The organism is Nocardioides maradonensis (genome assembly GCF_054777115.1).
On the sequence record NZ_BAAHAZ010000004.1, the window covers coordinates 1 to 112,482 of the forward strand.

The following is a 112,482-nucleotide window of genomic DNA, read 5'->3' on the forward strand; positions in this document are numbered from 1 at the left end:
CTTGCGAGACGACCCGGTATGGCTGCGCACCGGCGCCTTGCGATCCACGCACCGTGAGCACGCCAACCGTTCCACAACTTCTCGGACGCACCACTAGTTCGGCGCCACGATCCGCGCCGCGACGACACAGGCGGTCGCGGTCGGCTCCCGGTGCTCGCGCATCAACGTCGCCACGCTGAGCGCGGCGGGCGCGGTGTCGTCGAGCCCGGCTGCCCCCGGCCGGATGCCGGCCGTGTGGGCGAGCAGCGACAGCGACCGCTCCCAGTGGGCCGTGTCCTCGCCGGACGCCGGGTGCCCGTCGACGAGCACGGTGAGCGCGACGCTGCCCGATCCCGTGGCCCGGACCGTGTGCTGGGCGAGGTCGATGTCGACGAGCGCCGCGGCGCCGTCGCCGAGCGGTTGGACGAACCGGCCGAGCAGCTGGCCGTGCGCCTCCCAGAGGTCGTCCGGTGTGGTGCGCGACGGCGCCCGCAGCAGCTCCTGGGTCGCTGCCGCCGACCTGCTGTCCGGCGGCGCCTCGCAGATGAGGATCCCGAGGCGGTCGCCGTACCGCGCCGCGCTCCACCCGGCACGTACGTCGCCGGGCGGAGCCTGGATCAGGCCCGCCACGTCGAGCGTCGGCATCCCTGCGGGCCGCGGGTCGTCGTCGGAGCGTTCGGTGATCCGTGCCCACACGGCGGTCCCGCCGCCGAGGGTGTGCTCCACCCGGACGGCTGCGCCGAGGGCACCGAGCGACTCCAGCTGCGAGTGCAGGTGGGGCCACGGCTCCGGGCTCGGTGTCTCGGCACTGCCGGGTCGGTCGAAGGCGAGCACCTCGACCCCGGGGCCGCAGCCCCGACCCAGCTCGCGCACGCTGATCCACCCGCCGTGGGCGTCCAGCACCAGGCTGATCGCGAGGGCGCGGACCACGTCGGCGACGTCGCGCAGCCCTGCCGCGCCGAGGGAGGCCTGGTGGCCGAGGCGTCCGGCGAAGCGGAGAACCCGCCCGATGTCGCCCGGCTCGGAGATCCGCATCATGGGTCCGGCCGGGATTCCTGTGCGTGTCATCGCACCCGTCCTGCGTCGGTCGATCTCCTGCGCCCGGCCACCGTGTGGTGGCGGAACGCGGGGGTGCTCGACCTGGGCGGCCCTTGCTGCTTGAGCCACCTCGATCATGTCACGCGCCCAGAAGGGGGTGCGGCACAGTGCCCGTTCGGCGAGACCCGGGGCGTCACGCGCCCTAGGATGAGGCGCCTCGGGCGCGCTCCACCGGCCGGGAAGAAAGGACGAACCGTGTCAGCATCGCTGCCGTACGACGAGGTGGCGGAGGCCTTCAGCGGTCTCGCCGCGGTGCTCTACCGGTCCGACAGCTACGCCGAGGTGTACGAGCAGCTGTGTCGTACGGCGGTCGACCTCGTGCCGGGCTGCGACCGCGCGTGCATCGTCACGGTCAGCGCCGGACGCGAGCCGCGACTCGAGGCCACGACCGACGAGGTGGCGGCGCGGGTGGATGCGCTCGAGTGGGAGTGCGGTGAGGGGCCCTGCGTCGACGCGATCCTCTCCGACCGGTTCGAGTGCGACCCCGACATCAGCAGGGACCCCGCCTGGCCGAAGCTGGCGGCGCGCGTGCTGCGGGAGACTCCGGTGCGCGGGATGGTCGGCTATCGGATCCTGATGGGCGATCGGAAGGTCGGCGCGCTCAACCTGTTCTCGGACACGAAGGGCGCGCTGAGCCCGAGCGGCGCGGACGCGGGCGCGGTGCTGGCCGCCTTCGCCTCGGTCGCGATCACCGCTGCGAACCAGAAGGCCGAGGCGCGCTCCCTGCGCGACGGGCTGGCGAGCAACCGGGAGATCGGCAAGGCGGTCGGCCTGCTGATGGCGACCCACGCGATCGACGACGCCCAGGCGTTCGAGGTGCTCCGGCAGGCGTCGACGGGCCTCAACCGCCGGCTGGCCGACCTCGCCCGCCAGATCGTCGAGGAGCACAACTCCCGCGCGGCGGGTGCCGCCGGGTGATCCCGGCGCCGCCTATCCTCGCGCCATGAACACCGGACGGCTCGAAGCGTTCAGCGACGGGGTGCTCGCCATCGTCATCACGGTGATGGTGCTGGAGCTGCACGCCCCGGAGACGGATCCGGCGACCTGGCACGGCTTCGTCCACGCCAGCGGCCTCGGCCTGCTGACCTACGTGCTGAGCTTCATCTACGTCGGCATCTACTGGAGCAACCACCACCACCTCTTCCAGCTGGTCCGGCACGTCGACGGCACCGTGCTGTGGGCGAACCTGCACCTGCTGTTCTGGCTGAGCATCGTGCCGTTCACCAACGGGTGGCTGGACGAGAGCAAGGTCGCCGAGGTGCCGACCATCGTCTACATCGCGAACCTGCTCGGTGCGGCGGTCGCGTACTACGTGCTGCAGCTCGCGATCTTCCGCACGCCCTCGGGCGACCGGGCCAAGGCGGCGCTCGGCACCGACCTCAAGGGCAAGCTCTCGCCGGTGCTCTACGTCTCGGGCATCCTGCTCTCGCTGTGGGACCCGCGGGTCGGGCTGGTGCCGGCGGTCGTCGTCGCGCTCATGTGGCTCGTCCCTGACCGCCGGGTGGAGCGGTTCCTGGCCGCAGAGCGCGAGAACGGTTGAGGAAGGCCTCAGCGGTCGCCGGGCAACCGCCGGTCCAGGCGCAGCGCCAGCAGGCAGATGGCGACCAGCAGCACGACCACGCCGAGCGCGTTGAGCAGCACGACGGCGTACCCGTGCTCGGTGACGTCGACGAACGGGTAGGGGTACCAGCCGCTGATCGCGCCGTGCAGCAGCGTCCAGAGCAGGTAGACGGTCGGGTACATCGCGCTCGGCGCCAGGTCCTCGGTGCGGACCAGCCCGCGCGGCCCGAACGACACCCAGCCGACGACGGCGAGCAGCGGCACGGCCACGTGCAGCAGCTTGTCGGCGAGGAGGTCGGCGCCGTGCAGGTCGAGCAACGGTCGGAGCAGGGTCCAGTGGACGAGCCCGGTGACCGCGATCCCGGTGACGGCGTTGAGCCGCAGCACCCGGAACGTGCGGGAGTGCCAGCGCCCCGCCACCAGCAGGTACGACGTCACGGCGACCAGCAGGTTGGACAGGACCGTGAAGTAGCTGACGAACCGGACCAGCCGGGTCCCGAGGACGGGCGGCCGGGTGTCGGCGAGCACCCCGTGGCCCCGTACGACGAGGGCCAGCTGCAGCAGCAGCGCCGCTGTCGCGACCGCGAAGGTCGCCCCGTGCCAGACCCGTCCGCGGCTGCTCACGGGGCCACCCTAGGGGGTCAGGAGACGACCATGTCCTCGCCCGACCAGAAGGCCCGCATCGAGAGGATCTTCGCGTCGGCGTCGAAGGTCATCACGTCGATCGGCGCCAGGGTGTAGGTCTGGTCGCCGACCTTGCTGGCCAGCTCGAAGCAGAAGGCTGCCTCGTTGCCGGCCACCCGCGCGGTGACCATCCGGCCCTCCTGCTCCATGCCCTCGAGCGCGCCGTAGAACTCCAGCAGGGACTCCCGCGTGGTGCGCACCTCGGAGCCGACCGGGTCCTCGACGGTCGCTCCGTCGGCGTACAGCGCGACGACCTCGGCCGCCGTGCCGTGGGCCACGCGATCGACGTAGGCGTGGATCGTCTCGAGGATCGCTTCCCTGCTGGCGCCCATGGCGTAGCCCTCCGGTGATGGAGCTTGTCGAGATCTAGAACGTGTTCTAACAGCACGAATCTAGTCGCAAACCCCGATTTTGGTAACCTCGGCCGCGCATCGACACGCGCTACAGGCGTTGAGCAGCCGGCTGGTGAGCCGGAGGGACTCCGTCCTCACCGAAGGAGCAACCACATGCCAGCAATCGTGATCGTCGGCGCCCAGTGGGGCGACGAGGGCAAGGGCAAGGCGACCGACCACCTGGGCAGCCAGGTCGACTACGTCGTCAAGTTCAACGGCGGCAACAACGCCGGCCACACCGTCGTCATCGGCGACCAGAAGTTCGCCCTGCACCTGCTGCCCTCCGGCATCCTGACGCCCGGCTGCACCCCCGTCATCGGCAACGGCGTCGTCGTCGACATCGACGTGCTGTTCCAGGAGATCGACGGCCTCGAGGCGCGGGGCGTGGACACCTCCTCGCTGAAGCTGAGCGCGAACGCGCACGTCATCGCCGACTACAACCGCACCATCGACAAGGTCGCGGAGCGCTTCCTCGGCTCCCGCCGGATCGGTACGACGGGGCGCGGCATCGGCCCGACGTACGCCGACAAGATGAACCGCATCGGCATCCGCGTCCAGGACCTGTTCGACGAGAAGATCCTGACCCAGAAGGTCGAGGGCGCCCTGGAGCTCAAGGGCCAGATCCTCACCAAGATCTACAACCGCCGCGCGCCGTCGGTCGAGCAGACCGTCGAGGAGCTGCGCGCTCACGCGGAGCGGCTGGCGCCGTACGTCTGCGACACGGGGCTGCTGCTCAACGCGGCCCTGGACCGCGACGAGGTCGTCCTGTTCGAGGCCGGCCAGGCCACGCTGCTCGATGTCGACCACGGCACCTACCCGTTCGTCACCTCGTCCTCGGCGATCAGCGCCGGCGCGTGCACCGGCTCCGGCGTCCCGCCGACCCGGATCGACCAGGTCATCGCGATCGCGAAGGCGTACACCACGCGCGTCGGCGAGGGCCCGTTCCCGACCGAGCTCTTCGACGAGAACGGCGAGTTCCTCCGCAAGGCGGGCTGGGAGTACGGCACCACCACCGGCCGCCCGCGCCGCTGCGGCTGGATGGACACCGTCATCACCCGCTACGCCGCGCGGGTCAACGGCGTCACCGACTTCGTGCTCACCAAGCTCGACACCCTCACGGGGCTGCCCGAGCTCCCCGTCGCCGTGGCGTACGACGTCGACGGCGTCCGCCACGACGAGATGCCGGTCAACCAGACCGACTTCCACCACGCCGTCCCGATCTACGAGGTGCTCCCCGGCTGGACCGAGGACATCTCCGGCGCCCGCTCGTTCAGCGACCTGCCGGCGAACGCGCAGGCCTACGTGGAGCGCGTCGAGGAGCTGTCCAACGCCCGCATCTCCGTGGTCGGCGTCGGTCCGGAGCGCGAGCAGGCGGTCGTGCGGCACCCGCTCCGCTGACGGGCCTCCTTCCGGCCGGCCCGTGGGCCGCGCGAAGATTTTCGCGCCGATGGGGTATGCATGGAGTCGGGTGGGGAACCTGCCTCCAGGCAGGAGGGGAGGTGCGGCGGTGAGACCGACAGCGTTGATCGTCGACGACTCGGCCGAGCTGCGCACGCTCGTCCGCGCCCGGCTGGAGCTCTCGGGCCTGTTCGAGGTGGTCGGTGAGGCCCGCTCGGGCAGCGAGGGCTGGGCTCTCGCCGAGGCGCTGCAGCCGGACCTCGTGCTGCTCGACACCTCCATGCCGGAGATGGACGGGCTCGAGGCCCTGCCCCTCATCCTCGCGGTCTCACCGGCGAGCCGCGTCGTGGTCTACACCGGCTTCGGCGAGGCGGGCCTCGCCGATCGGGCCGAGGCACTGGGAGCTGCGGACTTCATCGAGAAGTCCTTGCCCATCGAGGACCTGCCGCGCCGGCTCTGGCGGGTCGTGGCCGACGAGGAGGACCTGCCGCCGGCCGGTGGGTCCCTGCGTCTGGTCACGACCGACGACGCCGAGGCGGTGATCGCGCAGGCCGCGCTGGACGAGCACCTCGAGCGCTACCGCGAGGCGTTCAGCAGGGCCGCGATCGGCATGGCGATCCTGACGCTGAGCGGATCGATCGTGCGGAGCAACGCGTCGTTCGCGGCGATGCTGGGTGCGAAGCTCGAGGACCTGGTCGGGCTCGACTACGGGGCGCTGACCTCGGGCGAGGGGGCGGTCTTCGACGCATCCCTCGAGCGCGTGCGGAGCGGGCACGGTGACGTGGTCACCTTCGAGCACCCGATGCAGGCGCCGGACGCCGAGGACAGCGAGCGGCGTACCGTGCGCGTCACGCTCGCGCCGGTGCTGGACTCCAAGGACGAGGCGCTGTACGTCTTCGCGCAGGTCCAGGACGTCACGGCCGAGGTCGGGCTGCGCCGCAGCGAGGAGCTGTTCCGCCTCCTGGTGACCGCGGTCGAGGACTACGCCATCTACATGCTCGACACCGACGGCAACGTGGCCAGCTGGAACGCGGGCGCGCAGCGCATCAAGGGCTACTCCGAGGACGAGGTGCTCGGTCGGCACTTCCGGATGTTCTACCCCGAGGAGGATCGCGCGGTCGGTCATGCGGAGCACAACCTCGAGATGGCCATGGCCAACGGCTCGTACGCCGAGGAGGGCTGGCGGGTGCGCCGCGACGGCAGCCGGTTCTGGGCCAGCGTCGTCATCACGGCGGTGTACGACGACACCGGCACACACCGCGGCTTCGCGAAGGTGACGCGCGACCAGACCGAGCAGCGCGCCTACGAGGAGGGACGCAAGCGTGCCATCGAGCAGCAGGCGCACCTGCTGGCGGTGACGGCCCACGAGCTGCGCACGCCGGCAGCGGTGATCGAGGGCTCGGTGTCGCTGCTCCGCGAGCACGCCGCCGCGACCGGTGACACCCAGCCGAAGCAGCTGCTCGACGCGCTTGCATCCAGCGCGCGGCGGCTGCAACGACTCGTCGCGGACCTCGCGACGGCATCCGACGTCCACGCCGACGCGCTCGCGCTCGAGCCGGAGCCGATCCAGCTTCGGGCGTTCCTGCACTCGGCCGTGGACCGGGTGCGCGCCGCCCAGCCCGACTCGCGGCTCTCGGTCGAGGTGGTCGAGGACGGGACGTTCACCGCCGACTCCTCGCGCCTCGGTCAGGCGCTGGACAACCTGCTCGAGAACGCCCTCCGGCACGGGCGCGCGCCGGTGGTCGTGGTCGGCGAGATGAATGCCGACGGCGTCCGGATCTGCGTCAGCGACGCCGGCCACGGCGTCGAGCCCCGGCTGCTGGACCGGCTCTTCGAGCGGTTCGCGCATGCCGGGCCGAACGCCGGCACCGGCCTGGGCCTGCACATCGTGCGCGAGATCGCCCGCAGCCACGGCGGCGACGCCCACTACCTGGCGCCGGCGCCGGGGAGGCGGACCACCTTCGTGATCGAGGTCCCCAGCCAGCCGCAGCCCCCCGCCCTGTAGGCCACTACGCTGAGGGCCCGTGAGGACCCTCGTCATCGGCACCGGCGGTCGCGAGCACGCGCTCGCGCTCGCGCTCTCCCGCGACCCCGAGGTGACCGAGGTGCACGCCGCACCCGGCAACCCGGGCATCGGGACGGTCGCGCAGCTGCACGACGTCGACCCGATGGACGGCGCCGCGGTCGCGGCCCTCGCGGCCGAGGTCCGGGCGGACCTGGTCGTGATCGGCCCGGAGGCGCCGCTCGTGGCGGGTGTGGCCGACGCCGTCCGCGAGGCCGGCATCGCCGTGTTCGGCCCCGGCCACGAGGCCGCCCAGCTCGAGGGCTCGAAGGCGTTCTCCAAGGAGGTCATGGCCGCCGCCGGCGTACCGACGGCGGGGTCGCGGACCTGCTCCACGCCCGAGGAGCACGCCGCCGCGCTGGACGCCTTCGGAGCGCCGTACGTCGTGAAGGACGACGCCCTCGCCGCCGGCAAGGGCGTGATCGTCACCAACGACCGCGCCGAGGCGCTGGCGCACGCCGCCGCCTGCGGCCGGGTCGTCGTCGAGGAGTTCCTCGACGGCCCGGAGGTCTCGCTCTTCGCCGTGTGCGACGGCGGGACGGCGTTCGCCCTGCAGCCGGCGCAGGACTTCAAGCGGATCTTCGACGGCGGTCGCGGCCCGAACACCGGCGGCATGGGCTCCTACAGCCCGCTGCCGTGGGCGCCCGCCGACCTGGCGGACACCGTCATGGAGCAGGTCGTGCAGCCCACGCTCGACGAGATGGCGCGCCGCGGCGCGCCCTTCATCGGCTGCCTGTACGTCGGCCTCGCGCTGACCGCCGACGGACCCCGGGTCATCGAGTTCAACTGCCGGTTCGGCGACCCCGACATCCAGCCTGTGCTCGCGCTGCTCGAGTCGGGGCTCGGTGGGCTGCTGCACGCGGCTGCCGAGGGCCGGCTGCACACGGTCCCCGCACCGCGCTTCCGCGAGGGTGCCTCGGTGACCGTGGTCCTGGCCTCCGCCGGCTACCCGGAGTCGTCGTCGAAGGGCGACGTGATCCGCGGCGTCGGCAACGCCGGAGGCGTCAACGACGTCGACGTGATCCACGCCGGCACGGCGATCGTCGCGGCGCCCGAGGAGAACGACCCGGATCACCGCCACCTCGTCACCGCCGGCGGTCGGGTGCTCGCGGTGCGTGCCGTCGGCTACGACGTCGAGGATGCCCGCACCCGCGCCTACGCCGCCGCCGACCTGATCTCCTTCGACGGCATGCAGCGCCGCGGGGACATCGCGGCCGAGCCGCTCGGCGTCATGGAGGGCGCGGCGGTCAAGGAGTCCTGATGACTCTTCCCGCCACGGTCACCACCCAGGGCACCGAGCTCCCGCTCTGGGACCTCGCCACCGTCACCGCGATCCGCACGGGGGAGCGGCTGCAGCAGTGGCACCCCGACTTCCCGCGCGAGGACGACCGCGGGGCCGCGGGCCTGTGGCGCGACGGGGATCCGTGGGGCCCGCGCTCCATCGTGGTCCGCGGCTGGGTGGTCGGCTCGATCGGGTTCTTCGGTCCGCCGCAGCCGGCGCCCGACGGACAGCAGGAGGTCGAGGTGGGCTACGGGCTGGTGCCGACCGGCCGGGGCCGCGGCATCGTGCCCGAGGCACTGGGTGCGCTGCTCGCGCTGACCGACGCCGCCGGCGTACGGGTGCGGGCGTCGATCGCTCCCGACAACCGGTCGAGCCTGCGGGTCGCCGCGAAGCTCGGGTTCACCGACCTGCGCGGCACCACCGAGCACGGCGAGCTGGTCATGGTCAGGCCGCTGCGGTGACCGAGGTGGTCATCCGGTCCGCGACCGACGCCGACCTCGACGCCGTCGCCGCCATCTACGGGCGCGAGGTCGTCGAGGGCCACGCGACCTTCGACATCGCGCCGCCGCCGCGGTCGGCCTGGGAGGCCAAGCTCGCCTCCGCGCACCCCGGCGACCACTTCCTCGTGGCCGTCGCGGAGGAGGTGCTCGGCTTCGCCTACTCCAGCGCCTACCGCGAGAAGGGCGCGTACGACGGCACCCGCGAGACCACCATCTACCTCGCCCCGGCCGCCGGCGGCCGCGGCCTCGGCCGGCGCCTGTACGACGAGCTGCTGGACCGGATGCGCGAGGCCGGCGTGCACACCGCCCTGGCCTGCCTGGCCGTGCCCAACGAGGCCAGCGAGGCGCTGCACCTGGCGTGCGGCTTCGAGCGGGTCGGGGTGATGCGCGAGGTCGGCCGCAAGTTCGACCGCTGGATCGACGTCGCCTGGTGGCAGCGGGTCCTCTGACCGCATGAGAGAATCTCCGAACGTGACCGTGCCGAACGTCGTTCCCAATGTGTTGGCCACCCGCTACGCCGCCGCCGACCTGGCCCAGATCTGGAGCCCCGAGCACAAGATCGTGCTCGAGCGGCAGCTGTGGATCGCGGTGCTCAAGGCGCAGCGCGACCTCGGCATCGACGTACCGGACGGGGTCGTCGAGGCGTACGAGAAGGTCGTGGACGACGTCGACCTCGACTCCATCGCGGCGCGTGAGCGGGTCACCCGGCACGACGTGAAGGCGCGCATCGAGGAGTTCTCCGCGCTCGCCGGGCACGAGCACATCCACAAGGGCATGACCTCGCGCGACCTGACCGAGAACGTGGAGCAGCTGCAGGTCAAGCAGTCGCTGTCCCTCATGCGGGAGCGCGCGATCGCCACCGCCGCCCGGCTCGCGAAGCTCGCCTCCGAGCACGAGCTGACCGTCATGGCCGGCCGCAGCCACAACGTGGCCGCCCAGGCGACCACCCTCGGCAAGCGCTTCGCGAGCATCGGCGACGAGCTGCTCATCGCGATCGAGCGCGTCGACGACCTGCTCGGCCGCTACCCGCTGCGCGGCATCAAGGGCCCGATGGGCACCGCCCAGGACATGCTCGACCTGCTCGACGGCGACGCCTCCAAGCTGGAGACGCTCGAGCAGGCCGTCGCGAACCACCTCGGCTTCGACCGCGTGCTCACCTCGGTCGGCCAGGTCTACCCGCGGTCGCTGGACTTCGACGTCCTCTCCGCGCTCGTCCAGCTCGTCGCGGCGCCGTCCAACCTCGCGACCACGATCCGGCTGATGGCCGGCAACGAGATCGTGACCGAGGGCTTCAAGGAGGGCCAGGTCGGCTCCTCCGCCATGCCGCACAAGATGAACACCCGCTCCTGCGAGCGGGTCAACGGCCTCGCCGTCATCACTCGCGGCTACCTGTCCATGGTCGGCGAGCTCGCCGGCGACCAGTGGAACGAGGGTGACGTCTCCTGCTCCGTCGTACGCCGCGTGGCGCTGCCCGATGCCTTCTTCGCCGTCGACGGCCTGTTCCAGACCTTCCTCACCGTGCTCGACGAGTTCGGTGCGTTCCCCGCGGTCATCCAGCGCGAGCTCGACCGCTACCTGCCCTTCCTCGCCACCACCAAGGTGCTGATGGCGGCGGTCCGCAACGGCGTCGGCCGCGAGGAGGCGCACGAGGCGATCAAGGAGGCCGCCGTCGGCACCGCGCTCGCGATGCGCAAGGGCCAGGCCGAGAACGACGTCTTCGCCAAGCTCGCCGCCGACCCGCGGCTGGGCCTCACGCCCGAGCAGCTCGCCACCCTCGTCGCCGAGCCGATCACCTTCACCGGTGCGGCCGTCGCGCAGACCCAGGCGGTCTGCCGGCGGGTGGCCGCGCTCGTCGAGGCGAACCCCGAGGCGGCGGCGTACCACCCCGGTTCGATTCTCTGACGCATGATGTGACGCATGGGCCGGAGCCGGACATGGAAGGACATGACCGACTCCGCCGATGCCGAGCGGCGGTTCCGCGCGCTCTACGACGGCAGCTTCTCCGCCGTCCTCGGCTACGCGCTGCGACGGGTCGAGCAGCCGGCCGACGCGGCCGACGTGGTCAGCGAGGTCTTCCTCGTCGCCTGGCGTCGGTACGACGAGGCCCCGCCCGGCGACGCACGCCCGTGGCTGTTCGGCATCGCCCGGCACGTGCTGAGCAACGCGCACCGCTCCGGCCGCCGCCGCGAGCGGCTCGGGGCCCGGCTGCGCGGCGTGTTGGCGCGCGACGTCGTCCCCGACCCGGCGATCGGGGTCGCGGAGTGGGACCGCGTCCGGCGTACCCTCCTGCGGCTCGGTCCCGACGACCGCGAGCTGCTCATGCTCGTCGGTTGGGACGGCCTGACGCCGAGCGAGGCGGCCGAGGTCATCGGGATCGCGCCGGGCACCGCCCGGATGCGGCTCGCCCGGGCGCGCGAGCGGTTCCAGCGGCACTGGGCAGGTGACGCCGCGGCGACACCCGGACATGTGCAGGGTGACCTGTACCCGCTCGTGAACGGTGAGCGCCGATGACCGATCCTCGTGACCCCCTGGCGGGCCTCGACCCGTACCCGCGGGACCTGATCGACACCCTCGGCCTGCACCGGGAGCGCGCCGACCTCCTGGAGGACATCGTGTCCACGCCCGGTCCTGCCCACCCTGCTCGTACCCGCGCCCTGCTCGCGGTCGCCGTCGCCGCGGCCGTCGCCGTCATCGGGGGCGGCTGGTTCCTGGTCAGCGGCAACGACGGCCACGACGAGGCGCCCGTGGCGGCGGCCTCTGCCACGACGTCGGCGACCGCACCCACCACGTCCCCGACCACCGGACCGACCTCGGCCCCGACCTCCGGAGCGACGCACGCGTCCCGCTGCCAGAAGGCCGTCGCACGCAACGGCCAGCTGCGCCGCATCCTGCCGCTGCTGCGCCAGGGTGAGCTCGGCAAGCACCCCCACCGCGGGCGCTTCTACCTCCGCGCCACCAAGGACGGCAGGGAGTACGTCGTGGTCACGGGCGAGGGTTGCACGCTCCGGGAGCTGCGCAGCCTCAGCGCCACGCACCACTGACCCGCAGGTTCAGGAGGGCCGACTCAACGGGGTCAGGCCGGCTTGACGTCCAGCACGACCTCGAACTCCAGCAGGTCCGCACCCGCGGAGACCGGCTTCTGCGGCGCCTCGCCGGGCTTGGTCGCGTGGGCGGCCCGGCCCTGGCCGTCGCGCCAGGCGGCGAATGACTCCTCGGAGTCCCACTGCGTGACGACGAAGTAGCGGTCGTCGCCGGCGGTCGGGCGGAGCAGCTGGAAGCCGAGGAAGCCCGGCGAGCCCTCGACGGCGCCGGCCCGCGCGGCGAAGCGCTTCTCGAGCTCGGGGCCTGCGCCCTCGGGGACGTGGATCGCGTTGATCTTGACGACGCTGGTCATGCGAGCGCGTCCCCGCCCCAGTTCGCGAGCTTGGTCGCGACGGTGTGCAGGTCGACGGTGCCGCTGTCGCCCTCGGCGTGCGGCGCGAAGAACCACACGTGGAAGTGGCCGCGGTGGGCGCCGTACCGGCTCACGTCGACGTACGCCGCCTCGGGGAGGTTCTCGATGATCCGCACCAGACGGTTGGAGATCCGGCCGAACTGGGACGCGAGGTCGTCGTCGAGCTGGCCGACCCGGGTGTGCTCGCGGGTCTGCAGCAGCAGGGCGGCGGCCATGTCCGTGGGGCCGTCGGTGCGAGACAGGATCCAGTACTCGTCCTGCCAGATGATCCGCTCCGGGACCACGTTCGCGCACTCGGGGCACTCACCGGCAACGGCCTTGCGTGCGGCCCCCACGATGCGGGCCCAGACGTCTTCTGCAGTCTCCGACATGGCCACACCATGCCACTCCCGTCCACGCCCTCGATCAGGACCCCCGGCGAACGATGAGTCAATGTCTATCGATCAACTCGAGTATGCTCGCTCCCATGACCCTGGATGCGCTCGCCGTTCCCACTCCCGACCAGGCGCGGGTGGTCGTCGCCGCGCCGGCCGCCGGTCCCGGCAACTGGGCCGGCGCGGCCAGCGCGGTCCTCGTCGACGGCGTCTACTGGCTGACCTACCGGGTACGTCGCCCGCTGGCCGAGGGGCGCGGCGTCAGCGTCGTCGTGGCTCGCTCCGAGGACGGCGAGCGCTTCGAGACCGTCGCCGAGGTGCATCGCGAGGCCTTCGGCTGCGAGTCCTTCGAGCGTCCGGTCCTGGTCCCCGTGCCGGGGACCGGCTGGCGGCTCTACCTCTCCTGCGCGACGCCCGACAGCAAGCACTGGTGGGTCGACAGCCTCACCGCGGCGACGCCGGAGGACCTGCCCCGCGGCGAGCGCCGGGTCGTCCTGCCCGGCAACGACGCCGTCGCCGTCAAGGACCCAGTCGTGTGGCACGGGGCCGACGGCTGGGAGATGCTCCTGTGCTGCCACCCGCTCACCGAGCCCGGGCACGAGGACCGGATGACCACGCGGCTCCTGCACAGTGCCGACGGCCTGGCCTGGCAGGACGCGGGCGAGGTCCTCGCGGGCCGCCCGGGGCAGTGGGACGAGCGTGGCGCCCGCGCCACCGCCGTGCTGCCCGACCTCGAGGGTCGCCCCCGCGCGATCCTGTACGACGGCCGCCCCGACGCCGCCTCGAACTGGCACGAGACCACGGGCGTCGCGCTCTGGGGCGGCATCCGCTACGTCGCACTCGACGGTCCGCCGATCGCGTCGCCGTACGGCGACGGCGCCTGGCGCTACGCGTCCGCCGTGCCGCTGCCGGACGGTCGGGTCCGCTACTACGTGGAGGCCGCGCGCCCCGACGGGGCGCACGACCTGGTCACCGTGGTGCGCTGACCCTTCGCGGCGCGCTCGGCGCGTCCGGCCCGCTCGGCGAACGACCCGCGGTCGCGGGTCGACGTCCAGTCGGAGAAGTCCTCGCCGGTGAGGTCGGACAGCAACGCGATGTCGTCGGCGAACGCCGGGATCAACCGCTCGCGCTGCTGTGGGGTGAGCGAGGGCCGGGTCGCGTCGCTGGCCTGCAGCCGTGCCACCAGCGGCACGCTGAGCCGGCGCCACACCTGGGGCTCGGCGAACTGCCCGGCCCAGGCGCCCGCCCGGACCGCCGGGCCGTACACGCGCTGCCGCCAGCCGGGAGCGACGTACGGCCGCGAGTTGTCGCGTGGGATCTCGGTGACCAGTCCCTCGCGGATGCCGAGGAAGCGGCACGCCCGGTCGACGGTCTCGGCGGGGTGGTCGACGATGTCGCGGTAGCGCACCACGAGCAGCCGGGCGGGATCGACGAGCTTGACCAGGTCGCGCAGCTGCTCGCCGTACAGGCCGAGGTCGCGGTAGCGCCAGAAGGGCGCGTGGCCGCGGGCGATCCGCTCGTCCTGCAGGGCGAACGCGGTCTCGAAGTCGGGCTCGGTCTCGAGGCCGTCGGACCACAGGTGCATCCAGTTGCTGTACGCACGGTCGATGGGGTCGCGGATCACCGCGACGAGCTTGACCTCCGGGAGGGCGTCGGCGATCCGGCGCTGCGCGCCGCGGTGCCACAGGTAGAACGGCGTCGACTCCCCGCGGACGCTGTCCTCGGGTGCGGGGCGGAACAGGTCGGCGTACGCCTGCTCCTGCCAGACCCACTCGCGCTGGGAGTGCCGGTCACCGGGCCCGTTCCAGTGCGGCGGCGGGGCGCCGTCGCACAGCCAGTACTTCGGCTCCTTCGGCGTCGTGACGAACACGTCCGGGTGTGCGGCGAGCGCCAGGTGCAACGCACTGGTGCCCGCCTTCGGTGCCCCGATGAGCAGGAAGTCTGGCCGCGGCTCCCGCAAAGTCATGTATGACACTGTACTTACATATGTAGTCCCGCGCGAGGTCCGAGGGGGAAGTCAATAGGCTGGGGGAGTGACGCTCGCGAACATCCCGCCCGCACCCGTCCTCCCCGGCGCCCGCCACCTCCACTCCGGCAAGGTGCGCGACCTCTACGAGATCACCGAGGGCCCGCACGTGGGCAAGCTGCTGATGGTCGCCAGCGACCGGCTGTCGATCTTCGACTTCGTGCTCGGGACGACCATCCCGGACAAGGGCGAGATCCTCACCCGGATGTCGCTGTGGTGGTTCGACCAGCTCAAGGACCTGGTGCCCCACCACGTCATCTCCACCGACGTGCCCGACGCCGTCAAGGGGCGTGCGGTGATCTGCGAGCGGCTCGACATGTTCCCGGTCGAGTGCGTGGCGCGCGGCTACCTCACCGGCTCCGGCCTCATCGACTACGACAGCACCGGCGAGGTCTGCGGCATCGCACTGCCCGCCGGCCTGGTCGACGGCAGCCGGCTCCCGGAACCGATCTTCACTCCCGCCACGAAGGCCGACCTCGGCGACCACGACGAGAACGTCTCGTACGACGCCGTCGTCGCGACCGTCGGCGCCGACGACGCGGCGGCGCTCCGCGACCTCACCCTGGCCGTCTACGGCCGGGCCGAGGAGATCGCCCGCGAGCGCGGGATCATCCTGGCCGACACGAAGTTCGAGTTCGGCCGCGCCGGCGCCGATGGCCGGATCATCCTGGCCGACGAGGTCCTCACCCCCGACTCCAGCCGCTACTGGCCGGCCGACGACTACCAGCCGGGTCGCGCGCAGCCGTCGTACGACAAGCAGATCGTGCGCAACTGGGCGCTGTCCGCGGAGAGCGGCTGGGACAAGGCGTCCGGCGAGGCCCCTCCGCCGCTGCCCCCCGAGGTCGTCGAGCGCACCCGCAGCCGCTACCTCGAGGCCTTCGAGCGACTCACCGGCACCACCTTCTGACGTCCAGGGACGACCGCCACCCCGTGGTTGTTCGTCCCCACAAACCGGGACGCCCGGACTGATCCGGACACCTAGGCAGGCGGCCCCCGGACGCGGCAGGGTGGTGACCGGCATCACTGACCACGCGAGGAGCCCCGATGACCGCCACCCAGCTGACCCCCGACCTCACCCGGCCGCTCGACACGGCCATCGCCGAGCTCGCGCAGGGCGCCCAGGCGTGGGCCGGGATGTCGCACGCGCAGCGTGCGGACCTGATGCGCGCCACGCAGCAGTCGGTCGCGGCGGCCGCCGCCGAGTGGACCGCGGCGGGCGTGGCGGCCAAGAACGCGCCGGGTGCCTACGAGGGCGAGGAGTGGTCGGCCGGCCCCAGCTCGACCGCCCCCGTGTTCGCCGCCTACGCCGCCGCCTTCGACAAGCTCGCGCAGGGCGGTTCGCCGCTCGACGGCGTGAAGTTCGTCCAGGCTCCCGGCGGCCGGATCGCGGCCCGCGCGCTGCCCGGCGACGCGAAGGACCTCGTGCTGTTCAGCGGCTTCACCGGCGACCTCTGGCTCCAGCCCGGCACCACCGAGCAGCAGGCGCGCAGCCGGGCGGGTCTCGGTGCCCGCAACATCGGAGAGAACGGCGGCGTGGGCCTCGTCCTCGGCGCCGGCAACATCTCCGCGATCGGCCCGCTGGACATCGCCTACGAGCTGGTCGCCTACAACCGTGCCAGCATCCTCAAGCTCAACCCGACGTTCGCGGGTCTGCTGCCGGCGTACGACAAGGCGCTCGCGCCACTCGTCGAGGCGAACCTGGTGCGCATCGTCAACGGCGGCGCCGAGGTCGGCGGCTACCTCAGCGACCACCCCGACATCACCCACGTGCACATCACCGGCTCCGGCCGCACCCATGACGCGATCGTGTGGGGCGTGGGCGAGGAGGCGGCGGCCAACCGTGCCGCCGGCACCCCGAAGCTGCACAAGGAGATCAGCTCCGAGCTCGGCGGCGTCTCGCCGATCATCGTGGTCCCCGGGAAGTGGTCGAAGCGTGACCTGCGCTTCCAGGCCGAGCACGTCGTGACCCAGCGGCTGCACAACGGCGGCCACAACTGCATCGGCGGCCAGGCGCTGCTGATCAGCCGGGACTGGGACCAGAAGGACGCCTTCCTCGCGGAGATCCGCGGCGTGCTGACCGAGATCGCGCCCCGCCCGCCGTGGTACCCGGGCGCCATCGACCGGATCGCCCAGGCCACGACGACCTACCCCGCCGCCGAGCAGGTCGGCAGCGCGCTGCTGGTCCCCATGGAGGACGACTCCCCGTCCGAGCTGTACGACGGCGAGTACTTCGCCGGCGTCCTGGGCATCACCGAGCTCCCGGGCCTGGGCGAGGAGTTCCTGACCAACGCGGTCGCCTTCGCCAACGACCGCCTGGACGGCACGCTCGGCGGCGGCATCATCATCGCGCCCAAGGACATCAAGGCGATGGGGGAGCGCTTCGAGGAGCTGGTCGCCGAGCTCCGGCTCGGCGCCGTCGGCATCAACTGCTGGAGCGCGCTGGCCTTCCTGCTGCCGGCCGCGACCTGGGGCGCCTATCCGGGCAACACCCTCGACGCCGTCGGCTCCGGCATCGGCATCGTCCACAACGCGCTGCTCCTGGCCGACACCGAGAAGACCGTCGTGCGCGGACCCTTCCGGCCGTTCCCCCGCTCGGTGGTGGGTGGCGAGCTGAGCCTCGCCCCGCGCCCGCCGTGGTTCGTGACGGCACGCACCGCTCCGCAGGTGGGTCGCGCCCTCGCCGTGCTGGGCGGGAAGCGGACCTGGCTCAACACCCTCAAGGTCGTGCCGCCCGCCATGCGGGGCTGATCACGCGGAGGGGCCTTTACCGCTACACCGTGAAGCGGTTACCTTTGTTACCGGTGCGTAATGCACCGATAACTTCAGGAGGTTCTTGCCATGGCCCAGCCCCACCAGCCGTACGCCGGCGGGTCGGTCGAGGAGCGCGACGCGGTCGCTCCGATGCGCGACTACGGGTTCTTCGCGCCGGACTCGGTCGCCCGCCGGGTCTGGTCCTACCCGACCTCGATGCTGCTCGGGTTCTCGCGCGCGGTCACGATCGAGCACCTCGACCCCGACCTCGCGGCCGCGGTCATCCAGTCCGGTCAGGTCAAGAAGCGCACCCCGCTGCGCTTCGACCGCACGATGCAGTACTTCGCCACGATCCTGTACGGCGACGCCCAGTCGGTCCTCAAGTCCTCCGACATCCTGATGAAGATCCACCAGCGCGCCGTCGGCGTCGACCCGGTCACCGGACGTTCGTTCGCGGCGAACAACCCCGACTCGCAGCTGTGGATCCACCTCACCGCGTGGCACTCGATCCTCATCACCTACGAGATGTTCGGACCCGGCCGGCTCAGCGCGGAGGACGAGGCGACGTACTGGCAGGAGTGCGTGACCGCCGCGAAGTTCCAGACGATCGACACCGACACGATGCCGCGCACCCGCGAGGACGTGGCGGCGTACTTCGACGACTTCCGCACGAACATGGTCGCCTCGGACGGGATGCTCGACATGTTCGACTTCCTGGTCAACATGCAGCTCTCGTCGCTGCCGGACGAGGTGCCGGCGCCGATCCGCAAGGCGCTCAACGCGCTGACGTCGCGGGCCGTCGTGGCCACGATGCCCAAGTGGATGCGCGAGATGGGCGGCGTCCCGCAGAGCGCCGCCGTCGACGTGGCGACCATCGCCGCGCTGAAGCCGGTGCTGCTCGCGATCTCGAAGTCGAACCGGATCATGTTGCCGCTGCTGCGGGTGCTGACCCCGCGCACCTACCCGATCCTCGCGCCCTTCTTCCTCGGCATCACGCCCGAGAACCCGCACGTGTACGACGAGGACGAGGCGCGCGCCGCGTTCGGCTACCCGGACAAGCCGCGCACGATCCTCGAGCGCCAGGTCGCGGCCCGCGAGGCCGGAGAGGGCCCGGCGCCGTACGAGCACGACCACCACGACGCCCTGCTCGCGTTCGCGACCGCCGGCGAGGACGGCGGCCTGCTCGAGAACGCCGACCACGGAGGACACTGATGACCACGACCGACATCGCGACCCCGACGACCGCCGAGCTCGACGCCGCGATCACCACCCTCGCCGAGGGGGCGACGCGCTGGGCGACGCTCACCCCGCGCCGGCGGGCCGCGGTGCTGCGCGAGACGCAGCGCGCCATCGCCGCCGAGGCGGGCGTCTGGACCGGCACCGCCACCGCCGCGAAGCAGGTGCCCTCGGGCTCCTACGAGGGCGAGGAGTGGATGTCGGGCCCGGCCGCCTCCGCCCCCATGCTCGCCGAGTACGCCGCCACGCTGGAGAAGCTCGACAGCGGCGCCTCGGCGCTGCAGGGCGTCAAGCTCGGGTCCGCGCCGGGCAGTCGGATCGCCGTACGGGTGCTACCCGGTGACGCGAAGGACCTCGTGCTGTTCAGCGGCTACACCGCCGACGTGTGGCTGAAGCCCGGCGTGACCGAGGACCAGGCGCGCCGCGACGCGGGCCTGGACGCGGGCAAGCTCGACCAGGCCGGCGGCGTCGGCCTCGTGCTGGGCGCCGGCAACATCTCCTCGATCGGTCCGCTGGACGTGGTCTACGAGCTCGTTGCCTACAACCGCGCCAGCATCCTCAAGCTGAACCCGACCTTCGCGCACCTCAAGCCGTCCTACGACCGCGCGCTCGCGCCGCTGGTCGAGCGCGACCTCGTTCGCATCGTCAACGGTGGCGCCGAGGTCGGCGGGTACCTCGCCGACCACCCGAACATCATCCACGTGCACATCACCGGATCGGCGCGCACCCACGACGCGATCGTGTGGGGTCCGGGCGCCGAGGGCGAGGCCAACAAGCAGGCCGGCACGCCGAAGCTCGGCAAGGAGATGACCTCCGAGCTCGGAGGTGTCTCGCCGATCATCGTGGTCCCCGGGAAGTGGTCGCAGAAGGACCTGCGCTTCCAGGCCGAGCACGTCGTGACCCAGCGCCTGCACAACGCGGGTCACAACTGCATCGGCGGCCAGGCGCTGCTGATCAGCCGGGACTGGGACCAGAAGGACGCCTTCCTCGACGAGATCCGTGCCGTTCTCACGAGCATCCAGCCGCGCCCGCCGTGGTACCCCGGCGGTGCCGACCGGATCGAGCACGCTCAGCAGACCTACCCCGATGCGGAGCGGGTCGGCAGCGCGCTGCTGGTCCCGATGAGGGACGACTCCCCGTCCGAGCTGTACGACGGCGAGTACTTCGCCGCCGTGCTCGGCATCACCGAGCTGCCCGGCACCGGTGCCGAGTTCTTCGCGACGGCGGCGGCCTTCGCCAACGACACCCTCGACGGCACGCTCGGTGCATCGGTCATCGTGCACCCGCGCGACCGCCGGGCGATGGGGGCGCGGTTCGACGAGATCGTGGCGTCGCTGCGGTACGGCGCCGTCGGCATCAACGTGTGGAGCGGCATCGTCTTCCTGCTCGGCGGCGCGGCCTGGGGCGCCTACCCGGGCCACACGCTCGACGCGGTCGGGTCGGGGATCGGCGTCGTGCACAACACGCACCTGCTCGCCGACACCGAGAAGACCGTGGCCAACGGCCCGTTCCGCGAGTTCCCGCGCTCGTTCCTCGCCGGCGAGGCCAGCCTCGCCCCGAAGCCGCCGTGGTTCGTCACGGCCCGCACCGCGGCGAAGTCGGGCAAGGCCCTCGCCCGGCTGGGTGGCAAGCGGTCCTGGCGCAACACGCTCCGGGTCGTGCCGCCGGCGATGCGTGGCTGACGGACCTCGGGGGGAAGGATTCCCGGCGTGGAGGGGCGAGACGGCCGGCACGCGCGCTGGGACGAGCACCGCGGTCAGCGGCGTCGGCACATCCTCGACGCCGCGGTCGCCGTGGTCGCGGAGGCCCCGCCGGGCGCGGAGCTGACCCTGCAGGACGTCGCCGAGCGCGCCGGCCTGGTGCGCACCGTCGTGCAGCGCCACTTCGGTGGCCGCGACGGGCTGCTCCGCGCCGTCCAGGCCGACGTCCTGGAGAGCGCCTTCGGGCGGATCCTCGGGCCGGTCGACGACGCCGCGACCCTGGGCGATCTCGTCTGGGCCCTCGTCGGCGAGACCGTCGCGTGGGTGCGCGACCACCCGGCGCTGCACGTGCTCGTCGAGCGCGAGGTCGGCGACGGCCGGCCCAGCGAGCTGTCCCTCGCGATCGCCGAGTACGCCGAGTGGCTGGCCCGGCTCAACCAGGGCATCGCCCGCGGGTTCGGCGTCGAGCTCGACGCCCACCAGCTCGCCCGGGTCCGGCTGCTGTTCGCCGGTGTCATCGGCCAGGTGCGGGCCGTCGTGGCCGACTGGGCCCAGCACCAGCCCCAGCACCTCTCCGACGCGGAGGTGCAGGAGGTGCTGACCGACCTGATCACCGCGCAGATGAGCACCCAGGCAGCGACGTACGGCGTGAACCTGGAGGCCGACACACCGCTGCCGCGATGACGGCGGCCGGCCTTGTGGGCGGACACAACCCCGGGCCCGTCGTCTTTGGTGCCGTGCACGGTGCGACGACCCGTCACCCGGCGCTAGGTTGGCCGACATGTACAACCTGTCGGTCTTCCTCGAGGACAGCGCCCGCCGTTACCCCACCCGTGAAGCCCTGGTCCTCGGTGACTTCCGGCTCACCTACGCCCAGGTCGACGCGGCCGCCAACCAGGTCGCGAACCTGCTGGTCTCGCGCGGCATCCAGCCCGGCGACAAGGTCGCGCTGAGCTGCCCGAACCTGCCGTACTTCCCGATCGTGTACTACGGCGCGCTCAAGGCCGGCGCGGTCATCGTGCCGATGAACGTGCTCAACAAGGGCCGCGAGGTCGCCTACTACCTGACCGACTCCGGCGCGAAGGCGTACTTCTGCTTCGAGGGCTCGCCGGAGCTGCCCATCGGCCAGGAGGGCTGGGACGGCTTCAACCAGGTCGACGGCTGCACCGAGTTCTTCCTCATCACCGCCGACCCGTTCGCGGCGTCCTCCATCGAGGGTGCGACCACCTTCGGCCAGGCGGTCGGCAACCAGCCGCCGGTCTTCGAGTCCGTGGCGACGGTGGAGACCGACACCGCCGTGATCCTCTACACCTCCGGTACGACGGGGCAGCCGAAGGGTGCCGAGCTGTCGCACTCCAACCTCGTGCTCAACGCCCTCACCTGCAACCGGCTGTTCGGCTCGTCGCCGGCCCAGGACGCGCACATCGTGGCGCTGCCGCTGTTCCACACCTTCGGCGCTTCGGTCCAGATGAACGCCGGCTTCTCGATGGCGTCGACGCTCTACCTGGTGCCGCGCTTCGACGCCGAGGCCGTGGTGGGCCTGATGGAGAAGGAGACGATCACGTTCTTCGCAGGCGTCCCGACCATGTGGTGGGGCATCCTCAACGCGCTCGGCGACGGTGTCGACGTCGAGCGGATCGCGAAGAACCTCCGGCGCGGTGTGTCCGGCGGCGCCGCGCTGCCCGTCGAGATCATCAAGCAGGTCCAGGAGAAGCTCGGCGTCCAGGTCCTCGAGGGGTACGGCCTGTCCGAGACCTCCCCGGTCGCCACCTTCTCCGACCCGGACCGCGACCCCCGGCCGGGCTCCATCGGCGTCCCGATCTGGGGTGTCGAGGTCAAGCTCGTCGACCCCGACTGGAACACCGTCGAGGGCGCCGACCAGGTCGGCGAGCTCGCGGTCCGCGGCCACCTCGTGATGAAGGGCTACCTGAACCGCCCCGAGGCCACCGCCGAGGTCATGAAGGACGGCTGGTTCCGCACCGGCGACCTGGCCCGCCGCGACGAGGACGGCTTCTACTACATCGTGGACCGGTCCAAGGACATGATCATCCGCGGCGGCTACAACGTGTACCCGCGCGAGGTGGAGGAGGTCCTGATGACCCACCCCGCGGTCTCGCTCGCCGCCGTCGTCGGCGTCCCGCACGACAGCCACGGCGAGGAGGTCAAGGCGTTCGTGATCCTCGCTGAGGGTCAGTCGATCACCGAGGACGAGCTCGTCGCGTGGAGCAAGGACCAGATGGCGGCGTACAAGTACCCCCGGATGGTCGCCATCGTCGACTCCCTCCCCATGACCGCCACGGGCAAGATCCTCAAGCGCGAGCTGGTCTGACGGGGTGCAGGAATCCCCGGTCAACCGGGGATTCCTGCACTTGTCGGGTGTTGCAACACCCGACAAGTGACGGAATCACCGGTCAACCGGGGATTCCTGCGACAGATGGGGCCGGTGGTATCAGGCGAAGGGGTTCGGCAGCGCCCCCGGCAGCCTCGCGAGGAGCTCGCGGGCCTGAGCGGCCACCTTGTGCTCGACGAGCACCTCGTAGCGGGTCGCCAGCACCTGGGTGACCGAGGAGAAGTCGCGCTGGCCACGGGTGGCGGCGTACCCGACGAGCGACCAGATCAGCCCGAAGAGCAGGCCGAACACCATCGTCGTGAGGATCGCGGCCAGGGCGCTGCCGGTGCCGAAGAAGGAGAACAGCACGCCGACGAACAGGCCGAACCACAGCCCGGACATCGCCCCGGCCGCGGCGACCCGGCCGGTGGTGAGTCGGCCGGTGACGCGCTCGAGCTGCTTGAGGTCGGTGCCGACGATCATGCAGTTCTCGACGGGGAAGCCCTCGTCGGAGAGGAAGTCAACGGTGCGCTGGGCCGCCGCGTAGTCGTCGTACGTCGCCAGCGACTGCGGGAACTCCAGCTTGAAGCGGGCCGTGGCCAGGGCGGACGTGACGCGTGGGTTGCTCATGCCCCCAGTCTGCCTCGGCAGAGGTCGGTCAGGCCTCGACGCGGGCCTTGATCCGCGCCAGACCCTCGGCCATGCCGGCCTCGAGCTCGTCGGCGTGGTTCTCCGAGCCGCCGAGGGCGAGCGGGGCGAACAGCCGGCTCAGCAGGGTGAGCCGGTGCGGCACCGGGCGGCGCTGGACGACCCGGGTGCCGCTGCCCTCCGCGGTCAGCTCGTAGATCCACCGGGCGCCGCTGCTCTTCGTGTCCCAGGCGAGCAGCTTCTCGGGCTGGACCGCCGTGACCACGTTGCGGGTCGGCCAGATGACGCCCTTGCGTCGGTTCCAGCCGACGTACTGCTGACCCACGCGGAAACCGCCTCGTCGCAGCGGCGTCATGGCCATCAGCTCGGGGCTGATCTCGGCCAGCGCCTTGGTGTCGGTGATGACCGCCCAGACCGCCGCGGCGGGGGCGTCGATGGTGATCTCGGCGCGGAGCTCGCGGTCGCTGGTCATGGTGCCTCCAAAAGTGGGCCTCGATGGTGGCCGAACGCTATCGCTTTCCTAGGATGTACGCCGTGGCCCGAGTCGTTGTGAGCGTCATGCCCAAGCCGGAGATCCTGGACCCGCAGGGGAAGGCCGTCCTCGGCGCCCTCCCGCGACTGGGCTTCGACGGCGTCACCGATGTCCGCCAGGGCAAGCGGTTCGAGCTGGAGGTCGCGGAGGTCACCGACGCGGTGCTCGCCGCGGTCGAGAAGCTCGCCGAGACCTTCCTGGCCAACACGGTCATCGAGAACTTCTCCGTGAGCGTCGAGCAGTGAGGATCGGCGTCGTCACCTTCCCGGGCACGCTCGACGACGTCGACGCGCAGCGCGCGGTCCGGATCGGCGGCAACGAGGCGGTCGCGCTCTGGCACGGCGACCACGACCTCAAGGGCGTCGACGCGGTCATCCTCCCGGGTGGCTTCTCGTACGGCGACTACCTCCGCTGCGGTGCCATCTCCCGGTTCGCGCCGGTCATGACCGAGGTCATCTCGGCTGCCCAGAGCGGCATGCCCGTCCTCGGCATCTGCAACGGCTTCCAGATCCTCTGCGAGTCGCACCTGCTGCCCGGCGCGCTGATCCGCAACGACCACCGCAAGTTCGTCTGCCGCGACCAGCTGCTCCGGGTCGAGAACAACGAGACCGCCTGGACCTCGGCGTACGCCAAGGGCCAGGAGATCCGCATCGTCCTCAAGAACGGCGAGGGCGGCTTCGTCGCCGACGCCGAGACCCTCGCGCGCCTCGAGGGCGAGGGCCAGGTCGTCGCCCGCTACCTCGAGATGAACCCGAACGGCTCGCTCGACGACATCGCCGGCATCACCAACGACCGCGGCAACGTGGTCGGCCTGATGCCGCACCCCGAGCACGCGGTCGAGGAGCTCACCGGCTCCGGCACCGACGGGCTCGGCTTCTTCACCTCGCTGGTCGAGAAGGCGTTCGCCTGACGTACGTCGCACCTGGCGTTCTGGTCGGGAATTCCGTGGAATTCGAGCCAGAACGCCAGGTGCGACGGGTTTTCAGGCGGCCAGCGCGGGCCGCCGGGCCAGCAGGGTCAGCGCCGCGAGGAACGCCAGCCCGCCGATGATCGCGGCCGCGCCGAACCCGTAGCGGGCACCCACCAGGAAGCTGCTGGCCACCTGGTGCGCGGCGTACGTCGAGGCCACGACCGCCAGGCCGACCGACCCGCCCAGCTGCTGCATGGTCTGCAGCAGGCCCGAGGCGGCCCCGGCGTGCTCGGGCTCGACGCCCAGCAGGACCAGCGAGGTGATCGGCATGAAGGTGATGCCGGCCGACAGGCCGAGCAGGAGGATCGACGGGAACGCTCCGCCCCAGTAGCCCGCGCCGTCGGGCAGGAACGCCAGGCGGGTGAAGGCGATCGTGATGCCGAGCGTGCCGAACACGATCCACGGGACCTGGCCGAAGCGCGCCACCAGCCGGGGCGTGACCCGGGACAGCCCGAAGATCGACAGCGGCATCGGCAGGAACGCGAGGCCGGTGCGCAGCGGGCTGTAGCCCAGGCCGTCCTCGAGCAGCTGCACCATGACGAAGAACATCGCCAGCATCGCGCCGTACATGCAGGCCATGGCGACGAGTCCTGCCACGCGCCGACGGTTGCGCAGCAGACCCGGACGCAGCAGCGGGTGCGCGACCCGGGTCTCCGTCACGGCGAGCACCACGAAGAGCACCGCGCCGAGCACGAGTCCGCCGATGGTGCGGGGCGAGCCCCAGCCGTGCTCCGGAGCGCCGATCAGCGCCCAGACCACCGACACGGCCGCGCCGGTCGACGCGATCGCGCCGATGACATCGAACCGGCCGTGCCGGCGGTCGGTCTCGCCGACGTACCGTCCGACGAGGCTGAGCACCACGATGCCGATCGGCACGTTGATGAACAGCGTCCAGCGCCAGGACACCGAGTCGGTGAGCAGCCCGCCGAGGATCAGCCCGAGGGCGCCACCGCCGGACGAGACGGCCGTGAAGGCGGCCAGCGCGCGGTTGCGCGCGGACTCGTTCGGGGCGCTGGTGGTGAGGAGCGCGAGGACCGACGGGGCGGCCAGGGCCGCGCCGACGCCCTGCAGGCCGCGGGCCACGACCAGGACGGTCGCGGTCGGGGCGAGGCCGCCGACGGCCGAGGCGATCGTGAAGGTCGCGAGGCCGAGGCGGAACAGCCGTCGGCGACCGAAGACGTCACCGAGCCTGCCGCCGAGCAGGAGCAGCCCGCCGAAGGCCAGCGTGTAGCCGCTGAGCACCCACGACAGCCCGGCCGGGCTGAAGTCGAGGTCCGTGGCGATGTGGGGGAGGGCGACGTTCACGACCGTCGCGTCGAGCACCAGCATCAGCTGGGCGAGGAGGACGAGGAAGATGCCCAGCCCGAGGCCCCGCGAGGCCGTGCTGGGTGAGTCCGCGGCGGGTGCCGCGGGTGAGCGCCGATCGGCGCTGAGGGTGGCAGACATGCGGGTAGCCGTCTCTTTCCTGGCCGGGTGGGCCGTCGTACAGTGGGTGGAGAGTCACTCCGGTTAACCGGATCCGATGAAGTGGAGGTAATCTCCGGTTCAACAGGAACGATACGGAGAGTCTCTCCGTTTGGCAAGTGGTTTTCCCGGATCAGGAGGTACGACGGTGCGCGCCGATGCCCAGCGCAACTACGACCGGATCGTCGAGACCGCGCGCGAGGTCTTCAAGGAGAAGGGGTACGACGCCCCGCTCGACGAGATCGCGAAGCGGGCCGGCGTCGGTCCCGGCACTCTCTACCGTCACTTCCCGTCGCGCGACGCCCTCATCGACGCGATGATGCAGGCGTGGGTCGAGAAGGTCGGCGACGCCACCGACAAGGCGATCGCCCACGAGGGCTCGCCGCGTGACGTGCTGCTCCGCTGGTTCGAGACCTATGTCGAGCTGATCTCCGCGCACAAGGGCGGCCCGGCGAAGCTCACCTCCGCGATCGGCAACGACGACTCGCCGATCCGCACCAAGTGCCAGGCGCTCGTCCGCTCCAACCGGCGGGTGCTCGAGCACCTCGCCGCGGCCGGCGCGCTGCGCCCGGACGTCGACGAGGTGCAGCTCGCCCGGCTCGTGGGAGGCGTGGCGACGGTGGCCGATCAGTCCGAGCTGCCCACCGCCGCCATCCGCCCCCTCCTCGAGGTGCTCGCGGACGGGGTCCTCAGCCCTACGACTGCCCCTTGATCAGCAGGGCCCAGGCCGGCGCGGTGAGGATCCCGGTCGGCTTGAGGCCTCGGTCGGACTGGTAGGTCTTCACGGTCGCCTGGGTGCCCGGGTCGTAGATGCCGGTGACCGGCAGCTGCCGCAGCGGGTACGCCGCGTCGAGGGTCCGCTGCAGCCGTCGTACGTCGAGACCGGCCGAGCCGACCTTCAGCGTGGGGGTCTTTCCCGCCGCGAGGAACGCGACCCACACCCGCCGGGTCAGCCGGCCGTGGTCGGCCGTGCCGAAGCCGTGGTCGGTCTTCCAGTGGTGCAGCGCGGCGATCGTGGCCGTCGTGTAGCGCCCGTCGACGTTCCCGCTGTAGTACTTCCGCGCCCGCAGCATGCACTGCAGCACCTTGACCTGGGCGGGGTGCTGCGCGGTGGCGCTGGCCGGGTCCAGCGTCGGCCAGCTGGTGAGGTCGAGGCTGATCCCGCCGCACGGTCGCTGCACCGGCGCGTAGGCGCCGCGGCCCAGGTCGACGAAGTCGCGGTCGATGTTGATCCGCACGCCGCCCCAGGACTCGTCGTGGCCGCCCTGGTACTGCTTCACCCGGCGGTGCGGGTTCCACCCCGCGTCCGAGATGTACGTCGTCGAGGTGTTCGCCCGACCGTCCCACCGGGCGAGCCAGATCGCGTCCGGCAACGTGTATGCCGACGGGCGGTCGGTCCGCACCTGGTCCAGCATGGCAATGCCCGACCCGGCGCTGGAGTAGACGCCTGACACGTAGCCCAGTCGGTGGAGCGCATCGGTGTAGGCGCTGAGGAACGACAGCGCCGACTCGCGGCAGGCGGTGCGGCTGGTGTCGAAGGACTCCAGGTCGTACCAGAGCGTGCTGCCGCGGGTGATGCCGAGCGCGGACGCGGCGGCGGCGGTCTTGGCCGCCTCGTCCCGGGCCTGGTTGCGCGCCTGGCCGTAGCGGCCCTCGGCGCCCGGGTTGGGCGAGATGGTCGGGTCGATCGAGGGGGAGTAGCGCGGGTAGCGCGGGTTGCACGACGCTTGCGGGCCGAGCGTGATCGGGAGCAGCTTCCAACCGGCTGCCAGCTGGGTGCTGACCCACGACGGGGTCAGGTTCGGCTGGCTGCGGCAGGCCCGGGAGTTGCCGGAGATGTAGATGCCGACCGCGAGGAACGGCGAGCTCTGCATCCACGCGTTCATCGCGGTCTGCGAGGGAGCCGAGCACTGGTCGAAGCCGTAGCCACGGAAGTCGCCGGGCGTCACCGGGTTGGTCGTGGTGGCGCTCAACCGGAGCGGTGCGGGGTCGCTGCGCTGGGTCACGAGCAGGGCCGTGAGGGCGAGCAGGGCGGTCAGGGTCGTCAGGCTCGCACGGAGGACCGTTGAGCGTCGGGCCAGCATGGAAGGCTCCAGTACGTCGGGGAAGCGGCTCGTCACGATAACCACAACTTTCACATCAGTAACAGGCATCGCGGCGAACTACATCGTTGTAGTTCGGATCGGACGCGAGATCCTGCGCCGATCCACCGTGGTGACAGGAGATTCGGCTGAGGCTCGCATGACCTGAGATTCACGAGGGTCTCGGCTGGTTAGAGTCCCCTCCGTGAGCCAGACCATCGCGCCGGCCGCGGTCGCCGCAGCACTCCTCCGTGCTGGGGCGGCCGTGCTGTGGCTGGTGGCGATCGCTGTGCCCTGGACCTCGCACGGGCTGCTCTCGCACTCCTCGCTGCTGGACGCGGCCGGCCTGATCCGGGACGGCGTGGTGCCGTCGGTGCCCGCGTCGGCGGCGTGGCTGACGATGATCCCCGCGTTGTGCGGGGCTCTCGTGCTGGCGTTGGCCTGGTGGCCGTCGTGGTGGGTCCGGGTCCCGCGGATGGTCGTGGGGCTCGTCGCCACGGTCGTCATCTGCGTGCTGCTCGCGAAGCTGTCCGCCTGGCCGGACCGGCTCGGCGCGGCCGCGTGGCTGTCGCTGGTGGGGATCGTGTGTGGAGCGTCCGGGGAGGTCCTGGACGTGGTGAGGGTGTGGGTCGTTCGCGTCGGGGGACGCGCTGACATCGGGGAGAGAGTTCATGGTCCAGTGCAATAATTGCGATGCTCAGCAGGGCGACGCGTCCGATCGGTTCTGCCGCACCTGCGGGACGCCGTACGCCGCCGCGCCGCCGCCTCCGCCGGCCCCGCCGACCATGGCCCCGCCGATGATGCCGCCGCCGATGGCGCCGCCGACCGCACCCTTCGGTGCGCCGGTCCCGCCCGCGCCCACGAACCGCCGCCGCCTCGTGCTGCTCGGGGTCGCGGCCTCGATCGTCCTCGCGCTCATCGCCGGCGGTCTCGTCGTCTGGTCGGTGCTGCGCTCCTCGGGCGGCGCGTCCTCGCCGGACGAGGCCGTCACCAAGGCCGTCGCCGCGATCGCGTCGCAGGACTCGGTGGCGCTTCTCGACGTGGTCGCCCCGGCCGAGGTCGACGGCATCACCGGCCTCGCCCAGAAGCTCCGCACCAAGCTGCGCGAGGTGGACGTCAGCAACGGCAACGGCATCACCGACGCGATCAGCGTCAAGGTGAGCGACGTGCAGGTGAAGACCGACATCTACAACGGCGGCTTCGCCCGGGTGACGGTCGCCGGCGGCAGCTACACGGCCAGCTGGGACCCCTCCAAGCTCGCGTCGAAGCTCGCCTCGCTGGGTGAGCTCGTCCCGGCCGAGACCCGCACCGGCAGCCTCACCGAGCTCGCCGACCAGGCCGACGTCGACCCGACCGTGGTGACCGAGAAGGTCGACGGCCGCTGGTACGTCACCCTGATCGGCACCGGCCTCTACCAGGCCTACTCCCACGTGTACGCCGGATCCGGCGACCCCGCCGACTCGCTGGACTGGAAGGCCGCCGACCACCCGCCGGCCGCGATCGTCTCGAGCACCCCGGAGGGCACCTTCGGCAAGCTCGCCGACGCGATCAACGGCCGCGACATCTCCACCCTGCTGGCGAACTTCGACCCCGCGCTGGTCCGGCCGATGCTGCCCTACGTCTCGTGGATGCAGGACGCCCTGGACCGGCACGCGGACGGCACGCGGATCGAGGTCGACGGCGTCCAGGTGCAGGCCGAAGACATCGGCGGGGGGAAGGTGCGCGCCGCGATCCAGCACGCCGTGTTCTCCGGCTCGGCGACCTCGGACAACGGCGACCCCGAGTCGTTCAAGGCCACCATCAGCGCCGGCGGGTGCGTCGACGGGACCTCCACGGATGCCTACGGCTACACCTCCACCCAGCAGGGCTGCATGAGCGACGTCCCCGCCTTCGGCCTGCTCGGCTTCCACGACATCACGGTGGTGCTCGACAAGGTCGACGGCGGCTACCGGCTCGACCCGATCGGCACGGTGGTGGACTACGGCAACACCCTGCTCGACCACCTGGACAAGGACGTGGTGGACCAGCTCACCAACGGCGCCCTGGACTCCTAGTCCGAGGCTGCTCACCGTTTCGAGGGCCACGCCCCTGCACCGATAGGATCGGGGCGTGGCCGAGACGTCCGTAGACACCGCCCGACCCACCCTCGACACCGTCGCCGTCGCGGCCGGTGACCCCGACCGGGAGCAGCCCTGGGCCGAGCTCGGTCTCAAGGCGGACGAGTACGCGCGGATCAAGGAGATCCTCGGCCGCCGCCCCACCAGCTCCGAGCTGGCGATGTACTCGGTGATGTGGTCGGAGCACTGCTCCTACAAGAGCTCGAAGGTCCACCTCAAGCAGTTCTCCGAGATCCCCCAGGAGACGGTCCGCGGCCCGATGCTGGCCGGCATCGGCGAGAACGCGGGCGTCATCGACATCGGCCAGGGCTACGCCGTCAGCTTCAAGGTCGAGAGCCACAACCACCCGTCGTACGTCGAGCCCTACCAGGGCGCGGCCACCGGTGTCGGCGGCATCGTCCGCGACATCATCGCGATGGGTGCGCGGCCCATCGCCGTGGTCGACCCGCTGCGCTTCGGCCCGCTCGACGCCGACGACACCCACCGCGTGCTGCCCGGGATCGTCGCGGGCGTCGGCGGCTACGGCAACTGCCTGGGCCTGCCGAACGTCGGCGGCGAGGCGGTCTTCGACGCGACGTACCTGGGCAACCCGCTCGTCAACGCCGGCTGCATCGGCGTGCTGCGCCACGAGGACCTCCACCTCGCCAACGCGACCGGCAAGGGCAACCTCGTCGTCCTGTACGGCGCCCGCACGGGCGGCGACGGCATCGGCGGTGTCTCCGTGCTGGCCTCGGAGACCTTCGACGCCGACGGCCCCGCCAAGCGGCCCAGCGTCCAGGTCGGCGACCCGTTCATGGAGAAGCTGCTCATCGAGTGCACCCTCGAGCTCTTCGCGGCCAAGGTCGTCAACGGCATCCAGGACCTCGGCGGTGCCGGCCTGTCCTGCGCCACCACGGAGCTGGCCTCGGCCGGCGACGGCGGCATGCGCTGTGAGCTCGACCTGGTCCCGCTGCGCGACTCCACGCTCTCGCCGGAGGAGATCCTGATGAGCGAGAGCCAGGAGCGGATGATGGCGGTCGTCGAGCCCGCCCACCTCGACCGGTTCATGGAGATCTGCGCGAAGTGGGATGTCGAGGCCGTCGCGATCGGCGAGGTCACCGACACCGGTCGCCTGGAGATCACCTGGCACGGCGAGACCGTCGTCGACGTGCCCCCGGGCACCGTCGCCCACGACGGTCCCGTCTACCAGCGCCCGTTCGCCCGCCCCGACTGGCAGGACGCCCTGCAGGCCGACGCCGCTGAGCGCCTCCCGCGGCCCACCACGGGCGACGAGCTCCGCGCCACCCTGCTGCAGCTCGTCGCGAGCCCGAACCTGTGCGACAAGTCCTGGATCACCGACCAGTACGACCGCTACGTCCAGGGCAACACCGTCCTGGCCCAGCCGTCCGACAGCGGCATGGTACGGATCGACGAGGAGACCCACCTCGGCGTCTCCATCGCCACCGACTGCAACGGTCGCTTCGCCAAGCTGGACCCGTACGCCGGCGCGCAGCTCGCGCTCGTCGAGGCCTACCGCAACGTGGCGACCGGCGGCGCGACCCCGCTCGCGGTCTCCGACTGCCTCAACTTCGGCTCGCCCGAGGACCCCGCGGTCATGTGGCAGTTCGCCGAGGCCTGCCGCGGTCTCAAGGACGCCTGCCTGGAGCTCGGGGTCCCGGTTACCGGCGGCAACGTCAGCCTCTACAACCAGACCGGCGAGACGGCGATCCTGCCGACCCCGGTGGTGGCTGTGCTCGGCGTGATCGACGACGTGCGCCGGCGTACCCCCTCGGCGTTCCAGGCCGCGGACGAGGTCGTCGTCCAGCTCGGCAGCACCCACGAGGAACTGTCCGGCTCGGAATGGGCGCACGTCGTGCACGGGCACCTCGGCGGCCGCCCGCCGGCGGTCAACCTTCCCGCCGAACAGAACCTCGCCGCGCTGCTGCGCGACCTGGTCGGCACCGCCACCAGCGCGCACGACCTGTCCGACGGCGGCCTCGCCCAGGCGCTCGCCGAGGCGGCCATGGTCGGCGGCATCGGCGCGACGATCGAGCTGGAGGGCGACGCCTTCCTCGGTCTGTTCGCCGAGTCGGCTGCCCGCGCGATCGTCACGGTCCCGGCCGACGCGGTCGAGTCGCTGATGGCCTCCGCGTCCCACCACGGCGTCCCCGCCGTGGTCATCGGCCGGACCGGTGGCGACGCGCTGGAGGTCGCGGGTCAGTTCAGCGTGCCGCTCGCCGAGCTGCGCGACGCCTGGACCGCGACGCTCCCGGCCGCACTCGGCTGACCGGAAACTCGTCTAGGCTCACCGCACCATCACCGCTTCTCTCGGGGGAACCATGTCGTACAAGTCCGTCCTTCGCGCCCTGGCGCTGCTCGTCGTCGTCCTGTGCCTCCCGGCGGCGCCGGCTCACGCCGTCACCTGGACCCAGGTCGACCGTGCCTGCAAGAACCTCGACGCCGGCCAGATCTGCGCGACCGTGTGGACGGACGGCTCCGGCAACTACCGCGCCCGCTCCTCGGCCACGCCGGCGGCCGGCCAGTGGCTCCAGCCGACGATGGCGGCGACGTACAACGTCAACATGGGCAGCGGCGAGTACTTCTGCGACCCCAACCAGACCTGCGCCCGGCAGACCAGCGCGTGGACCTCGACGTACTCGACCTGGAGCGGTCGGATGTGGACCTACTCCGGCAGCTTCAACCTCCCCGGCGGCGGGACCGCCGAGGTGGCGGCCGGGGCCGCGTCCTGGGAGGACAACGGCACCACGTGCACCACGGTGACCAGCGGCCGCGCGTGCGTGACCCTCCGCCTGCGTACCAACCGCGCGGCCGTCGACATCCGGTCGGTGCTCACGCTGACGCCCGCTTCCGGCCGGCGGATGACCCCCACCCAGGTGCGTGCGAGCCTGACGTCCGGCAGCACCACCTGGACGAACGGAACCGCGCTGTCGGGCGCGCGCACCACCACCTACACCGCGTCAGTGACCAAGCTCGGTGCGACCCCGCGGTCGTCGTGGAGCGCCACCGCGTACGGGAGCTGGACCGACACGGCCGGTGCCCACACCGTGCGCAAGACGCTCTGACGCCGTCCTGAGCGGGCTCAGCCGCGGATCGGGATCTCCAGCGTCCCGACGTCGGTGGTGTGCTTGCGACCGGAGTAGCCGCCCCAGCCGTTGCCGAGGACGAGCTGGTAGCGCTGCTGCAGCGTCAGCGTGGCGGACGCGGTCTTCGCGTCGAAGATCAGCACCGCGTGGGAGTTGCACGCTCCGGTCTGGGACACCGGGCAGGCATCGGTGTCGTCCGCGGCCCTGACGACCTCGGTGGGCCTGCGCTTGCCCAGCCGGTACGTCGTGGCCACGCCCTGCGGGTAGTAGATGCCCCCCGAGAACAGGGTCGTCCCCGCCCGCGTGTACGTCGACAGCCTGGTCCGGACGTCGATCACGAGCCACTCGTGGCCGGGGCGCGCCCAGCGGCCTCCGGCGTACGGGAGCAGGAGCGGTGCCTTGAACGAACAGGAGCCCGCGGACACCGCGGTCTCCTTCCACGATGGCGGCGAGGGGCAGTCGGTGTCCTTCGCGGTGCGGTAGGACAGGTGGTACAGCCCGCGCGCCCGGCCGACGTGCCGCTTCCCGGTGGCCAGGTCGACGGTCTGCGTGACGCCGTCGAAGGTGAGGGCGAGCTGAGGGTGGTCGGTGGCCGAGTCGACCAGGACGTAGAACGACTCCGCGCCCTGCGCCGGGTCCGGCGAGGGGAGCCGGTAGGAGCCGCTCCCGACGCGCACGTCGACGGTCGGCAGGGCGGTGGTCGCGACGTAGCGGGAGTAGACCCGGGTGGTCCGCTGCTCGTAGCTCCAGGTCACCGGCAGGTAGGTCAGGCCGGCCGGAGCGGTCTGCGCGGTGAGCTCGTGGGTGTCGGCGGAGGTGAGCTGGGTGACCTCCTTGCCGGTGCGGATCCGCAGCGTCCCGATCGGCGTGGCGAGGGTCGACAGCTTCCCGTTCGCGAACTGCTTGGCCTCCCGCGCGGGTACGACGTCGCCGGCGTGGACCTGCGTGCCGCTCGACCCGCACGCGGCGAGGGCGGGGAGCACGCAGGCGAGGGCGGCCAGGACGGCTGCTCGGCGAAGTCGCATGGAGGACATTGTGGCCGACCGGTGTCTCCGGCGCGTGGCACCATCACCTCCGATGCCTGCTCGACTCCGACCCGCCGACCCTGCGGACCTCGCCGACGCCCTCGCCCGCTGGCGCTCCGGCACCGCCGACCGCGCCGACCTGCGCCTGCTCACCAAGCACTTCCTGGCCGTCCTCGAGGAGCGTGCGCCCGGACGGTCCGTGGAGGTACGGGTGCCGCCGTACGCCGCCGTCCAGGTCGTCGAGGGTGTCCGTCACACCCGCGGCACCCCACCGGCCGTGATCGAGACCGACGCCGCGACGTGGATCGCGCTGGCGGTGGGGGAGCTGGGCTGGGCGGAGGCCCTCGACGGTGCGCGGGTGACCGCGAGCGGTGAGCGCACCGACCTGTCGGCGTACCTCCCGCTGACTCCGCATATGTTGGCTCCATGACCACCGATCCCGCTGCCCTGCGTGCCCGGCTCGCCGAGCTCCTCCCCGGTCTCCGCCGCGACCTGGAGGACCTCGTCCGCATCCAGAGCGTGAGTGCCGACCCGGACCGCCTCGACCAGGTCGAGCGCAGCGCGGAGAAGACGCTGGAGCTGTTCCGCGGAGAGGGCTTCGACGCCGAGATCGTGCGGGCGTACGACGGTGCCCCGCCGGCCGTCGTGGGGGAGAAGAAGGGCCCCGAGGGTGCTCCGGTGGTGCTGCTCTACGCCCACCACGACGTGCAGCCCGAGAACGACCCGGCGGACTGGGACTCCCCGCCGTGGGAGCCCACCGAGCGGGCCGACGCCCACGGCGACCTGCGGCTCTACGGTCGCGGAGCCGCCGACGACAAAGCCGGCATCGTCACCCACCTGGCCGCCGCGCGGCTGTTCGGCGACGAGCTGCCGGTGACGCTGCGGCTGTTCATCGAGGGTGAGGAGGAGGTCGCGTCCGCGACCCTGCCGGCGCTGCTGCACAAGTTCCAGGACCGGCTCGCGGCCGACGTCATCGTCATCGCCGACTCCGGCAACTGGGACATCGGCGTCCCCGCCCTGACCACGTCGCTGCGCGGGCTCATCCGCGTCGACGTCGAGGTCCGCACCCTCACCCACGCCGTCCACTCCGGCATGTGGGGCGGGCTGGCTCCCGACGCGATCATGGCGATGACCCGCCTGCTCAACTCGCTGTGGGACGAGAACGGCTCGCCGGCGATCGAGGGCCTGGTCAGCGGCCCCGCGGCCGACGTCGACTACCCGGAGGAGCGACTGCGCGCCGAGTCCGGCGCGGTCCCCGGCCTGGAGTGGGTCGGCACCGGATCCACGGTGGAGCGGATGTGGACCCAGCCCGCGATCACCGTCACCGGCTTCGACGCCCCCAAGGTGGCCGGCGCGTCCAACACCCTGGTGCCGATGGCCCGCGCCCGGGTGACCGTCCGGATCGCCCCCGGCGACACCGGCGAGAACGCCGTGGCCCGCCTGCAGGCCCACCTCGAGAAGCACCTGCCGTGGGGTGCTCAGCTCTCGACCACGGTCGTCGACACCGGCGAGCCGATCGCGATCCCGGCCGACGGGCCGGCGTACGACGCCGCGCGGAGCGCCTTCGCCGAGGCCTGGGACGGCACCGCGCCCGTCGACATGGGCGTGGGCGGCTCGATCCCGTTCATCGCCGAGTTCCTCGAGACCTTCCCGCAGGCCTCCGTGCTGGTCACCGGCGTCGAGGACCCCGACACCCGCGCCCACGGCCCCAACGAGGGCCTGCACCTCGCCGAGTGGGAGCGGGTCCTCCTCGCCGAGGCCCTGATGCTTCGCAACCTCGCGGGCGGCGACTGATCTCGGACGTCATGCGGACGGAGCGTTGCGGGGCTCCGTCCGTATGACGTCCCGGCGAATCGGGCATCCGAGCGACCGCCGGTAGGCTGCTCACCGTGTGCGGAGTGTTCGGAGTGTGGGCACCGGGTGAGGACGTCGCCAAGCTGACCTACTTCGGGCTGTACGCGCTGCAGCACCGCGGGCAGGAGTCGGCGGGCATCTCGGTCAGCAACGGCCGCCAGATCCTGGTCTTCAAGGACATGGGCCTGGTCTCGCAGGTGTTCGACGAGAACACCCTGGAGGCGATCGAGGGCCACATCGCCGTCGGTCACTGCCGCTACTCGACCACCGGTGCCAGCACCTGGAACAACGCGCAGCCCACGTTCCGCCCGACCGCCGACGGCTCGATCGCCCTGGGCCACAACGGCAACCTGGTCAACACCTCCGAGCTCGCGCAGATGGTCCTCGACCTGCCCAGCGAGTCCGGCGAGCTGGACATCCACGCGCTCAACCTCGAGGCGTCGACGAACGACACCAGCCTGGTCACCGCGCTGCTGGCGCACCACCCCGACCAGTCGCTCGAGGCGCGCGCGATGGAGCTGCTGCCCCAGGTCAAGGGCGCGTTCTGCTTCGTGTTCATGAACGAGGGCACGCTGTACGCCGCCCGCGACCCCGAGGGCATCCGTCCGCTCGTCCTGGGCCGGCTGGAGCGGGGTTGGGTCGTCGCCTCGGAGAGCGCGGCGCTGGCGACGGTCGGTGCGTCCGTCGTACGCGAGGTCGAGCCGGGCGAGCTCATCGTCATCGACGAGGCCGGCCTGCGCTCGCACAAGTTCGCCGAGCCGGTCCGCAAGGGCTGCGTGTTCGAGTACGTCTACCTCGCCCGTCCCGACGCCACCATCGCCGGCCGCAGCGTCCACGAGGCGCGCGTCGCGATGGGCGCCCAGCTCGCGCGCGAGTTCCCGGTCGACGCCGACGTGGTCATCCCCGTCCCGGAGTCGGGCATCCCCGCCGCCACCGGGTACGCCGCCGAGTCCGGCATCCCCTACGCCCAGGGCTTCGTGAAGAACGCGTACGTCGGCCGCACCTTCATCCAGCCCAGCCAGACGCTGCGCCAGCTCGGCATCCGGCTCAAGCTCAACGCGCTCGAGCACGTCATCCGCGGCAAGCGGGTCGTCGTCGTCGACGACTCGATCGTGCGCGGCAACACGCAGCGCGCCCAGATCCGGATGCTCCGCGAGGCGGGCGCCGCCGAGGTCCACGTGCGCATCTCCAGCCCGCCGGTGAAGTGGCCGTGCTTCTACGGCATCGACTTCGCCACCCGGGCCGAGCTGATCGCGAACGGTCTCGACGCCGACGAGATCGCCGCCAGCATCGGCGCCGACAGCCTCGGCTACATCTCCCTCGACGGCATGGTCGACGCCACCGGCCAGCCCAAGTCGTCGCTGTGCACCGCCTGCTTCACCGGCGACTACCCGATCCCGCTGCCGGACGAGTCGCTGCTCGGCAAGCACCTGCTCGAGGCCAGCCTGACGTCGCAGACGCACGGCGAGGCGCTGCCCGTCTTCAACAACCCCTGATCCATCAGTTCCGAGGAGTGACCAGTGGCTGACAACGCCTACGCCGTGGCCGGTGTCGACATCGAGGCCGCTGACCGTGCCGTCGACCTGATGAAGGAGTGGGTCGAGAAGGCCCGCCGGCCCGAGATGCTGGGGGGACTGGGCGGCTTCGCGGGGCTGTTCGACGCGTCGGCGCTCACGGCGTACAAGCGTCCCCTGCTGGCGACCTCCACCGACGGCGTCGGCACCAAGGTCGACATCGCGCGCAAGATGGACAAGCACGACACGATCGGCTTCGACCTGGTCGGCATGGTCGTCGACGACCTCGTCGTGTGCGGCGCCGAGCCGCTGTTCATGACCGACTACATCGCCACCGGCAAGGTCGTCCCCGAGCGGATCGCGGCCATCGTCAAGGGCATCGCCGAGGCGTGCGTCGAGGCCGGCTGCGCGCTGGTCGGTGGCGAGACCGCCGAGCACCCGGGCCTCCTCGCCCCTGACGAGTACGACGTCGCCGGCGCCACCACCGGCGTCGTCGAGGCCGACGCGCTGCTCGGTGCCGACCGCGTCCGCGCGGGCGACGTCGTCATCGCCATGGCCGCCAGCGGGCTGCACTCCAACGGCTACTCGCTGGCCCGCCACGTCTTCTTCGCGCACGCCGGCTGGGAGCTCGACCGGCAGGTCGAGGAGCTCGGCCACACCCTGGGCGAGGAGCTGCTCGTCCCGACCCGGCTCTACACCAAGCCCTGCCTGGCGATCGCCCGCGAGACCGCGACGCACGCCATGGCACACGTCACCGGCGGCGGTCTCGCCAACAACCTCGCGCGCGTCATGCCCGAGGGCCTCAAGGCCACCCTGGACCGCGGCACCTGGACGCCCGCGCCCGTCTTCGACCTGGTCCGCAAGGTCGGCGAGGTCTCCCAGCCCGACCTCGAGGCGACCCTCAACTGCGGCGTCGGGATGGTGGCCCTCACCGCCCCGGACTCCGTCGACGCGGCCATCGCGCTCCTCGCCGACTTCGGCGTCGACGCCTGGGTCGCGGGCGAGGTCTCGGCCGACGCGGGTGCCCCCGGGAGCGTCGAGCTGGTGGGTCAGCACCCCGGCTGGTGAGTTTCTGAGCACACCCGCGTCCATTCCGGCCCCCTGACGTGCGGGAACAGCCACCGAGCAGGTAGCGTTGACCCCACGAGACTCTGATGAGAAGTCCGGGGCCCTGGAAGGGCAACCGGCCAAGTGTGCGAGGGGGCTGGACCTTATGGGCCGCGGCCGAGCGAAAGCCAAGCAGACGAAGGTCGCTCGCGACCTGAAGTACCGGACTCACGACACCGATCTCGGTGCTCTGGCCCGCGAGCTCCACGGGGAGGTCTCCTCGGACGTCGACGACGTCCAGGAGGACGAGCCCGACCGCTGGTCGGACTACCGCAGCTAACTGGCGCGAGCGCGTCGCCGCTGATCGGCGCCTTGCCTCACCTGGCTGCCTCGGCTCCTCCGGTCGCTGGCGCTCCCTCCGTCGCCTCGCCATCCAGGCTCGGCAACCGGCGCCGGCGGCGCCGCGCTGCGGCGCGCGCAGTTGGCTCGGCGACGTGGCCGGGTTTCCGTGGCGGCAAGCCTTGAGCGCCTCGGGTCGGCCAGTTGGCCGTCCGTGCGTGTCGGGAGGGTTTCCGGTAGGTCACCTACCTGACCGGATGTCTTCATGTTTATGCAGTGCAGATAAGTGAATCTTTCGCGTGGTGACGCGGAGTGCCAGATTCCGACTGGTCGCCGCACCGGGCGGCCCGTCACGGTGGGCCCTCCGGGCCCCGAAAGGTTGATTCATGGCACGACTCGAGAGTGTCCGGCGTACCGCGCTGGCCACCGGCTTGGGAACGCTGGCAGCCATCGCTGCCACCGGCATCCTGGCAACCTCCCCGGCGCAGGCAGCAGGGCCATCCGACCCCTACTCGCCCGCCTACGGGCATGCGTACCGCCACGGCGCGGTGCCCACGACCGAGACCAACGCGAAGATGAAGGCCTGGCAGCACGCCAACCCGGCGGCTACCGGCTCCAAGACGCTGTCGTACGGCGGCGGCGTCGACGGCATCGGCGTCCAGAGCGGCCACTCGAAGGTCTACCTCGTCTTCTACGGCAACCAGTGGGGCACGCAGACGACCACCAACGGGATCAGCAGCTTCTCCGGCGACCCTGACCACGCGGCCGAGGCCGTGCAGAACATGTTCAAGGGCATCGGCACCAACAACGAGCTCTGGTCGGCCGACCTGACCCAGTGGTGCGACGGCCCCAACGTGGCCGCGGGTGCGACGAGCTGCCCGTCGAACGCGGCGTTCATCCCGTACCAGTCCGGCGGTGTCCTCTCCGGCGTCTGGTACGACAACGCGGCAGCCTCGCCGACGAGCGCGACCGGCCACCAGCTGGCCCAGGAGGCCGTCACCGCGGCCGGGCACTTCGGCAACACGACCGCCGCGTCCAACCGTGACGCCTACTACGTGATCCTGTCGCCGCACGGCACCAACCCGGACAACTACCAGAGCCCGACCCAGGGCTACTGCGCGTGGCACGACTGGAACGGCGACACCACGCTGAGCGGTGGAGCCGCCAGCTCGTCGTACGGCGACATCGCCTTCAGCAACCAGCCCTACAACATGGACATGGGCTCCAGCTGCGGCGTCAACTTCGTCAACAGCGGCTCCGCGGGCACCCTCGACGGCTACACGATGACCCTCGGCCACGAGTGGCACGAGATGATGTCGGACCAGAACCCTGCGGGCGGTTGGACCAACCACACCGGCGGCACGTACGACGGCCAGGAGAACTCCGACGAGTGCGCCTGGATCTCGCCCGGCGCGACCGGGGGCGCCGCGAACATCGCCTTCGCGACCGGCACGTTCGCCGAGCAGGCGTCGTGGTCCAACGACACGAACTCGTGCGCCATCTCGCACGCCATCGTGGGTGGCAGCAGCACCGGCAACACGGTCACCGTGACCAACCCGGGCAGCCAGACCGGCACCGTCGGCACGGCCAAGTCGCTGCAGATGTCGGCCGCGGACTCCGCCTCGGGCCAGACCTTCACCTGGTCGGCCACCGGCCTGCCGGCCGGCCTGTCGATCAACGCCTCGAGCGGCCTGATCAGCGGCACGCCGAGCACCGCGGGCACCTACAACACCTCGGTGACCGCCAAGGACACGACCGGTGCGACGGGTTCCGCCTCGTTCACCTTCACCATCGGTAGCGGCGGCGGCACCGGCTGCACCGGCCAGCTGCTCGGCAACCCGGGCTTCGAGACGGGCACGGCGGCGCCGTGGACCGCCTCGAGCGGGGTCGTCGACAGCTCGACCTCCGAGCGGGCCCACTCCGGCACCTGGAAGGCCTGGGTCGACGGCTACGGCAGCACCCACACCGACTCGGTGTCGCAGACCGTGACCATCCCGGCCGGTTGCACGGCGACCCTGGGCTACTACCTGCACATCGACACGCAGGAGTCGGGGACCACGGCGTACGACAAGCTGACGGTGTCGGTCAACGGCACGACGAAGACGACGTGGAGCAACGCCAACGCCGGGACCGGCTACACGCTGCACACGCTGTCGCTGTCGTCGTACGCCGGCACCACCGTGACGATCAAGTTCACCGGCACCGAGGACTCCTCGCTGGCGACGAGCTTCGTCCTGGACGACACCTCGCTGAACCTCGGCTGAGTCGTCCGGCAACAAGCGAGCCCCAGGTCGGAGATCCGGCCTGGGGCTCGTGCTTGTGGGCAGGGGCGGGGTCGAACCGCCGACCTATCGAGTTTCAGTCGATCGCTCGTACCAACTGAGCTACCTGCCCAAGCAGGGCGAAACCTTACCGGAGGACGCGTGGGCTGCCGAATCGGTACCGCCGAGCCCGGCCCACTATGCTGTCGTGGCCGCTCCCGCGAGCGGCGGGCCCCCTTCGTCTAGCGGCCCAGGACCCCGCCCTTTCACGGCGGTAGCGCCGGTTCGAATCCGGTAGGGGGTACGACGAGGGCCCACCTCGGCGAAAGATCGATGTCACAGATCGGGCGCCTCGTGACAAGTACCAGGAGAGGAGCAGAGCGTTTCTCGGAGCGGGAGACGTAGCTGTGACGATCATCGAATTCCTCCGGGCACGGATCGCTGAGGACCTGTCCGCGGCTCGCCTGTTGGGCGACGGCCGCCACCTCACGCCCTTCGAGCGGCGTCTCCTCCACCAGCCCGAGACGAACCGGCGCATCGTGGACCAGCTGGGCTGGATCTACGACGAGCCGCACAGTTATCTCGAGCGGCCCGACGCCTGGGAGTGCGCCTTCAGCACCCTGCAGGAGCTCGCCGCCCTGTACGCCGAGCACCCGGCCTTCCGCGGGGAGTGGCGTACCTCTGCCGTGTCGAGGCCCTCGTCGTCGGTCGAGTCTCGCTCACCTGACCCGTTCTGGTGAGGCAGGGCGCGAATCCGAGCGCACATTCGGATCACCTGCGAACTACAGCGGCGGGGCTCGATGTGACCATGGTGGCCCGCTGATCCAGGTCACTACGCTCACAGCGACTTGCTCCCGAGCCGACCTCACCGCATCGAGTGGGCCTGACATGACAGGAACGCGACCATGACCAAGCGCACGACCTTTCGTTCATCCATCCTCGGGATCTTGCTCTTGTTCGCCGCCTTCGCCGGTATCGCGCCGGCCCAGGCCGGCACCTTCAGCGGAATGTCCAGCGGGTCGGACTCGTACACGCGGAGCGGTTCGACCACGCTGACCTATCCGAGCGGACATGCTGCCCTGTACGAGACCTTCTGGGCCGCGGCCGGCTCGTTCGGCTCGCGACCCACGTGGGCGTACGCGGTCAAGTTCTACAACGCATCGGGTCAGATCGTGTGGAGCGCGACCAACCAGACCCAGCGGAACTACTACATCGGCAGCAACGTCACGAGGATCGTGATCACCCCGAACCTCGGCTACCAGGGCGTCTACGTCGAGTGGGACCGCTAGGACCCACACGGGCGCGCGCCGGCCTCGGGGGCGGCCATCACCATGACGCGGCCTGGAGCAGGTCACGCCTACCCGGGCTCCTGACACGCCCGAACCCGTGAACTGATCCGTCCGTGGGCTCGTGAAGAGAGAGGCGCCACTCTCCCCACGGAAGGAACTCAACGATGAGAAAGAAGACCGCCGCGATCGTCATCGCGGCGCCGCTCCTGGCTGCCGTACCCGCCATCGCCCTGGCGACCACCGGTACGACCAGCCGGGTCGCGACGTACACGGCCACCCTCAAGCCGGTCAACCACGGAGGCACCGGCACCGTCCGCCTCATCCAACAGGGCACCGAGTTGAAGGTCGACCTCTCCGCTTCCGGCCTCGACGACGGCATCCACATCGCCCACATCCACGGCATCCGCAAGGCCATGTCCGAGTGCCCGTCCCTCGCCCGCGACCTCGACCACAACGGCCTCATCGACATCCTCGAGGGTCTTCCCGACTACGGACCGGTCCTGCGGACGCTGTCCAATGGGCTCAACGACCGCGGCACCTCCCTCAGCTACGTCCGCACGTTCAAGCTGATCGACAGCGGCGATGCCATCGCCTCGCTCGGGCCGCTCAACCAGTACGCCATCGTGGTGCACGGCGTCGACCTCAACGGTGACGGCCTCGCCAACAACCCCGACGTCAACGGTGACGGTCCTGGCCCTGCGGACGACGAGATCACCATGCCGAGCCTGTGTGGGGTGATCGTCCGCAACTGACCGCTTCGTACGTCGCTCGGGGCTTGATCGGGCCCCGGCCCGGTGCCCCCACGATCTCGCCGGGCCGGGAGCCTTCCCGGTGGGTGCCGTCTGCGCTCGATCCCCAGCAGGCCGGGGAATTCGGGTCTACGCTCGGCGCATGGCCGACTGGCTGGCCGAGCACGCGGCGCTCTCGGCGGCGGAGGCCGACCTGCCGCCGGCCGACGTCGAGCGCCTCGCGGTGGCAGCGGCGATGCTCGGCCGCGACGACGAGGTCGTCCGGCTGCGGGAGGAGGCCTTCGAGGCCTACCTGGCCCAGGGCCAGACCGAGGCGGCCGCCGAGTGCGCCTTCTGGTTGATCTTCAACCTGGACAACCGCGGCGAGCACGCGCAGGCCTCGGGCTGGACGGCGCGGGTCGCGCGCCTCGTCCCCGAGGGGTCCTGCCTCCGGGTGGCCTCCTGGCTGGCGCAGCGCCAGGCCGTGCTGGCGATGTTCTCGGGCGAGTGCGCGGCGGCGCTGCCGCTGTTCGAGCAGGGCGCGGAGGTCGCCGCGCGCCGGGGCGACCTGGACGGGCTGGTGCTCGCCGGACTCGGCCGGGGCCGGTGCCTCGCGATGCTGGGGAGGACGAAGGAGTCCGCCGAGGCGTACGACGAGGTCATGGTCCACGTGGTGGCCGGGCGCGTCGACCCTCAGGTGACGGGCCTGGCGTACTGCGCCATCGTCGCGATCTGCATGGAGTGGTTCGACCTGCGGCGGGCCCAGGAGTGGACCCACACCTTCGCCGAGTGGGCTGCCCGTCAGCACGGCATGGTGGCCTACCGCGGAACCTGCCTCGTGCACCGCGCCGAGATCCTGCAGCTGCGGGGCGCGTGGCCGGACGCGCGCGCCGAGGCCCAGAGTGCCTGCGAGGTGTTGGCGGGCGACGGCGCGGGCGCCCAGGGTGTGGGCGAGGCGCACTACCGCGTCGCCGAGCTGGCGCGGTTGCGCGGGATGCTCGATGTCGCCGAGGACGCCTACGCACGGGCGCTCGCGCTGGGCCACGAGGTCCAGCCCGGGCTCGGGCTGCTTCGTCTGGCCCAGGGCAGGGCCGGTGCGGCGGCCGCCGGTCTCGACAGGGCGCTCGCCGAGGACGCCCGGCCCCGCCAGCGCGCGCTGCTGCTCGCGGCGCGGGTCGAGGTGGCGCTCGGCGGGGGTGACCTCGAGACCGCCCAGGAGCGGGCGGCCGAGCTGGCGGGACTCGCCGCCACCCTCGACGCCGACTACCTGACCGGCCTGGCCGAGCACGCGACCGGGGCCCTGCTGCTCGCACGGGGAGATGCGGCCGCAGCGCTGCCGCACCTGCGGCGTGCCTGGACGCGCTGGCAGCAGTGCGAGGCGCCGTACGAGAGCGCGCGTGCGCGGGTCCTCGTGGCGCGGGCGTGCGGCTCCCTCGGCGACGAGGACGCCTGCCGGATGGAGCTGGCGGCGGCGCGGGCGGTGCTCGAGGAGCTCGGCGCGGCGTACGACCTCGCCGGGCTGTGCGACGACGGGGACAGCGCCGACGGCCCGCTCACCCCGCGGGAGCGGGAGGTGCTGCGGCTGATCGCGACGGGGGCCACCAACCGGGCGATCGCGGAGCGGCTCGTCCTCTCCGAGCGCACGGTCGCCCGCCACGTCAGCAACATCTTCACCAAGCTCGGGCTCGCGAGCCGGGCCGCCGCCACGGCGTACGCCTACGAGCACGGCCTCGCCTGAACCGGCGCGTGGGTAGAAATGCCCACGGCCGGCGTCCGCAGGATGGTCATCGTGGCCGACGCGCCGGGAGGTACGCCGCCCCTAGCGTCACTGCCATGGCTACCCACCTTCCCGCACCGGCGATCAGCACCGGACGTCCCACCCACGCGACCAGCATCGACACCGTCGTGATCGGCGCCGGCCAGGCCGGCCTCGCGATGGGCTACCGGCTGCGTCGTACGGGCCGTTCCTTCGTGATCCTCGACGGAGACGAGAGGATCGGCGACTGCTGGCGACGCCGCTACGACTCGCTGCGCCTGTTCAGCCTTCCGCGCTACGCGAGCCTCCCCGGCTGGCGCATCCCCGTGCGTGGCTATGCGACGCGGGACCAGTTCGCCGACTACCTCGAGGCCTACGCGCGTCGCTTCGAGCTGCCCGTGCGGTGTGGCGAGCGCGTCAGCAGCGTCGACCAGGAGGGCGACCGCTTCCGGGTGACCTCGACGACCGGCACGTTCCTGGCGGCCAACGTCGTCGTCGCCACCGGCGCGCACCGACGTGCGACGGTGCCGGCGCTCGCCGACGACCTCGATCCCGCGATCCGCCAGCTCACCTCGACCGACTACCGCAACCCCGGCCAGCTGGCTCCCGGCCCCGTGCTCGTGGTCGGGGCCGGCAACTCCGGCACCGACGTCGCCCTCGACGCGGCGGCAGCGGGTCACGAGGTCCTCCTCGCCGGCCGGCACCCGGGCCAGGTCCCCTTCGACATCGACCGCCGGTCGGGCCGGGCCGTGGTGCCCGTGGTCATGTTCGTGTTCCGGCACGTCCTCACGCTCCGTACGCCGATGGGCCGCCGGCTGAGCGTCGAGAGCGAGGGCCACGGCGTCGGTCTCGTGCGCAACAAGGTCGCCGACCTCGACGCCGCCGGGGTACGCCGGATCGGCCGGATCGAGCGGGTCGTCGACGGTCGACCCGCGGGGGAGGACGGCACCGGCCTCGACGTGGGCACGGTCGTGTGGTGCACGGGCACGGTGGCGGACCACCGCTTCCTGGAGCTGCCGGGGTTCGACGACCGGGGCCGGCCTCTGCACGAGCGCGGGCTCAGCCCGATCCCGGGTCTGGCTTTCCTGGGCCTGCCCTTCCAGTACGCACTCGCCTCGCAGCAGATCCAGGGCGTCGACCGCGACGCGCGGTACCTCGTGAAGCGCCTGCGCCCGGCGGCGCGCGTCGCCGCCTGACGGACGCCGTGCGCACGGCCGCCCTCGTCAGCTGGGCGGTCGAGGGCGCCAGCTCGTGGCGTTACGGCGGGTCCGCGCCGAGCCGGCTGACCGTCACGGCCGCCGCCGTCGCGGCGAAGTCGAGGACCCCGGCTCTGCCCTGGCCTTCGACCCAGTGTCGGGCGCACGCCTCTGCTGAGGCTCGTCCCGATTGGGAGCGGCTGCCCCGGATGGGTTAGAGTTCCCACGCTTCGCCCGTGAGGGAGAAGCGACAACCTGGCCCCGTAGCGCAGTTGGTTAGCGCGCCGCCCTGTCACGGCGGAGGCCGCGGGTTCGAGTCCCGTCGGGGTCGCCAACGAATCCCAGGGTTTGTGCTGGTCGAAGACCACCACAACCCTGGGATTCGGGTTTTTGCTGCGTGCTCGTCACGAACCCTCACGCGCGCGCGGGCCTGCCCGTTTCGTCATCTCGAGGCTCGATCCCGTCTACGCTCCCCGCTATGCGCACCCTGTGACAGCCGCTGCGGCGATGCTCCTCGGGTCGTCCCTCACCGCCTGCGGCAACAACGGTTCCACCACCGACAAGACGCTGGCGAGCCCACCTGCGATCAGCGCGCCGGCCACCGGACCGAGCAGCATCACGCCTGCTCCTCGGCCCGACTTCGGCGCACTCCTCCGCGAGCTCAAGCGCCGATACCCGAAGGCCGGATGGACGCTCGCCCTCGCCACCCAGACCGCCGACAGCATCTGCAACGACCTCGGCACCTACACCTTCGACGAAGTCGTCAAGGACCGAACCGGCGTGCTCGGCGACAAGGCCCAGACCCAGGAGATCGTGATCGCGTCTGTGGTGCACGTCTGCCCGGCGCTCAAGGGCGAGGTCCCCGGGCTGAGCTGAACAAGAGCGACAACGCTCAGGCCGTCAGCTGGGCCGGGGAATCAGGCTCGGGCGGGTCGGGTCGGTGAACATCCCGGCCTCGGACCGGCTGGGGTCGAGTGCGAGGGACGCTGCCATCTCGCCGAACCCCGTGGCCATCTTGAAGCCGGCCCCGCTGAACCCTGTTGCGAGGACGATGCGGCGAGAGCCGGGGGCGAAGCCGAGCAGGGGGACACCGTCGGAGGTGTAGAGGTCGGGGTAGGTGTCGGCGCGGACGACGTAGGGGATGAGCCCCGGCAGGTAGCTGGCGATCGTGCTGCGCACTTCGGTCATCTCGGCGTCGGTCGGCACGCGGAGCAGGTTCGACGGGTCGTCGGCGCGGCGTGCGCGACCGTCCAGGCTCGCCTTGACCGTCGTCCCGTCCAGGGACGGTGCGCCGTACAGGGACGTGCCGCGGGCGATCCGGATGAAGATGGGGAACACCTCGGGAGCGAAGGCGGAGGCGTCGCGCGCCTCGAACCACGTCAGCAGGATGCGCGTCGGGTAGACGCTCGGCCGGAGCGCCTCGGGCAGCAACGACGTCGCCCAGGCGCCGCCCGTGACGATCACCCGGTCGACGGTCCAGCTGCGGCCGTTGGACTCGATCCGGACCCCGTCACCCGTTTCGGTGATGGACGTGACCGGGGTGTCGGTGAGCACGGTCGCGCCGCGGCGTCGGGCGCACTCGAGCGCAGACAGGACGGCGGTGTCGGTCTTGAGGTAGCCCGCGTGCGGGTCCCAGACCCCGACCTCGTCAGTGTCCAGGTCGTGTTGCGGGTAGCGCTCCGCCATCTCGTCGTGATCGAGGATGCTGTGCTCGGCTCCGCACGCCCTGATGGAGTCCAGGAGCGCCGGGATGTAGTCGCCGTCGCGGTGCCCGATCGACAGGCCGCCGCACCGACCGAGGATCGCGCGCCCGGACTCGTCCTCCAGGTCGGTCCAGAGCTGACGCGAGCGCTGCAGGATCGGGTAGTACGGGTCGGTCCCGCGATACGTCATGCGGAACAGGCGGGAGTCCCCGCCCACCGCACTCCGGGGATGAGCCGGGGTGCTCGCCTCGAAGGCCACCACGGAGCCACTGCCTCGGCTCGCCTGCCACAGAGCCATGCTGCCGACAGTGCCGGCTCCGATCACGCCGATCTCAGCATCAGTCACGTTCAGAGGACCTTCTTGAGGAACTGTTGTGTGCGCGGCTCACGTGGGTTGGCGAGCACCTCACGAGGATCGCCACGTTCGACGATGTGGCCGTCGGCCATGAACAGCAGGCTGTTCGCCACTTCCCTCGCGAAGCCCATCTCGTGGGTGGTGACCAGCATCGTCATCCCCGCTTCGGCGAGCTGCTTCATGACGTCGAGGACGTCACCGACGAGCTCCGGGTCGAGGGCGGAGGTGGGCTCGTCGAACAGCATCACCTGGGGATCCATCGCCAGCGACCGCGCGATGGCGACGCGCTGCTGCTGCCCGCCGGACAGCTGCGCGGGGTAGTGCGCCTCGTGTCCCTCGAGGCCGACCTGCGCGAGCAGCTCGCGGGCGCGTTTGCGGGCGTCTGCCTTGGGGACCCGCTTGACGAGGGTCTGGCCGACGGTGATGTTCTCCAGCGTGGTCAGGTTCGGGAACAGGTTGAACGACTGGAAGACCATCCCGATCTGGGTGCGCTGCCGACGCAGCGCGGCGCGGCGGAGCGGTCGGTAGTGGGTCTCGTGCTCGACGTACCCGAGGTGCTCGCCGTTCACCTTGAGCACACCGGAGTCGACGTCCTCCAACCCGTCGATGCAGCGCAGCAGCGTCGACTTCCCGGAGCCGCTGGGCCCGATCAGCACGCAGACCTCGCCGCAGGCGATGTCGAGGTTGATGTCCTTGAGCACCGTGTGCGGGCCGAACGACTTGACCAGCTTCCGGATGCGCACCGTGCCCGGTCCGTCGATCGTGTCGAGTCCCGCAGGGCGGAAGGGCTCGGTCGCGCGATGGCCTGGCGTGGGGTGGTCGCTCACGTCGGCACCTCCATCACTGATGTCGGTTTGCGCCCGATCGCTCGGGTCGACCGGCTGTAGTAGGCCTCGATCTTGGACTGGGGGTAGCTGAGCAGCAGCGAGGCGACGAGGTACCAGATGCAGGCGACCAGCAGCATCGGGATCGTCTCGTAGGTTCGCGAGTAGATCAGCTGCACGCTCGCCAGCAGGTCGGCCACGCCCAGGACGCTGACCAGCGAGGTCTCCTTCAACATGCTGATCATCTGGTTGCCCGTCGCCGGTATGACGGTCGGCATCGCCTGCGGGATGATGATCTTGCGCAGTTTCATGCCCTCGCTCATCCCGATCGAGTCAGCCGCCTCGAGCTGTCCCTTGGGGACGGAGTTGAACCCGCCGCGGACGATCTCGGCCATGTACGCGGCCTCGTTGAGCGACAGACCGATGATCGCCGCGGTGGTCGCACTGATCAGTGCGTTGGTGTCCAACGTGCCACCGAGGGACGTGAAGGGTACGCCGAGGCGGATGTCCGGGTAGAGCGCCGCGATGTTGAACCACAGGATCAGCTGCACGAGCACGGGGGTGCCGCGGAACAGGTTGATGTAGCCCATCGCGAGGATCCGGACCGGCAGGACCTTGGAGATCCGCATGACCGCGATGAGCAGCCCGAGAACGGTGGCGATCACCATCACCACCACCGTCATCCAGATCGTCAGCCACAGACCGCGGAGGACCGTGGGTGCGGTCAGGTAGTGCCCGATGGTCTGCCACTGGTACCGAGGGTTGGTGATCAGGGTGGCGGCGATGCCTGCGGCGATGACGAGGCAGACCGCCCACATGACGTACTCGTAGACGCCACGACGGTGGATTCGCAGCTTCTCGGTGGCGTCCATGCGGGCTCAGCCCGCCGAGGCGGTGGCGATCGTCGCAGTCGGGATGGCCCCGGCGCCCAAGCCCCACTTGTCGAGGGTCTCCTTGTACTCAGGGCTGTCGATGATCGACTGCATCGCCGCGTGCACGGCCTTGGTCAGCGGCGAGTCCTTCGGCAGGCCCAGCGCGACCAGGTCGGTGCCCAGCGACGCGGGCTTGTCGTACTGCTGGTCGGCGAGAGCGAAGGTCGTGCCGTGCTGCTGCACGGCGTACGCCAGCGACGGGGTGTCGTAGAAGATGCCGTCGATCCGACCCGACGACAGCTGGGTGAGCGCGGCGTTGACGTTGGGCAGCACCACCGAGGAGATGGCGGCGTTGCCGCCGCTCGTGCACGTCTTGGACAGCGCCGGCAGGTAGGTCTCCTGCTGGGTGGTGCCGATCATCACGGCGATCTTCTTGCCGCAGACGGAGCTGTCGTTGATCCCCAGGTTCTCCGGGTTGCCCGACTTGACGGCCAGCGAGGACCCGTCGGTCCAGTAGTTGATCATGTCGAGCACCTTCAGCCGCTCCGGCGTCGCGGACATGTCGGACGCGGTGAAGTCGTAGCGACCTCCCGCCAGGCCGGGGATGATCGAGTCGAAGCCGACGTTCTTGACCTCCAGCTTCAGGCCGAGCTTGGCGGCGATCAACCGGGCGATGTCGACGTTGAAGCCCTCGGGCTCGTTGTTCGTCGACAGGAAGGACGTCGGCGGGTACTGCAGGTCCAGCGCGACGCTGATCGTTCCCTTCGACTTGGCGGCGGTGGGCAGCATCGCGACCGCGGCCGGGTCGGCGGAGACGCCGGCACCCGAGCTCCCGGTGGGCTGCGCGGCCCCGGCGTCGTTGCTGCCACCCGAACAGGCGGACGTACCCAGGGCGAGACACGCGGCGGCGAGGAGCGAGAGGGCGCGAGTGTTCATGGTGGATCTCCTGATCAGCTCTGTGGCACGGAGGCCGGGTGGTGGCTGGTGCGCTCAGCGGACGTGCTGGCGGCCAGGTTCGAGTTGGCACGCGAGAGGTGCTGGTTGATGACGGTGACGATCTGGTCCGAGTCGAGAGCGCGGAGCGCGTCGATGAAGTCGCGGTGGTCCTGCATCAGCTCCTCGCCGGAGGGCTTTGCGATCTCCAGCCAGGCCATGCAGGTCAGGGTCTCGGCGGAGAGCAGGTCGTACGCCGCCTTGAGCCGCGAGTTGCCGCCGGCAGCCACCAGTGCTTGGTGGAACGCGAGGTCGGCCTGCGCGATGGCGACCCGGTCGCCGGTCTCGAGCTGCCGGTGGAGCATCTGCAGTGCGTCCTCGAGCTGCACGGCCGTCCTCTCCACCGCGTCCGCCCCGGAGCCGACGATGGTGCGGGCCGAGTGGCTCTCGATGGCGGTGCGGGCGTCGTAGATCTCCTGGATGTCGGTGTCGGTGAACTCCCGGACCGTCACGCTCTTGTTGCGCTGGGAGACGAGCAGACGCTCGGCGACCAGGCGTTGGAACGCCTCGCGCACCGGAGACCGGGAGACGCCGAGCTGTGCGGCGACCGCGGTCTCGTTCAGCGGCTGTCCTGGGGCGAGCGCGCCGGTGATGACGAGCTGTCGCAGCTCGGTGCACACACGATCGGTGGCGGAGGCGAATGTCAGCGGTGCGAGCCGCAGTCCTGAGTCCACTGGGTGCTCCTCGGGGATCGGTTTCGGGGAATCTAATGACGTCGGCTGCATGCTGTCAACGGTCTGTAGTCGATTGTCGACAACATGCGAGATCGGCGCTACGGTCGTGCTGCGCGGCGGAACGGCGCCTTGCGACCTCCGCGCCCGCGACCCACCCGAACTGACCCCAGGAGCGCTCACCGTGACCGATTACCGCCCGAAGTACGTGTCCTTCGACTGCTACGGCACGCTCATCAACTACGAGATCGACGCGGCGACCCGGAAGGTCGTGCGTGGCCAGATCAGCGACGAGGACTTCCCTGCCTTCCGGCGCTCGTTCAGCAAGTACCGCTACGACCAGGTGCTGGGCGACTACTACCCGTACCGGCAGGTGCTCCAGGACGCCTACGACCGAACCTGCGGCAAGTGGCGGATCGAGTCCGACCCGACGGCCGGCGAGCAGTTCGCCGACGCCGTCCTGTCGTGGGGGGCTCACCCGGACGTCCCGGGTCCGCTGGCCAAGATGGCCGAGAAATACCCCCTGGTGATCCTCTCCAACGCGGACACCTCGTTCCTGGACGTCTCCGTGCCCCGGCTCGGGGCGCCGTTCCACGCGGTGTTCACCGCCGAGCAGGCCGGCTTCTACAAGCCGCGCTACCAGGCCTTCGAGTACATGGTCGACCAGTTGGACGCGACGCCGGACGACTTCCTGCACGTCTCCTCGCACACCCGCTACGACCTCATGCCCGCCCACGACCTCGGGTTCCGGAACCTGGTGATGCTCAACCGCGACTACGACCCGCCGGCTCACTCCTACGGGTACGTCGACGTCAGCTCGCTCGACGAGCTCAACCAGATGCTCGGGATCGACTGATCCCATGAAGCTCGTTTCGTACTGGCAGGACACCGCCGCCCCGGCCGGCGACTTCCGGCACGAGCCCGTGCCGTCGGAGGTCGACGTGGCTGTCGTCGGTGCCGGACTCACCGGCCTGGCCGCGGCCCTCGAGCTGGCACGTGGCGGTGCGCGGGTCGCGGTCCTGGAGTCGCACCACGTGGGCTGGGGAGCGTCCGGGCGCAATGCGGGCATGGCGACCACGGGTCTGGCGATCGGGTTCGGCAAGGCGGTGGCTCGTTACGGCCGCGACCGGGCGGTGGAGTACTACCTGGAGTACGACCGGGCGATCAGCGCCGTCGAGACGCTGGTGCGCGAGAACGCGATCGACTGTGACTTCGACCGCTCGGGGAAGCTGTCCCTCGCCCTCACGCCGCGCGATGTCGCCGGCATGCGTACGACGCAGCGCCAGCTGGCCACGCTCGAGGACCTGGTCCCCCTGCAGGTGCTGGGGTCGGCCGACATCCGCAAGGAGATCGGCTCGGACTACTACTGCGGCGGGATGGTCGACCCGCTCGGAGCCGGGCTGCACGTCGGGAAGTTCGTCGCCGGCCTGGCATCGGCCGCGATCGCGGCCGGCGCGACGATCTGCGAGGCCGCGCCGGTCGTGTCGCTGAGCCGCGACGAGAAGAAGCACGTGGTGCAGACGTCACGCGGACAGCTGCGCGCCGACGACGTGCTGATCGCGACCAGCGGCTACACCTCCGGGGTCACGCCCTGGCTGCGCCGTCGCATCATCCCCGTCGGCAGCTTCATCAACTGCACGGAGCCGCTCGACGCCGACCTGGCAGCGGAGCTGATGCCGCACCGGCGGATGGCCTCGGACGCGAAGATGCTGACCTACTACTTCCGCCTGACGCCGGACAACCGCATGCTCTTCGGCGGTCGCGCCCGCTTCGCGCTGTCGAGTCCGGACACCGATCGACGCAGCTCGGAGATCCTGCAGCGGGCGATGGTGGCGATCTTCCCCCAGCTGGCGAGCGCCCGGATCGACTACACCTGGGGCGGACTCGTCGACATCAGCATGGACCGGATGGTCCACACCGGCGAACGCGACGGGATCCACTACAGCCTCGGCTACAGCGGGCACGGCGTGCAGATGGCGACGTACTCCGGCCAGCAGGTGGCTCGCAAGATGCTGGGGGCCCGGGCTGACCTGCCGTTCGCCGGTCTCGGCTTCCGGGCGGTTCCCGGCCACGTCGGACCTCCCTGGTTCCTGCCCTTCATCGGTGCGGGGGCGCACACCATCGACAGGTGGAACCTGCTCCGGGGAGGGAAGGGGTCGTGACCATCGTCGACCGGCACGTGACCGATATCCGTCCCCTCGTGCCGCCACCGGGTGGGGCCCTCGTCGCGGGAGAGTGGCGGACCGCACCGCTCGACCTGCCGGTGATCGACCCGGAGAACGGGGCGGTCGTCGGGCACGTGACCCGGTGCACCGAGCAGGACGTGGACGAGGCCGTCCGCGCCGCCGCGGCGTCCCTCGCCGAGCCATGGCCGCTGCACGCGAGGACGGCGTCGCTCGCCCGCGCGGCCGACCTCGTGGTCCAACGGTCGGACCTGTTCGCCCGGTTGATCGCGGCCGAGGGGGTCAAGACCCTGCGGGAGGCGCGCGCCGAGGTGACCCGCTGCGCGGAGACCCTCCGGCTCGCCTCCCAGTCGGGTGACGCACTGACCGGTGAGGTGCTGCAGCTGGACGACAGCTCCCGGGGAGAGGACCGGATGGGTTGGTTCACCCGCGAGCCGCTCGGGGTGGTCGCTGCACTCACCAGCTTCAACGACCCCCTGAACCTGGTGGCGCACAAGCTCGCACCCGCGATCCTGGCCGGCACGGCCATCGTGCTCAAGCCGTCCGACCACACGCCGCTGTGCGCCCTGCACCTGGCCCACGTGCTCCTGGAGTCGGGGGTGCCGGGCCGGCGGCTCTCGGTCGTGTGCGGCGGTCCGGAGATCGGTCGCGCGCTCGTGTCCCATCCCGGCGTCGCGGTCGTCTCGTTCACCGGCGGTGTCCGGACCGGCGAGGCGATCACCCGCAGCGCAGGCGTCAAGAAGATGCTCCTGGAGCTCGGCGGCAACAACGCCACGATCGTCTGCGCCGATGCCGACCTCGACCTGGCGGTCGACAGGATCGTGTCGGGAGCGTTCGGCGTGGCCGGGCAGAACTGCCTCTCGGTGCAGCGCGTGTACGTCGAGCGACCGGTCTTCGAGCACGTCCTGGACGGCGTGGCGGAACGTGCCGCGGCGCTGGTCGTGGGTTCGAAGCAGGACGCCGCGACCGACGTCGGTCCCCTGGTCGACGGGCTCGCCGCCGATCGCGTGACCAGCCTGGTCGAGGAGGCCCGGCACCACGGCGCCCGCGTCGTCGTCGGCGGCCGCGCCGAGGGCACGCTGTACTGGCCGACCGTTCTCACCGGTCTCGCGCCCGGCTCGCGCATCCTGCGCGAGGAGGTCTTCGGGCCGGTGGTGGTGATCGAGCCGGTGTCGTCGCTCGACGAGGCGCTGCAGCGTGCCGACGACTGCGAGTTCGCGCTCCAAGCAGGTGTCTTCACGGCCTCGTTGGACGTCGCGACGCGGGCATCACGCGCGCTCCGGGTGGGCGCCGTGCTGCTCAACGACACCAGCGACTTCCGGATCGACAGCATGCCGTTCGGCGGCTTCCGGCAGTCGGGCGTGGGCCGCGAGGGAGTGCGGTACGCCGCCGTCGAGCTGACCGCCCCCCGGTGCGTCCTGGTGCCGGTGTCGAGCTGAACGCGGCCGGCCCTCCACCCTCCTCGTCCCTGTCACCGCGACCTTCGTCGCAACGGAAGGAACCTCCATGGCATCGCTGAGCCCGCTGCTCAAGCAGGCAACCCCGGTCGTCGTCGACCACGCGTCAGGAAGCTGGATCCACGGCACCGACGGGCGGGACTACCTGGACTTCACCACCGGCATCGGCGTGACCAGCACCGGCCATTGCCACCCGCGCGTCGTCGAGGCGGCGCGGGAGCAGACCGGCAAGGTGATCCACGCCCAGTACACGACCGTCCTGCACCAGCCTTTGCTCGAGCTGACCGACAAGCTCGGCGAGGTCCTGCCGGACCGGCTGGACTCGGTGTTCTACGCGAACTCCGGCTCCGAGGCCGTCGAGGCCGCCATCCGGCTGGCGCGGATGGCCACCCACCGACCGAACATCATCGTCTTCCAGGGCGGCTTCCACGGCCGCACCGTCGCGGCCGCGTCACTCACCACGGCGGGCACGCGGTTCTCCGCGGGCTTCGCGCCGCTGATGGCCGGCGTGCACATGGCACCGTTCCCGTACGCGTTCCGCTACGGCTGGACCGAGGAGGAGGCGGTGGAGTTCGCACTGCGCGAGCTCGACTACCTGCTGATCAGCCGGACCGCCCCGGACGACACCGCGGCCTTCCTGATCGAGCCCGTGCTCGGCGACGGCGGCTACCTGCCGACGCCGCCCTCGTTCCTGGACGGTCTGCGGAACCGCGCCGATCGGCACGGGATCGTGCTGATCCTGGACGAGGTGCAGGCCGGCTGTGGACGTACCGGAAGGTTCTGGGGCCACCAGCACTCCTCGATCACCCCCGACATCCTCATCACGGCCAAGGGCCTGGCCTCCGGGTTCCCGATCAGCGCCATCGCCGCTCCGGCCGAGCTGATGGCGAAGGCATGGCCGGGCTCGCAGGGTGGGACCTACGGCGGCAACGCCGTCGCGGCGGCCGCCGGCTGCGCGACCCTCGACGTGATCCGCGACGAGGGCCTCGTCGAGAACGCACGCGTGCGGGGCACCCAGCTGCAGGGCGGGTTGAGGCTGCTGCAGGCGAAGCACGACGCCATCGGCGACGTGCGCGGTCTCGGACTCATGCAGGGCATCGAGCTCGTGGACGAGGCCGGGCGACCCGACGCTGCGACCGCTGCAGCGGTGCAGCAGGCGACGACGACCTACGGTCTGCTCAGCCTCACCTGCGGGCCGGCCGGCAACGTCGTACGCCTCATCCCCGCGCTCGTCGTCACCGAGCACGAGATCGATCTCGGGCTGGAGCGCTTCGGCCGGGCGCTGGAAGACGTGGTGACCCGATGACGACCGCGACCACGCGCGACGTCCTCGCCTCCGTGCCGACCGATCTCTTCATCGGCGGCGAGTGGGTCGAGGCCGCCTCCAGGCGGCGTACCGATGTGCTCAACCCGGCGACCGGTCAGGTCATCGCGTCGATCGCGGACGGCGGCCCCGACGACGCGGCACGGGCGATCGACGTCGCAGCGCACACCCAGGCCGAGTGGGCGCGGACGGCGCCGCGCGAGCGCAGCGAGATCCTGCGCCGCACCTACGACCTGATGATGGATCGGCAGGAGGAGCTCGCCACCATCATCACCACTGAGATGGGCAAGCCACTGGCCGAGGCGCGCGGCGAGGTCGCCTATGCGGCCGAGTTCTTCCGGTGGTTCTCCGAGGAGGCCGTGCGCATCGGCGGTGACGCCACCACGAGCGGGGACGGGCGCACCCGGATCATCGTGACCAAGGCCCCGGTCGGTCCCTGCGTGATCGTGACGCCGTGGAACTTCCCGCTCGCCATGGCGACGCGCAAGATCGGCCCGGCGATCGCGGCCGGCTGCACCATGGTCTTCAAGCCGGCCGACCTGACCCCGCTGAGCTCGTTCGCGCTGGTGCGGATCCTGCAGGAGGCCGGGCTGCCGGCCGGGGTGCTCAACGTGGTGTGCTCGTCGGATCCCGGCTCGGTCGTCGGACCGTGGATGAGCAGCGGCAAGGCCCGCAAGATCTCGTTCACGGGATCCACCGCCGTGGGCGTACGACTGCTCGAGCAGGCGAGCCAGCACGTGATGCGCGCCTCGATGGAGCTCGGGGGGAATGCGCCCTTCATCGTCTTCGAGGACGCGGACCTGGACCTCGCCGTCGAGGGCGCCCTGATCGCCAAGCTGCGGAACATGGGCGAGGCCTGCACCGCGGCCAACCGGATCTTCGTGCAGCGCAGCATCATGGAGGACTTCGCGGAGCGACTCGCTGCGCGCATGTCCGCGCTCTCCGTGGGCGACGGGCTCGCGGATGGGACACAGATCGGACCGCTGATCGAGCCCAAGGCCGTCGACAAGGTCACCGCGCTGGTCACCGATGCGGTACGCCGGGGCGCGCGGGTGGTCTGCGGCGGCTCGCCGCTGGAGCGCGAGGGCTTCTTCTACGCACCGACCGTGCTCGTCGACGTCGACCCGGCGTCGGAGCTGATGGCGCAGGAGATCTTCGGACCGGTCGCACCGATCATCGGCTTCGAGGACGAGGAGCAGGTCGTGCGGCTGGCCAACGACACTCCGTGGGGTCTGGTCGGCTACGCCTTCACCCAGGACATCGACCGGGCGTTCCGGCTGCAGGAGTCGGTCGAGGTCGGGATGCTCGGCATCAACACCGGTCTGGTCTCCAACCCGGCCGCGCCCTTCGGCGGCATCAAGGAGTCGGGTCTCGGTCGCGAGGGCGGTCGGACGGGCATCGAGGAGTTCCTCGAGATCCGCTACCTGGCGCTGCCCCGGTCGGTCTGAGACTCGGGAGCCCTCGCTCAGGCGGAGCCGCCGATCCACCAGCCGAGGCTGAGCGCGGCGAGGCCGACCAGCAGCGAGAGAACGACGTACGTCGCCGCCACCTGCGGCTTGCGCTCCTCGAGGAGCCGCACGGTCTCGAAGCCGAAGGTGGAGTACGTCGTCAGGGCGCCGCAGAAGCCCGTGCCGACGAGCGTGGCCACCCACGGGGCGGGCGCGGCGCCGCCGACCAGCCCGAGCACGAACGAGCCGACGAGGTTGACCGCGAGCGTGCCCCACGGCAGCGGCGCCCGGTTGCGGGACTGGATCACCACGTCAGTCAGGTAGCGGGCGGGCGCCCCGACGGCGCCTCCGAGCAGCACCAGCAGCACGGTCATCGGTCGAGCACCTCGCGGGTGCCGGTGAGGCCGGCCCAGACACCGGCCAGGCAGCAGAGCAGCGTCGCGGCGGCGTACAGGAGGGCCAGGGGGGCGCGACCGTCGGCGAGGAGCCGGTGCACGTCGAGCTGGTAGGTGGAGAAGGTGGTGAACCCGCCGAGGACGCCGACGCCGAGGAACGGGCGGAGGTAGCGGGTCGCGGCCCAGCGGTCGATCATGAGCGCCATCAGGACGCCGATCAGCGCGCAGCCCAGGACGTTCGTCAGGAAGGTCGCCCAGGAGAAGCCGGCGGTCGGCAGGACCTGCGCCATCGTCCAGCGTGCCAGGCTGCCGATCGCGCCGCCGGCGGCGATGACGGGCAGCAGGTCCGCGTCCCGGCGTACCAGCGTGATCGGGTGGGGGAGCAGCGGTGCGGTCGGCTCCGGGTCGATCGGGAGCTGGTGGATCTCGCTGCGGATCCGTTCGCGGTCGGGCGCCATCGGGGCGATCCTACGCTGGCTACGCCGCCTTCCACGGGACCGGCGGGGCGCCGGTCGCCTGCCGCCGGAACTCGCCCAGGAACCAGATCTGGAACGACCGCTGCTCCGGGGTGCGGGGTGCGGTCAGCAGGCGCGAGGCCCGGCTGAAGTCGTCCGCCGCGTCGAGCAGGTCGATGAGGCCGCCGATCTCGCGGGCGGTGGCGGGCGGCATCCGCAGCCGCAGGTCGATGGTGGTGCGTCCCTCGCCGGCGGCCAGGTCGACCTGCTCACGACCCATGTTGGCGCGCAGCGGCACCTCGAGCGCGTCGAAGTGGTCGGTGAGGACCTTGGCCAGCGGGTACTCGTCGTCGTGCGCGAGGGCCAGCAGCCGGATCTCGCGCTTGAGGTCGCGGTAGTGGCGCTGGAAGCGCCCCCAGGCGTCGACGGGTACGCCGATGACCTGGACCGCGATGTGCCCGACGCGCGTGTGGTCCTCGACCTCGGGGGGCACGGCGTAGGTCAGCTGCAGCTCGGCTCCGATGCCGTCGCCGAACGTCGCCGCCGGCTCGAACCAGACCGCCTTGCCGTCCTCCTCGATGTGCGCTCCCCAGGCCGAGGAGCAGCGGGCGACGATGTCGAGCCCGCGACCGACCGTGGTGATGGCCAGGAACTGCTCGTCGTCGAGGCTCTCCAGCGCGTCCAGGTCGACGGAGTCGATGTCGAAGCCGCCGGCCGGCGTGGACCGCTGGGGAGGGATCGTGGAGGCGTCGTGGACCTCGAACCGTGGGTGGTCGGGCGTGCCGCTCAGCCGCAGCTGGAACGGCTCCTTGCCGTGCAGCACCGCGTTCGTGGCGAGCTCCGAGACCGCCAGCTCGGCGCACTCCGCCAGCTCCGGGTGACCGAGCTCGTGGCAGGTCCGCACCACCCAGCGGCGCGCCTCCTGGGCGCTCCGCGGGCCAGGCTCGAGGTCGAGTCCCTGCCGTTCAGGCAACGTGGCGAAACCTCACTGCTGTTCAGCCCGAGTCGTGGATGGGGGTGGGCGGTCGGTTGCTGATGGTGGTTCACCACCGCCTTACCCCCCGCGATCGGCAGCCAAACGCACTGCTTGAACGATCGTCCCAGCGTGAGGTTTCGCCCCGGTTTCAGCTCCCGGCCGCGACGTGTCGCACGAGGTCGGCGAGGCGGTTGGAGTAGCCCCACTCGTTGTCGTACCAGCCGACCACCTTGACCTGGTCGCCGACGACCTTGGTCAGCGGCGCGTCGAAGATGCACGAGGCGGGGTCGGTGACGATGTCGGAGGACACGATCGGGTCGGTCGAGTAGCGCAGGTAGCCGGCCATCGTCGACTCGGCGGCCGCGCGCACGATCTCGTTGACCTCCTCCACGGAGGTCTCCCGCGCGGCCTGGAAGGTGAGGTCGGTGAGCGAGCCGGTCGGGGTGGGCACCCGGACGGCGTACCCGTCCAGCTTGCCCTTGAGCTCGGGCAGCACCAGCCCGATCGCCTTGGCGGCGCCGGTCGAGGTCGGGACCAGGTTCAGGGCGGCGGCCCGGGCGCGGCGGAGGTCCTTGTGGATGTTGTCCTGGAGGTTCTGGTCGGCGGTGTAGGAGTGCACGGTCGTCATCAGGCCGCGCTCGATGCCGAGCCCGTCGTTGAGCGCCTTCGCCATCGGCGCCAGGCAGTTCGTGGTGCACGAGGCGTTGGAGATGACGGTATGGCGGGCTGCGTCGTACTGCTCGTGATTGACGCCCATCACGACGGTCACGTCCTCGTTCGTGGCCGGCGCGGAGATGATCACCTTCTTCGCGCCGCCGCCGTCGACGTGCGCGCGGGCGCGGTCGGCGTCGGTGAAGAAGCCGGTCGACTCGATGACCACGTCGACGCCCAGGTCGCCCCACTTCAGCGCGTGCGGGTCGCGCTCGGCGAAGGACACGACCTCCTGGTCGCCGACGAGCATCGCGTCGTCGGTGGCACGCACGGGGACGTCGAGACGGCCGAGGACCGAGTCGTACTGCAGCAGGTGCGCGAGCACGGCGTTGTCGGTGAGGTCGTTGACGGCGACGATCTCGATGTCGGCGCCACCGGAGGCCTGGAGGGCACGGACGGCACGGAAGAAATTGCGGCCGATGCGGCCGAAGCCGTTGATGCCGACGCGGACGGTCATGAGGTCACTCCTGTGGGGTGGGGGTGGTGGGTGGCGACGGCCTGGGCGGCTCCGACGAGGCCGGCGCTCTTGCCGTGGGTGGCGAGGCGCAGCGGGGTGCGCGCCTCGAGGTGGGGGAACCAGTGCTCCGGGGTGCTCGCGACCCCGCCGCCGATGACGACCAGGTCGGGCCAGAGCAGGCTCTCCAGGTGCTGCAGGTAGCGGGACACGACGCCGGTCCAGGTGCCCCAGTCACAGCCGCCGAGCTCGAGGGCGCGACCGCTGCCGGTCAGCTCGGCGTCCACGCCGTCGAGCTCGAGGTGGCCCAGCTCGGCGTTGGGGACCAGCCGGCCGTCGTGGAGGAGCGCCGAGCCGATGCCGGTGCCGATGGTGACCACGACGACCAGTCCGCGGTGGCCGCGGGCGCTCCCGAAGCACGCCTCGGCGACGCCGGCCGCGTCCGCGTCGTTGAGGTACGCCGTCGGCACTCCGAGCACGTCGTCGAGCAGCTCGGGCAGCGACGTACCGATCCAGGAAGGGTCGATGTTGGCGGCGGTCCTGACCACGCCGTGCTGGACGACGGCCGGCACGGCGATGCCGACCGGGGCCGGGTCCAACCGGCCGACGAGCTCGGCGATGCTGTCGCGCACCGCCGCGGGCGTGGCCGGGCGCGGGGTGTCGATGCGGTGCCGACCGGACAGCAGCTCACCGGTGGTGCAGTCGACGAGCGCGGCCTTGATCCCGGTCGCACCGAAGTCGACGCCGATGGCGGCGTTCATCGGAGTGCGGCGGCCTCGGCCGCGAGCTTGCTGATCCGCTCCCAGTCGCCGGCGGCGACGGCGTCGGCGGGCGTGATCCAGGTGCCGCCGACGCAGCCCACGTTCGGCAGCGCCAGGTACGCCGGGGCCGAGGCCGGCGTGATGCCGCCGGTCGGGCAGAACCGGGCCTGCGGCAGGGGACCCGCCACCGCCTTGAGGTACGCCGCTCCGCCGGACGCCTCGGCCGGGAAGAACTTCATCTCGGTCCGGCCGGCCTCGAGCACGGCGAGCACCTCGGAGATGGTCGACGTACCGGCGAGGAACGGGAGGCCCGTGCCGCTCATCGCGTCGAGCAGCCGGGGCGTGGCACCCGGGGAGACCAGGAAGCGCGCGCCCGCATCGGCCGCGGCGGCGGCCTGCTCGGGCGTGGTGACCGTGCCGGCACCGAGCAGGATCTCCGGGATCTCGGCGGCGATCGCGCGGATGGCGTCGAGGGCGACCGGGGTGCGCAGGGTCAGCTCGATGGCAGGCAGGCCGCCGTCGACCAGGGCGCGGGCCAGCGGCACGGCGGTGGCGAGGTCGTCGACCACGACGACCGGCATCACCGGGACGGCGTCGAGAACGGATTCAGTGGGCAACGAAGCTCTCCTCGGTCTGGTGCTGGAGCGCCGCGAACGCGCGGCCGAACATGCTGGCTCCCTCGTCGGCGGGGCCGACCGCGGCGCGGAACGCGCCGAACAGCTCGCGGCCGGTGCCGACCCACTCGTGGTCGAGCTGCGGTCGGCCGCTCGGCTCGCGGGTGGTGAAGTCGTCGGCCTCGATCGCGAGGGCGCCGCTGTAGGCGTCGACGGTGATCACGTCACCATCCCGCACCCGGCTGAGCGGGCCCCCGGCGGCGGCCTCCGGCGTCACGTGGATCGCGGCGGGGACCTTGCCGGACGCGCCGGACATCCGGCCGTCGGTGACGATCGCGACGCGGTGGCCGCGGTCCTGGAGGACGCCGAGCGCAGGGGTGAGCTTGTGCAGCTCGGGCATGCCGTTGGCGGCCGGCCCCTGGTAGCGCACGACGGCGACGAGGTCGCGCCCGTCCAGCTCGCCGCGCTCGAACGCCGCGAGGAAGTCGGCCTGGTCGTCGAAGACGACGGCGGGCGCGCGGACCACGCGGTGGACCGGCTCGACGGCCGAGGTCTTGATGACCGCCGTACCGAGGTCGCCGGTCAGCACCTTGAGCCCGCCGTCGCGGTCGAACGGGTCGGTGGCCGGGCGCAGCACGTCGAGGTCGAGGCTGCGGTGGGTGCCCTCGCGCCACACGACCGTGCCGTAGCCGACGTCGGCCAGCACCGGCTCGCGGGTGTAGCGCGACAGGCCACGACCGGCGATGGTCAGGACGTCGTCGTGCAGCAGGCCCGCCTCGAGCAGCGTGCGGACCAGGAAGCCGATGCCGCCCGCGGCGTGGAAGTGGTTCACGTCGGCCGAGCCGTTCGGGTAGATCCGGGCCAGCAGCGGCACGACCGCCGACAGGTCCGACAGGTCCTGCCAGGTCAGCTGGATGCCGGCCGCGCGGGCGATCGCGACGAGGTGCATGGTGTGGTTCGTCGAGCCGCCGCTGGCGAGCAGCGCCACGCAGGCGTTGACGATCGCCTTCTCGTCGACGAGCTCGCCGATCGCGGTCGGCTCGTCGCGGGTGATCTCGACGGCGCGGGCCGCGGCGGCGCGGGTGAGCGCCTCGCGCAGCGTGTTGTCGGGGTTGACGAAGGACGCGCCGGGCAGGTGCAGCCCGAGCACCTCCATCAGCAGCTGGTTGGAGTTGGCGGTGCCGTAGAAGGTGCACGTCCCGCGCGAGTGGTACGACGCCGCCTCCGCCTCGAGCAGCTCCTCGCGGCCGACCTTGCCCTCGGCGTACAGCTGGCGGATCCGGGCCTTCTCCTTGTTCGGCAGGCCCGAGGCCATCGGACCGGCGGGCACGAACACGGTGGGCAGGTGGCCGAAGGACAGCGCGCCGATCAGCAGGCCGGGCACGATCTTGTCGCAGACGCCGAGCATCAGGGCGCCGTCGAACATGTCGTGCGAGAGCGCGATCGCCGTCGACATCGCGATCACGTCGCGGCTGTAGAGGGAGAGCTCCATGCCCGCGCGGCCCTGGGTGATGCCGTCGCACATGGCGGGCACGCCGCCGGCGACCTGCGCGAGGCCGCCGGCGCGGACGACCGCGTTCTTCAGGACCGGTGGGTACGCCGCGAACGGCTGGTGCGCCGACAGCATGTCGTTGTAGCTGGTGACGATGCCCAGGTTCGGTTTGCGGGTGCTGCGCAGGTCCCGCTTCTCGGCGGGTGCGGAGGCCGCGAAGCCGTGGGCCAGGTTGGCGCAGCCGAGCCGGCCGCGGGCCGGGCCGGTCTCGGCGGCCGCCCGGATCCGTCGCAGGTACGCCGAGCGGGTGACCGCGCTGCGGGCGGTGATCCGCTCGGTGACGGCCGCCAGGACCGGGTGCGGGGGAGCGGCGATGGGGGTGGTGGGGATCTCGGGGAGGGTCATGCGGGCTCCTGCCAGTTGCGGCCGTCGCGCTCGAGCAGCGCGGCAGCCTCGATGGGGCCGTGCGATCCGGCCGGGTAGGTCGCGGGGCGCTCGTCGTGCTCCGACCAGCGCTGCAGCACGGGCTCGACCCACTGCCACGCCGCCTCGACCTCGTCGCGGCGCATGAACAGGGTCGGGATCCCGCGGATGACGTCCATCAGGAGCCGCTCGTACGGCTCGGGGCAGCGTTCCTGGAACGTCGTGGCGTAGCTGAGGTTGAGCGACACCGGCCGCAGCCGGATGCCGCCGGGGCCGGGCACCTTCGCGGTGAGGTGGAGCCGCATCCCCTCGTCCGGCTGCACGTTGATGGTGAGCCGGTTGGGCGCGCCGGCGGCCGGGCTGTCGGGGAACATCGCGTGCGGCGGCTCCTTGAAGACCACGTCGATGGTCGAGTGCCGAGCGGCCAGCCGCTTCCCGGTGCGCAGGTAGAACGGGACGCCCGCCCAGCGCCAGTTCTGCACCTCGGCCCGCAGCGCGACATAGGTCTCGGTGCCGCTGGGGCGCCCGAGGTCGGTCTCGTACGACACCACGGGCCGGCCGTCGACCGCGCCGGCGTCGTACTGACCGCGGACGGTGTTCGCGTCGACGTCCGCCGGCGTCATCGGCTTCAGGGCCTGCAGCACCTTGAGCTTCTCGTCGCGCACCGAGTCGGGGGCGACGTACGTCGGCGGCTCCATGGCCACCAGGCAGAGCAGCTGGAGCAGGTGGTTCTGGACCATGTCGCGCAGCGCGCCGGACCGGTCGTAGTAGCCCGCGCGCCCCTCGACGCCGAGCGTCTCGGACGCCGTGATCTGGACGTGGTCGACCCAGCGCGAGTTCCACAGCGGCTCGAGGAAGGTGTTGGCGAAGCGCGTGACGAGCAGGTTCTGCACGCTCTCCTTGCCGAGGTAGTGGTCGATCCGGTAGATCTGCCGCTCCTCGAAGACCCGGCCCACGGCGTCGTTGATCCGGCGCGAGGAGGCGAGGTCGGTGCCGATCGGCTTCTCGATCACGACCCGGCAGTGGTCGGTGACGAGGTCGAGCTCCTCGAGACGCTGGCAGATCGGGTCGATCACCTGCGGGGCGACCGCCAGGTAGTACACCCGCACGGTGTCGGGGTCCTCGCGCTGCTTGAGCAGCCCGGCGAGCAGGTGCCAGTCGTCGGGGGCGGCCGCGTCGAGGGTGAGGTGGTGGATGCGCGCGAGCAGCCGCTCGAGGGCGACGGGGTCGGCGCCGGGGACGTGCTCCGCGAGGGCCGTGCGGATCAGCGTGCGGTAGCCGTCGTCGTCGATCGTGCTGCGTGAGACGCCGATGAGACGGGTGTCCGCGGGGAGCTGCCCCTCGATCTCGCGGTGGAGCAGGCCGGGGAACAGCTTGCGCAGCGCCAGGTCACCCGTGCCGCCGACGACGACGAAGTCGGCGCCCGGGAGGACGAGGTCCGGTGTGGTCTGGAACACGACAACAACCGTAGGGCCAAAGACTGCCTCATGAAAACCCCTCTTAGGCTTTTTTGTGAACATAAGTAGGCCTGCCCTACTGTTCCTCCCTATGGAGGAGGTGGCGGCAGCACCCCGGGAGACGGCGACGGCCGGCGACCTGCTCGACCTGGTACGCCGTGGCCGCGCCACCACGCGCGCCGACCTGCGCCGCGTGACGGGCATGTCCCGCACGGCCCTGGTCGCTCGGCTCTCCCAGCTGACCGACGCCGGCCTGGTCATCGCGGGTGCCGAGCTCGCCTCGACCGGCGGCCGGCCGCCCGGGAGCCTCGTCTTCAACGCGTCGGCCGGCGTCGTCCTGGCCGCCGCGATCGGCCGCTCCCGCTCGCAGGTCGGCGTGTTCGACCTCCTCGGCACGCTGCTCGCCACGTCCTCGGTCGACCACGAGGTCGGCGCCGGCCCGGACGACGTCATGCCCGGCGTCGCGACCCAGCTGCGCGGGTTGCTGCGCGGCAAGCCGCCCGTCCTGGGCGTCGGCGTCAGCCTTCCCGGCACCGTCGACCCGGTCCACGGGCAGAGCGTCGACACCCCGGTGATGGCCGGCTGGGACGGGGTCGCGCTGGCGCCGTACCTCGCGAAGGTGGCGGCGGGCCCGCTGCTCCTCGCCAACGACGCCGACACCCTGGCCCGCTCGGAGTTCCTCGGCCACGCGGCGACGTACGACGACCTGCTCGTCGTCAAGGCCTCCACCGGTCTGGGCCTCGGCATCCTCGCGGGCGGCCGGATCATCGAGGGCTCGCGCGGCGGCGCCGGCGACATCGGGCACACCAAGGTCGACGCCGCGGCGGGGCGGGTCTGTCGGTGCGGCGACGTCGGCTGCCTGGAGACGATCGCCGGTGGCTGGGCCCTGGTGGCCGCCCTCGGCAAGGAGCGCGACGACGTGCACCACGTCCGCGAGCTCGTCGCGCTCGCGAACCACGGCGACGCCGAGGCCAAGCAGCTGCTGCGCGAGAGCGGGCGCCAGCTCGGCGAGGTGCTCGCGGTCGCGGTGAACCTGCTCAACCCCCAGGCGATCGTGCTCGGCGGCGACATGGCCGCCGCCTTCGACGTGTACGCCGCCGGGGTGCGCGAGACGCTCTACGCCCGCTCGACGGCGCTGGCCACCCGGGAGCTCCAGGTGCTCCCGTCGACCTTCGGCGACCGGGCGGGGCTCGTCGGCTGTGCTGCGATGGCGCTGGACCGGGTACTGAGCCCGGCGGCCGTCGACGCGAGGCTGGCCGCCGGTGTGCGAACCGCTGCCCGGTCCTGAGAGAATCTGAACGCGGTACAAGGACGTCCGGCACCCCTGACGGACGCGTGGAGGAGAAGAACAGATGGCACAGGCCGACGCGGTCGCGAGCGACCGTGAGATGACCCCCCGATCGAAGCGGCACCAGGTCGTGGTGATCGGATCCGGCTTCGGCGGGCTCTTCGGCACGAAGGCGCTCTCGCGCTCCGACGTCGACGTCACGATGATCGCGAAGACGACCCACCACCTGTTCCAGCCGCTGCTCTACCAGGTCGCGACGGGCATCCTGTCCGAGGGCGAGATCGCGCCCCCGACCCGCGAGGTCCTGGCGCACCAGGACAACGCGCAGGTGCTGCTCGGCGAGGTCACCGCGATCGACCTGGAGCGCAAGCAGGTCACGTCCCAGGTGCTGGGTCGCGAGCTCGTGACGTCGTACGACTCGCTGATCGTTGCGGCCGGTGCCGGTCAGTCCTACTTCGGCAACGACCAGTTCGCCGAGTACGCCCCCGGCATGAAGACCGTCGACGACGCCCTCGAGCTGCGCGGCCGGATCTTCGGTGCCTTCGAGATGGCCGAGCTCGGTGCCGCTCGCGGTGAGAACGTCGACCACCTGCTGACCTTCGTGGTCGTCGGCGCCGGCCCGACCGGTGTCGAGATGGCCGGCCAGATCGCCGAGCTCGCCCACCGCACGCTGACCCGCGACTTCCGCGCCATCAGCACCCACCAGGCGCGGGTGATCCTGGTCGACGCGGCGCCGCAGGTGCTGCCGCCGTTCGGCGCCAAGCTCGGCGCCTGGACCAAGGAGAAGCTCGAGAAGCTGGGCGTCGATGTCCTGCTCGGCGCCATGGTCACCGACGTCGACGAGCGCGGCCTCGTGCTCAAGCACAAGGACGGCACCGAGCAGCGGATCGACTCGGTCACCAAGGTGTGGGCGGCCGGCGTCCAGGCCAGCCCGCTGACCCAGACCCTCTCCGACCAGACCGGTGCACCGCTGGACCGCGCCGGCCGGATCGCCGTCAACCCCGACCTCACCCTTCCGGGCCACCCCGAGGTCTTCGTGGTCGGCGACATGATCTCGCTGGACCACCTCCCGGGCGTCGCGCAGGTCGCCATCCAGGGCGCCAAGTACGCCGCCAAGGAGATCGACGGCCGGCTCAAGGGCAAGCCCGCGCAGCCGCCGTTCAAGTACTTCGACAAGGGCTCGATGGCGATCGTCAGCCGCTTCCGGGCGGTCGCGATGGTCGGGAAGCTGCGCCTGACCGGCGTGGTGGCCTGGATGATGTGGCTGGTCGTCCACCTCTTCTACATCACCGGCTTCAAGAACCGAGTGACCGCGGTGATGGCCTGGTTCGTCGCGTTCCTCGGCCGCGGCCGCTCCGAGCGCACCACCACGCTGCAGCAGATCTTCGCCCGCGTCGCCCTGCAGCGCCTCGAGCGCGGCGCCACCGACCTGGTCTCCGAGCCGGGGGAGTACGACGCCGAGGCGGCCGAGCGCCGTCGCCGCGCGGAGCTCGAGGCCCAGGCGGCCGAGGAGGTCCACCTCACCGACGACCACCTGCGCGGCGTCAAGGCGTAGGGCTCTCCGTCGTACCTGGCGTTCTGGTCGTGAATTCACCGAATCCACAGCCAGATCGCCAGGTACGACGCGTCACTCGAAGTAGTCGGGCCTCTGCTCGTCCAGCAGCCCGCGGGCCCACCGGGGCAGGATGAAGACGCCCTCGGCCTCCGCAGTCACGCCCTCGGGGCCGATGATCCGGCCCTTGGCCCAGGTCTTGATGCCCTCGGTGCGGTCGATCCAGGCCTCGGCGCGCAGGTCGCCCAGGGGCGTGCCCTGGCGATAGACCACGGTCAGGGTGCCGGTCATCCCCGGCCGTCCGCCGGCGCCCGCGGCCTGGCCCAGCAGCTGGTCGAGCAGCAGTGCGACGACACCGCCGTGCACCAGCCCGGGCGGTCCCTCGTACGACGCGCCCAGGTGGAAGTCCGCGGACGTGAGGTCGTCCTCGGTCGTGATCGTGAGTGGTGGCGCGATCGCGTTGCGCAGCCCGATCACCGCGTTGCCCCAGGCGCGGCCCCTGCCCTCGGGGCTGTAGCGGACCCCGAAGGCGCCGTCGATCTGGTCCTTGCGCAGCCGGGCGGTGATCGCCTCGATCTCCTCGCGCGCGGCGTCGATCTCCACGCCGTCGACCAGGGTGCGCAGCGAGGCGTCGACGAGGTCGCGCACGGCCGCGGTCAGCGGGCCGTAGAGGGCGGCCTGGCGCTCGATCTCCTCGGGGGAGGCCTCCTCGGCCAGGAACCTGCTCATGACCCGAGAGTAGAACAGGTTCTCGTTCCTGTCAGGTCGGCTGCTGGGCCTCGGGTCGCAGGTCGGGCCGGATCCGCAGCAGCACGCGCATGAACGGATCCGGGTCGACGTCGCTCGCGGTGAGCGTCAGCACCGGCGCCTCGAGCTGCTCGATCAGCACCTGCCACCCGCGCCGGCCGGGCGTGCCCAGGATCGCGACCGGCGTGAACGGGCTGGCCAGGTCGATCGTCGTACGGCGCCCGCTGCGCACCACCTCGAGCTGGTTGCGGCGGATCGTGAGCCGGGTCGGGATGGTGCTGGCCCGCACCGCCCACACCACGAGGACGAGCACGCCGAGGCTGGCCGCGACGGCGTACAGGCCGGTGGTGTGCTGGCGCGCAGCGACCACGCCCACCGCGACGGCGGCGAGCAGGGCCACGAGCAGCACGACGGTGAGCGCGCGACGGACCTGGGTGCGCGGCTTGAACTCGATGACCGCGGGCGGGAGGTCGTCCTCCGGCTCCTCGGTGTACGTCGCCGGCGGCTCGGCCGTGTCCGGTACGGCGTCGACCGGGCGGGCCGGGCTCGTGGGCGGCCAGGCGGGGCGGGGGGCCTCGGGCGCTGCGGGCGCCGGCTCGACGTCGGGCTCCGCCTCCGGCGCTGCCTCCGGCGCAACAGCCTCCGGCTCGCGCGCCACCGGGCCGAGCACGTCGAGCACCGATCGGCCGGCCTCGCGGGTGTCGGGCATCCGCGGCGTCGGGGCGGGAGGCTCGGGCTCGACCGGAGCGTCGGCCACGGCAGGGGCGGCCGCGGACGGCAGGTTGATCGGTGGCAGGGGGACCTCGCGGTCGGCGGCGTACGTCGCCCGCTTGTCCAGCCAGGCCCGGATCGTCAGCGTGTCCGGACCGAACTCGTCATCGCTCCCCACGGCGCCGACCCCCCTTCCTCCGGCGGCTGAGTCTAGGCGGTCCGCGGGTCGTCGCGGGGCACCACCGATGTCCTAGGCTAGAACGGTCCGAGGGGTGAGGAGGAGCCGTGGTGGAGACCGCCGAGCAGGGCGCGGTGCGGGTCACGCGGCAGCGCCGTGCCATCGCGGAGGCGCTCGAGCGCGCCGACGACTTCCACAGCGCCCAGGACATCCACGACCTGCTGCGCCAGTCGGGCGACAAGGTCGGTCTGGCGACGGTCTACCGGACGTTGCAGTCGATGGCCGACGCCGGCGAGGTCGACGTCCTGCACGGAGCGGCCGGGGAGACGACGTACCGCCGGTGCAGCCCGGACCACCACCACCACCTGGTCTGCCGGGTCTGCGGACGCACCGTCGAGATCGTGGCTCCGACTGTCGAGGCCTGGGCACGCGCCGTCGCCTCCGAGCACGACTTCGCCGAGGTCAGCCACACCGTCGAGCTGCTCGGCGTGTGCTCCAGCTGCCGCGCCGCGACAGGCTCGACCACCGGCCGCTGAGCGGGCCATCATGACGGGGTGCGCTCGCTCCTCGCCGTCCTGACGCTGCTCGCCGCCGGCCCGTCGCCCGTGCCGGCCGCCCAGCCGGTCGCGCCCGAGCCCACGGTCGGCGCGCTGTTCTTCCCGAGCGTCGGCGGGCTGTCCGTCGCCCTGCACCTGCCGCACTTCTGCTCGGCGAGCGTCGTGCACTCCACGACTCACGACCTGCTGCTCACCGCCGCGCACTGCGTCTACGGCACCGGTCTGACCATGGAGTTCGCGCCCGGCTTCCACGACGGCATCGCGCCGTACGGCGTCTGGACGGTACGCCGCGCCTACGTCACCGCCTCCTGGCGCGACCACCAGGACCCGGCCGACGACGTGGCCGTGCTCGAGGTGGCGCCCCGGGCGGGCCGGCGGATCGAGGACGTCGTCGGCGGACGCTCGGTCGGTACGCCGGCAGCCGGCCGCTCGGTCCGCCTGATCGGCTACCCCCTCGGTGTCGACGGGCGCCCCGTCGGCTGCGCGGACACCCTGTACCTGACCGACGGCTACCCGAGCATGGACTGCACCGGCCTCACCGACGGCGTGAGCGGCGGGCCGTGGCTGCAGGCCGGCCGGGTGGTCGGTGTCATCGGCGGTCGCGAGCAGGGCGGGTGCGGCGCCACGACGTACTCCGCACCGATCACGCGGGTCGTCGGTGGGCTGATCGCGCGGGCCGAGGCGGGACGTCCCTCCGACCTCGTCCCGATCGGATTCCTGGCGAACGCCTGCTGAGCGCCTCAGCGCGCGGCGGGAGGCTTCCGCAGGGCGTCGTGCGGCAGAGCGGGGGTGCGGTGCCCGAGGAGGACCTCCCTGACCGGATCTCGAGCGGGCCGCGTGCCCCTGCGATACTGACGCCGCGGGCCCCTAGCTCAATTGGCAGAGCGTCGGACTTTTAATCCGCTGGTTGTGGGTTCGAGTCCCACGGGGCCTACCGATTGCGGCAAATGCCGAGGTTTGACCGTCGGTCCGCATTGATATCGTCCTTGCGTGGGGTCGTCGACCGGGCGACTTCGCCAGACACAAGGAGTAGCGAGCGCAATGGCTCAGGGCACCGTCAAGTGGTTCAGCGCCGAGAAGGGCTTCGGCTTCATCGAGCAGGAGGGTGGCGGCGACGACGTCTTCGTCCACTACTCCGCGATCCAGACCAACGGGTACAAGTCGCTGGAGGACGCCCAGCGGGTCGAGTTCGACGTCACCCAGGGCCCGAAGGGCCCGCAGGCGGAGAACGTCCGGCCCCTCTGAACCCACGGCCGTACCGGTTTCGGGCCCTGTTGCTCTCGCAGCGGGGCCCGAAACCGTTTTTTGCGCGATGATGGGTGGGGGAGGGCCGCGGCGACCTCGGGAGGAGCAGGGACGTGGACGACCAATTCGAGGTCGAGCTGGATGACGACGACCTGCTGTCCGAGGTCGAGCTCACCACCAACCTGATCATCGCCGCGACCGCGTCGGACTCCCGGCTGTCCTGGGACGAGATCGACCGGATCCTGGGGGTCGTCCCGCGCCCGTTGCCGCCTCAGCAGCTCGCGAACAGCAACGGCCCCGAGTCCAGGTCCGACAACACGTAGGTGCCGGGTGCCGGTTGGAGGGTCATCGAGACCAGGTCCTTCTCGGCGGTCGTGCGGACCAGCGTGTAGCGGTCGGTGAAGGAGCCGCCCTGCCCGGGCGCGGGACCGACGGCGAGGGTGGCGCGCGTGGTGGCGTTGGTGCGGGCCTGGTCGGGGTTCTCGAAGAGCATCCGGACCTGGACCGAGCCGTCGGGGGCATAGGCCATGGCGAAGGCGTCGAGGGGGTTGATCCTGCCCGCCTCGGCGATCAGCCGAGCCCCCTCGGCCTGGTCGGCAGGGTCGGCCTGGTTCATCGCGAGCGCCTGGCAGGCGTAGCCACCGTCGTACACGACGCCGGAGGGTGCGTCTCCGAGCGACGCGGCCACTGCGGCCACCGCGCTGTCGTCGCCTGTCCCGCGCTCGTTGCTGCGCCAGTCGCGCAGGAAGGCCGCCGAGTCGCTCGCGGCGAGGACGTGGTGCTGCGCGTCGATGGTGAGGTTGCCGAGCTCCGGGGTCAGGTTGCCGATCGAGGCGAGACCGCCCGACCCGACCTGCCACACGCCGTCGTCGCTGCCCGGGTCGGTGTAGCCGATCTGCGCGAGCGTCACGCGCAGCTCGGCCGGGGTCACGTCGTCGGGGAGCCCCATCACGACCACCGCCCCGTCGGTGCCCTGCGCGTACAGCTCCCAGGACAGGTTCGCGGGGGAGACGCCGAGCTTCGCGGCGAGCGTCGGCGCGGAGTCGTCCAGTGCCGAGGCCGAGCTGAGGTCGGCGTCGAACGCCTGGGTGAGGAACGCGCGGACGTGGTCGGACGCGTCCGCCTCCGACACCCCCACCTTCGCGCGTACGGCGGCCCAGTCGGTCCAGCTGAACCGGACGGCCGTCCTCGGCGTCAGCGCCATCGCCGCCGAGAGCCGGGTCTCCGGGCCGGAGCGGGTCCGCACCCAGCCCACGACGCCGAGGGCGACGACCACCAGCGCCACGATCACGGCCACGACGGCCCGGCGTCGGGTCAGGCGGGGGCGTTCCACAGACAGGGCCTCTCGTTCGCGCACGCGGGGATAGGTGAGACTAGCCCCGTGGTCAGCACCCGCCTCGCAGCCGGTACGCCGCAGCGCCCTCCGGTCGCGGCCGCCGGCGTCGTCGCGTTCCGCCCCGGCCGGCAGGTCCTGCTCGTGCACCGGCCCAAGTACGACGACTGGTCGTTCCCCAAGGGCAAGCTCGAGCGCGGCGAGCACCGCATCGCGGCCGCGGTGCGCGAGGTGGCCGAGGAGACCGGGCTGCACGTGCGCCTGGGCCCGCCGCTGCCCGACCAGTGGTACCCGGTCAACGGCCGGAGCAAGGTCGTCCACTACTGGACTGGCCGCGTGGTCGGCGACGACGACGTGAACGGCTACCGCCCCAACGCCGAGATCGACCAGGTCCGCTGGGTCCCGGTGGACCTCGCCGTCGACCTGCTCACCTACGACTACGACCGGGAGACGCTCACGGCCGCCCTCGCGGTACGCCGCAAGACCCGCGCCCTGGTCGTCCTGCGCCACGCCGCGGCCCGGTCCCGGTCGCGGTGGTCCGCCGAGGACCGGCTGCGTCCGCTGCTGAGCACGGGCAGCACCCAGGCCGACCGCCTCGTCCCGCTCATCGCCGCGTACGACGCCACCCACGTGGTCAGCTCGCCCAGCACCCGCTGCGTCCAGACCGTCGAGCCGTACGTCGCCACCACCGGCTTCGACCTCGACCTGCGCCGCCGGCTGAGCGAGGAGGACGCCTCCCCGAGGGGCGTCGCGCGCATCGTCGAGGAGCTCCTCGCCGACGACCGGGGAGCGGTGCTGTGCACGCACCGGCCCGTCCTGCCGCTGGTGTACGACGCCCTCGGGCTGAGCAACCGGGTGCGCGCCTCGACGCTGCAGACGCCGCTCGCCCCCGCCGAGGCACTCGTCCTCCACACCCGCAAGGGTGCGGTCGTGGCGTTCGAGCGGCACGGGGTCTGACTCCTGACCGGGCCGGACGTGGCGTACCGCTAACAGGGCGAGTGACCTGGCCCACGGGGGATCGTCCCCTGCTTGCGCACTGTTCACCGTCCGTTCAGACACACCGGACGGTTGCGTTACCGGGCTTCCCTAACTTCGCAACGTCCAGACCGAAAGCAGGGGGGCGGTCTGCCCCTCCACCTGAGAGGCCTTGTCTTGAACCTCACCCAGATCCGCCGCGCGCTGGTTCCCAGCATCGCGGCCGTCGCGCTCGCCGGCTCCCTGGCGGCCTGTGGCTCCAACAGCTCCACCAGCACCGACGCCGGCTCCGGCTCGCCGTCGTCCGACGCCACGACCGCGCCGGCCGTGAACAACGCCTCCTCGCTGACCGGCGGCGGCTCGACCGCTCAGGGCAGCGCCCAGGTCCAGTGGGCCTCGGACTACGGCCAGAAGAACTCCGGAGTCACGATCAACTACAACCAGGTCGGCTCCGGCACCGGTCGCTCCAGCTTCGAGCAGGGCACCTACACCTTCGCCGGCTCGGACTCCTACCTGTCCGACCCGACCGAGTACGCCGCCGCCAAGAAGCAGTGCGGCGCCGACCCGATCGAGGTCCCGGACTACGTCAGCCCGATCGCCGTGGTCTTCAACCTGTCCGGCGTCTCCTCGCTGAACCTCGACGGCAAGACCATCGCCGACATCTTCAACGGCACGATCACCACCTGGAACGACAAGGCGATCGCGGACCAGAACCCGGGCGTGAACCTGCCCAGCACCTCGATCCAGCCGGTCCACCGCTCGGACGACTCGGGCACCACCGCCAACTTCACCGACTACCTCGCGCAGGCCTCCCAGGGTGCCTGGAAGGACGAGGCGTCGCAGACCTGGCCGACGACCTCGGGTCTGTCCGGCGACGGCACCTCGGGCGTCGTCACCACCCTGCAGGGCACCGACGGCTCGATCGGCTACGTCGACGCGTCGAAGGCCGGCACGTTCGGCATCGTCTCGGTCAAGGTCGGCAACAAGTACGTCATGCCCACCGCCGACGGCGCCGCGCACGACCTGTCGGTCTCGAAGCTCGACCCGACCGCCAAGTCCGGCCAGCTGACCTACAAGGTCGACCGGACCACCACCAACCCGGCCGACTACCCGCTCCTGCTGGTGTCGTACCTGATCGCGTGCCCGACGTACAAGGACGCCAAGGTCGGCGCCCTCGTGAAGGACTACCTGGGCTACATCGTGTCCGACGCCGGTCAGGCCTCGGGCTCGAAGGCCGCCGGTTCGGCCCCGCTGCCGTCGAACGTCGCGAAGAAGGCCCAGTCCATCGTCGCGACGATCAAGTGACCTGCTGATCCAGCTCGTCTGATCCCTGGGGCGGCCCGCTTCGGCGGGCCGCCCCGACCAACACCTCCGGGGAGTCCTGGTGTCCACGCAATCTCCGCCCGTGCCGGCCGGGAGCGACCTGTTCGCGCAGGGCTCGCAGGGCAAGGGCGACGCGATCTTCAAGGGTCTGGCCAGCGCGGCCGGCATCACGATCCTCGTCGCGCTCGCCGCCGTCTTCGTGTTCCTGCTCGTCAAGGGCATCCCCGGGGTGATGGCGGACCCCGCCCTCACCCAGCCGGTGAAGACCTTCGGTGGCAAGTCGAGCTTCTGGGCCCTCGCCGGCCCGCTCGTCTTCGGCACCGTGCTCTTCGCCGTGATCGCGCTCGTGATCGCGGTGCCGTTCGCCATCGCGATCGCGCTGTTCATCACCTACTACGCGCCGGCGCGGATCGCGACGCCGGTGGCGTACGTCATCGACCTGCTCGCCGCCGTGCCCTCGATCATCTACGGCCTCTGGGGCGGCACCGTGCTCGCCGCGTCGCTCAAGCCGACGATCGAGTGGCTCAGCGTCCATGCCAGCTGGATCCCGATCTTCAAGGGCCCGTACGCCGGCACCGGCCAGGTGGGCATCACGGCCGTGCTGGTGCTGAGCGTCATGATCCTGCCGATCATCGTCGCCATCTCACGCGAGGTCTTCAAGCAGACCCCGCCGCTGGTGCAGGAGGCCGCCGTCGGCCTCGGCGCCACCCGCTGGGAGATGATCCGGCTGGCCGTCCTCCCGCACGCGAAGTCGGGCATCGTCGCCGGCGTGATGCTGGGCCTCGGTCGCGCGCTCGGGGAGACCATGGCGGTCCTGATGGTGTCCCACGCCCTCAACCCGAACCTGACCTTCAACCTCACCGGTTCGCACGAGGGACAGACCATCGCGTCCTTCATCGCCGGTCACTGGGCGGAGGCCAGCAACGACGGCAAGTCGGCGCTGATCGCCCTCGGTCTCATCCTGTTCGCCCTGACCTTCGTCGTGAACTTCGTCGCGCGCTGGGTCATCGCCCGCGGAGATCGGAAGTTCGCCCGATGACCACGATCGACTTCGCGCGCCCGGCCCTGACCCGGCCCCGGCTGCCGCGCCTCGCGCCGCTCGGTGTCTTCGTCGTCGTCGCCGCCGTCGCGGTCCTCTTCAAGCTGGTCTTCGCCAGGCACTCGTCGTGGACCCCGGTCGTCATCCTCGCCGACGTGCTGGGGATCGCCGTCGTCGTGATCTGGTCCCAGGTGCTCGAGGGCGGCCGGGCCGCCAAGGACCGCCTGGTCACCGGCGTCATCTGGTCGATGTTCGCGGTCGTCTGCGTGCCGCTGGTGTGGATCATCGAGTTGGTCGTCCGCAAGGGCGGCTCGCACCTGTCGTGGACGTTCCTGACCTCCTCGATGAAGAACCACTCGGTGCTCACGGCCGCCGATGCGGCCAAGGGCGGCATCGCGCAGGCCCTCATCGGCACCGGGCTGATCACGCTGGTGGCCGCGCTCATCGCCGTACCGCTCGGGCTGATGGCGGCCATCTACCTCGTCGAGTACGGCAAGGGCACCCGACTGGCACGGGCCACGGCGCTGTTCGTCGACGTCATGACCGGCATCCCCTCGATCGTCGCGGGCCTCTTCGCGATCACGCTGTTCCGGATCGTGTTCGGCCCGACCGTGCAGATGGGTTTCACCGCGGCCATCGCCCTGGCGCTGCTGATGACCCCAACGGTCGTGCGGTCGACCGAGGAGATGCTGCGCCTGGTTCCCGCCGACCTGCGCGAGGCGTCCTGGGCGCTCGGCGTACCGAGGTGGCGCACCATCCTCAAGGTGGTCGTCCCGACCTCGATCGGCGGCATCGTGACGGGTGTGATGCTCGCCGTGGCGCGCGTCATCGGCGAGACCGCGCCGCTGCTGGTCGCGGTCGGCTACACCGCGAGCGTGCAGTGGAAGCTGTTCACCCCGTCGGAGCCGATGTCCACGCTGCCGACGTTCATCATCAACCAGTACAACAGCCCCGACATCGTGAGCTGCACCCTGGCCCAGCGCCAGGCCGGCCAGGCCTGCCTCGCGACCAACTTCAGCGAGCCGCGCTACTGGGCCGCGGCGCTGGTCCTCATCATCATCGTGATGGTCCTCAACCTCGTGGCCCGGATCGTCGGCAAGATCTTCGCCCCCAAGACCGGGCGCTGAGCAGGAGAGAACACGACATGGCTACAGGCATCGACGTCAGCGACGTCAACATCTACTACGGCGACTTCCTCGCCGTCGAGGGTGTGAACATGTCCATCCGCGCCGGCGCCGTCACGGCGTTCATCGGGCCGTCGGGTTGCGGCAAGTCGACCTTCCTGCGCTCGCTCAACCGGATGCACGAGGTGATCCCCGGGGCGCGGGTCGAGGGCAAGATCGCCATCGGCGGCCAGGACCTCTACGGTCCGGGCGTCGACCCGGTCGCCGTACGACGCACCGTCGGCATGGTCTTCCAGCGCCCCAACCCGTTCCCGACGATGTCGATCTACGACAACGTCCTGGCGGGCAGCAAGCTCAACAACAAGAAGATCAAGAAGGACGAGGCCGACGCGATCGTCGAGCGGTCTCTGCGGGGCGCCAACCTCTGGCAGGAGGTCAAGGACCGCCTCGGCAAGCCCGGCATGGGCCTGTCCGGCGGCCAGCAGCAGCGCCTGTGCATCGCGCGCGCCATCGCCGTCCAGCCCGAGATCCTGCTCATGGACGAGCCCTGCTCGGCGCTGGACCCGATCTCCACGGCTGCCGTCGAGGACCTCATCCACCAGCTGAAGAACGACTACACGATCGTCATCGTGACCCACAACATGCAGCAGGCGGCGCGGGTCTCCGACGACACCGGCTTCTTCAACCTCAAGGCGACCGGCGAGCCGGGCCACCTGGTCGAGTTCAACCCGACCAAGAAGGTCTTCGCCAACCCGGACAACGAGGCGACCGAGGCCTACATCTCGGGCCGCTTCGGCTGAGCCGGCTGCCCATGGAGACGCCATCAGCCGCAGCTGCCGATGGTGTCCGTCGATCGACGCGCGGTGACTCCGCGCGGGCCTACCTGCACCGGTGGGCCGAGACGGCGGGCACGCAGCTGCTCGTCGTCGACCCGCTGCCCGCGCAGGGACAGCTGACCGACGAGCTCGCCGGGCGCGGGGTCCACGTCGTGTGGGCCGACTCGACGGTCGACGGGCTTGTCGAGTTCGGTCGCGTCCACCCGACCGCGGTCGTCGTCGACCCGCGGGCCCCCGGCATCCCGGCGGCGGAGTTCGTCAGCGTGATCCGGCGGCACGGGGCGACGTACGTGATCGCGGTGCTGGAGCGGACCGCCCCGGACGGTGCGGGGGAGCTGCTCAAGGCCGGGGCCAGCGCGATCGTGCCCACGCCGTACACGGCCGCCCAGCTGTGGGACGCGCTGCGCGCGTCGCCCGAGCCCCTCGACGGTCGTGCGCACCTCGAGGTCGGTCCGATCGAGCTCGACGCGGCCGCCTACTCGGTCCACATCGACGGGCAGCGCATCCCGGACCTGCCGCTCAAGGAGTTCGAGCTGCTCCGCGAGCTGATGCTGCGCTCGCCCGGTGTGGTCGACGACGACGAGCTGCGGACCGCCCTGTGGGGCGCCGGTCGCGCGAGCGGCAACACGATCGCCATGCACGTGACCCGGTTGCGCAGCAGGCTCGGTGGTGCGGCCGACGTACGCCGGATCCGGGGCCGGGGCTACTCCTTGACGGTGTGACGCGAGTTCGGCCTTCTGGTCGACCCAAACCCGGGTTTCGGTCGACCGAAAGCCTGAACTCGCGGAGGGATCAGGCGGGGACGACGAGGTGGACGACCTCGTAGGCCACGAAGGCGACCGTCGCGGCCGCGGGGAGGGTGACCACCCAGGCGACCAGGATCGTCTTCGCCATGCCCCAGCGGACGGCCGAGAACCGCTTGGTGGCGCCCGCACCCATCACCGCGGAAGTGATGACGTGGGTGGTCGAGATCGGCGCCTGGAAGGCGTACGCCGTCGTGTAGAGCACCGTCGCGCCGACCGACTCCGCCGCGAAGCCGCGGGCCGGATCGAGGTGGATGATCTTGCGGCCCAGGGTGCGCATGATCCGCCAGCCGCCGGAGTAGGTGCCGAGCGAGATCGCGCCCGCGGCGCCGATGACGACCCACAGCGGCAGCTGCTTGGCGTCGTAGTGGGCCGGGTACGCCGTCACCAGGACCAGGAGGATCACGCCCATCGTCTTCTGGGCGTCCTGCAGACCATGGCCCAGGGCGAGCGCCGCCGCCGAGATGGTCTGCATGCCGCGGAAGCCGCGATGGACGCGGTGCTGGTTGCGCTTGCGGAAGATCCACATGATCGCGGTCATCACGACGAAGGCGCCGATGAAGCCGACGAGCGGGGAGAGGACCATCGGGGTGACGACCTTGTCCCAGATGATCGACCAGTGCACCGAGGCGCCGCCCGCGACGCCGGCGCCGACCAGGCCGCCGATGAGCGCGTGGCTGGACGAGGAGGGAAGCCCGAAGTACCAGGTGATCAGGTTCCAGGTGATCGCGCCGAGGAGCGCCGCCATCACGATGATCAGCCCGTGGTTGTCCTTCGGCGGCACGATCACGTCGCTGACGGTGTGCGCCACCTTCTGGCCGAGCAGCGCACCGACGAAGTTCATGAGCGCGGCGAGGGTGAGCGCGATCCGCGGGGTGAGGGCGCGGGTCGAGACCGACGTGGCGATCGCGTTCGCCGCGTCGTGGAACCCGTTGGTGTAGTCGAACGCGAGCGCGATGACGACGACCGCGATGACGATCGCGAGGGTGAGGGTCACGGAAGTGCCTGTCTGGTGAGCCGGGGCGGGAGCCCTCAGCCCTCCTTGACCGCGATCTGCTCGACGATGTTGGCGACCCGCTCGAAGGCGTCGATCGCGGCCTCAAGCGACTCCACGATGTCCTTGAGCTTGAGGACCTCGATGGTCTTGTAGTCGCCGTTGAAGAGCTGGGCGAGGGTACGCCGGTGGTTCCGGTCGCCCTCGTTCTCGAGCCGGTTGACCTCGATCCAGTAGTCCTCGAGGTCCTTCATGCCCTGCAGACGCGGCATCGCGGCGGCCGTGAGCTCGGCGCAGCGCTGGATCACATCGACCTGGGCGGACAGCTCGGCGGGGAAGGTCACGACCTCGTACAGCAGGATCAGGTCGACGGCCTCGTCCATCATGTCCATGACGTCGTCGAGGCCGGAGCCCAGCGCGTAGATGTCCTCGCGGTCGAAGGGCGTCACGAAGGTGCTGTTCACCTTCTTGACGATCTCGTGCGTGGTCTCGTCGGCCATGTGCTCGGCCGCCCGCATCCGCTCGGCCACGCCATCACGGTCGGAGCGCTCGCCGAGCATCTCGGCGAGCAGGCCCGCCCCGATGACGAGGTGCTGGGCGGACTGGGTGAACAGGTCGAAGAAGGAGGTATCGACCGGTCGGAGGCGCAATCCCACGTGGACTCCCGTAGAGGCGGAGGCGAACGCGATCATGCTAGGGGGTGAACGTCCGTGAGTCGCAACCCCGGGCGCGCCGGGTCTTTACCGAGTGGCCGGCGCCACTGCGTCAGGCCCGGAAGCGCTTGCGCTGCTGGTCGATGAGCGTCTCCTGCAGGTGCACGGTGCCGCCGTTGTGCTTCCAGTGCCCGTCCACACCGAGCTCCCAGGCCTGGGTCGTGGGCGCGAAGGCCAGGTCGAGCAGGGAGGCGACCTCGTTCTTGCACTCCTGGTCGGGCACCTTGACGAGCACCTCGACGCGGCGGTCGAGGTTGCGGTGCATCATGTCCGCCGAGCCGAGCCAGTACGTCGGGTCGCCGCCGTTCTGGAACGCGAACACCCGGCTGTGCTCGAGGAAGCGGCCGAGCACCGAGCGCACCTTCACGTTCTCGCTCAGACCCGTCACGCCCGGCCGGAGAGCGCAGATGCCGCGCACCAGGAGCTCGACGGGCACGCCCTCCTGGGAGGCGAGGTACAGCGCGTCGATGATCTCCTCGTCGACCACCGAGTTCGCCTTGATCCGGATGCCGGCGGGCCGACCGTCCTTGTGCTGGGCGATCTCGTTGTGGATCTGGTCGATGAGGCCGGAGCGCACCGAGTCGGGGGCGACCAGGAGCTCGGCGTACTGCGCGTTGCGCGACCAACCGGACAGGTTGTTGAACAGGTGTGCGACGTCCTCGCCGATCGCCTCGTTGGTCGTGAGCAGCCCGAGGTCCTCGTACATGCGCGAGGTCTTCGGGTTGTAGTTGCCGGTGCCGATGTGGGTGTAGCGGCGGATGCCCTCGGGCTCGTCGCGGACGACGAGGGCCAGCTTGCAGTGCGTCTTCAGGCCGACCAGGCCGTAGACCACGTGGCAGCCCGCCTGCTCGAGCTTGCGCGCCCAGCGGATGTTGGCCTGCTCGTCGAAGCGGGCCTTGATCTCCACGAGGACGAGCACCTCCTTGCCCGCCTCGGCCGCGTCGATGAGCGCGTCGATGATCGGGGAGTCTCCAGAGGTGCGGTACAGCGTCTGCTTGATCGCGAGCACGTGCGGGTCGGCGGCCGCCTGCTCGATGAACCGCTGGACCGACGTCGCGAACGAGTCGTAGGGGTGGTGCAGCAGCACGTCGTGGCGACGTACCGCCTTGAAGACGTCCACGGGGGCCGACGACTCGAACTCCGCGAGCAGCGGGTGGGTCGAGGGCAGGAAGGAGGGGAACTTCAGCTCCTCGCGGGGAAGGTCCGCGATGCCGTGCAGCCCGCGCAGGTCCAGCGGACCGGGGACCTTGAACACCTCCTGCTCGGAGATGTCGAGCTCCGAGACGAGCAGGTCGAGGACCGACGGCGCGATGGACTCCTCCACCTCGAGACGCACGGGCGGGCCGAAGCGGCGCCGCAGCAGCTCCTTCTCGAGGGCGGCGAGGAGGTTCTCGGCGTCGTCCTCCTCCACCTCGAGGTCCTCGTTGCGGGTCACCCGGAAGGTGTGCGCCTCGAGGACCTCCATGCCCGGGAAGAGCCGGCGCAGGTGGGCGCCGATGACGTCCTCGAGCGGCACGAACCGCGAGTTGCCGAGCGGGATGAAGCGGTCGAAGTTGCTCGGCACCTTCACGCGCGCGAACAGCTCCTTGCCGGTCTTCGGGTTGCGCAGCACGACGGCGAGGTTGAGCGAGAGGCCCGAGATGTAGGGGAAGGGGTGGGCCGGGTCGACGGCCAGGGGCGTGAGGACCGGGAAGATCCGGTCCTTGAACAGCTTCTTGGCGAACTTCTGCTCGTCGCGGTCGAGATCCGACCAGCGCACGAGCTGGATGTCCGCGGCCTCGAGCGCGGGGATGATCAGGTCGCGGAACACCCGGGCCTGGCGCTGGCTGAGCTCACCGGTCCGCTGCCAGATCATCTCCAGGACCTCGCGTGGCATGAACCCGCTCGCCGCACGGACGGCCAGCCCGGTGGCGATGCGGCGCTTGAGGCCCGCCACGCGGACCATGAAGAACTCGTCCAGGTTGCTGGTGAAGATCGCGAGGAAGCGGGCGCGCTCGAGCAGCGGCAGGGTCTCGTCCTCCGCCAGCTCCAGGACCCGCTCGTTGAAGCGGAGCCAGGACAGCTCCCGGTCCAGGAAGCGGTTGCTGACGGCGGCGATCGAGGCCACCCGCGCCGGATCCGGGACGTACGCCGGACCCGGCTCGATCTCGCCGAGGGTCTGGTCGACGGCGTCGGTGAGGTCGGGCACGGTGACGGCGGGCTCGGCTTCGGTCGTCATGCCACGATCCTCCCACCGCCGGGTGAACGGCGGGTGACTCGCTGCGTAGGCTGCCCGACGTGGACCTGCGCTCGACCGTCGAAGGGGCCGCGCTGCGCGCCCTCACCACCCTGCCCGCGTCGCTGCAGCGGGCCGTGAGTGGCGGCCGGACCGTCCTGGACGGCCAGACCCTCGCTGCCGACCTGCAGCTGATGCTGGCCGCGCAGGGGCTGCTCCGGCGTGACGACGTGGAGGTGCCGATCGAGGAGGTCCGGGCGGGGACGCGCCGCGACGCGGCGATCGCCGGTGGCCGGCAGCCGATCGGGGCGGTCCACGACCTCGAGGTCGCGGGGCTGCCCGCGCGGCAGTACCTGCCGAGCGCGCCGGTCGTCCCGGTGGGGACCCCCGGGCCGCTGCTCGTGTTCGTGCACGGCGGCGGCTTCATCGAGGGCGACGTCGACACCCACGACGCGCCGTGCCGGATGCTGGCCGAGCGGTCCGGCGTACCGGTGCTGTCGGTGAGCTACCGGCTCGCACCCGAGCACCCGTTCCCCGCGGCCCACGACGACGCGTACGCCGCCTTCCGGGACATCCATGCCCGGGCGGCCGAGCTCGGCGCCGACCCCGCGCGGATCGCGGTCGGTGGTGACTCGGCCGGGGGCAACCTCGCCGGGTGGATCGCGATCGCGGCTGCGCGCGACGGGCTGCCGGTGGCGTTCCAGCTGCTCGTCTACCCGGTGGCGGACGGCCCGCACCCCGGGGAGAGCGCCCGGATGTTCAACGAGGGCTTCTACCTGACCCAGGAGTTCATCGACCGCGCGGACGCGTCGTACACCCCGGACCGCAGGGACCTGCTGGACGAGCGGATCAGCCTGGTGCGGGCCGAGCTCCCGGCTGGTCTCGCGCCGGCGTACGTCGTGACGGCGGGGTTCGACCCGCTGCGCGACGAGGGCGAGGCCTATGCGCGGCTGCTGGCCGCCGGGGGCCACGAGGTGGAGCTCGAGCGGTTCCCCGACCAGATCCACGGCTTCATCAACATGCTCGTCGTGCCGAGCTGCCGGTCGGCCACCGAGAGGATCGCGGGCCGGCTGCGCGCGGCGCTGTCCTGAGGTCGGAGGTCAGATGGTCGAGCGCCATTGGCGCAGCTCGGCCATGAAGCTGACCGGGTCGACCATGCTCGCGTTGATCACGAACGGGTCCATGCCCTTGCGGGCGAAGCGCAGCTCCCAGCCGGGCTCGCCGGGGATGCCGACCTCCTCGACCTCGGTCGCGGCGCTGCGTACGTCGAAGCGGTAGCTGCTCTCGCCCTTCTTCACGTACACGAGCCCGCGCACGATGCTCACCTCGACGGGTTCGACCTTCGTGCGCAGCGCGGCCCAGGTGAGCACGACGGTGAGGGCCGCGATCACCAGCCCGAAGGGCGTCATCAGGGTGTGGTTCAGGAGGGCCAGGACGGTCACCATCCCGGCCACGACGGCCGTGGCGCCGAGCGCGAAGGACAGCACCCGCGGGTCGCTGCCGTCGCCGGTGAGCCGCTCGCCGGGGTGCGAGCCGCCCTCGAAGATGGACAGCGGTCCCTCGGCCGCGCGGGCGCGCGCCTCGAGGGCGGCGACCTGCGCGCGGGCATCCGCGAGCTCGGCCTTGGTCTGCTCGAGCTCGGTCTGCAGGTCGGCGTTGCGCCGCACGAGGGTCTCGTGCTCGTGGCGCAGCGCGTCGGTCTCGGCGTCTACAGGTCCGGTCGCCACTGGCGGAGTGCCTCCATGAACGTCGTGGGGTCGACAACCTTCGAGTCGATGGTCACCGGGGCCATGCTCTTGCGCAGGACCTTGATCCTCCAGCCGCGCTCGCCGGCCACACCCTCCTGCTCGATCTGGGTGTTCGGGCTGGTCAGGTCGAAGCGGCTGTTCATCTCGCCGACGGTGACCTTGAGCAGCCCGGCCTCGTCGATGTCGACGCTGCGCGAGGAGTTGTTGGCGCGCAGCGCGTACGCGAGCAGCACGGCCGTCACCGCGGACAGCGTGGCCGCCAGCGGGATGTCGCTGCGCAGGGTGTGCGAGAACGCCATCCGCGCGACGACCGCGGCACAGCCCAGTGCGATCACGATCGCGAGCGGCGCCAGGCTGGTCGTGCCGCGCTTCGCGTGGAACGGCTGGCGGGCACCACCGTCGGCGACGGCGGCGGCGACCTGCGGTGCGGGCCCGGGCTCGGGCTCCGGCTCCAGCTCGGGGACGGAGTCGGTCGCGGGCACGGAGTCGGTCGCGTCCTCGGCGGACCCGTCCGCCTCGTCGACGACCGGCAGCTCGGTGGTCGCCGGGTGCGCCGCCACGGGCTCCTCGACCGCAGGGTCTTCGGCGGCGGGCTCCTCGGCGGCGGGCTCCTCGGCGGCGGGCTCCTCGGCCGGAGGCTCGTCCGCGACGGGCTCCTCGACCGTGACCTGATCGGTGGCGGCGGGGCTGGGTTCCTCGGCCGCGTCGTCGTCCGCGAGCTCCTGGGCGGCCGCTGCCGATCGGGCGCGCCAGCGCTCGAGCAGGCTGGCGGTCGGCGCGAGCGACGCTGACAGGTCGTCCTCGTCGGTCGTGCGGAGGTCCTCCTCGGCCGGCACTTCGGGCTGCGGCTCGACCTCGGCTACGTGGTCGGCCGGGGCCTCGGGCTCGTCGACGTCCTCGGCCACCGGCTCCGGGGCTTCCTCGGCCTCGACGGCCTCGTCGGTCAGTGCGACCTCCGGGCCCGCGGACCCGGTGTCCTCTGCCTCCGTCGCGCCGGCCAGGGCGCGCCACCGGTCGATGACGGAGCCCTCGTCGGTCGGCGCGGGTGCCACCGGGGAGGTGCGGGCGGCCTGCCAGCGGCCGAACAGGTCCTCGGCGGCACCGGACTCGTCCGCCTCCTCCTCCGCGTCGCTCTCGGCAACGGCGTCGGGCGTCTCGTCCGACGCCGGCGGCTCCTCGGCGGCGGGCTCGGGCGAAGAGTCCTCGGTCTGGTTGCGCAGCGCGGACAGGTTGCGCCAGCGGTCGACGACCGATCCCTCCTCGACGGCGGCGGGCTCGGCCCGCTCCTCGGGCTCAACGGGTGCGGGTGCCTCGGACCGCGACGCCTGCCACCTGTCGAAGACGTCGTCGATCGCCACGGCCTCGGTCGCCTCCTCGGCGACGGGCGCGGCCTCGGGCGTCGGCTCGTCGGGTACGACGGGCGTGCGCGCGGCGCTCCAGCGGTCCAGCAGGTCGGCGGGGGCGACGGGCTCCGCCTCCGCAACGGGCTCCGGCTCGGTGACGGGCTCCGGCTCGGTGACGGCCTCCGGCTCGGTGACGGCCTCCGGCTCGGTGACGGCCTCCGGCTCGGCGACGACGGAGCGGTTCGCGAGTTCCTCACGCGCACGGGCGACCTCCGCGGCCAGCGCCTCGGCGCGTGCCTCCGCCTCGGCACGTGCCCGGGCGTGCTCGGCGGCCCGGGCCTCGGCCTCCGCGCGAGCACGAGCGGCTTCGTCCGCGAGTGCGGCGGCTCGTGCCTCCGCCTCCGCGCGGGCGCTGGTCTGCTCCTTGAGGTCGGCGAGGCTGCGCAGGTGCGCGTCGGCGAGGTCGGCCGTCCGTGCGTTGGCGAGGCGGGTCGCTTCCTGCTGGTCGGTCGCTGCCTGGACGGCGGCATCCTGGGCTGCAGCGGCCTCGGCGGCGAGCTGTTCGGCGCGGGCCTCGGCCTCGGCGCGGGCCTGGGCGTGCTCGCCCGTGGTGGCCTCGGCCGAGGTGCGGGCGGCCTCGGCCTCGGCGGCGAGCTGTTCGGCGCGGGCCTCGGCCTCGGCGCGGGCCTGGGCGTGCTCGGCGGTGGTGGCTTCGGCGGCCTGCTGGGCTGCAGCGGCCTCGGCGGCGAGCTGCTCCGCGCGGGCCTCGGCCTCGGCACGGGCCTGCGCGTGCTCGGCGGTGGTGGCTTCGGCGGCCTGCTGGGCGGCGTACGCCTCCTGCGCCAGCTGCGCGGCGAGCGCCTCCGCGTCGGTGCGGGCCTTCGCGTGCTCGGCGGTGATCCGCTCCGCCTCGGCCTTGGCTTGGGCGGCCTCCCGCGCGCTCTGCTCGGCACGGGCCTCCGCCTCGCGCCGCGCGATGGCCTCCGCCTGGACCTCCTCGAGGCCACGCCGGTGGGCGGCGACCAGCTCGGCGGTGCGCGCTTCCGCGTCCGCACGGGCCTGGGCCTGCGCGGCGGCGGCCTGCTCGGCCTCGGCGCGTGCGCGCGACGCCTCCAGCAGCTGCTGCTGCGCCTCCATCAGCTCGGCCTGCAGCGTCGAGAGCGCTGCCTGGTGCGTCGCCGCCGACTGCTCGAGCTGGCTGAGCGCCTCGACGGCGCGCTGCTCGGCGTCCGCGCGGGCCTGGTTGGCCTCGGTGGCGATCTCCTCGGCCGCGACGAGAGCGGCCGTGGTGGCTTTCTGCTCCTCGGCGAGCACGGCAGCCGACTGGTGGGCGGCGGCGGCCGCCGCCTGGGCCTCGCGAGCCAGGTCGAGCTGCTCACGCGCGGCGACCTCGGCGAGGCGGCGGGCCTCGTGGGCCTCCTCGGCCAGCCGGGCCTGGTTCGCCGCGGACTCGTCGGCGGCGGCGCGGGCCGCGCCGTGCTCCTCGGCCTTGGCGGCGGCCTCGTTCGCACGCGCCTGGGCGGCCTCGGCGGTCTCCAGGGCGATCCGGGCCAGCTCGGCCTGCTGCCGGGCGGCCTCCTCGGCGGCCTCGCGGGCGGCGTGCGCCTCCTGGGCCAGCCGGGCGTGCTCCGCGGCCGCCTGCTCGGCGGCCTCGCGCTCCTCGGTCGCGCGGCGGGTGCGCTCGCCGTGCTCCTCGGCGCTGGCCGCTGCCTGCTCGGCGAGCATCAGCGCCCGCTCCTCGGCGGCGGTCGAGGCCTCGTGGGCAGCCAGGGCGAGCGCGGCCTGCTGGCGGGCCGCCTCCTCGGCGAGGGTCCGTGCGGCGGCGATCTCCGCCGAGCTGCGCTCGGCGGCCTCGCGCGCCTCGAGCATGTTCCGGGCGAACTCGGCGTGCTCCGCGGCCATGGCGGCCGCCTGCTCGGCGAGCGAGCGCGCGCGGTCCTCGGCGGCGGTGCGCTCCTCGTGCGCCCGGCTCGCGGCCGCCGCGAACTCCTGCGCCTGGGACTCGGCGGTCTGGCGCGCCTGCGCAGCGTGGGCGGCGAGCTCGGCCTGCTCCAGCGCGTGCCGCTCGGCCTCCTCGCGCTTGGCGTGGGCCGCAGCTGCGAGCTCGGCCTGCTCCTGGGCGAACCGCTCGGCCTGCTCGCGGCGCGCCGCTTCGGCACCGGCGAGCTCGGCCCGCTCGTGCGCCGCCTTCTCGGCGGCGGCTCGAGCCTCGGCGGCGGCGTGGGCGAGTGCCTCGGCCTCGATGCGCGCCTGGTGCGCCTCCGCGGCGGTCTGTGCCTGCTCGCGGGCCAGCCGGTCGGCCTCCTCGCGCGCCTGGCTGGCCATGCTCGCCGCCTGCTCCGCCGCGAGGCGCTCGGCGGCCTGGACGGCGGCGGCCATCTCTGCGTCGCGACGCAGGCGGGCGGCCTGCTCGGCCACCGCGTGGGCCCGGGCGGCCTCGGCTCCGGTCAGCGGCTCCGCGACCTCGGCCGCGGCCGCAGCGACCTCGTGCTCGGGCATGGGCTCGACCGTACGCGGCCGCTCGAGCGGGCGGGTGGCGGCCTCGCGGCGGCGCGGCCAGAGCCGGCGCTGCGCGGCGGCAGGGTACGGATCGGCGAAGCCGAGCGCCACCGCCTGCTCGATGACCCGGCGGCTGTCGTCGTCGGGCTCGTCGCCCTCCGACCCGGCGTCGACCTCGACCGCGTCCATCGACTCGGCGCGGTCGACGAGTCCACCGAGGTCCGGCTGGTCCTCGTCGCCGGGCGGTAGCGGGTCGGTCAACGGGTCCGGGACGCGTGCCGGGGCAGCCACGTCGACGTCGTCGGCCGAGACGGTGTCGAAGCCGAGGGGGGCGAAGAGGGCGTCCTCCTCGGCCGCGTGAACCTCGTCGGAGGGCTCGGTCGCCGCAGCTGCAGGCTCCTGCTCCCCGGTGACCGCGACCGCGTCGTCCGCGACCGCGTCGTCCGCGACCGCGTCGTCCGAGACCGCGTCGTCCGCGGGCGAGTCGGCGGCCTCCGCTTCGGCCGCTCCGGACGCCTGCTCCGCGGACGCAGCCTGCGCCTCCTGCCCCTCCGGCTCGCCCTCGGCCGCGTCGCCCTGGACAGCGTCGAGGTCGCTCACCGTCGTCGGCTCCACGAGCGCCGCGTGCTGGTCGTCGCACTCGGCCTCTGCGGGCCGGGTGGAGAAGCGGCTGATCACGCTGGCCCACGCGTCGCCGGCATCGATCGGCGCGGCCTCGTCCGCGTCGGCACGGCGCTCCGCCGGCTCGACGAGCGCGGACCAGTCGACGCTGTCGTCGCCCTCGGGCGCCTCCGTGGCCGTCGCGGGCTGGCTCGGACCACGCCGAGCCACGACGTCGGCGAGGTCGTCGGCGGCACCCGTCGGGGCGTCGGTCGACTCGCTCAGCCGCAGCAGTGCCGCGGCGTCCTCGGCGTCGAGCTCCTCGACGACCGGGATCTCCTCGCGGCCCTTGCGCAGCCGGCCGACCAGACCGCGCCGACGGCGCGACTCACCGGCACCGGACTCGTCCGGTGTCGGCTGGTCGTCGGAGACCGAACTCATAGCGGCAGATGCTACCTAGCGTCGGGGGGCAGGTGGGGGCGTTGCTCATCGTCCAGGAGCGCGGGACCTGCCCAGACTCTGGAGTCGGTTGGTCAACGACCTTAGGGCACGGACGGCACGGGTCAGGCGGAACGTCGGAACTGGACGTGCGTGTCGGCGGGGGCGTGGGTGAAGCCGAGCGACTCGTAGAGGCGACGCGCCGGAAGGTTGTCGGACTCGACGTACAGCAGGATCTCCCGGACGCCGCGCTCGGTGAGGTGGTTGAGGCCCGCGACGGTGAGGACGCGGCCGAGCCCGCGGCCCTGGGCGGAGGGCGCGACACCGACGACGTACACCTCGCCGTGCTGCTCGTCGTGCAGCTTGGTCCAGTGGAAGCCGAGCAGCGAGCCGTCGTCGTCCTCGGCGACCAGCAGGTCGGCGTCGTCGTACCACGGCTCGGCCATCCGCTGCGCCAGGTCGGCGGCGTCCATGCCGCCCTGCTCGGGGTGGTGCGCGAACGCGGCCGCGTTGGTCGCGAGCAGCGCGGCCGCGTCGGCCGGGGTGAAGGCCCGCACCCGCACCTCCCCACACTGCGGCAGTACGCCGGCGGGCCGGCGCATCACCCACAGCTCGCGGTCGGCGGTGAAGCCCAGCCGGTCGGCCAGTCGCCGCGCGGCCGCGTGACCTCCGTGCGACCACGCGGTCAGCGGCCCGGACGTCGCGCAGGCCGCCGCGCCGAGCCGCGCACCCAGCCCGTGACCGCGGGCGTCGGGCGCTACCGCGAGATCCAGCACCTCGCCGGTGCGCAGCGCGAACCCGCCCGGCACGACCCAGCTGTCGGGCAGTCCGTCGTGCCGCAGCCGCAGGTCGGCGGCCTCGTCGAGCGGGTCCGCCTCCCCGGCCGCGACCACCGCCCGGCGTACGTCTGCCACGGCTGCCAGCGCCGCCTCTCCCGTGAGCCAGCCGCCGTCGTCCACGCGCCCACGGTAGCGACCAAGATCGGCATTCCGTTTACATCGGACACGGTGACGCGGTAAACCAGCCCCATGAAGCTGAGCCACATGGTGGGCGGGGCTGCTGTTGCCCTGGGGGCCGTCGCCGTGCGCGACCTGACGCAGAAGAAGCACGCGCTGCAGCGCAACTTCCCGGTGCTCGGGCACGCGCGCTACTGGCTGGAGACGATCGGGCCGGAGCTGCGGCAGTACATCGTCACCTCCAACGAGGAGGAGCGGCCGTTCAGCCGGGACCAGCGCACGTGGATCTACGCGTCGAGCAAGGAGCAGAACAACTACTTCGGCTTCGGCACCGACGTCGACGTCGAGCACACCCAGGGGCACGCCTACATCAAGCAGCGCACCTTCGCGGAGTCGCTGCCCGACGACCACGACGCGAACTGGAGCCTCCCGAGCGCGAAGGTGCTGGGCGGCCCGCGGAAGAGGGCGAAGGCGTTCCGGCCCGACTCCGTGGTCAACGTCAGCGCGATGAGCTTCGGCTCGCTCTCGAGCGCCGCGATCACCGCGCTCAACAAGGGCGCGGCCGCGGCCGGCTGCCTGCACAACACCGGCGAGGGCGCGATCTCGCCGTACCACCGCAACGGCGCCGACCTCATCATGCAGATCGGCACGGCCTACTTCGGCTGCCGCGACGAGCACGGCAACTTCTCCCTCGACCGGCTCAAGGAGTCGATCGCGAGCGCGCCGGTGCGTGCCCTGGAGATCAAGCTGTCCCAGGGGGCCAAGCCCGGCCTCGGCGGCCTGCTGCCGGCCGCCAAGATCACCCAGGAGATCGCGGACATCCGCGGCATCCCGCTGGGCAAGGACTGCGCGTCCCCGTCGCGGCACACCGCCTTCCACGACGTCGACTCCATGCTCGACTTCGTCGAGATGCTCGCGACCGAGACCGGCCTGCCGGTCGGCGTGAAGTCCGCCGTGGGCAACGGCGACTTCTGGCTCGAGCTGGCGCGGATGATGGCCACCGACGACCGGGGCGTCGACTTCGTGACCATCGACGGGGGCGAGGGCGGCACCGGTGCGGCGCCGCTGATCTTCGCCGACTCGGTGTCCCTGCCGTTCCGGATGGGATTCTCCCGTGCGTACGGCGCCTTCGCCGAGCTGGGTCTGACCGACGAGCTCACCTTCATCGGCTCGGGGAAGCTCGGTCTCCCCGACAACGCGGTGGTGGCGTTCGCGCTCGGTGCCGACATGGTCAACGTGGCACGCGAGGCGATGCTGTCGATCGGCTGCATCCAGTCGCAGAAGTGCCACACCGACCACTGCCCGACCGGCGTCGCGACCCAGAACCCCTGGCTGGTGCGGGGGCTCGACCCGGTGTCCAAGGCCGAGCGGTGCTCGATCTACCTGCGCTCGCTGCGCAAGGAGCTGACCCGGGTCTCGGCCGCCGTCGGTGTCGCCCACCCGGCGCTCATCACCACCGCCGACGTCGACATCTTCAATGGGGACTACGACGCGCGGTCGCTGGCCGGTGTCTACGGCTACAAGGACGGCTGGGGCGAGCTCGGGCCGGCGCTCAAGGCCGACCTGCTGTCCCTGATGAACACCAAGGGCGAGTTCAACGAAGCGGAACCTGCGTAGCCGTCTCGCCGACCTGCGCGGCGTCGGCCTCGGCGCCCTTCTCCTTGCTGGGGAGGACGAAGCGGTAGCCGACGTTGCGCACGGTGCCGATCAGCATCTCGTTCTCGGGGCCGAGCTTGGCCCGCAGACGACGGACGTGGACGTCGACGGTACGGGTGCCACCGAAGTAGTCGTAGCCCCACACCTCCTGCAGCAGCTGCTGGCGGCTGAACACCCGGCCCGGGTGCTGGGCCAGGAACTTCAGGAGCTCGAACTCCTTGAAGGTCAGGTCGAGCACGCGTCCACCCACCTTCGCGGTGTACGTCGCGTCGTCGACCACGACCTCGCCGGAGCGGATCACGTGGGCGTCGGGGTCGGCGGCGTTCCGCTCGGCGGCGAGCTTGCCGATCGCGAGCCGGATCCGCGCCTCCAGCTCGGCGGGGCCCGCGGTGTGCAGGACGACGTCGTCCATGCCCCAGTCGTGCGCGACGACGGACAGGCCGCCCTCGGTGACGACGAGGAGGACCGGGGCGTCGCTGCCCGTCGTACGGATCAGGCGGGTGAGGTCGCGGGCGCCGGCGAGGTCCTGGCGGCCGTCCACCAGCAGCAGGTCGGCGTCCGGGGCCTCGAGCAGCGCCGCGCCCTCCGCGGGCAGGATCTTGACGTGGTGGGGCAGCAGCGCGAGCGAGGGCAGCACCTCGGCGGAGGGCTGCAGGGCGCTGGTCAGGAGCAGGAGGTGACTCATGAGCTTCTCCTCACCGGTGTGCGTCGTGTGAGCACACCGAGTCGGGTCCGAAACACCCCGTTGAGCTCCGGTCGATCAATTGCACGGCAGGATATCGGACAGGTGAACGCGCCGGGAAGGAAAAGCAGAGTGAGTGAGACGCAGGTCATCCGCGCCCGCTACTGGGCGGCGGCGCGTGCTGCGGCCGGTACGCCGGAGGAGGAGGTCGCGGTCGAGGGACCCATCACGCTCGCGGACCTCCGTGCCGAGCTGGTACGCCGGCACGACGGCCGTCTTGCCGAGGTGCTGGCCGTCTGCTCGGTCCTGGTGGGCGACCGGCCGGTGCGGTCGGTCGATCCCGCGGGCGTGCTGGTCGAGGCGGGGGAGACCGTCGAGTTCCTGCCGCCGTTCGCGGGTGGCTGAGCGCCACCCGCGAACCGGCGTCGGTGAACCGTGCGGTCTCAGGCGACGGCGTCGGCGTCCGCGGCGTAGGCGGACGGCGCGGTCTCGTGGGTGTGCACGACCTGCGGGCGGGCACGGACCAGGGCGAGCGCCTGCTCGTAGGTCATCGGGCTCTTCAGGCGCAGCACGATCAGCACCGTGTAGAGCAGGATGAGGAAGTCGGTCGAGAGCCGGTAGTGGTGACCGGCCATCTCGTCGTACGCCTCCTCGAGGGAGAGGCGCTGGTTGTCCGTCAGCGACTCGCGCCCGACGAGCTGCGGGAGACCGGTCAGCCCGGCCCGCTCGTGCGTCCACCGCTGGTCGAGGTCCGGGTGCTGCTCGAGCAGGCACTCACGGACGAGGTCGGTGAGCGGACGGGGTCCGACGATCGTCATCTCGCCGGTGAGGACGTGGAGCAGCTGAGGGAGCTCGGTGAAGCCGACCCGCTCGAGGAACCGGCCCACCCGCGTGTACAGCGGCGAGTTCGCCGGGGTGTTGAGGAAGCGACCCGCCTCCACCGGCGAGGTGTACTTGCTCGCGTCCCGGATCATCACCCGGAACTTCGCCATGGTGATCACGTCGTGAGGGCTCACCCACCTCCGCGACCGGTAGAACACCGGACGCCCGGAGAGGACCAGCACGGCCAGTGCGCACAGACCCACGACGGGGACCCAGGCAATCGTGGCGAGGCTGACGACGAGGACATCAAAGAGGCGTTTCTTCACGAACGACTACCTCCAACCCGAAATGTCAGTCCCGATACCGACGTGCGTGAAATCGACCAGGTGTTACCAGTGCGACCCCCCGCGCCTTCCTCAACGAGAGACCAGGGAGCGAGTAACGGTCCTCGGCGAGAAAGTTTTTACTGCGGGGCACAGTCAAGCGGTCCCAGGGACCTTTGTCCCAAGAACGGTGAAAATCAGCGCGAGCAGATCACCGCGCGGACGCGGTGAGCAGCGCCTCGAACCGATCGGCACACCGGGGGAGGGCGAACTCCTGCTCGGCGAGGGCGCGCGAGGACGCCCCCACCTTGTCCTGCCGCTCGCGGTCGGCGAGCATGCCCGCGGTCCACACCGCGGCGGCGTCCAGCTCCTCGTCGTCCGGCGCGACGACGCGTCCCCCGGAGCGCACGATGAGATCGGCCGCGAGGTTCTCGGCCGGCAGCAGGCCGAGGATCGGGCGCCCGGCGCACAGGTAGGACAAGGTCTTCGACGGCACCGAGAAGGCGCCGGCCTGCTTGTCGAGGAGGACCGCGAGCACGTCGCCGGTCCCGAGCACCTCGGGCAGGCGCTCGTAGGGCTGGAACGGCAGCAGCGTGACCGGTACGTCGAGCAGCCGCGCCTCGGCCGCGATGGCATCGGCCGCGGGGCCGGTGTTGACCACCACGAGGCGCACCTGCTGCCCGCGGTCGATGACCTTGCGGGCGAGGCGTACGAGCAGCACCGGGTTGTGCTTGAGGCCGAGGGTTCCCGAGTAGAGCAGCGTCGGGACGTCGACGAGGTCGTGCTCGGCCGCCCAGTCGTTCTTGCGCTCCACCGGGAAGATCTCGTCCAGCGGCGCCCAGTTCGGGATCACGGTGACCTTGTCCGCGGTGCCCCACTTCTCGTGGACGGGCACGAACGACGGCGAGATCACCACGATGGCGCGGGCCCGCCGTGCGCAGAAGCGCTCGGCGATCTCGAACACGGCCGCGACCACGGCGAACCGCTTCGGCAGCTTCGTGCCGCTGAAGGAGCGCACCGCCACGGCGTACACGTCCTGGTGCCAGAGGACCCACGGACGCCGCAGGACCATCGCCGCGATCGTGAAGATCACCAGGGTCGGGATCTGCACGTTCGCCAGCATGGTGATGTCGGGGTCCACCCGGCGTACGTGCCGGACCAGCTCGAAGCCACGGATGATCTCGCGCTTGAGGCGGTCGAGCATCCGCATGTTCTCGATGGGCTTGTCGCCACCGATCCCCTCGAAGGTGATCGTCTCGCCGGGCTCGGCCTGCAGCCTGCCCTTGCCGGACACGTAGCCGGCGACGTAGGAGTGGGTGACGGTGTGTCCGCGCCGGGCGAGCTCCCGGCTGAGCTCGGCCTGGAACGGGTGGCCGCTGTGGTCGTGGACGAGGATGCGCACCGAGGCTCAGCCGTGGGCGCGCTTGACCTGGTCGAAGACCCAGGCGTAGGTCTTCGCCATGCCGTCCTGCAGGCTGATCGACGGCTCCCAGCCGAAGACCCGCTGGATCTCGGTGTTGTCGGAGTTGCGTCCCCGGACGCCCTGCGGCGCGTCGAGCTGGTAGGTGCGGGTGCACTTGATGCCCGCGATCTCCTCGACGATCGAGTAGAGCTGGTTGATCGTCACGAGCTCGGCGGAGCCGAGGTTGATCGGCTCGAGGTGGTCGCTGCCCAGGATCATCTGGGAGCCCTTCACGCAGTCGTCGATGTACATGAAGCTGCGGGTCTGCTCGCCGTCACCCCAGATGTCGAGGTGGTGGTTGCCGGAGATGACCGCCTCGGCGATCTTGCGGCACACCGCGGCCGGCGCCTTCTCGCGCCCACCGGTCCAGGTGCCCTCGGGGCCGTAGACGTTGTGGTAGCGCGCGACACGGGTCTGCAGCCCGAAGTCCTCGCGGAAGTGGCGGGCCATCCGCTCGGTGAAGAGCTTCTCCCAGCCGTAGCCGTCCTCGGGCATCGCCGGGTAGGCGTCGGACTCCTTGAGGGCCGTGATGTCGGGGTCGGTCTGCTTGTCGGCGGCGTACACGCACGCGGACGAGGAGTAGAAGTACCGCTCCACGTCGTGCTTCTGCGCGGCCTGCAGCATGTGGGTGCTGGTGAGCACCGTCAGCATGCACAGCGCTTTGTTGTTCTCGATGAAGCCCATGCCGCCCATGTCCGCGGCCAGCATGTAGACCTCACGCGCACCCTTGGTGGCGGCCTCTGCCTGGTCGAGCAGGGACAGGTCGCCGACGGCGTTCTGTGCGTCGGGGTGCACCTGGTACCACTCGTCCATCGGCTTCACGTCCACCGCGCGGACGGACTTGCCCTGGGCCAGCAGGTCGGCCACCAGGTGGCCGCCGATGAATCCGCCACCGCCCGCGACGAGAACGTCGACATTGCCCGTGGTCATGGGAGCTCCTCAATCGATCTGCTGTTTCGGTATGCCCCCCAGCACGCGGCATCAACGACGTCGATCCCGATTTGTCACGCGGCTGGCCGAGCCCACCCTTCGGCGTGTCGGGCACACCTTAACGGGTGGTCTGGACCGATGGGTGCCGGTCCTGGCGGAGCGGTCTCCGGATCTTCGTAGACTCCCGGTCGTGGACCCCCGACCGACGGTGCTGATCACCGGAGCCGCCGGCCAGGACGGCATCTACCTGGCGCGCTCGCTGCTCGCGGACGGTCGACGGGTCGTCGGCACGCTGTCGCCGTACGGCGACGGAGCGGACCGTACGTCGCTCTACGCGCCCGGCCTCGAGACCGTCGTGCTCGACGTGCGCGACCAGGCGGCGCTGGCCGCTCTCGTCGCCGAGCTGGAGCCGGCCGAGATCTACAACCTGGCGGGCGTGTCGTCGGTGGCGCGCAGCTGGGAGGAGCCCGAGCTCACCTTCGCGTCCAACACCGCGCCGGTGGCCACGCTGGTCGCCGCGTGCCGGGAGCTGGGGGCACGCGGCACGCAGGCCCGGTTGTTCCAGGCGTCCTCGGCCGAGGCTGCCGGCGGCGCCAGCCCGTACGCCCGCTCGAAGGCCGAGGCGGCCGCACTGGTCGCGGCGGCTCGCGAGGAGCACGGCCTGTTCGCGGTGGTCGCGACCCTGTTCAACCACGAGAGCCCGCTGCGCGCCGAGCGGTTCGTGACGCGGAAGATCACCACGGGCGCGGCGGCCATCGCGCTCGGGCGCGCCGAGTCGCTCGAGCTGGGCAACCTGGACGTCACCCGCGACTGGGGGTACGCCGGCGACTTCGTCGAGGCGATGCGGCTGATGCTCGCGTGCGACGAGCCCGTGGACCTCGAGATCGGCACAGGTGTGGGCCACACCCTGCGGGACCTGGTCGAGACGGCGTTCGCGGCCGCCGGTGTCACCGATGTGTGGGCCCGGGTCACCTCGTCGGCCGGTCTGATCCGGCCCGCGGACCTGCCGGCCACCGTGGCCGATCCGGGCCCGGCCCGGACGACGATCGGGTGGAAGGCGAGCGTCGGCTTCGAGGAGCTGGTCGCGCGGATGGTGGAGGTCGACCTGGCGCGGTTGCGCACCGGGGTCGCCGAGGCGGTCGCCTACCTCTGAGCGGGCCGGGGCGCCAGGCCCCGGCGTACGACCTCGGCGGTACGCCGCCAGGTGAACGCCTCCGCGAACGCCTGACCGGCACGGCGCTGCTCGTCGGTGGTCGCGATCGCCCGTCGGTAGGCGTCGGCCAGCGCGTCGGGCGTCATCGCGGTCGCGACGGCGGCGTGGCCACCGGTCACCTCGCGCAGCGCGGCGTCGTCGGAGACGACGGTCGGGATCCCGAGCCGGAGCGCCTCGGCGGCCGGCAGGCCGAAGCCCTCGAAGTCGGACGGGAAGATCACCAGGCCGGCGTCCACGAAGCAGCGCTGGAACGCGTCGTCGTCGAGCCACGGCATCAGCGTGATGCGCTCGGACATGCCGAGTCGCTCCACCTGGGTCGCCGCCGCCGCGCGGTCCGCGGAGCCCATGCCGACCAGGCGCAGGTGCCAGGCCTGCCCCGAGCCTGTCGAAGGGTCGGTCGCGCAGAACCGGGCCCAGCCCTCGATCACCGCGTCGGCGTTCTTGTTGGCGAAGTGCCCGAACGCCAGCGCGTACGGCGCCTCCTCGGCGGCATCGGCCGATCGCTCGGGCCAGGCGTCGGCATGGTCGGAGCCCAGCACCGCGGCGGTGGCGCGACCCGCCCAGCGGGGGTGCAGCGACGCGAGGTCGCTCCTGGTCCGCTCCGAGATCGTGAAGATCGCCTGCGAGCGCTCCATGCTCCACGCCCAGGACAGGTTGCGCGCGACGCGGGTCGCCCGCGAGAACTGGTGCGGGCGGAGCTCGTGGCGGAGGTCGTAGAGGATCAGGCCGCGTCGCGCGCGCGTCCCTGCCAGGCCGGATGCGGGCACTCCCTCGAGGACGGCGTCGGCTCCCAGGCGGCGTGCCGCTCGGCGTACCGCCCCCGAGCGGAGCCAGATCTTCCCGGCCGCACCGGGGATCCGGGTCCTGAGCGGGACGACGGAGGCGCCCGGCGGAGGCGTGAACGCCGGGCCGTCGGGGCCGGTGAGGATGGTGATCCGATCCTCGTGGGGCAGCCGTGTCCACCCGTCGAGAAGGTGCTCCACCACGATCCCCGCGCTTCCCGACTGAACGGCGACCGCGTCGACAACCAGATGCACGGCGCCGACGTTAGCGCCCGGTCCGGTGGTCTACTCTTCCGGCGTGACCAAGAGCGCCCTCATCACCGGTGTCACCGGTCAGGACGGTTCCTACCTCGCCGAGCTGCTGCTGAGCAAGGGCTACGAGGTGCACGGCCTGGTCCGTCGGTCGTCGACGCTCAACCGAAGCCGCATCGACCACCTGCACCAGGACTCCCGTCTGCACCTGCACTACGGGGACCTGACCGACGGGGTCAGCCTGGTCAACCTGATCCGCGAGCTCGAGCCGCACGAGGTCTACAACCTCGGCGCGCAGTCGCACGTCAAGGTCTCGTTCGAGGTGCCGGAGTACACCGCCGACGCCGACGCCACCGGCACCCTGCGCATGCTCGAGGCCATCCGCGCCGCCGGGCTGGAGACCCGCTTCTACCAGGCCTCCACGTCGGAGATGTTCGGCGCGACGCCGCCGCCGCAGAAGGAGACGACCGCCTTCTACCCGCGTTCGCCGTACGGCGCCGCGAAGCTCTACTCGCACTGGGTGACGGTGAACTACCGCGAGGCGTACGACATGTTCGCCGTGTCCGGGATCCTCTTCAACCACGAGTCGCCGCGTCGCGGCGAGAGCTTCGTGACCCGCAAGATCACGCTCGGTGTCGCGGCGATCAAGCTCGGCATCACCGACCACCTCACCCTCGGCAACCTCGAGGCGATCCGGGACTGGGGCTACGCCAAGGAGTACGTCGAGGGCATGTGGCGGATGCTGCAGCACGACGAGCCCCAGGACTACGTCCTCGCGACCGGCATCGGCACGACCGTGCGCGAGTTCTGCGAGTACGCCTTCTCGGCCGTCGGCCTCGACTGGGAGGACCACGTCCGCTACGACAAGGCCTACGAGCGGCCGACCGAGGTCGACGCGCTCATCGGCGACTTCTCGAAGGCGCGCGACGTGCTCGGCTGGACGCCGCAGACGGACGCCAAGGGCCTGGCTTCGCTCATGGTGGACGCCGACATCGAGCAGATGAGCCGTCTGATCGGTCAGTGACGTCGATGGAGACCCGTCTGGTGACCGTGGTCGCCGTCCTCGCAGCCGCCCTCCTCGGCGCTGCGGTGACGACCGGCACGGCGGTCGCGGTCGTGGTCGCCATCCTCGCGCTCGGGCTCGCCGCCCTCGCGACGCTCGGTCCTCGGCGCCTGGGCGTCGCCGCCCTCGGCGGCTCGTTCGCCACCGCGCCGATGTACCGCGGCATCGGTTCGCTGGGGCCGATCACCCCGACCGACGGCCTGCTGTTCATCGGGCTGGCCCTCCTGCTGCCGGTGGCGATCCGCCGCCGCGTCGAGGCGCCGGGGATGCTCGTCGTACCGACGCTCGTGCTCGCGGTGCTCGGCATGGTGGCGTCGGTCGTCGCCAACCCCGCGCCCGCGGCGAGCATCGTGTACGTCGTCCAGTGGCTGATCGTCTTCAGCGTGCTGCCGATGTTCCTGCTCGTCCTGAAGCCGTCGGGCCGGCTGGTCGACGGTCTGCTCTGGTGCTACATCGCCGGTCAGATGGCGAGCACCCTGAAGGCCCTCGCCATGGGAGCCGCGGCGAACGGCCGCTACCAGGGCTTCGCCCACCACTCCAACGACTTCGGCCTCGCCGGCTCGGTCGCCGCGGTCGCCGTGCTGTACCTGCTGCCGCGCTACCGCAACGTGTGGGTGCGGGTGCTGCTCCTCGGCCTGGGTGCGGCCTCGCTCTACTCGATCGTGATGAGCGGCAGCCGTGGCTCCACGCTCGCCGTCGCGGTCGTGATCCTCTTCGTCCCGATCGTCGAGCGGTCCGGTGTATGGGCCGTCCTCCTGACCGCGTGCGGAGCACTGGGCCTCGCCCTGCTCCCGTTCGTCACGCAGGTGGGCGGCGCCGGCGGGTCGCTGTCCCGGCTCTCCGGCGACGCCACGGCCGCCGCCTCGGACAGCGAGCGCACCCAGGCGCTGGCCGAGGGCTGGCACCGCTTCCTCAGCTCGCCGTTCCTCGGGTCGGGTCTCGATCCGCTGGTCGGCGAGTACCACAACCTCTTCCTCGAGGTCGCGATCGCCGTGGGCGTCGTCGGGCTCGGCGCCTACCTGGTCATCTGCTACCTCGTCGCGCGCCCGCTGTTCACCACCCACCCGCAGCGACGGCTGTCCTACCTGGCCTGGCTCTTCATCATCTCGGGGATCACCTTCCCGGGCCTGGTCGACCGCACCATCCTGGTGCCGATGTCGCTGGCGATCCTCGCGGTCGTGCCCGTCCGGGAGACGGACGAGCCGGCCGTCGTGGGCGACGAAGCGGCCGCGCTGCCATGACCGCTGTCGTGCTGATCGGGTTCAACCGCCCCCGGCACACCGCGCGCACGCTGGAGGCGATCGCCGCGGCGCGGCCGGAGCAGCTGTTCCTCGTGGCGGACGGGCCGCGTCCGGGACGGCCCGACGACACCGCGGCCTGCGCCGAGGTGCGCGCGGTCATGGACGCGGTGGACTGGCCGTGCGAGGTCCACCGTCGCTACAGCGAGGTGAACCTGGGCTGTGAGGGCAACGTGGAGACCGGGCTCGACTGGGTCTTCGGCCAGGTCGACGAGGCGATCATCTTCGAGGACGACTGCGTCGCCGACCCCACCTTCTTCGCGTACGCCGCCGAGCTGCTCGAGCGCTACCGCGACGACCACCGCGTCTGGCAGGTCGCCGGCAACGCGCACGGTGTTCCGGCGTCGTGCTTCGGCGGCGACAGCTACCGGTTCGCCGCCTGGGCGAGCGTCTGGGGCTGGGCGACCTGGGCGGATCGCTGGCAGCGGCACCGCGCCGTCTTCCCGCGCGACCACCGGGGTCCCTCTGGTGACGCGCCGGTGCGCACGGTGCCCGCGGACCCGCGCCCCGAGCTGCTCGTGACCCGCAGCGGGCGCGCGCACTTCGCGGAGGCGGCGACGTCCGCGGACGTCGTACGCCACGGCTGGGACAAGCACTGGTGGCTGACGATGATGACCGAGGGAGCGCTGGCGGCGACCCCCGCGGTGAACATGGTCCAGAACGTCGGGTTCGGCGCGGACGCCACGCACGGCGTCTTCGAGCGCGAGACCGAGCCGGCGCTGCCGATGCCCCTGCCGCTGCGCCACCCCGCGGCCGTCGCGCTCGACGTGGAGGTCGAGCGGGACCTCGAGCTGCTGCTCGCGCGGGTCGGCGGACGCACCGTCGAGGCCGCGCGCCGGATGGTCACCAACCCGCGGCTGCGCAGCGTGGGCCGCAAGGTCCTGCACAGCGACGCCATGGCGCGGGCCACCCGGCTCGCGTCCCGCATCACCGACCGAGGAGCCCCCCGTGACTGACGTCCCGGTTGTCCTGATCGCGTTCAACCGCCCGCGCGTCACGGCTCGCGTGCTCGACGCGTTCCGGGAGGTGAAGCCGAGCCGGCTGTTCGTCATCGCCGACGGCCCGCGACCCGGCAACGCCGAGGACGCGCAGCGCTGCGCCGAGGTGCGGGCGCTCATCGACGGCATCGACTGGGACTGCCAGGTCGAGAGCCGGTACGCCGAGAGCAACATCGGCCTCGAGGCGAACGTGGAGCTCGGCCTGGACTGGGTGTTCAGCCAGGTCGACCGTGCCATCGTCTTCGAGGACGACTGCATCCCCGACCCGTCCTTCTTCCGCTTCTGCGACGAGCTCCTCGACCGCTATGCCGAGGACAAGCGGGTCTGGATGATCGCGGGCGACAAGAAGCTGGTCCCGTTCGACACCTTCAAGGGCCGCAGCTACGGCTTCAGCACGTGGACGAGCGTGTGGGGCTGGGCGACCTGGGCCGACCGCTGGCAGGCCCACCGCGCGGTGTTCCCGCGCCAGCACGAAGGTGCCGCGGAGCGCGCCGGCCAGCTGCCCCGCACGGCCGACGCCGTCCGCACCGAGCCCGCACCGCCTCACCCCGCGGCCCTGGCCACCGAGGCCGGCCGGCGGCACTTCCTCAAGGTCTCGCAGACCGTCAACGGCGACCACTACGGCTGGGACCACCACCTGTGGGTGACGATCATCAGCCGCGCGGGCCTGAGCGTCACGCCCTCGCTCTACCTCGTCGAGAACGACGGCTTCGGTCCGGACGCGACGCACACCCGCGCGAACCGCACGCCGCGGCCGGCGCAGGAGATGGCCTTCCCGCTCGTGCACCCGCCCGAGGTGGCGGTCGACCTCGACATCGAGCGGGAGCTGGAGCTGATCCTGCTGCGCATCGACGGCGGCATCTCCCGGATCGCCAAGCAGATCGTCCGGCCGCTCTGGCTGCGCAAGATCGTGCGCCGGATCATCACCCAGAAGCACGTGTGGAAGGTCGTCAGCAGGCTCGTCGCCCGCTGACCCCACAACGCCCTTCTCGCGGGTCGGTCGTCAGGCCTTGCGTGCCTTCACGTCCAGGATGATCCGCGGTGCGAGCGGGCTGTGCACCACGCGGTCCATCGCCTTCGCCGCCGGGCCGAGCGCCCATGCCGGCGGTCGCAGCGAGGCGAGGTAGGCCTCGGAGGTCAGCGAGTAGCGCGCCTGCGGCGACACGTCGATGTCGGTGAAGCCGTGCCGCTCCAGGAGGGCGGTGATCGACTGCGGCGTGTGCAGGATGCGGTGGTGGCCGGCCAAGCGGCGGTCCGAGAGACGCGCGACGCGTCCGCGGGTGGCGGTCTTGGCGCCGATGAGGACGCGATCGGCGAAGGTGCGGTGAGGGGTCTGCAGGAAGAGCAGGCCGCCGGGCTTCAGGATCCGGGCCGCGCCGGAGACCATGCCCTCGCCGTCGGCGGTGTGCGCCAGCACGCACCACATGGTCACCGCATCGACGGGCGCCGGGTCCTCCAGAGCGTTGAGGTCGCCGAGGTCCAGGTCGATCCCGTAGCGCCGCTGGGCGACGATGATCGCGCCCTCGAGGATGTCGTTGCCGCCCACGTCGAAGCCGTACTCGTCCCTCGCCAGCGCCAGGAACTCGCCGTCGCCGGCGCCGAGGTCGTAGACGCGGGGCTTCTCGATCCCCTGCAGCTCCTCGCGGAGCCAGGCGAGCTGCTTGTGCCACTCGCCGGTCCCGACCGACTCCCGCTTGTTGGCGACCCAGGTGTCGACGTAGTCCTCGGGCAGGTCCTCGAGGGTGAAGGTGGCCGGCGGCATCGGGGCGTTGACGAGCCAGGCGGCACCGCAGTCCTGGCAGGTCACGACGACGTGTCCGGTGTCGTGCGACTCGGGTCCGCGTCGGACGCGGGTCGACGCGCAGGCCGGGCAGCTGCGGTCGTCCTGCTCGCTCATCGGGTCGTCTCCTCGGGGGTCGGGATCGGGTGTGCTGCGAGGTGGTCGCGGACGAGGGCGCGGACCGCGGCCCGCCCGGCGTCGTTGGTGTGGCAGCCGTCGTAGGTCAGCGCGGCGGGGAGCCGGCCCTGGTCGTCGGCCAGCGCGGGGCGCAGGTCGAGGACGGTGATGCGGGGGTCGTCCGGCACCGCCGCGACGAGCGTCTCGGTGAGCCAGCGGTGCGCCGCGGTGCGGGCCTCGATGTCACCGGCGATCGGGAACATCACGTGGTCGGCGATCTCGTCGCTCGGCGGGGGCGGCGTGACGAGGACGATGCGTCCGGCGTTCATGCTGTCGGCGAGCCCGATCGCCTGCTCGACGTACTGCTTGACCCAGGTGGTGTCCAGGTCCGCGCCCGCGCGGGGCAGGTGGCAGCGGACGTCGATCTCGCCGAACACGAAGAAGCAGGTGAGACGGCGGGTCGTCGGCAGCCGTCCGAGTCGACGCGCATGGATCCGTACGACGCTGGGGAACCCCTTCGTGGCGATGGAGTGCATGATCCGCGGCCCCAGGTGCCACACGAACTGGTCGCGCCGGGTCGAGCCCATGAAGAACGGGAACTTCTCGGTGTTGAGCAGCACCGCGTGCGAGTCACCGATCCACAGCTCGCCCGTCCGGCCCGACCCGATGCTCCCGAACAGGCGCGCGGCGCCGATCGCCCGGACCGTCTTCCAGCCGGTACGCCGGACGACCTTCTCCACCGTGGGATGCATCAGGAGGTGGCGTCCCAGACGGGAACGGCGTCCGCGACCGTGGTGCGGGCGCCCGTCACCACGTCGACCAGCGGCAGGTCGCCGATGACGCGGAGGCGGTCGGCGACGCTGCGCATCCGGGCCAGGGAGCCGTCGGGGTTGCGCGACGTCAGGTAGCGGCCCGGCCGGAACCCCTGCTCCGCGGTGAGCGACGGGAGGTCGCCGGCCGCCTCGTCGAGCACGAAGAAGGCGTTCACGCCGTTGCTGGAGCAGCCGACGAAGCGGTAGCCGCGGGACGTCGCGTGGTGGACCAGCGCGCCGATCGAGGCACCGAAGTACGTCTGGGAGTAGTGCTTCTCGCTGTTCACGAACGACGGGTCGTACGGCACGGTCACCGCTGCGGTCGGGCCGAACAGGGCGTTGTACTCCGCGACCAGGATCGTGGGCCGGACGGCGGTGATGGCGTCGAGCAGCCAGTAGTCGACGCCGTCGACGTCCATGGACAACAGGCCGATGTCGCCGGAGAGCCCGTTGTCGGTGATGAGGGCGTTGACGTTGTCGGTGGTCACGAAGGCGCTCACGGGCTCCACGTCGTGGCGCCAGGCGAGGCCGGAGCTGGTGATGAACCGGACGTGGTCGTCGCCGCCGTTGATCGCGAGGCCGCGCCAGTTGTCGTTCTCCACGAGGAAGCGGGTGTTGGACTCGCTGTAGTCGCCGGTCCCGATCTCCACGAAGGTGGTGTGAGCCGGCTTCGCCGTACGGATCAGGTGCTGGAGGATCCCGTCCTCGCCGTACTGGGAGAAGACGGTGAACTCGGCGTCGACGAGCGTCGCGGGCGCCGGGCGCACGTCCATCAGGTGCACCTCGAGACGCCCGATGGCGGCGCGCAGCTGATCCTGCTCGTGCCTCATGCGCCGGAAGATCTGACGGGCGACAGGAGCCTCCGTGAGCTGTCGCAGCGACAGGTGCGGAAGGCCGGGGATCCCGGACACGGTACCTCCATGTTCAGCGCCGCTGGGGGCTGCGACGCGTGTGGTGCAGGACGATAACGGAACGCGTGCGACCGGTGGGTCAGGTGATCATTCCTGCGCGCCCATGAAGGGGCGCTCGAGCGTGCGAACGGGGACGGCGGGGATGCCGGACACGACCGTGAGGGGCGCGACGTCCCGGGTGACGACCGAGTTGGCGCCGATGACGGCACCGTCGCCGATGTGGCAGTCCTGCAGGATCATCGCGTTCGCGCCGATGAACACGTTGTCGCCGATGTAGGTGGGACGGCTCGGGTCCAGCGGCTCGGTCATGCGCATCGCACCGATGTTGGTGCCGCTGTTGACCCGCAGGTTGCGTCCGGCCCGTACGTCGGCGCCGATCGTGACGCCGGGCCCGTGCGCCAGCACGAAGCCCGGGCCGATCTGGGCCTTCGGGTGGATGTCCGCGCCGGCCCAGACGATGCCGAAGCCCTTGAGGAAGAACGCCAGCGGCCAGAACGGCGTACCGCGCAGCGACGAGCCGAGCCGGTAGGCGATCAGGGCGTGCGCCTGGGGCGACATCACGGTCTTCCCGACGAGGTAGATCCAGAACTTGAGGCCCGTGCGCCGCCCGGCATCGACGGAAGCGCGGAGGTCCTCCGAGAGCAGTTGAAGCATGCCGCGGATCCTACGGGCGCCCGGCGACGTGGGGATGACGTGGGGATGACGCGGGTGTCCGGGGAGGGATGCCCCCCGTCGGCAACCTGCGTTCGGTAAGGTCCGCCGGACGGTGACGGGACCGGCGAGCCGGCTCGTGCGGCACTGCTATCGTCCCGACGGATCCCTGGAGGAACTTGCATGAACGACGTACAGGACTCGGTCGTCAAGATCGTCGAGTCGCTGCTCGAGGCGGCGGACAAGGCTGGCGTCGCCGTCACCTCCGACACGGTGCTGCACGGTGAGGACGGCCTCGGCCTGGACTCCCTGCAGACCGCGGAGCTCTCGGCCACGCTCGAGGACGAGCTCGGGACGGACCCCTTCAGCGCGGGCGAGATGCCCGAGACCGTCGGCGACATCGTCGCGTTCTACGCCCGGTCCGCATGACCCTCGAGGCGGGGCAGCGCACGGTCGTCGTCACGGGCGGCAGCAAGGGCCTCGGCGAGGGGATCGTCCAGTCGTTCCTGGACTCCGGTGATCGGGTCGCCACGTGCGCGCGCTCCGAGACGGACGCCGTACGACGCTGGCGCGCGGACCCGGCGTACGCCGAGCGCTTCCTCTTCGTCACCGCGGACATCGCCGACCGCGCGCAGTCCACGGCCTTCGTCAAGGAGGTCGTCGGTCGCTGGGGCTCGGTCGACGTGCTGGTGAACAACGCCGGCGTGGCGCGCGACGGCATCATGGCGCTCTTCTCCGACGACGACACCGACACGGTGATCGACCTCAACCTCAAGGCGACGTTCCACATCACCAAGCAGGTGGTGCGCAACATGCTCGCCCACGGTGGCGGCCGGATCGTGAACATCTCCTCGATCACCGGCCTGACCGGCTACCGCGGCCTCGCCGTGTACGGCGCCTCGAAGGCCGGTCTCGACGGGTTCACCCGCGGTCTCGCCCGTGAGGTCGGGTCGCGGAAGATCACCGTGAACAGCATCGCGTCCGGCTACCTGCGCACGGAGATGAGCCACGGCCTCGACGAGGGCCAGCTCAACCAGATCGTCCGGCGTACGCCGGCCGGCCGACTCGGCGAGCCGGACGACATCGCCCGTGCGGTGCAGTTCCTCGTCGACGAGCGCAACGACTGGATCACCGGCCAGACCCTGGTCGTCGACGGTGGTCTGACCAGCTGATCGATCCCGCGTAGGGGCGTCACACACATCGGGAGTGAGCACGTGACCCAGCACTACACGCCGGCCGAGCACTACAACCGGGTGACGCGTGCCTGGGCGCTGCTCCTCGGTGCCGAGCTCCACTACGGCGTCTTCGAACGTCCCGACGAGCCGCTCGACGAGGCGACCCACCACCTGACCGAGCGGATGGCGGCGGGGGCTCGCTTCGAGCAGGGCGACACCGTCCTCGACATCGGCTGCGGAACGGGTGCGCAGGCACGCTGGAACGCGACAGAGCACGGCGTCGAGGTCCTCGGCATCACCACCAGCAGCGTCGGTGTCCAGGTCGCGACGGAGGCATCGGCGGCCGCGGGTCTCGCCGACCGGGTGCGCTTCGAGGAGCGGGACGGCACCGCGAACGGGCTGCCCGACTCGAGCTTCGACCGGGTCTGGATCCTGGAGTCCTCGCACCTGATGGACAACCGGGTGGCGCTGGTCGAGGAGGCCGCCCGGGTGCTCCGGCCGGGCGGGCGTCTGGTGTGGTGCGACCTCGTGCGCCACCGCGACATCCCGTTCGCCGAGCTGCGCGAGCGGCGCCACGAGTTCGCGACCCTCCGCGAGGGCTTCGGCAACGCGCGGATGGAACCCCTGGACAGCTACGTGTCGTGGTTCCAGCAGGCGGGCCTCGTCGTGGAGACCGCGGACGACCTCACCCAGGAGACCCTTCCGACGTTCGATGCCTGGCGGGCCAACGCCGAGAGGAACCGCTCCGACGTGGTCGAGCTGCTCGGCGAGCGCGGGCACGAGACGTTCGTGCGCAGCTGCGACATCCTCGAGGGCCTGTGGCGCGACGGGACCTTCGGATACGGCCTCGTCGCGGCGGTCAAACCGGCATGATCTGCGGGTGACTTCCCGTCGGCTCGGCGCCTCCGAGGCCTACTACTGGCTGCTCGACCACCTCTGGCCGGTGAACCTCCTGGCCGTCGTCGACGTCGACGCCCCCCTCGCCGACGTCGAGGCGGCGTGGGCCGCGACCGTGGCCGCCCTGCCCGTGCTGCGGGCGCGGATCGTCGGCACCGATGTCGGGGCGACGCTGTCCTTCGACGGCGGCGCGATCGCCGCTGAGGTCGGCGCGTCCGGTGCGGTCCTGGCGACGCTGGCGCGGTTCGCGACGGAGCGGATCGACCTCGCTCGCCAGGTGGCGCGCTGCTGCCTGCTGCCGCGACCCGGCGGGACGAGCGTGGTCGTGGCCGTGCACCACGCGGTGCTCGACGGTCGGGGGATGACCCAGGTGGCACAGGTGCTCGGCGCCGCCCTGGCAGGTGCGGAGGCCGGCGTACCGCTGCGTGCTGGCTCGGTGTCGCTGGAGGAGGCCACGTCGCACGTCGACGCGAAGGCACGCAGACGCGAGCTTCTCGGCGTCGCGCGCCGGATGCGCACCGAGGAGGAGTACGTCGACAACGCGGGCGTCCTCGCGTTCCACGACGCGGGCCGCGACGCGGAGCGCGACGTGGGGTTCGCACGCATCGGTCTCGACGCGGCCGCGACGGCGGGCCTCGTCGCGCGGGCCCGGTCGATCGGCGCGACGGTCCAGGGCCTCCTGAGCGTGGCCGTCCTGCGCGCGTGCGCCGAGCTCTCGCCGGCTACCGCCCCCGTGGCGCTCTCGACCGCGGTCGACCTGCGCACCGCGACCGGCGTGGCACCGGAGGCTCCCGTCGGTCAGGCCGGCTCGCTGATCGCCGGCTCCTACGACGTCGCCCTGCCGGACGACGACCTGGCCCGCGTAGTGTCCGCCGACGTACGCCGCCGGGTCCGTCGCGGTGAGGGCGAGCTGCTGTTCACGCTCACGAACGCGGACCACATGGCCGGCGGGCCGGCTGCTGACGACGTCGTCCGCCGCTGGATGTCCGGCGTGACGCCCGCCTTCTGCGTCAGCAACGTGGGCGTGGTCGACGCGCCGGCGTCGGCTGTCAGGGCGCTCGCGATCGGCCTCGCGCCGTCGCCCAACCAGGTCGCGTTCCTGCTCGCGGCCACCTACGACGGGGTGCTGAGTGCCCTGGTCGGCTTCGACCGGAGCCGCCTCTCCGTCGACGGCAGCGCCCTCGCCGCCGCGATCGAGGGCGGGCTCGTCGCGATGGCGACGCCGTCCGCGTCCCTCGCTGCCCGCTAGGCTCCACGCTCGTGATCGAGTTGCTTCGTCGCGTGGCCCTGCACGATCCCGACCGGCTCGCGATCCTGTCCGCGTCCGGACCGATGACCTACGGCGAGCTGTTCGAGGAGGCCGCCTCGTTGGCCGCCGGCCTGGAGGCCGAGGGCCTCGACCGCTTCGCGCTCGTCACCTACGACATCCCGCTGATCGTGGCTGTCCTCGCCGCCTCGTCCCTCGTCGGCGTCGAGGCGTGCGTGTACGCCCCCGACATCTCGCCGGCCGAGCTCGCGCGCCAGGCGGCCCCGCTGGACCACAAGGTGCTGCTGACGACGCGCGAGGACCTGGCGGACGCCGGTCTGGAGGTACGCCGCCCCGACGGCCTGCGGCGCGACCCGCTGCCCGCCGACGTCCTGCCCGAGCGGCGGCCCCTCCTGGTGCTCACCACCGGGACGACCGGGCTGCCGCGCGGGGTCCGTCACGACTGGGCGCGTCAGCTCTCCCGTGTCCCCGCGACGCCGCAGGGGGCCGGCCAGCGCTGGCTGCTCGTCTACGGGCCCAACCAGTTCGCCGGGCTGCAGGTGCTCATCCACGTCTTCGGAGCCGGAGCCACGCTCGTCGCACCTCCGGTGCGCCGCCCGCAGGCGGTGAAGGACGACATCTACGACCACGCGGTCAGCCACATCAGCGCGACGCCGACGTTCTGGCGGTTCCTCCTGGCCGAGCTGCGCGCTGACGGGCGTCCCGTGCCGTCGCTGCGTCAGATCACCCTCGGCGGGGAGGCGGCGCCGGCGTCGCTCCTCGACGAGCTCGAGGCGGCGTTCCCGGAGGCCCGGATCTCCCACGTCTACGCGGGTTCCGAGTTCGGGTCCACCGGCTCGGTCAGCGACCGACGCAACGGTCTCCCGGCGGCGCTGCTCGAGCGTGGCGAGGACGGGACGGTCAACCTCAAGGTCGAGGACGGTCAGCTGTTCGTGCGCTCGACCGCGGCGATGCTCGGGTACTACGGCGAGGACGACCTCCCGGCCAGCGACTGGTGGCCGACGGGCGATCTGGTCGAGATCGTGGACGGCCGGATCGAGTTCCGCGGCCGGGCATCCGACGTGATCAACGTCGGCGGGGTCAAGGTCCACCCGCTGCCGGTGGAGGAGCGCGTGACGCGCGTCCCGGGTGTGCGGGCGGCGCGGGTCTACGGGCGCAGCAACGCCTTGGTGGGCGCGGTGGTTGCTGTCGACGTCGTGCTCGAGCCTGGCGCCGACGAGGCCGAGGTGAAGCGTGACGTGAAGGCCGCGTGCGGCGATCTCGCGCGGCCGGCACAACCCCGGAGCGTCCGTGTCGTCGACGAGCTGGAAACCAAGGGCGGCAAGACCATCCGCGGCGTGGGCGACGACTAGACCGGTGGCGTGGACCACTAGCATCGGCGCGTGATCTCCCCCCGATCCGCTCTGGCCGCGGCCCGCCGGCGAACCGGATGGTTCATCCGCGATCGATTCCCCCGCCGTGTCGTCGTACGGGAGGTGCAGGGTGTGCGCCTCGCGCTGCCGTGGTCGCACCGGTTGCCCGACTACGCCGGTGAGGGCTCGCTGTACGGCCAGAACCTCGTCGAGCTGGCGAAGGCGCTGGCCGATCTCGCGCCGCCGCTGACGGTGCTCGACGTCGGCGCCAACATCGGCGACTCCACGCTGCAGATCCTCGACGCCGCCGACGGCAGGGTGCTCTGCGTCGAGGCGGACAAGTACTACCTGGAGTTCCTGCACCGCAACGTCGACGCCGACCAGCGGGTGACGGTCGTCGAGTCGCTGCTCGCCGTGGACGAGGCGGCTGCGCGCACGACCGCGGTGCGGTCCGGTGGAACCACCCGCTTCGTGGAGGCGGACTCCGCCGACGACCCGGACGCGATGCCGTCGATCACGCCCGCC

109 protein-coding genes and 4 tRNA genes (1 of these 113 only partly in view) are annotated in these 112,482 nt (G+C 71.6%); 70 read left to right on the forward strand and 43 right to left on the reverse strand.

Features of this window, described 5'->3' with window-relative positions; all coding sequences use genetic code 11:
- Window positions 1-93 precede the first annotated feature (93 nt).
- Window positions 94-1,047, reverse strand: coding sequence for a hypothetical protein (locus tag ACYVAQ_RS05185; protein ID WP_460787415.1), 954 nt, complete (start codon window positions 1,045-1,047; stop codon window positions 94-96).
- Between the two features lie 225 nt (window positions 1,048-1,272).
- On the opposite strand from ACYVAQ_RS05185, the gene ACYVAQ_RS05190 reads away from it, so the two are divergent.
- Together ACYVAQ_RS05190 and ACYVAQ_RS05195 are read left to right on the forward strand one after the other, a co-directional pair.
- Complete coding sequence (locus ACYVAQ_RS05190) at window positions 1,273-1,995, forward strand: GAF and ANTAR domain-containing protein (RefSeq protein ID WP_460787416.1); 723 nt, start codon at window positions 1,273-1,275, stop codon at window positions 1,993-1,995.
- Between the two features lie 25 nt (window positions 1,996-2,020).
- Window positions 2,021-2,617, forward strand: coding sequence for a TMEM175 family protein (locus tag ACYVAQ_RS05195; protein WP_460787417.1), 597 nt, complete (start codon window positions 2,021-2,023; stop codon window positions 2,615-2,617).
- A gap of 8 nt (window positions 2,618-2,625) precedes the next feature.
- Here ACYVAQ_RS05195 and ACYVAQ_RS05200 read toward each other — a convergent pair whose 3' ends face one another.
- Both ACYVAQ_RS05200 and ACYVAQ_RS05205 read right to left on the reverse strand, forming a co-directional pair.
- Complete coding sequence (locus ACYVAQ_RS05200) at window positions 2,626-3,261, reverse strand: Pr6Pr family membrane protein (RefSeq protein ID WP_460787418.1); 636 nt, start codon at window positions 3,259-3,261, stop codon at window positions 2,626-2,628.
- Window positions 3,262-3,278: 17 nt separating this feature from the next.
- Window positions 3,279-3,653, reverse strand: coding sequence for a nuclear transport factor 2 family protein (locus ACYVAQ_RS05205; RefSeq protein ID WP_460787419.1), 375 nt, complete (start codon window positions 3,651-3,653; stop codon window positions 3,279-3,281).
- A 174-nt stretch (window positions 3,654-3,827) separates the two neighbouring features.
- Here ACYVAQ_RS05205 and ACYVAQ_RS05210 point away from each other — a divergent pair, with 174 nt between their 5' ends.
- From ACYVAQ_RS05210 to ACYVAQ_RS05245, 8 genes are all read left to right on the forward strand, one after another.
- Window positions 3,828-5,111: an adenylosuccinate synthase gene (locus ACYVAQ_RS05210; RefSeq protein WP_460787420.1), complete on the forward strand. Its 1,284-nt coding sequence runs from the start codon at window positions 3,828-3,830 to the stop codon at window positions 5,109-5,111.
- A 109-nt stretch (window positions 5,112-5,220) separates the two neighbouring features.
- Window positions 5,221-7,116, forward strand: coding sequence for a PAS domain S-box protein (locus tag ACYVAQ_RS05215; protein ID WP_460787421.1), 1,896 nt, complete (start codon window positions 5,221-5,223; stop codon window positions 7,114-7,116).
- Window positions 7,117-7,135: 19 nt separating this feature from the next.
- A complete protein-coding gene (gene purD, locus ACYVAQ_RS05220; RefSeq protein ID WP_460787422.1) occupies window positions 7,136-8,434 on the forward strand; it encodes a phosphoribosylamine--glycine ligase in 1,299 nt (432 codons plus the stop codon).
- The gene (locus ACYVAQ_RS05225; protein WP_460787423.1) at window positions 8,434-8,916 is read left to right on the forward strand and encodes a GNAT family N-acetyltransferase; all 483 of its coding nucleotides are present in this window, start codon (window positions 8,434-8,436) and stop codon (window positions 8,914-8,916) included. Before purD ends, ACYVAQ_RS05225 begins: the two co-directional genes overlap by 1 nt.
- Complete coding sequence (locus tag ACYVAQ_RS05230) at window positions 8,913-9,404, forward strand: GNAT family N-acetyltransferase (RefSeq protein ID WP_460787424.1); 492 nt, start codon at window positions 8,913-8,915, stop codon at window positions 9,402-9,404. The genes ACYVAQ_RS05225 and ACYVAQ_RS05230 overlap by 4 nt, the downstream gene beginning before the upstream one ends.
- Window positions 9,405-9,426: 22 nt before the next feature.
- Complete coding sequence (gene purB / locus ACYVAQ_RS05235) at window positions 9,427-10,857, forward strand: adenylosuccinate lyase (protein WP_460787425.1); 1,431 nt, start codon at window positions 9,427-9,429, stop codon at window positions 10,855-10,857.
- A gap of 42 nt (window positions 10,858-10,899) precedes the next feature.
- A complete protein-coding gene (locus ACYVAQ_RS05240; RefSeq protein ID WP_460787426.1) occupies window positions 10,900-11,466 on the forward strand; it encodes an RNA polymerase sigma factor in 567 nt (188 codons plus the stop codon).
- Window positions 11,463-11,996: a hypothetical protein gene (locus ACYVAQ_RS05245; protein WP_460787427.1), complete on the forward strand. Its 534-nt coding sequence runs from the start codon at window positions 11,463-11,465 to the stop codon at window positions 11,994-11,996. The genes ACYVAQ_RS05240 and ACYVAQ_RS05245 overlap by 4 nt, the downstream gene beginning before the upstream one ends.
- 32 nt (window positions 11,997-12,028) lie before the next feature.
- Here the strand turns inward: ACYVAQ_RS05245 and ACYVAQ_RS05250 are convergent, their stop codons facing one another.
- Together ACYVAQ_RS05250 and ACYVAQ_RS05255 are read right to left on the reverse strand one after the other, a co-directional pair.
- On the reverse strand, window positions 12,029-12,349 hold the full coding sequence (locus ACYVAQ_RS05250; RefSeq protein WP_460787428.1) for an antibiotic biosynthesis monooxygenase family protein: 321 nt from the start codon (window positions 12,347-12,349) through the stop codon (window positions 12,029-12,031).
- On the reverse strand, window positions 12,346-12,780 hold the full coding sequence (locus ACYVAQ_RS05255) for a hypothetical protein (RefSeq protein WP_460787429.1): 435 nt from the start codon (window positions 12,778-12,780) through the stop codon (window positions 12,346-12,348). Before ACYVAQ_RS05255 ends, ACYVAQ_RS05250 begins: the two co-directional genes overlap by 4 nt.
- Before the next feature lie 95 nt (window positions 12,781-12,875).
- Here ACYVAQ_RS05255 and ACYVAQ_RS05260 point away from each other — a divergent pair, with 95 nt between their 5' ends.
- Complete coding sequence (locus tag ACYVAQ_RS05260) at window positions 12,876-13,769, forward strand: hypothetical protein (RefSeq protein ID WP_460787430.1); 894 nt, start codon at window positions 12,876-12,878, stop codon at window positions 13,767-13,769.
- Here the strand turns inward: ACYVAQ_RS05260 and ACYVAQ_RS05265 are convergent.
- Window positions 13,712-14,749 carry a sulfotransferase family protein gene (locus tag ACYVAQ_RS05265; protein WP_460787431.1) on the reverse strand — a complete coding sequence of 346 codons (1,038 nt, stop codon included), beginning with the start codon at window positions 14,747-14,749 and terminating at the stop codon, window positions 13,712-13,714. The two genes, ACYVAQ_RS05260 and ACYVAQ_RS05265, sit on opposite strands and share 58 nt — an antisense overlap.
- A gap of 67 nt (window positions 14,750-14,816) precedes the next feature.
- Here ACYVAQ_RS05265 and ACYVAQ_RS05270 point away from each other — a divergent pair, with 67 nt between their 5' ends.
- The 6 genes from ACYVAQ_RS05270 to ACYVAQ_RS05295 all read left to right on the forward strand — a co-directional run bounded on the left by ACYVAQ_RS05270 (window position 14,817) and on the right by ACYVAQ_RS05295 (window position 22,825).
- A complete protein-coding gene (locus ACYVAQ_RS05270; RefSeq protein ID WP_460787432.1) occupies window positions 14,817-15,716 on the forward strand; it encodes a phosphoribosylaminoimidazolesuccinocarboxamide synthase in 900 nt (299 codons plus the stop codon).
- A gap of 137 nt (window positions 15,717-15,853) precedes the next feature.
- On the forward strand, window positions 15,854-17,557 hold the full coding sequence (locus ACYVAQ_RS05275; protein WP_460787433.1) for an aldehyde dehydrogenase family protein: 1,704 nt from the start codon (window positions 15,854-15,856) through the stop codon (window positions 17,555-17,557).
- Window positions 17,558-17,647: 90 nt separating this feature from the next.
- Window positions 17,648-18,772, forward strand: a complete 1,125-nt coding sequence (locus ACYVAQ_RS05280) for an oxygenase MpaB family protein (protein ID WP_460787434.1) — start codon at window positions 17,648-17,650, stop codon at window positions 18,770-18,772.
- Window positions 18,772-20,478, forward strand: a complete 1,707-nt coding sequence (locus tag ACYVAQ_RS05285) for an aldehyde dehydrogenase family protein (protein WP_460787435.1) — start codon at window positions 18,772-18,774, stop codon at window positions 20,476-20,478. The genes ACYVAQ_RS05280 and ACYVAQ_RS05285 overlap by 1 nt, the downstream gene beginning before the upstream one ends.
- A gap of 27 nt (window positions 20,479-20,505) precedes the next feature.
- Window positions 20,506-21,180: a TetR/AcrR family transcriptional regulator gene (locus ACYVAQ_RS05290; protein ID WP_460787436.1), complete on the forward strand. Its 675-nt coding sequence runs from the start codon at window positions 20,506-20,508 to the stop codon at window positions 21,178-21,180.
- 97 nt (window positions 21,181-21,277) lie between these two features.
- On the forward strand, window positions 21,278-22,825 hold the full coding sequence (locus ACYVAQ_RS05295) for a long-chain-fatty-acid--CoA ligase (RefSeq protein ID WP_460787437.1): 1,548 nt from the start codon (window positions 21,278-21,280) through the stop codon (window positions 22,823-22,825).
- A gap of 120 nt (window positions 22,826-22,945) precedes the next feature.
- Here the strand turns inward: ACYVAQ_RS05295 and ACYVAQ_RS05300 are convergent, their stop codons facing one another.
- On the reverse strand, window positions 22,946-23,455 hold the full coding sequence (locus ACYVAQ_RS05300) for a YflT domain-containing protein (RefSeq protein WP_460787438.1): 510 nt from the start codon (window positions 23,453-23,455) through the stop codon (window positions 22,946-22,948).
- A 28-nt stretch (window positions 23,456-23,483) separates the two neighbouring features.
- Window positions 23,484-23,945, reverse strand: a complete 462-nt coding sequence (locus tag ACYVAQ_RS05305; RefSeq protein ID WP_460787439.1) for an SRPBCC family protein — start codon at window positions 23,943-23,945, stop codon at window positions 23,484-23,486.
- A 62-nt stretch (window positions 23,946-24,007) separates the two neighbouring features.
- On the opposite strand from ACYVAQ_RS05305, the gene purS reads away from it, so the two are divergent.
- Both purS and purQ read left to right on the forward strand, forming a co-directional pair.
- The gene (gene purS / locus ACYVAQ_RS05310; protein WP_460787440.1) at window positions 24,008-24,250 is read left to right on the forward strand and encodes a phosphoribosylformylglycinamidine synthase subunit PurS; all 243 of its coding nucleotides are present in this window, start codon (window positions 24,008-24,010) and stop codon (window positions 24,248-24,250) included.
- Window positions 24,247-24,915: a phosphoribosylformylglycinamidine synthase subunit PurQ gene (gene purQ / locus ACYVAQ_RS05315; protein ID WP_460787441.1), complete on the forward strand. Its 669-nt coding sequence runs from the start codon at window positions 24,247-24,249 to the stop codon at window positions 24,913-24,915. Before purS ends, purQ begins: the two co-directional genes overlap by 4 nt.
- Window positions 24,916-24,987: 72 nt before the next feature.
- Here the strand turns inward: purQ and ACYVAQ_RS05320 are convergent, their stop codons facing one another.
- Window positions 24,988-26,421 carry an MFS transporter gene (locus ACYVAQ_RS05320; RefSeq protein WP_460787442.1) on the reverse strand — a complete coding sequence of 478 codons (1,434 nt, stop codon included), beginning with the start codon at window positions 26,419-26,421 and terminating at the stop codon, window positions 24,988-24,990.
- A gap of 166 nt (window positions 26,422-26,587) precedes the next feature.
- Here ACYVAQ_RS05320 and ACYVAQ_RS05325 point away from each other — a divergent pair, with 166 nt between their 5' ends.
- Window positions 26,588-27,151: a TetR/AcrR family transcriptional regulator gene (locus ACYVAQ_RS05325; protein WP_460787443.1), complete on the forward strand. Its 564-nt coding sequence runs from the start codon at window positions 26,588-26,590 to the stop codon at window positions 27,149-27,151.
- On the opposite strand, the gene ACYVAQ_RS05330 is transcribed toward ACYVAQ_RS05325, so the two are convergent.
- Window positions 27,135-28,523 (reverse strand): glycoside hydrolase domain-containing protein, encoded by a 1,389-nt coding sequence (locus ACYVAQ_RS05330; protein ID WP_460787445.1) that lies wholly within the window; start codon window positions 28,521-28,523, stop codon window positions 27,135-27,137. The two genes, ACYVAQ_RS05325 and ACYVAQ_RS05330, sit on opposite strands and share 17 nt — an antisense overlap.
- 202 nt (window positions 28,524-28,725) lie before the next feature.
- Between ACYVAQ_RS05330 and ACYVAQ_RS05335 the strand changes: the two genes are divergently transcribed.
- Genes ACYVAQ_RS05335 through ACYVAQ_RS05350 form a run of 4 tightly spaced genes read left to right on the forward strand, consistent with a single transcriptional unit; the run spans window position 28,726 to window position 33,699 of the window.
- Window positions 28,726-29,208 (forward strand): hypothetical protein, encoded by a 483-nt coding sequence (locus tag ACYVAQ_RS05335; RefSeq protein WP_460787446.1) that lies wholly within the window; start codon window positions 28,726-28,728, stop codon window positions 29,206-29,208.
- Window positions 29,192-30,574 (forward strand): hypothetical protein, encoded by a 1,383-nt coding sequence (locus ACYVAQ_RS05340; RefSeq protein WP_460787447.1) that lies wholly within the window; start codon window positions 29,192-29,194, stop codon window positions 30,572-30,574. Before ACYVAQ_RS05335 ends, ACYVAQ_RS05340 begins: the two co-directional genes overlap by 17 nt.
- Window positions 30,575-30,629: 55 nt before the next feature.
- The gene (gene purL / locus ACYVAQ_RS05345; RefSeq protein WP_460787448.1) at window positions 30,630-32,903 is read left to right on the forward strand and encodes a phosphoribosylformylglycinamidine synthase subunit PurL; all 2,274 of its coding nucleotides are present in this window, start codon (window positions 30,630-30,632) and stop codon (window positions 32,901-32,903) included.
- Window positions 32,904-32,955: 52 nt separating this feature from the next.
- Window positions 32,956-33,699 (forward strand): hypothetical protein, encoded by a 744-nt coding sequence (locus ACYVAQ_RS05350; RefSeq protein ID WP_460787449.1) that lies wholly within the window; start codon window positions 32,956-32,958, stop codon window positions 33,697-33,699.
- A gap of 17 nt (window positions 33,700-33,716) precedes the next feature.
- Here ACYVAQ_RS05350 and ACYVAQ_RS05355 read toward each other — a convergent pair whose 3' ends face one another.
- Window positions 33,717-34,745 (reverse strand): hypothetical protein, encoded by a 1,029-nt coding sequence (locus ACYVAQ_RS05355; RefSeq protein WP_460787450.1) that lies wholly within the window; start codon window positions 34,743-34,745, stop codon window positions 33,717-33,719.
- 52 nt (window positions 34,746-34,797) lie between these two features.
- Here ACYVAQ_RS05355 and ACYVAQ_RS05360 point away from each other — a divergent pair, with 52 nt between their 5' ends.
- From ACYVAQ_RS05360 to ACYVAQ_RS05385, 6 genes are all read left to right on the forward strand, one after another.
- A complete protein-coding gene (locus ACYVAQ_RS05360; RefSeq protein ID WP_460787451.1) occupies window positions 34,798-35,175 on the forward strand; it encodes a sterol carrier family protein in 378 nt (125 codons plus the stop codon).
- Complete coding sequence (locus tag ACYVAQ_RS05365; protein ID WP_460787452.1) at window positions 35,172-36,539, forward strand: M20/M25/M40 family metallo-hydrolase; 1,368 nt, start codon at window positions 35,172-35,174, stop codon at window positions 36,537-36,539. The genes ACYVAQ_RS05360 and ACYVAQ_RS05365 overlap by 4 nt, the downstream gene beginning before the upstream one ends.
- Window positions 36,540-36,634: 95 nt before the next feature.
- Window positions 36,635-38,095, forward strand: a complete 1,461-nt coding sequence (gene purF, locus ACYVAQ_RS05370) for an amidophosphoribosyltransferase (RefSeq protein ID WP_460787453.1) — start codon at window positions 36,635-36,637, stop codon at window positions 38,093-38,095.
- A 24-nt stretch (window positions 38,096-38,119) separates the two neighbouring features.
- Entirely contained in the window at window positions 38,120-39,181 is a 1,062-nt protein-coding gene (gene purM / locus ACYVAQ_RS05375) for a phosphoribosylformylglycinamidine cyclo-ligase (protein ID WP_460787454.1), read from the forward strand.
- A gap of 145 nt (window positions 39,182-39,326) precedes the next feature.
- Complete coding sequence (locus ACYVAQ_RS05380; protein WP_460787455.1) at window positions 39,327-39,500, forward strand: DUF3073 domain-containing protein; 174 nt, start codon at window positions 39,327-39,329, stop codon at window positions 39,498-39,500.
- Between the two features lie 385 nt (window positions 39,501-39,885).
- Complete coding sequence (locus tag ACYVAQ_RS05385) at window positions 39,886-41,763, forward strand: putative Ig domain-containing protein (protein ID WP_460787456.1); 1,878 nt, start codon at window positions 39,886-39,888, stop codon at window positions 41,761-41,763.
- Between the two features lie 56 nt (window positions 41,764-41,819).
- Here the strand turns inward: ACYVAQ_RS05385 and ACYVAQ_RS05390 are convergent.
- A tRNA-Phe gene (locus ACYVAQ_RS05390) sits at window positions 41,820-41,893 on the reverse strand.
- Window positions 41,894-41,991: 98 nt separating this feature from the next.
- Here ACYVAQ_RS05390 and ACYVAQ_RS05395 point away from each other — a divergent pair.
- The 8 genes from ACYVAQ_RS05395 (at window position 41,992) to ACYVAQ_RS05430 (ending at window position 47,605) form a co-directional block, all read left to right on the forward strand.
- A tRNA-Glu gene (locus ACYVAQ_RS05395) sits at window positions 41,992-42,064 on the forward strand.
- A 103-nt stretch (window positions 42,065-42,167) separates the two neighbouring features.
- On the forward strand, window positions 42,168-42,500 hold the full coding sequence (locus ACYVAQ_RS05400) for a DUF6221 family protein (protein WP_460787457.1): 333 nt from the start codon (window positions 42,168-42,170) through the stop codon (window positions 42,498-42,500).
- Between the two features lie 165 nt (window positions 42,501-42,665).
- Window positions 42,666-43,049 (forward strand): hypothetical protein, encoded by a 384-nt coding sequence (locus tag ACYVAQ_RS05405; protein WP_460787458.1) that lies wholly within the window; start codon window positions 42,666-42,668, stop codon window positions 43,047-43,049.
- A gap of 164 nt (window positions 43,050-43,213) precedes the next feature.
- Window positions 43,214-43,801: a hypothetical protein gene (locus ACYVAQ_RS05410; protein WP_460787459.1), complete on the forward strand. Its 588-nt coding sequence runs from the start codon at window positions 43,214-43,216 to the stop codon at window positions 43,799-43,801.
- 139 nt (window positions 43,802-43,940) lie between these two features.
- Entirely contained in the window at window positions 43,941-45,515 is a 1,575-nt protein-coding gene (locus ACYVAQ_RS05415) for a LuxR C-terminal-related transcriptional regulator (RefSeq protein ID WP_460787460.1), read from the forward strand.
- 95 nt (window positions 45,516-45,610) lie between these two features.
- Window positions 45,611-46,729: a flavin-containing monooxygenase gene (locus tag ACYVAQ_RS05420; RefSeq protein ID WP_460787461.1), complete on the forward strand. Its 1,119-nt coding sequence runs from the start codon at window positions 45,611-45,613 to the stop codon at window positions 46,727-46,729.
- A gap of 257 nt (window positions 46,730-46,986) precedes the next feature.
- Window positions 46,987-47,063 (forward strand) — tRNA-Asp (locus ACYVAQ_RS05425).
- Window positions 47,064-47,218: 155 nt separating this feature from the next.
- Complete coding sequence (locus ACYVAQ_RS05430; RefSeq protein ID WP_460787462.1) at window positions 47,219-47,605, forward strand: hypothetical protein; 387 nt, start codon at window positions 47,219-47,221, stop codon at window positions 47,603-47,605.
- A 24-nt stretch (window positions 47,606-47,629) separates the two neighbouring features.
- On the opposite strand, the gene ACYVAQ_RS05435 is transcribed toward ACYVAQ_RS05430, so the two are convergent.
- From ACYVAQ_RS05435 to ACYVAQ_RS05455, 5 genes are all read right to left on the reverse strand, one after another.
- On the reverse strand, window positions 47,630-48,778 hold the full coding sequence (locus ACYVAQ_RS05435; protein ID WP_460787463.1) for an FAD-dependent oxidoreductase: 1,149 nt from the start codon (window positions 48,776-48,778) through the stop codon (window positions 47,630-47,632).
- A 2-nt stretch (window positions 48,779-48,780) separates the two neighbouring features.
- Window positions 48,781-49,548 (reverse strand): amino acid ABC transporter ATP-binding protein, encoded by a 768-nt coding sequence (locus tag ACYVAQ_RS05440; RefSeq protein WP_460787722.1) that lies wholly within the window; start codon window positions 49,546-49,548, stop codon window positions 48,781-48,783.
- A gap of 62 nt (window positions 49,549-49,610) precedes the next feature.
- Window positions 49,611-50,483 carry an amino acid ABC transporter permease gene (locus ACYVAQ_RS05445; RefSeq protein WP_460787464.1) on the reverse strand — a complete coding sequence of 291 codons (873 nt, stop codon included), beginning with the start codon at window positions 50,481-50,483 and terminating at the stop codon, window positions 49,611-49,613.
- 6 nt (window positions 50,484-50,489) lie between these two features.
- On the reverse strand, window positions 50,490-51,419 hold the full coding sequence (locus ACYVAQ_RS05450; protein ID WP_460787465.1) for an ABC transporter substrate-binding protein: 930 nt from the start codon (window positions 51,417-51,419) through the stop codon (window positions 50,490-50,492).
- Between the two features lie 14 nt (window positions 51,420-51,433).
- Window positions 51,434-52,150: a GntR family transcriptional regulator gene (locus ACYVAQ_RS05455; RefSeq protein WP_460787466.1), complete on the reverse strand. Its 717-nt coding sequence runs from the start codon at window positions 52,148-52,150 to the stop codon at window positions 51,434-51,436.
- 181 nt (window positions 52,151-52,331) lie between these two features.
- Between ACYVAQ_RS05455 and ACYVAQ_RS05460 the strand changes: the two genes are divergently transcribed.
- From ACYVAQ_RS05460 to ACYVAQ_RS05480, 5 genes are all read left to right on the forward strand, one after another.
- Window positions 52,332-53,003, forward strand: coding sequence for a haloacid dehalogenase type II (locus tag ACYVAQ_RS05460; protein WP_460787467.1), 672 nt, complete (start codon window positions 52,332-52,334; stop codon window positions 53,001-53,003).
- A 4-nt stretch (window positions 53,004-53,007) separates the two neighbouring features.
- A complete protein-coding gene (locus ACYVAQ_RS05465) occupies window positions 53,008-54,309 on the forward strand; it encodes an NAD(P)/FAD-dependent oxidoreductase (RefSeq protein ID WP_460787468.1) in 1,302 nt (433 codons plus the stop codon).
- Window positions 54,306-55,769, forward strand: coding sequence for an aldehyde dehydrogenase family protein (locus ACYVAQ_RS05470; RefSeq protein ID WP_460787469.1), 1,464 nt, complete (start codon window positions 54,306-54,308; stop codon window positions 55,767-55,769). The genes ACYVAQ_RS05465 and ACYVAQ_RS05470 overlap by 4 nt, the downstream gene beginning before the upstream one ends.
- Before the next feature lie 67 nt (window positions 55,770-55,836).
- Window positions 55,837-57,093: an aspartate aminotransferase family protein gene (locus ACYVAQ_RS05475; protein WP_460787470.1), complete on the forward strand. Its 1,257-nt coding sequence runs from the start codon at window positions 55,837-55,839 to the stop codon at window positions 57,091-57,093.
- Window positions 57,090-58,559, forward strand: a complete 1,470-nt coding sequence (locus ACYVAQ_RS05480; protein WP_460787471.1) for an NAD-dependent succinate-semialdehyde dehydrogenase — start codon at window positions 57,090-57,092, stop codon at window positions 58,557-58,559. Before ACYVAQ_RS05475 ends, ACYVAQ_RS05480 begins: the two co-directional genes overlap by 4 nt.
- Before the next feature lie 17 nt (window positions 58,560-58,576).
- Here ACYVAQ_RS05480 and crcB read toward each other — a convergent pair whose 3' ends face one another.
- The 8 genes from crcB to zwf all read right to left on the reverse strand — a co-directional run bounded on the left by crcB (window position 58,577) and on the right by zwf (window position 66,297).
- Window positions 58,577-58,933 (reverse strand): fluoride efflux transporter CrcB, encoded by a 357-nt coding sequence (crcB, locus tag ACYVAQ_RS05485; RefSeq protein WP_460787472.1) that lies wholly within the window; start codon window positions 58,931-58,933, stop codon window positions 58,577-58,579.
- Window positions 58,930-59,412 (reverse strand): fluoride efflux transporter FluC, encoded by a 483-nt coding sequence (locus ACYVAQ_RS05490; protein WP_460787473.1) that lies wholly within the window; start codon window positions 59,410-59,412, stop codon window positions 58,930-58,932. The genes crcB and ACYVAQ_RS05490 overlap by 4 nt, the downstream gene beginning before the upstream one ends.
- A 19-nt stretch (window positions 59,413-59,431) precedes the next feature.
- Window positions 59,432-60,382 carry an ATP-binding protein gene (locus ACYVAQ_RS05495; RefSeq protein ID WP_460787474.1) on the reverse strand — a complete coding sequence of 317 codons (951 nt, stop codon included), beginning with the start codon at window positions 60,380-60,382 and terminating at the stop codon, window positions 59,432-59,434.
- Window positions 60,383-60,533: 151 nt separating this feature from the next.
- The gene (gene gap / locus ACYVAQ_RS05500; protein ID WP_460787475.1) at window positions 60,534-61,553 is read right to left on the reverse strand and encodes a type I glyceraldehyde-3-phosphate dehydrogenase; all 1,020 of its coding nucleotides are present in this window, start codon (window positions 61,551-61,553) and stop codon (window positions 60,534-60,536) included.
- Window positions 61,550-62,311 carry a polyphosphate--glucose phosphotransferase gene (ppgK, locus tag ACYVAQ_RS05505; RefSeq protein WP_460787476.1) on the reverse strand — a complete coding sequence of 254 codons (762 nt, stop codon included), beginning with the start codon at window positions 62,309-62,311 and terminating at the stop codon, window positions 61,550-61,552. Before ppgK ends, gap begins: the two co-directional genes overlap by 4 nt.
- A complete protein-coding gene (gene eda, locus ACYVAQ_RS05510) occupies window positions 62,308-62,928 on the reverse strand; it encodes a bifunctional 4-hydroxy-2-oxoglutarate aldolase/2-dehydro-3-deoxy-phosphogluconate aldolase (protein ID WP_460787477.1) in 621 nt (206 codons plus the stop codon). Before eda ends, ppgK begins: the two co-directional genes overlap by 4 nt.
- Entirely contained in the window at window positions 62,918-64,822 is a 1,905-nt protein-coding gene (gene edd, locus ACYVAQ_RS05515) for a phosphogluconate dehydratase (RefSeq protein ID WP_460787478.1), read from the reverse strand. The genes eda and edd overlap by 11 nt, the downstream gene beginning before the upstream one ends.
- Complete coding sequence (gene zwf / locus ACYVAQ_RS05520) at window positions 64,819-66,297, reverse strand: glucose-6-phosphate dehydrogenase (protein WP_460787479.1); 1,479 nt, start codon at window positions 66,295-66,297, stop codon at window positions 64,819-64,821. The genes edd and zwf overlap by 4 nt, the downstream gene beginning before the upstream one ends.
- A gap of 91 nt (window positions 66,298-66,388) precedes the next feature.
- Between zwf and ACYVAQ_RS05525 the strand changes: the two genes are divergently transcribed.
- Both ACYVAQ_RS05525 and ACYVAQ_RS05530 read left to right on the forward strand, forming a co-directional pair.
- A complete protein-coding gene (locus ACYVAQ_RS05525; protein WP_460787480.1) occupies window positions 66,389-67,585 on the forward strand; it encodes an ROK family protein in 1,197 nt (398 codons plus the stop codon).
- Between the two features lie 64 nt (window positions 67,586-67,649).
- Window positions 67,650-69,140, forward strand: a complete 1,491-nt coding sequence (locus ACYVAQ_RS05530; protein ID WP_460787481.1) for an NAD(P)/FAD-dependent oxidoreductase — start codon at window positions 67,650-67,652, stop codon at window positions 69,138-69,140.
- A 72-nt stretch (window positions 69,141-69,212) separates the two neighbouring features.
- Here ACYVAQ_RS05530 and ACYVAQ_RS05535 read toward each other — a convergent pair whose 3' ends face one another.
- Together ACYVAQ_RS05535 and ACYVAQ_RS05540 are read right to left on the reverse strand one after the other, a co-directional pair.
- Complete coding sequence (locus ACYVAQ_RS05535; RefSeq protein ID WP_460787482.1) at window positions 69,213-69,866, reverse strand: PaaI family thioesterase; 654 nt, start codon at window positions 69,864-69,866, stop codon at window positions 69,213-69,215.
- Between the two features lie 31 nt (window positions 69,867-69,897).
- Entirely contained in the window at window positions 69,898-70,773 is an 876-nt protein-coding gene (locus ACYVAQ_RS05540; RefSeq protein WP_460787483.1) for a hypothetical protein, read from the reverse strand.
- A gap of 107 nt (window positions 70,774-70,880) precedes the next feature.
- On the opposite strand from ACYVAQ_RS05540, the gene ACYVAQ_RS05545 reads away from it, so the two are divergent.
- The 5 genes from ACYVAQ_RS05545 (at window position 70,881) to ACYVAQ_RS05565 (ending at window position 72,898) form a co-directional block, all read left to right on the forward strand.
- Window positions 70,881-71,309, forward strand: coding sequence for a Fur family transcriptional regulator (locus ACYVAQ_RS05545; protein ID WP_460787485.1), 429 nt, complete (start codon window positions 70,881-70,883; stop codon window positions 71,307-71,309).
- 18 nt (window positions 71,310-71,327) lie between these two features.
- Window positions 71,328-72,065, forward strand: a complete 738-nt coding sequence (locus ACYVAQ_RS05550) for a trypsin-like serine peptidase (RefSeq protein ID WP_460787486.1) — start codon at window positions 71,328-71,330, stop codon at window positions 72,063-72,065.
- Window positions 72,066-72,191: 126 nt separating this feature from the next.
- Window positions 72,192-72,264 (forward strand) — tRNA-Lys (locus ACYVAQ_RS05555).
- A gap of 107 nt (window positions 72,265-72,371) precedes the next feature.
- A complete protein-coding gene (locus ACYVAQ_RS05560; protein ID WP_460787487.1) occupies window positions 72,372-72,575 on the forward strand; it encodes a cold-shock protein in 204 nt (67 codons plus the stop codon).
- A 113-nt stretch (window positions 72,576-72,688) separates the two neighbouring features.
- Entirely contained in the window at window positions 72,689-72,898 is a 210-nt protein-coding gene (locus ACYVAQ_RS05565; protein ID WP_460787488.1) for a hypothetical protein, read from the forward strand.
- On the opposite strand, the gene ACYVAQ_RS05570 is transcribed toward ACYVAQ_RS05565, so the two are convergent.
- Entirely contained in the window at window positions 72,847-73,908 is a 1,062-nt protein-coding gene (locus ACYVAQ_RS05570) for a hypothetical protein (protein WP_460787489.1), read from the reverse strand. The genes ACYVAQ_RS05565 and ACYVAQ_RS05570 overlap by 52 nt on opposite strands.
- Before the next feature lie 48 nt (window positions 73,909-73,956).
- On the opposite strand from ACYVAQ_RS05570, the gene ACYVAQ_RS05575 reads away from it, so the two are divergent.
- From ACYVAQ_RS05575 to ACYVAQ_RS05600, 6 genes are all read left to right on the forward strand, one after another.
- Window positions 73,957-74,865 (forward strand): NUDIX hydrolase, encoded by a 909-nt coding sequence (locus ACYVAQ_RS05575; RefSeq protein ID WP_460787490.1) that lies wholly within the window; start codon window positions 73,957-73,959, stop codon window positions 74,863-74,865.
- 195 nt (window positions 74,866-75,060) lie between these two features.
- Window positions 75,061-76,188 (forward strand): phosphate ABC transporter substrate-binding protein PstS, encoded by a 1,128-nt coding sequence (gene pstS, locus ACYVAQ_RS05580; RefSeq protein ID WP_460787491.1) that lies wholly within the window; start codon window positions 75,061-75,063, stop codon window positions 76,186-76,188.
- Between the two features lie 79 nt (window positions 76,189-76,267).
- On the forward strand, window positions 76,268-77,245 hold the full coding sequence (pstC, locus tag ACYVAQ_RS05585; RefSeq protein WP_460787492.1) for a phosphate ABC transporter permease subunit PstC: 978 nt from the start codon (window positions 76,268-76,270) through the stop codon (window positions 77,243-77,245).
- Window positions 77,242-78,372, forward strand: coding sequence for a phosphate ABC transporter permease PstA (gene pstA, locus ACYVAQ_RS05590; RefSeq protein ID WP_460787493.1), 1,131 nt, complete (start codon window positions 77,242-77,244; stop codon window positions 78,370-78,372). Before pstC ends, pstA begins: the two co-directional genes overlap by 4 nt.
- A 17-nt stretch (window positions 78,373-78,389) precedes the next feature.
- Entirely contained in the window at window positions 78,390-79,169 is a 780-nt protein-coding gene (gene pstB / locus ACYVAQ_RS05595) for a phosphate ABC transporter ATP-binding protein PstB (RefSeq protein WP_460787494.1), read from the forward strand.
- 11 nt (window positions 79,170-79,180) lie between these two features.
- A complete protein-coding gene (locus ACYVAQ_RS05600) occupies window positions 79,181-79,927 on the forward strand; it encodes a response regulator transcription factor (protein WP_460787495.1) in 747 nt (248 codons plus the stop codon).
- A gap of 70 nt (window positions 79,928-79,997) precedes the next feature.
- On the opposite strand, the gene ACYVAQ_RS05605 is transcribed toward ACYVAQ_RS05600, so the two are convergent.
- From ACYVAQ_RS05605 to ACYVAQ_RS05615, 3 genes are all read right to left on the reverse strand, one after another.
- Window positions 79,998-81,005 (reverse strand): inorganic phosphate transporter, encoded by a 1,008-nt coding sequence (locus ACYVAQ_RS05605; protein ID WP_460787496.1) that lies wholly within the window; start codon window positions 81,003-81,005, stop codon window positions 79,998-80,000.
- Between the two features lie 35 nt (window positions 81,006-81,040).
- The gene (locus tag ACYVAQ_RS05610; protein ID WP_460787497.1) at window positions 81,041-81,658 is read right to left on the reverse strand and encodes a DUF47 domain-containing protein; all 618 of its coding nucleotides are present in this window, start codon (window positions 81,656-81,658) and stop codon (window positions 81,041-81,043) included.
- Between the two features lie 109 nt (window positions 81,659-81,767).
- On the reverse strand, window positions 81,768-83,933 hold the full coding sequence (locus ACYVAQ_RS05615; protein WP_460787498.1) for an RNA degradosome polyphosphate kinase: 2,166 nt from the start codon (window positions 83,931-83,933) through the stop codon (window positions 81,768-81,770).
- Window positions 83,934-83,992: 59 nt separating this feature from the next.
- On the opposite strand from ACYVAQ_RS05615, the gene ACYVAQ_RS05620 reads away from it, so the two are divergent.
- The gene (locus ACYVAQ_RS05620; RefSeq protein ID WP_460787499.1) at window positions 83,993-85,021 is read left to right on the forward strand and encodes an alpha/beta hydrolase; all 1,029 of its coding nucleotides are present in this window, start codon (window positions 83,993-83,995) and stop codon (window positions 85,019-85,021) included.
- Between the two features lie 9 nt (window positions 85,022-85,030).
- Here the strand turns inward: ACYVAQ_RS05620 and ACYVAQ_RS05625 are convergent, their stop codons facing one another.
- The 3 genes from ACYVAQ_RS05625 to mshD form a co-directional block, all read right to left on the reverse strand.
- Window positions 85,031-85,657, reverse strand: coding sequence for a coiled-coil domain-containing protein (locus ACYVAQ_RS05625; RefSeq protein ID WP_460787500.1), 627 nt, complete (start codon window positions 85,655-85,657; stop codon window positions 85,031-85,033).
- Entirely contained in the window at window positions 85,639-90,561 is a 4,923-nt protein-coding gene (locus tag ACYVAQ_RS05630; RefSeq protein ID WP_460787502.1) for a coiled-coil domain-containing protein, read from the reverse strand. The genes ACYVAQ_RS05625 and ACYVAQ_RS05630 overlap by 19 nt, the downstream gene beginning before the upstream one ends.
- A gap of 122 nt (window positions 90,562-90,683) precedes the next feature.
- Window positions 90,684-91,517, reverse strand: a complete 834-nt coding sequence (mshD, locus tag ACYVAQ_RS05635) for a mycothiol synthase (RefSeq protein WP_460787503.1) — start codon at window positions 91,515-91,517, stop codon at window positions 90,684-90,686.
- A gap of 69 nt (window positions 91,518-91,586) precedes the next feature.
- On the opposite strand from mshD, the gene ACYVAQ_RS05640 reads away from it, so the two are divergent.
- On the forward strand, window positions 91,587-93,131 hold the full coding sequence (locus tag ACYVAQ_RS05640; RefSeq protein ID WP_460787504.1) for an FMN-binding glutamate synthase family protein: 1,545 nt from the start codon (window positions 91,587-91,589) through the stop codon (window positions 93,129-93,131).
- Here ACYVAQ_RS05640 and ACYVAQ_RS05645 read toward each other — a convergent pair.
- Window positions 93,109-93,855, reverse strand: a complete 747-nt coding sequence (locus tag ACYVAQ_RS05645; RefSeq protein WP_460787505.1) for a winged helix-turn-helix transcriptional regulator — start codon at window positions 93,853-93,855, stop codon at window positions 93,109-93,111. The genes ACYVAQ_RS05640 and ACYVAQ_RS05645 overlap by 23 nt on opposite strands.
- Window positions 93,856-93,984: 129 nt before the next feature.
- On the opposite strand from ACYVAQ_RS05645, the gene ACYVAQ_RS05650 reads away from it, so the two are divergent.
- Window positions 93,985-94,257 (forward strand): MoaD/ThiS family protein, encoded by a 273-nt coding sequence (locus tag ACYVAQ_RS05650; RefSeq protein WP_460787506.1) that lies wholly within the window; start codon window positions 93,985-93,987, stop codon window positions 94,255-94,257.
- Between the two features lie 38 nt (window positions 94,258-94,295).
- On the opposite strand, the gene ACYVAQ_RS05655 is transcribed toward ACYVAQ_RS05650, so the two are convergent.
- The 3 genes from ACYVAQ_RS05655 to ACYVAQ_RS05665 form a co-directional block, all read right to left on the reverse strand.
- The gene (locus tag ACYVAQ_RS05655; RefSeq protein ID WP_460787507.1) at window positions 94,296-95,000 is read right to left on the reverse strand and encodes a sugar transferase; all 705 of its coding nucleotides are present in this window, start codon (window positions 94,998-95,000) and stop codon (window positions 94,296-94,298) included.
- 208 nt (window positions 95,001-95,208) lie between these two features.
- A complete protein-coding gene (locus ACYVAQ_RS05660; RefSeq protein ID WP_460787508.1) occupies window positions 95,209-96,399 on the reverse strand; it encodes a glycosyltransferase family 4 protein in 1,191 nt (396 codons plus the stop codon).
- Window positions 96,400-96,405: 6 nt separating this feature from the next.
- The gene (locus ACYVAQ_RS05665) at window positions 96,406-97,389 is read right to left on the reverse strand and encodes an NAD-dependent epimerase/dehydratase family protein (RefSeq protein ID WP_460787509.1); all 984 of its coding nucleotides are present in this window, start codon (window positions 97,387-97,389) and stop codon (window positions 96,406-96,408) included.
- Window positions 97,390-97,579: 190 nt separating this feature from the next.
- Here ACYVAQ_RS05665 and ACYVAQ_RS05670 point away from each other — a divergent pair, with 190 nt between their 5' ends.
- Entirely contained in the window at window positions 97,580-98,542 is a 963-nt protein-coding gene (locus ACYVAQ_RS05670; protein WP_460787510.1) for a GDP-mannose 4,6-dehydratase, read from the forward strand.
- On the opposite strand, the gene ACYVAQ_RS05675 is transcribed toward ACYVAQ_RS05670, so the two are convergent.
- Window positions 98,533-99,639 (reverse strand): glycosyltransferase, encoded by a 1,107-nt coding sequence (locus tag ACYVAQ_RS05675; protein ID WP_460787511.1) that lies wholly within the window; start codon window positions 99,637-99,639, stop codon window positions 98,533-98,535. The genes ACYVAQ_RS05670 and ACYVAQ_RS05675 overlap by 10 nt on opposite strands.
- 43 nt (window positions 99,640-99,682) lie before the next feature.
- Here ACYVAQ_RS05675 and gmd point away from each other — a divergent pair, with 43 nt between their 5' ends.
- Genes gmd through ACYVAQ_RS05695 form a run of 4 tightly spaced genes read left to right on the forward strand, consistent with a single transcriptional unit; the run spans window position 99,683 to window position 103,968 of the window.
- Window positions 99,683-100,660, forward strand: coding sequence for a GDP-mannose 4,6-dehydratase (gene gmd / locus ACYVAQ_RS05680; RefSeq protein ID WP_460787512.1), 978 nt, complete (start codon window positions 99,683-99,685; stop codon window positions 100,658-100,660).
- A 5-nt stretch (window positions 100,661-100,665) separates the two neighbouring features.
- Window positions 100,666-101,940 (forward strand): O-antigen ligase family protein, encoded by a 1,275-nt coding sequence (locus tag ACYVAQ_RS05685; protein ID WP_460787514.1) that lies wholly within the window; start codon window positions 100,666-100,668, stop codon window positions 101,938-101,940.
- Complete coding sequence (locus ACYVAQ_RS05690; RefSeq protein WP_460787515.1) at window positions 101,937-102,953, forward strand: glycosyltransferase family A protein; 1,017 nt, start codon at window positions 101,937-101,939, stop codon at window positions 102,951-102,953. The genes ACYVAQ_RS05685 and ACYVAQ_RS05690 overlap by 4 nt, the downstream gene beginning before the upstream one ends.
- The gene (locus ACYVAQ_RS05695; protein WP_460787516.1) at window positions 102,946-103,968 is read left to right on the forward strand and encodes a hypothetical protein; all 1,023 of its coding nucleotides are present in this window, start codon (window positions 102,946-102,948) and stop codon (window positions 103,966-103,968) included. The genes ACYVAQ_RS05690 and ACYVAQ_RS05695 overlap by 8 nt, the downstream gene beginning before the upstream one ends.
- Before the next feature lie 30 nt (window positions 103,969-103,998).
- Here ACYVAQ_RS05695 and ACYVAQ_RS05700 read toward each other — a convergent pair whose 3' ends face one another.
- From ACYVAQ_RS05700 to ACYVAQ_RS05715, 4 genes are all read right to left on the reverse strand, one after another.
- Complete coding sequence (locus tag ACYVAQ_RS05700; protein ID WP_460787517.1) at window positions 103,999-104,892, reverse strand: class I SAM-dependent methyltransferase; 894 nt, start codon at window positions 104,890-104,892, stop codon at window positions 103,999-104,001.
- Complete coding sequence (locus tag ACYVAQ_RS05705) at window positions 104,889-105,644, reverse strand: hypothetical protein (RefSeq protein ID WP_460787518.1); 756 nt, start codon at window positions 105,642-105,644, stop codon at window positions 104,889-104,891. Before ACYVAQ_RS05705 ends, ACYVAQ_RS05700 begins: the two co-directional genes overlap by 4 nt.
- The gene (locus tag ACYVAQ_RS05710) at window positions 105,644-106,534 is read right to left on the reverse strand and encodes a hypothetical protein (protein ID WP_460787519.1); all 891 of its coding nucleotides are present in this window, start codon (window positions 106,532-106,534) and stop codon (window positions 105,644-105,646) included. Before ACYVAQ_RS05710 ends, ACYVAQ_RS05705 begins: the two co-directional genes overlap by 1 nt.
- A gap of 168 nt (window positions 106,535-106,702) precedes the next feature.
- Window positions 106,703-107,269 (reverse strand): serine O-acetyltransferase, encoded by a 567-nt coding sequence (locus ACYVAQ_RS05715; protein ID WP_460787520.1) that lies wholly within the window; start codon window positions 107,267-107,269, stop codon window positions 106,703-106,705.
- Between the two features lie 180 nt (window positions 107,270-107,449).
- Between ACYVAQ_RS05715 and ACYVAQ_RS05720 the strand changes: the two genes are divergently transcribed.
- The 6 genes in view from ACYVAQ_RS05720 to ACYVAQ_RS05745 are tightly spaced (at most 42 nt apart) and all read left to right on the forward strand, a layout consistent with a single transcriptional unit that may run on beyond the window.
- A complete protein-coding gene (locus tag ACYVAQ_RS05720; protein WP_460787521.1) occupies window positions 107,450-107,695 on the forward strand; it encodes a phosphopantetheine-binding protein in 246 nt (81 codons plus the stop codon).
- A complete protein-coding gene (locus ACYVAQ_RS05725; RefSeq protein WP_460787522.1) occupies window positions 107,692-108,438 on the forward strand; it encodes an SDR family NAD(P)-dependent oxidoreductase in 747 nt (248 codons plus the stop codon). Before ACYVAQ_RS05720 ends, ACYVAQ_RS05725 begins: the two co-directional genes overlap by 4 nt.
- A gap of 42 nt (window positions 108,439-108,480) precedes the next feature.
- Entirely contained in the window at window positions 108,481-109,314 is an 834-nt protein-coding gene (locus tag ACYVAQ_RS05730; RefSeq protein WP_460787523.1) for an SAM-dependent methyltransferase, read from the forward strand.
- Window positions 109,315-109,321: 7 nt separating this feature from the next.
- Window positions 109,322-110,587 (forward strand): phthiocerol/phthiodiolone dimycocerosyl transferase family protein, encoded by a 1,266-nt coding sequence (locus ACYVAQ_RS05735; RefSeq protein ID WP_460787524.1) that lies wholly within the window; start codon window positions 109,322-109,324, stop codon window positions 110,585-110,587.
- Window positions 110,588-110,598: 11 nt separating this feature from the next.
- A complete protein-coding gene (locus ACYVAQ_RS05740) occupies window positions 110,599-111,957 on the forward strand; it encodes a class I adenylate-forming enzyme family protein (protein ID WP_460787525.1) in 1,359 nt (452 codons plus the stop codon).
- A 30-nt stretch (window positions 111,958-111,987) separates the two neighbouring features.
- On the forward strand, window positions 111,988-112,482 hold the 5' portion of the coding sequence (locus ACYVAQ_RS05745) for an FkbM family methyltransferase (RefSeq protein WP_460787526.1). The gene runs 402 nt beyond the window's last position; 495 of the gene's 897 nt are visible here — the first part of the coding sequence; the start codon lies at window positions 111,988-111,990; the stop codon falls past the right edge of the window.

Excerpts from the sequence above, each read along its gene's own strand:
- ACYVAQ_RS05185 (WP_460787415.1), bottom strand. The coding sequence starts at position 1,047 with ATGACACGCACAGGAATCCCGGCCGGACCCATGATGCGGATCTCCGAG.
- ACYVAQ_RS05195 (WP_460787417.1), top strand. The coding sequence starts at position 2,021 with ATGAACACCGGACGGCTCGAAGCGTTCAGCGACGGGGTGCTCGCCATC.
- ACYVAQ_RS05205 (WP_460787419.1), bottom strand. The coding sequence starts at position 3,653 with ATGGGCGCCAGCAGGGAAGCGATCCTCGAGACGATCCACGCCTACGTC.
- ACYVAQ_RS05210 (WP_460787420.1), top strand. The coding sequence starts at position 3,828 with ATGCCAGCAATCGTGATCGTCGGCGCCCAGTGGGGCGACGAGGGCAAG.
- ACYVAQ_RS05225 (WP_460787423.1), top strand. The coding sequence starts at position 8,434 with ATGACTCTTCCCGCCACGGTCACCACCCAGGGCACCGAGCTCCCGCTC.
- ACYVAQ_RS05240 (WP_460787426.1), top strand. The coding sequence starts at position 10,900 with ATGACCGACTCCGCCGATGCCGAGCGGCGGTTCCGCGCGCTCTACGAC.
- ACYVAQ_RS05245 (WP_460787427.1), top strand. The coding sequence starts at position 11,463 with ATGACCGATCCTCGTGACCCCCTGGCGGGCCTCGACCCGTACCCGCGG.
- ACYVAQ_RS05250 (WP_460787428.1), bottom strand. The coding sequence starts at position 12,349 with ATGACCAGCGTCGTCAAGATCAACGCGATCCACGTCCCCGAGGGCGCA.
- ACYVAQ_RS05255 (WP_460787429.1), bottom strand. The coding sequence starts at position 12,780 with ATGTCGGAGACTGCAGAAGACGTCTGGGCCCGCATCGTGGGGGCCGCA.
- ACYVAQ_RS05260 (WP_460787430.1), top strand. The coding sequence starts at position 12,876 with ATGACCCTGGATGCGCTCGCCGTTCCCACTCCCGACCAGGCGCGGGTG.
- ACYVAQ_RS05265 (WP_460787431.1), bottom strand. The coding sequence starts at position 14,749 with ATGACTTTGCGGGAGCCGCGGCCAGACTTCCTGCTCATCGGGGCACCG.
- ACYVAQ_RS05275 (WP_460787433.1), top strand. The coding sequence starts at position 15,854 with ATGACCGCCACCCAGCTGACCCCCGACCTCACCCGGCCGCTCGACACG.
- ACYVAQ_RS05280 (WP_460787434.1), top strand. The coding sequence starts at position 17,648 with ATGGCCCAGCCCCACCAGCCGTACGCCGGCGGGTCGGTCGAGGAGCGC.
- ACYVAQ_RS05285 (WP_460787435.1), top strand. The coding sequence starts at position 18,772 with ATGACCACGACCGACATCGCGACCCCGACGACCGCCGAGCTCGACGCC.
- ACYVAQ_RS05295 (WP_460787437.1), top strand. The coding sequence starts at position 21,278 with ATGTACAACCTGTCGGTCTTCCTCGAGGACAGCGCCCGCCGTTACCCC.
- ACYVAQ_RS05300 (WP_460787438.1), bottom strand. The coding sequence starts at position 23,455 with ATGAGCAACCCACGCGTCACGTCCGCCCTGGCCACGGCCCGCTTCAAG.
- ACYVAQ_RS05305 (WP_460787439.1), bottom strand. The coding sequence starts at position 23,945 with ATGACCAGCGACCGCGAGCTCCGCGCCGAGATCACCATCGACGCCCCC.
- ACYVAQ_RS05320 (WP_460787442.1), bottom strand. The coding sequence starts at position 26,421 with ATGTCTGCCACCCTCAGCGCCGATCGGCGCTCACCCGCGGCACCCGCC.
- ACYVAQ_RS05330 (WP_460787445.1), bottom strand. The coding sequence starts at position 28,523 with ATGCTGGCCCGACGCTCAACGGTCCTCCGTGCGAGCCTGACGACCCTG.
- ACYVAQ_RS05340 (WP_460787447.1), top strand. The coding sequence starts at position 29,192 with ATGGTCCAGTGCAATAATTGCGATGCTCAGCAGGGCGACGCGTCCGAT.
- ACYVAQ_RS05350 (WP_460787449.1), top strand. The coding sequence starts at position 32,956 with ATGTCGTACAAGTCCGTCCTTCGCGCCCTGGCGCTGCTCGTCGTCGTC.
- ACYVAQ_RS05355 (WP_460787450.1), bottom strand. The coding sequence starts at position 34,745 with ATGCGACTTCGCCGAGCAGCCGTCCTGGCCGCCCTCGCCTGCGTGCTC.
- ACYVAQ_RS05360 (WP_460787451.1), top strand. The coding sequence starts at position 34,798 with ATGCCTGCTCGACTCCGACCCGCCGACCCTGCGGACCTCGCCGACGCC.
- ACYVAQ_RS05365 (WP_460787452.1), top strand. The coding sequence starts at position 35,172 with ATGACCACCGATCCCGCTGCCCTGCGTGCCCGGCTCGCCGAGCTCCTC.
- ACYVAQ_RS05380 (WP_460787455.1), top strand. The coding sequence starts at position 39,327 with ATGGGCCGCGGCCGAGCGAAAGCCAAGCAGACGAAGGTCGCTCGCGAC.
- ACYVAQ_RS05385 (WP_460787456.1), top strand. The coding sequence starts at position 39,886 with ATGGCACGACTCGAGAGTGTCCGGCGTACCGCGCTGGCCACCGGCTTG.
- ACYVAQ_RS05405 (WP_460787458.1), top strand. The coding sequence starts at position 42,666 with ATGACCAAGCGCACGACCTTTCGTTCATCCATCCTCGGGATCTTGCTC.
- ACYVAQ_RS05410 (WP_460787459.1), top strand. The coding sequence starts at position 43,214 with ATGAGAAAGAAGACCGCCGCGATCGTCATCGCGGCGCCGCTCCTGGCT.
- ACYVAQ_RS05415 (WP_460787460.1), top strand. The coding sequence starts at position 43,941 with ATGGCCGACTGGCTGGCCGAGCACGCGGCGCTCTCGGCGGCGGAGGCC.
- ACYVAQ_RS05420 (WP_460787461.1), top strand. The coding sequence starts at position 45,611 with ATGGCTACCCACCTTCCCGCACCGGCGATCAGCACCGGACGTCCCACC.
- ACYVAQ_RS05445 (WP_460787464.1), bottom strand. The coding sequence starts at position 50,483 with ATGGACGCCACCGAGAAGCTGCGAATCCACCGTCGTGGCGTCTACGAG.
- ACYVAQ_RS05450 (WP_460787465.1), bottom strand. The coding sequence starts at position 51,419 with ATGAACACTCGCGCCCTCTCGCTCCTCGCCGCCGCGTGTCTCGCCCTG.
- ACYVAQ_RS05465 (WP_460787468.1), top strand. The coding sequence starts at position 53,008 with ATGAAGCTCGTTTCGTACTGGCAGGACACCGCCGCCCCGGCCGGCGAC.
- ACYVAQ_RS05475 (WP_460787470.1), top strand. The coding sequence starts at position 55,837 with ATGGCATCGCTGAGCCCGCTGCTCAAGCAGGCAACCCCGGTCGTCGTC.
- ACYVAQ_RS05480 (WP_460787471.1), top strand. The coding sequence starts at position 57,090 with ATGACGACCGCGACCACGCGCGACGTCCTCGCCTCCGTGCCGACCGAT.
- crcB (WP_460787472.1), bottom strand. The coding sequence starts at position 58,933 with ATGACCGTGCTGCTGGTGCTGCTCGGAGGCGCCGTCGGGGCGCCCGCC.
- ACYVAQ_RS05490 (WP_460787473.1), bottom strand. The coding sequence starts at position 59,412 with ATGGCGCCCGACCGCGAACGGATCCGCAGCGAGATCCACCAGCTCCCG.
- gap (WP_460787475.1), bottom strand. The coding sequence starts at position 61,553 with ATGACCGTCCGCGTCGGCATCAACGGCTTCGGCCGCATCGGCCGCAAT.
- ppgK (WP_460787476.1), bottom strand. The coding sequence starts at position 62,311 with ATGAACGCCGCCATCGGCGTCGACTTCGGTGCGACCGGGATCAAGGCC.
- edd (WP_460787478.1), bottom strand. The coding sequence starts at position 64,822 with ATGACCCTCCCCGAGATCCCCACCACCCCCATCGCCGCTCCCCCGCAC.
- ACYVAQ_RS05525 (WP_460787480.1), top strand. The coding sequence starts at position 66,389 with ATGGAGGAGGTGGCGGCAGCACCCCGGGAGACGGCGACGGCCGGCGAC.
- ACYVAQ_RS05530 (WP_460787481.1), top strand. The coding sequence starts at position 67,650 with ATGGCACAGGCCGACGCGGTCGCGAGCGACCGTGAGATGACCCCCCGA.
- ACYVAQ_RS05535 (WP_460787482.1), bottom strand. The coding sequence starts at position 69,866 with ATGAGCAGGTTCCTGGCCGAGGAGGCCTCCCCCGAGGAGATCGAGCGC.
- ACYVAQ_RS05560 (WP_460787487.1), top strand. The coding sequence starts at position 72,372 with ATGGCTCAGGGCACCGTCAAGTGGTTCAGCGCCGAGAAGGGCTTCGGC.
- pstA (WP_460787493.1), top strand. The coding sequence starts at position 77,242 with ATGACCACGATCGACTTCGCGCGCCCGGCCCTGACCCGGCCCCGGCTG.
- pstB (WP_460787494.1), top strand. The coding sequence starts at position 78,390 with ATGGCTACAGGCATCGACGTCAGCGACGTCAACATCTACTACGGCGAC.
- ACYVAQ_RS05600 (WP_460787495.1), top strand. The coding sequence starts at position 79,181 with ATGGAGACGCCATCAGCCGCAGCTGCCGATGGTGTCCGTCGATCGACG.
- ACYVAQ_RS05615 (WP_460787498.1), bottom strand. The coding sequence starts at position 83,933 with ATGACGACCGAAGCCGAGCCCGCCGTCACCGTGCCCGACCTCACCGAC.
- ACYVAQ_RS05630 (WP_460787502.1), bottom strand. The coding sequence starts at position 90,561 with ATGAGTTCGGTCTCCGACGACCAGCCGACACCGGACGAGTCCGGTGCC.
- ACYVAQ_RS05640 (WP_460787504.1), top strand. The coding sequence starts at position 91,587 with ATGAAGCTGAGCCACATGGTGGGCGGGGCTGCTGTTGCCCTGGGGGCC.
- ACYVAQ_RS05645 (WP_460787505.1), bottom strand. The coding sequence starts at position 93,855 with ATGAGTCACCTCCTGCTCCTGACCAGCGCCCTGCAGCCCTCCGCCGAG.
- ACYVAQ_RS05665 (WP_460787509.1), bottom strand. The coding sequence starts at position 97,389 with ATGACCACGGGCAATGTCGACGTTCTCGTCGCGGGCGGTGGCGGATTC.
- ACYVAQ_RS05685 (WP_460787514.1), top strand. The coding sequence starts at position 100,666 with ATGGAGACCCGTCTGGTGACCGTGGTCGCCGTCCTCGCAGCCGCCCTC.
- ACYVAQ_RS05690 (WP_460787515.1), top strand. The coding sequence starts at position 101,937 with ATGACCGCTGTCGTGCTGATCGGGTTCAACCGCCCCCGGCACACCGCG.
- ACYVAQ_RS05700 (WP_460787517.1), bottom strand. The coding sequence starts at position 104,892 with ATGAGCGAGCAGGACGACCGCAGCTGCCCGGCCTGCGCGTCGACCCGC.
- ACYVAQ_RS05705 (WP_460787518.1), bottom strand. The coding sequence starts at position 105,644 with ATGCATCCCACGGTGGAGAAGGTCGTCCGGCGTACCGGCTGGAAGACG.
- ACYVAQ_RS05710 (WP_460787519.1), bottom strand. The coding sequence starts at position 106,534 with ATGAGGCACGAGCAGGATCAGCTGCGCGCCGCCATCGGGCGTCTCGAG.
- ACYVAQ_RS05715 (WP_460787520.1), bottom strand. The coding sequence starts at position 107,269 with ATGCTTCAACTGCTCTCGGAGGACCTCCGCGCTTCCGTCGATGCCGGG.
- ACYVAQ_RS05720 (WP_460787521.1), top strand. The coding sequence starts at position 107,450 with ATGAACGACGTACAGGACTCGGTCGTCAAGATCGTCGAGTCGCTGCTC.
- ACYVAQ_RS05725 (WP_460787522.1), top strand. The coding sequence starts at position 107,692 with ATGACCCTCGAGGCGGGGCAGCGCACGGTCGTCGTCACGGGCGGCAGC.